Source organism: Embleya sp. NPDC127516, assembly GCF_044765325.1.
Classification (GTDB): Bacteria; Actinomycetota; Actinomycetes; order Streptomycetales; family Streptomycetaceae; genus Embleya.
The window spans coordinates 1-103,599 of the sequence record NZ_JBIWJT010000008.1; the positions used below are offsets into that span (position 1 = coordinate 1).

The 103,599-nt window shown below is 72.2% G+C and carries 81 protein-coding genes and 4 pseudogenes; 44 read left to right on the forward strand and 41 right to left on the reverse strand.

Going from position 1 to position 103,599, the window contains the following annotated elements:
* Nucleotides 1-1,744: M28 family peptidase (locus tag ACIRL2_RS16940; RefSeq protein WP_395864051.1), on the forward strand; the 1,744-nt coding region annotated here is incomplete at its 5' end.
* A gap of 197 nt (nucleotides 1,745-1,941) precedes the next feature.
* On the forward strand, nucleotides 1,942-2,502 hold the full coding sequence (locus ACIRL2_RS16945) for a MepB family protein (protein ID WP_395864049.1): 561 nt from the start codon (nucleotides 1,942-1,944) through the stop codon (nucleotides 2,500-2,502).
* Nucleotides 2,503-2,682: 180 nt separating this feature from the next.
* Here ACIRL2_RS16945 and ACIRL2_RS16950 read toward each other — a convergent pair whose 3' ends face one another.
* The gene (locus ACIRL2_RS16950) at nucleotides 2,683-3,156 is read right to left on the reverse strand and encodes an SRPBCC family protein (protein WP_402232819.1); all 474 of its coding nucleotides are present in this window, start codon (nucleotides 3,154-3,156) and stop codon (nucleotides 2,683-2,685) included.
* Nucleotides 3,157-3,299: 143 nt separating this feature from the next.
* Here ACIRL2_RS16950 and ACIRL2_RS16955 point away from each other — a divergent pair, with 143 nt between their 5' ends.
* Together ACIRL2_RS16955 and ACIRL2_RS16960 are read left to right on the forward strand one after the other, a co-directional pair.
* Entirely contained in the window at nucleotides 3,300-3,905 is a 606-nt protein-coding gene (locus tag ACIRL2_RS16955) for a TetR/AcrR family transcriptional regulator (RefSeq protein WP_402232822.1), read from the forward strand.
* Nucleotides 3,906-4,124: 219 nt separating this feature from the next.
* Nucleotides 4,125-4,949: a helix-turn-helix domain-containing protein gene (locus ACIRL2_RS16960; protein ID WP_395864044.1), complete on the forward strand. Its 825-nt coding sequence runs from the start codon at nucleotides 4,125-4,127 to the stop codon at nucleotides 4,947-4,949.
* Between the two features lie 189 nt (nucleotides 4,950-5,138).
* Here the strand turns inward: ACIRL2_RS16960 and ACIRL2_RS16965 are convergent, their stop codons facing one another.
* The gene (locus ACIRL2_RS16965; protein WP_402232825.1) at nucleotides 5,139-6,275 is read right to left on the reverse strand and encodes an FAD-dependent oxidoreductase; all 1,137 of its coding nucleotides are present in this window, start codon (nucleotides 6,273-6,275) and stop codon (nucleotides 5,139-5,141) included.
* A 28-nt stretch (nucleotides 6,276-6,303) separates the two neighbouring features.
* On the opposite strand from ACIRL2_RS16965, the gene ACIRL2_RS16970 reads away from it, so the two are divergent.
* Entirely contained in the window at nucleotides 6,304-7,029 is a 726-nt protein-coding gene (locus tag ACIRL2_RS16970) for a TetR/AcrR family transcriptional regulator (RefSeq protein WP_402232828.1), read from the forward strand.
* Between the two features lie 15 nt (nucleotides 7,030-7,044).
* On the opposite strand, the pseudogene ACIRL2_RS16975 reads toward ACIRL2_RS16970, so the two are convergent.
* Nucleotides 7,045-7,134 (reverse strand): annotated as a pseudogene (locus ACIRL2_RS16975) (RraA family protein); the annotation flags it as partial.
* 235 nt (nucleotides 7,135-7,369) lie between these two features.
* Between ACIRL2_RS16975 and ACIRL2_RS16980 the strand changes: the two are divergent.
* Nucleotides 7,370-8,062 carry an HNH endonuclease family protein gene (locus tag ACIRL2_RS16980; RefSeq protein WP_402232830.1) on the forward strand — a complete coding sequence of 231 codons (693 nt, stop codon included), beginning with the start codon at nucleotides 7,370-7,372 and terminating at the stop codon, nucleotides 8,060-8,062.
* A gap of 72 nt (nucleotides 8,063-8,134) precedes the next feature.
* Here ACIRL2_RS16980 and ACIRL2_RS16985 read toward each other — a convergent pair whose 3' ends face one another.
* Entirely contained in the window at nucleotides 8,135-8,527 is a 393-nt protein-coding gene (locus ACIRL2_RS16985; RefSeq protein ID WP_402233297.1) for a GbsR/MarR family transcriptional regulator, read from the reverse strand.
* A gap of 137 nt (nucleotides 8,528-8,664) precedes the next feature.
* Here ACIRL2_RS16985 and ACIRL2_RS16990 point away from each other — a divergent pair, with 137 nt between their 5' ends.
* Nucleotides 8,665-9,195, forward strand: coding sequence for a hypothetical protein (locus ACIRL2_RS16990; protein WP_402232833.1), 531 nt, complete (start codon nucleotides 8,665-8,667; stop codon nucleotides 9,193-9,195).
* Entirely contained in the window at nucleotides 9,162-9,458 is a 297-nt protein-coding gene (locus ACIRL2_RS16995; RefSeq protein ID WP_402232835.1) for a hypothetical protein, read from the forward strand. Before ACIRL2_RS16990 ends, ACIRL2_RS16995 begins: the two co-directional genes overlap by 34 nt.
* A gap of 80 nt (nucleotides 9,459-9,538) precedes the next feature.
* Here ACIRL2_RS16995 and ACIRL2_RS17000 read toward each other — a convergent pair whose 3' ends face one another.
* A complete protein-coding gene (locus tag ACIRL2_RS17000) occupies nucleotides 9,539-10,972 on the reverse strand; it encodes a sugar porter family MFS transporter (RefSeq protein WP_395864035.1) in 1,434 nt (477 codons plus the stop codon).
* Between the two features lie 338 nt (nucleotides 10,973-11,310).
* On the opposite strand from ACIRL2_RS17000, the gene ACIRL2_RS17005 reads away from it, so the two are divergent.
* From ACIRL2_RS17005 to ACIRL2_RS17035, 7 genes are all read left to right on the forward strand, one after another.
* A complete protein-coding gene (locus ACIRL2_RS17005) occupies nucleotides 11,311-12,522 on the forward strand; it encodes an ROK family protein (protein ID WP_395864033.1) in 1,212 nt (403 codons plus the stop codon).
* Between the two features lie 401 nt (nucleotides 12,523-12,923).
* Nucleotides 12,924-14,207, forward strand: coding sequence for an ABC transporter substrate-binding protein (locus tag ACIRL2_RS17010; protein WP_395864076.1), 1,284 nt, complete (start codon nucleotides 12,924-12,926; stop codon nucleotides 14,205-14,207).
* Nucleotides 14,208-14,211: 4 nt separating this feature from the next.
* Nucleotides 14,212-15,177, forward strand: a complete 966-nt coding sequence (locus ACIRL2_RS17015) for a carbohydrate ABC transporter permease (RefSeq protein WP_395864031.1) — start codon at nucleotides 14,212-14,214, stop codon at nucleotides 15,175-15,177.
* A 122-nt stretch (nucleotides 15,178-15,299) separates the two neighbouring features.
* Nucleotides 15,300-16,205 (forward strand): carbohydrate ABC transporter permease, encoded by a 906-nt coding sequence (locus tag ACIRL2_RS17020; protein WP_395864029.1) that lies wholly within the window; start codon nucleotides 15,300-15,302, stop codon nucleotides 16,203-16,205.
* Nucleotides 16,202-17,488, forward strand: a complete 1,287-nt coding sequence (locus tag ACIRL2_RS17025; RefSeq protein ID WP_402232840.1) for a 6-phospho-beta-glucosidase — start codon at nucleotides 16,202-16,204, stop codon at nucleotides 17,486-17,488. The genes ACIRL2_RS17020 and ACIRL2_RS17025 overlap by 4 nt, the downstream gene beginning before the upstream one ends.
* Nucleotides 17,476-18,516 carry an N-acetylglucosamine kinase gene (locus ACIRL2_RS17030; protein ID WP_395864025.1) on the forward strand — a complete coding sequence of 347 codons (1,041 nt, stop codon included), beginning with the start codon at nucleotides 17,476-17,478 and terminating at the stop codon, nucleotides 18,514-18,516. Before ACIRL2_RS17025 ends, ACIRL2_RS17030 begins: the two co-directional genes overlap by 13 nt.
* Before the next feature lie 213 nt (nucleotides 18,517-18,729).
* Complete coding sequence (locus tag ACIRL2_RS17035; RefSeq protein WP_402232843.1) at nucleotides 18,730-20,040, forward strand: MFS transporter; 1,311 nt, start codon at nucleotides 18,730-18,732, stop codon at nucleotides 20,038-20,040.
* Nucleotides 20,041-20,891: 851 nt separating this feature from the next.
* Here the strand turns inward: ACIRL2_RS17035 and ACIRL2_RS17040 are convergent.
* The gene (locus tag ACIRL2_RS17040; RefSeq protein WP_402232846.1) at nucleotides 20,892-21,797 is read right to left on the reverse strand and encodes a Gfo/Idh/MocA family protein; all 906 of its coding nucleotides are present in this window, start codon (nucleotides 21,795-21,797) and stop codon (nucleotides 20,892-20,894) included.
* A 468-nt stretch (nucleotides 21,798-22,265) separates the two neighbouring features.
* On the opposite strand from ACIRL2_RS17040, the gene ACIRL2_RS17045 reads away from it, so the two are divergent.
* On the forward strand, nucleotides 22,266-22,736 hold the full coding sequence (locus ACIRL2_RS17045; protein WP_402232849.1) for a hypothetical protein: 471 nt from the start codon (nucleotides 22,266-22,268) through the stop codon (nucleotides 22,734-22,736).
* 69 nt (nucleotides 22,737-22,805) lie between these two features.
* Here the strand turns inward: ACIRL2_RS17045 and ACIRL2_RS17050 are convergent, their stop codons facing one another.
* From ACIRL2_RS17050 to ACIRL2_RS17065, 4 genes are all read right to left on the reverse strand, one after another.
* On the reverse strand, nucleotides 22,806-23,162 hold the full coding sequence (locus ACIRL2_RS17050; protein WP_395864018.1) for a hypothetical protein: 357 nt from the start codon (nucleotides 23,160-23,162) through the stop codon (nucleotides 22,806-22,808).
* Between the two features lie 69 nt (nucleotides 23,163-23,231).
* Nucleotides 23,232-24,416, reverse strand: coding sequence for a N(5)-(carboxyethyl)ornithine synthase (locus ACIRL2_RS17055; RefSeq protein ID WP_395864016.1), 1,185 nt, complete (start codon nucleotides 24,414-24,416; stop codon nucleotides 23,232-23,234).
* A 137-nt stretch (nucleotides 24,417-24,553) separates the two neighbouring features.
* Complete coding sequence (locus ACIRL2_RS17060; RefSeq protein WP_395864014.1) at nucleotides 24,554-25,075, reverse strand: DUF4232 domain-containing protein; 522 nt, start codon at nucleotides 25,073-25,075, stop codon at nucleotides 24,554-24,556.
* 29 nt (nucleotides 25,076-25,104) lie between these two features.
* Nucleotides 25,105-26,880: an alpha-glucosidase gene (locus tag ACIRL2_RS17065; protein WP_402232854.1), complete on the reverse strand. Its 1,776-nt coding sequence runs from the start codon at nucleotides 26,878-26,880 to the stop codon at nucleotides 25,105-25,107.
* 600 nt (nucleotides 26,881-27,480) lie between these two features.
* Between ACIRL2_RS17065 and ACIRL2_RS17070 the strand changes: the two are divergent.
* A pseudogene (locus ACIRL2_RS17070) lies at nucleotides 27,481-27,921 on the forward strand (C-terminal helicase domain-containing protein); the annotation flags it as partial.
* 214 nt (nucleotides 27,922-28,135) lie between these two features.
* On the forward strand, nucleotides 28,136-29,845 hold the full coding sequence (locus ACIRL2_RS17075) for an ATP-binding protein (RefSeq protein WP_402232857.1): 1,710 nt from the start codon (nucleotides 28,136-28,138) through the stop codon (nucleotides 29,843-29,845).
* 33 nt (nucleotides 29,846-29,878) lie between these two features.
* Here the strand turns inward: ACIRL2_RS17075 and ACIRL2_RS17080 are convergent, their stop codons facing one another.
* From ACIRL2_RS17080 to ACIRL2_RS17125, 10 genes and pseudogenes are all read right to left on the reverse strand, one after another.
* On the reverse strand, nucleotides 29,879-32,068 hold the full coding sequence (locus ACIRL2_RS17080) for a xanthine dehydrogenase family protein molybdopterin-binding subunit (RefSeq protein ID WP_402232860.1): 2,190 nt from the start codon (nucleotides 32,066-32,068) through the stop codon (nucleotides 29,879-29,881).
* On the reverse strand, nucleotides 32,065-33,105 hold the full coding sequence (locus ACIRL2_RS17085; RefSeq protein ID WP_395864008.1) for an FAD binding domain-containing protein: 1,041 nt from the start codon (nucleotides 33,103-33,105) through the stop codon (nucleotides 32,065-32,067). Before ACIRL2_RS17085 ends, ACIRL2_RS17080 begins: the two co-directional genes overlap by 4 nt.
* 6 nt (nucleotides 33,106-33,111) lie before the next feature.
* Nucleotides 33,112-33,594, reverse strand: a complete 483-nt coding sequence (locus ACIRL2_RS17090; protein WP_402232863.1) for a (2Fe-2S)-binding protein — start codon at nucleotides 33,592-33,594, stop codon at nucleotides 33,112-33,114.
* Between the two features lie 216 nt (nucleotides 33,595-33,810).
* A complete protein-coding gene (locus tag ACIRL2_RS17095; RefSeq protein ID WP_402232865.1) occupies nucleotides 33,811-34,854 on the reverse strand; it encodes an ABC transporter ATP-binding protein in 1,044 nt (347 codons plus the stop codon).
* Complete coding sequence (locus ACIRL2_RS17100) at nucleotides 34,851-36,719, reverse strand: ATP-binding cassette domain-containing protein (protein ID WP_402232868.1); 1,869 nt, start codon at nucleotides 36,717-36,719, stop codon at nucleotides 34,851-34,853. The genes ACIRL2_RS17095 and ACIRL2_RS17100 overlap by 4 nt, the downstream gene beginning before the upstream one ends.
* Nucleotides 36,716-37,684 carry an ABC transporter permease gene (locus ACIRL2_RS17105; RefSeq protein ID WP_402232871.1) on the reverse strand — a complete coding sequence of 323 codons (969 nt, stop codon included), beginning with the start codon at nucleotides 37,682-37,684 and terminating at the stop codon, nucleotides 36,716-36,718. The genes ACIRL2_RS17100 and ACIRL2_RS17105 overlap by 4 nt, the downstream gene beginning before the upstream one ends.
* 79 nt (nucleotides 37,685-37,763) lie before the next feature.
* Nucleotides 37,764-39,317, reverse strand: coding sequence for an ABC transporter substrate-binding protein (locus ACIRL2_RS17110; RefSeq protein ID WP_402232873.1), 1,554 nt, complete (start codon nucleotides 39,315-39,317; stop codon nucleotides 37,764-37,766).
* A 155-nt stretch (nucleotides 39,318-39,472) separates the two neighbouring features.
* A complete protein-coding gene (locus ACIRL2_RS17115; protein WP_402232876.1) occupies nucleotides 39,473-40,315 on the reverse strand; it encodes an alpha/beta fold hydrolase in 843 nt (280 codons plus the stop codon).
* Nucleotides 40,312-41,748: an O-acetylhomoserine aminocarboxypropyltransferase/cysteine synthase family protein gene (locus ACIRL2_RS17120; RefSeq protein WP_402233300.1), complete on the reverse strand. Its 1,437-nt coding sequence runs from the start codon at nucleotides 41,746-41,748 to the stop codon at nucleotides 40,312-40,314. Before ACIRL2_RS17120 ends, ACIRL2_RS17115 begins: the two co-directional genes overlap by 4 nt.
* A gap of 237 nt (nucleotides 41,749-41,985) precedes the next feature.
* Nucleotides 41,986-42,810, reverse strand: a pseudogene (locus ACIRL2_RS17125) (isopenicillin N synthase family dioxygenase); the annotation flags it as partial.
* Between the two features lie 508 nt (nucleotides 42,811-43,318).
* Here ACIRL2_RS17125 and ACIRL2_RS17130 point away from each other — a divergent pair.
* The 5 genes from ACIRL2_RS17130 (at nucleotide 43,319) to ACIRL2_RS17150 (ending at nucleotide 48,094) form a co-directional block, all read left to right on the forward strand.
* Nucleotides 43,319-43,399, forward strand: coding sequence for a putative leader peptide (locus ACIRL2_RS17130; RefSeq protein ID WP_395864073.1), 81 nt, complete (start codon nucleotides 43,319-43,321; stop codon nucleotides 43,397-43,399).
* A 298-nt stretch (nucleotides 43,400-43,697) separates the two neighbouring features.
* Nucleotides 43,698-45,083 (forward strand): bifunctional o-acetylhomoserine/o-acetylserine sulfhydrylase, encoded by a 1,386-nt coding sequence (locus ACIRL2_RS17135; protein ID WP_395863992.1) that lies wholly within the window; start codon nucleotides 43,698-43,700, stop codon nucleotides 45,081-45,083.
* A gap of 26 nt (nucleotides 45,084-45,109) precedes the next feature.
* Nucleotides 45,110-46,309: a homoserine O-acetyltransferase gene (locus ACIRL2_RS17140; RefSeq protein WP_402232879.1), complete on the forward strand. Its 1,200-nt coding sequence runs from the start codon at nucleotides 45,110-45,112 to the stop codon at nucleotides 46,307-46,309.
* Nucleotides 46,310-46,426: 117 nt separating this feature from the next.
* Nucleotides 46,427-46,990 (forward strand): rhodanese-like domain-containing protein, encoded by a 564-nt coding sequence (locus ACIRL2_RS17145; RefSeq protein WP_395863988.1) that lies wholly within the window; start codon nucleotides 46,427-46,429, stop codon nucleotides 46,988-46,990.
* A gap of 291 nt (nucleotides 46,991-47,281) precedes the next feature.
* Complete coding sequence (locus ACIRL2_RS17150; protein ID WP_402232881.1) at nucleotides 47,282-48,094, forward strand: polysaccharide deacetylase family protein; 813 nt, start codon at nucleotides 47,282-47,284, stop codon at nucleotides 48,092-48,094.
* On the opposite strand, the gene ACIRL2_RS17155 is transcribed toward ACIRL2_RS17150, so the two are convergent.
* Nucleotides 48,070-48,624 (reverse strand): pyridoxamine 5'-phosphate oxidase family protein, encoded by a 555-nt coding sequence (locus tag ACIRL2_RS17155; RefSeq protein ID WP_402232883.1) that lies wholly within the window; start codon nucleotides 48,622-48,624, stop codon nucleotides 48,070-48,072. The genes ACIRL2_RS17150 and ACIRL2_RS17155 overlap by 25 nt on opposite strands.
* A gap of 129 nt (nucleotides 48,625-48,753) precedes the next feature.
* Between ACIRL2_RS17155 and ACIRL2_RS17160 the strand changes: the two genes are divergently transcribed.
* On the forward strand, nucleotides 48,754-49,338 hold the full coding sequence (locus ACIRL2_RS17160; protein ID WP_402232886.1) for a TetR/AcrR family transcriptional regulator: 585 nt from the start codon (nucleotides 48,754-48,756) through the stop codon (nucleotides 49,336-49,338).
* A 116-nt stretch (nucleotides 49,339-49,454) separates the two neighbouring features.
* Here ACIRL2_RS17160 and ACIRL2_RS17165 read toward each other — a convergent pair whose 3' ends face one another.
* Nucleotides 49,455-50,372 carry an acyl-CoA thioesterase domain-containing protein gene (locus tag ACIRL2_RS17165; protein ID WP_402232888.1) on the reverse strand — a complete coding sequence of 306 codons (918 nt, stop codon included), beginning with the start codon at nucleotides 50,370-50,372 and terminating at the stop codon, nucleotides 49,455-49,457.
* Nucleotides 50,373-50,681: 309 nt separating this feature from the next.
* Between ACIRL2_RS17165 and ACIRL2_RS17170 the strand changes: the two genes are divergently transcribed.
* Nucleotides 50,682-51,416, forward strand: a complete 735-nt coding sequence (locus tag ACIRL2_RS17170) for a hypothetical protein (protein ID WP_402232890.1) — start codon at nucleotides 50,682-50,684, stop codon at nucleotides 51,414-51,416.
* Nucleotides 51,417-51,461: 45 nt separating this feature from the next.
* On the opposite strand, the gene ACIRL2_RS17175 is transcribed toward ACIRL2_RS17170, so the two are convergent.
* Entirely contained in the window at nucleotides 51,462-52,331 is an 870-nt protein-coding gene (locus ACIRL2_RS17175; protein ID WP_402232892.1) for an alpha/beta fold hydrolase, read from the reverse strand.
* An 8-nt stretch (nucleotides 52,332-52,339) separates the two neighbouring features.
* A complete protein-coding gene (locus ACIRL2_RS17180; protein ID WP_402232895.1) occupies nucleotides 52,340-52,972 on the reverse strand; it encodes a TIGR03086 family metal-binding protein in 633 nt (210 codons plus the stop codon).
* Nucleotides 52,973-53,204: 232 nt separating this feature from the next.
* Between ACIRL2_RS17180 and ACIRL2_RS17185 the strand changes: the two genes are divergently transcribed.
* From ACIRL2_RS17185 to ACIRL2_RS17200, 4 genes are all read left to right on the forward strand, one after another.
* Nucleotides 53,205-53,855: a TetR/AcrR family transcriptional regulator gene (locus ACIRL2_RS17185; protein ID WP_402232897.1), complete on the forward strand. Its 651-nt coding sequence runs from the start codon at nucleotides 53,205-53,207 to the stop codon at nucleotides 53,853-53,855.
* A gap of 298 nt (nucleotides 53,856-54,153) precedes the next feature.
* The gene (locus tag ACIRL2_RS17190; protein WP_395863970.1) at nucleotides 54,154-54,735 is read left to right on the forward strand and encodes a TetR/AcrR family transcriptional regulator; all 582 of its coding nucleotides are present in this window, start codon (nucleotides 54,154-54,156) and stop codon (nucleotides 54,733-54,735) included.
* A gap of 196 nt (nucleotides 54,736-54,931) precedes the next feature.
* Nucleotides 54,932-56,143 (forward strand): Cmx/CmrA family chloramphenicol efflux MFS transporter, encoded by a 1,212-nt coding sequence (locus ACIRL2_RS17195; RefSeq protein WP_395863968.1) that lies wholly within the window; start codon nucleotides 54,932-54,934, stop codon nucleotides 56,141-56,143.
* A gap of 349 nt (nucleotides 56,144-56,492) precedes the next feature.
* Entirely contained in the window at nucleotides 56,493-58,121 is a 1,629-nt protein-coding gene (locus tag ACIRL2_RS17200) for an APC family permease (RefSeq protein ID WP_402232902.1), read from the forward strand.
* A 43-nt stretch (nucleotides 58,122-58,164) separates the two neighbouring features.
* On the opposite strand, the gene ACIRL2_RS17205 is transcribed toward ACIRL2_RS17200, so the two are convergent.
* A complete protein-coding gene (locus tag ACIRL2_RS17205; protein WP_402232905.1) occupies nucleotides 58,165-58,542 on the reverse strand; it encodes an RNA-binding S4 domain-containing protein in 378 nt (125 codons plus the stop codon).
* 271 nt (nucleotides 58,543-58,813) lie between these two features.
* Here ACIRL2_RS17205 and ACIRL2_RS17210 point away from each other — a divergent pair, with 271 nt between their 5' ends.
* On the forward strand, nucleotides 58,814-61,504 hold the full coding sequence (locus tag ACIRL2_RS17210) for a DUF6493 family protein (RefSeq protein WP_402232907.1): 2,691 nt from the start codon (nucleotides 58,814-58,816) through the stop codon (nucleotides 61,502-61,504).
* A 135-nt stretch (nucleotides 61,505-61,639) separates the two neighbouring features.
* On the opposite strand, the gene secA2 is transcribed toward ACIRL2_RS17210, so the two are convergent.
* Nucleotides 61,640-64,288 (reverse strand): accessory Sec system translocase SecA2, encoded by a 2,649-nt coding sequence (secA2, locus tag ACIRL2_RS17215; RefSeq protein ID WP_402232908.1) that lies wholly within the window; start codon nucleotides 64,286-64,288, stop codon nucleotides 61,640-61,642.
* On the opposite strand from secA2, the gene ACIRL2_RS17220 reads away from it, so the two are divergent.
* Nucleotides 64,287-64,703, forward strand: a complete 417-nt coding sequence (locus tag ACIRL2_RS17220; protein ID WP_402232911.1) for an SRPBCC family protein — start codon at nucleotides 64,287-64,289, stop codon at nucleotides 64,701-64,703. The two genes, secA2 and ACIRL2_RS17220, sit on opposite strands and share 2 nt — an antisense overlap.
* A gap of 101 nt (nucleotides 64,704-64,804) precedes the next feature.
* On the opposite strand, the gene ACIRL2_RS17225 is transcribed toward ACIRL2_RS17220, so the two are convergent.
* Both ACIRL2_RS17225 and fhuB read right to left on the reverse strand, forming a co-directional pair.
* Nucleotides 64,805-65,695 carry a SigB/SigF/SigG family RNA polymerase sigma factor gene (locus ACIRL2_RS17225; protein ID WP_395863957.1) on the reverse strand — a complete coding sequence of 297 codons (891 nt, stop codon included), beginning with the start codon at nucleotides 65,693-65,695 and terminating at the stop codon, nucleotides 64,805-64,807.
* A 203-nt stretch (nucleotides 65,696-65,898) separates the two neighbouring features.
* Nucleotides 65,899-68,154 carry a Fe(3+)-hydroxamate ABC transporter permease FhuB gene (gene fhuB / locus ACIRL2_RS17230; RefSeq protein ID WP_395863956.1) on the reverse strand — a complete coding sequence of 752 codons (2,256 nt, stop codon included), beginning with the start codon at nucleotides 68,152-68,154 and terminating at the stop codon, nucleotides 65,899-65,901.
* 284 nt (nucleotides 68,155-68,438) lie between these two features.
* On the opposite strand from fhuB, the gene ACIRL2_RS17235 reads away from it, so the two are divergent.
* The 5 genes from ACIRL2_RS17235 to ACIRL2_RS17255 all read left to right on the forward strand — a co-directional run bounded on the left by ACIRL2_RS17235 (nucleotide 68,439) and on the right by ACIRL2_RS17255 (nucleotide 73,114).
* Nucleotides 68,439-69,218, forward strand: coding sequence for a 2,3-dihydro-2,3-dihydroxybenzoate dehydrogenase (locus ACIRL2_RS17235; RefSeq protein WP_395863954.1), 780 nt, complete (start codon nucleotides 68,439-68,441; stop codon nucleotides 69,216-69,218).
* A gap of 150 nt (nucleotides 69,219-69,368) precedes the next feature.
* Complete coding sequence (dhbC, locus tag ACIRL2_RS17240) at nucleotides 69,369-70,556, forward strand: isochorismate synthase DhbC (protein ID WP_395863953.1); 1,188 nt, start codon at nucleotides 69,369-69,371, stop codon at nucleotides 70,554-70,556.
* On the forward strand, nucleotides 70,553-72,190 hold the full coding sequence (locus ACIRL2_RS17245; RefSeq protein ID WP_395863951.1) for a (2,3-dihydroxybenzoyl)adenylate synthase: 1,638 nt from the start codon (nucleotides 70,553-70,555) through the stop codon (nucleotides 72,188-72,190). Before dhbC ends, ACIRL2_RS17245 begins: the two co-directional genes overlap by 4 nt.
* 54 nt (nucleotides 72,191-72,244) lie before the next feature.
* Nucleotides 72,245-72,877 carry an isochorismatase family protein gene (locus ACIRL2_RS17250; protein WP_395863949.1) on the forward strand — a complete coding sequence of 211 codons (633 nt, stop codon included), beginning with the start codon at nucleotides 72,245-72,247 and terminating at the stop codon, nucleotides 72,875-72,877.
* 6 nt (nucleotides 72,878-72,883) lie between these two features.
* Nucleotides 72,884-73,114 (forward strand): phosphopantetheine-binding protein, encoded by a 231-nt coding sequence (locus ACIRL2_RS17255; RefSeq protein ID WP_395863947.1) that lies wholly within the window; start codon nucleotides 72,884-72,886, stop codon nucleotides 73,112-73,114.
* 1 nt (nucleotide 73,115) lies between these two features.
* Here ACIRL2_RS17255 and ACIRL2_RS17260 read toward each other — a convergent pair whose 3' ends face one another.
* The 3 genes from ACIRL2_RS17260 to ACIRL2_RS17270 form a co-directional block, all read right to left on the reverse strand.
* Entirely contained in the window at nucleotides 73,116-74,333 is a 1,218-nt protein-coding gene (locus ACIRL2_RS17260) for a serine hydrolase domain-containing protein (protein ID WP_402232916.1), read from the reverse strand.
* 71 nt (nucleotides 74,334-74,404) lie between these two features.
* Complete coding sequence (locus tag ACIRL2_RS17265) at nucleotides 74,405-75,634, reverse strand: serine hydrolase domain-containing protein (RefSeq protein ID WP_402232918.1); 1,230 nt, start codon at nucleotides 75,632-75,634, stop codon at nucleotides 74,405-74,407.
* Nucleotides 75,635-75,910: 276 nt separating this feature from the next.
* Nucleotides 75,911-77,092, reverse strand: a complete 1,182-nt coding sequence (locus ACIRL2_RS17270; protein ID WP_402232921.1) for an amidohydrolase — start codon at nucleotides 77,090-77,092, stop codon at nucleotides 75,911-75,913.
* A gap of 143 nt (nucleotides 77,093-77,235) precedes the next feature.
* Here ACIRL2_RS17270 and ACIRL2_RS17275 point away from each other — a divergent pair, with 143 nt between their 5' ends.
* The 3 genes and pseudogenes from ACIRL2_RS17275 to ACIRL2_RS17285 all read left to right on the forward strand — a co-directional run.
* A complete protein-coding gene (locus ACIRL2_RS17275) occupies nucleotides 77,236-84,567 on the forward strand; it encodes an amino acid adenylation domain-containing protein (RefSeq protein ID WP_402232923.1) in 7,332 nt (2,443 codons plus the stop codon).
* Nucleotides 84,554-84,769 (forward strand): MbtH family protein, encoded by a 216-nt coding sequence (locus ACIRL2_RS17280; RefSeq protein ID WP_395863937.1) that lies wholly within the window; start codon nucleotides 84,554-84,556, stop codon nucleotides 84,767-84,769. The genes ACIRL2_RS17275 and ACIRL2_RS17280 overlap by 14 nt, the downstream gene beginning before the upstream one ends.
* A 174-nt stretch (nucleotides 84,770-84,943) precedes the next feature.
* Nucleotides 84,944-86,355: pseudogene (locus tag ACIRL2_RS17285) on the forward strand (DHA2 family efflux MFS transporter permease subunit); the annotation flags it as partial.
* A gap of 90 nt (nucleotides 86,356-86,445) precedes the next feature.
* On the opposite strand, the gene fes reads toward ACIRL2_RS17285, so the two are convergent.
* Complete coding sequence (fes, locus tag ACIRL2_RS17290) at nucleotides 86,446-87,669, reverse strand: enterochelin esterase (RefSeq protein ID WP_395863935.1); 1,224 nt, start codon at nucleotides 87,667-87,669, stop codon at nucleotides 86,446-86,448.
* A gap of 200 nt (nucleotides 87,670-87,869) precedes the next feature.
* Complete coding sequence (locus tag ACIRL2_RS17295) at nucleotides 87,870-88,898, reverse strand: ABC transporter substrate-binding protein (RefSeq protein WP_395863933.1); 1,029 nt, start codon at nucleotides 88,896-88,898, stop codon at nucleotides 87,870-87,872.
* Nucleotides 88,899-89,144: 246 nt separating this feature from the next.
* On the opposite strand from ACIRL2_RS17295, the gene ACIRL2_RS17300 reads away from it, so the two are divergent.
* Entirely contained in the window at nucleotides 89,145-90,065 is a 921-nt protein-coding gene (locus ACIRL2_RS17300; protein WP_402232926.1) for a S1 family peptidase, read from the forward strand.
* 105 nt (nucleotides 90,066-90,170) lie between these two features.
* Here ACIRL2_RS17300 and ACIRL2_RS17305 read toward each other — a convergent pair whose 3' ends face one another.
* The 5 genes from ACIRL2_RS17305 to ACIRL2_RS17325 form a co-directional block, all read right to left on the reverse strand.
* The gene (locus ACIRL2_RS17305; protein WP_395863929.1) at nucleotides 90,171-90,653 is read right to left on the reverse strand and encodes a peroxiredoxin; all 483 of its coding nucleotides are present in this window, start codon (nucleotides 90,651-90,653) and stop codon (nucleotides 90,171-90,173) included.
* A gap of 79 nt (nucleotides 90,654-90,732) precedes the next feature.
* Nucleotides 90,733-91,173: a DUF5360 family protein gene (locus ACIRL2_RS17310; protein WP_402232930.1), complete on the reverse strand. Its 441-nt coding sequence runs from the start codon at nucleotides 91,171-91,173 to the stop codon at nucleotides 90,733-90,735.
* Nucleotides 91,166-91,498: a DMT family transporter gene (locus ACIRL2_RS17315; protein ID WP_402232932.1), complete on the reverse strand. Its 333-nt coding sequence runs from the start codon at nucleotides 91,496-91,498 to the stop codon at nucleotides 91,166-91,168. Before ACIRL2_RS17315 ends, ACIRL2_RS17310 begins: the two co-directional genes overlap by 8 nt.
* Nucleotides 91,495-92,034 carry a TetR/AcrR family transcriptional regulator gene (locus ACIRL2_RS17320; protein WP_395863924.1) on the reverse strand — a complete coding sequence of 180 codons (540 nt, stop codon included), beginning with the start codon at nucleotides 92,032-92,034 and terminating at the stop codon, nucleotides 91,495-91,497. Before ACIRL2_RS17320 ends, ACIRL2_RS17315 begins: the two co-directional genes overlap by 4 nt.
* Nucleotides 92,035-92,357: 323 nt before the next feature.
* On the reverse strand, nucleotides 92,358-93,857 hold the full coding sequence (locus ACIRL2_RS17325) for a serine/threonine-protein kinase (protein WP_402232936.1): 1,500 nt from the start codon (nucleotides 93,855-93,857) through the stop codon (nucleotides 92,358-92,360).
* Between the two features lie 186 nt (nucleotides 93,858-94,043).
* Here ACIRL2_RS17325 and ACIRL2_RS17330 point away from each other — a divergent pair, with 186 nt between their 5' ends.
* Together ACIRL2_RS17330 and ACIRL2_RS17335 are read left to right on the forward strand one after the other, a co-directional pair.
* Nucleotides 94,044-95,576: a glycosyltransferase family 39 protein gene (locus ACIRL2_RS17330; RefSeq protein WP_402232937.1), complete on the forward strand. Its 1,533-nt coding sequence runs from the start codon at nucleotides 94,044-94,046 to the stop codon at nucleotides 95,574-95,576.
* Nucleotides 95,577-95,783: 207 nt separating this feature from the next.
* Entirely contained in the window at nucleotides 95,784-96,515 is a 732-nt protein-coding gene (locus tag ACIRL2_RS17335; protein WP_395863918.1) for a GntR family transcriptional regulator, read from the forward strand.
* A 219-nt stretch (nucleotides 96,516-96,734) separates the two neighbouring features.
* Here ACIRL2_RS17335 and ACIRL2_RS17340 read toward each other — a convergent pair whose 3' ends face one another.
* Complete coding sequence (locus tag ACIRL2_RS17340; protein ID WP_402232940.1) at nucleotides 96,735-97,547, reverse strand: GntR family transcriptional regulator; 813 nt, start codon at nucleotides 97,545-97,547, stop codon at nucleotides 96,735-96,737.
* Nucleotides 97,548-98,018: 471 nt separating this feature from the next.
* On the opposite strand from ACIRL2_RS17340, the gene ACIRL2_RS17345 reads away from it, so the two are divergent.
* Both ACIRL2_RS17345 and ACIRL2_RS17350 read left to right on the forward strand, forming a co-directional pair.
* The gene (locus ACIRL2_RS17345; RefSeq protein WP_402232943.1) at nucleotides 98,019-100,052 is read left to right on the forward strand and encodes a hypothetical protein; all 2,034 of its coding nucleotides are present in this window, start codon (nucleotides 98,019-98,021) and stop codon (nucleotides 100,050-100,052) included.
* 145 nt (nucleotides 100,053-100,197) lie between these two features.
* Nucleotides 100,198-100,851 carry a TetR/AcrR family transcriptional regulator gene (locus ACIRL2_RS17350; RefSeq protein WP_395863912.1) on the forward strand — a complete coding sequence of 218 codons (654 nt, stop codon included), beginning with the start codon at nucleotides 100,198-100,200 and terminating at the stop codon, nucleotides 100,849-100,851.
* Between the two features lie 404 nt (nucleotides 100,852-101,255).
* On the opposite strand, the gene ACIRL2_RS17355 is transcribed toward ACIRL2_RS17350, so the two are convergent.
* Both ACIRL2_RS17355 and ACIRL2_RS17360 read right to left on the reverse strand, forming a co-directional pair.
* Nucleotides 101,256-102,017: a 3-hydroxyacyl-CoA dehydrogenase gene (locus ACIRL2_RS17355; protein ID WP_395863910.1), complete on the reverse strand. Its 762-nt coding sequence runs from the start codon at nucleotides 102,015-102,017 to the stop codon at nucleotides 101,256-101,258.
* A gap of 110 nt (nucleotides 102,018-102,127) precedes the next feature.
* The gene (locus ACIRL2_RS17360; RefSeq protein ID WP_402232946.1) at nucleotides 102,128-103,306 is read right to left on the reverse strand and encodes a thiolase family protein; all 1,179 of its coding nucleotides are present in this window, start codon (nucleotides 103,304-103,306) and stop codon (nucleotides 102,128-102,130) included.
* Nucleotides 103,307-103,599: the final 293 nt, after the last annotated feature.

A 103,599-nucleotide genomic window follows, 5' to 3' on the forward strand; every position in this document is an offset into this window, starting at 1 on the left:
CAAGACCCTCGACCCCACCTGCGCCCTGTTCAACAAGACCAAGGCCGCGTGGGACGCCGTCAGCCTGCCGGCGCAGCCGAACGACCCCACCTGCAACGTGAATCCGGGTCCCGACTTCACCATCGCGGTCAGTCCGACCAGCGGCAGCGTGGCGCCCGGTGGCACCGCGACCACGACGGTGACCACCAGCGTGACCCAGGGCGCGGCGCAGAACATCACCCTGTCGGCGGGTCCGCTGCCGTCCGGCGTGACCGCGTCGTTCAACCCGGCGACCGTGCAAGCCGGTGGCACCTCGGTGTTGACCCTGTCGGCGAGCGCCTCGGCACCGTCGAGCACCACCGCGATCACCGTGACAGGTACGGGCACCAGTGTCACGCACACCGCGCAGTACAACCTGACCGTCTCCAGCGGGCCCACCAACCCGATCGACCCGCCGGACATCAGCGTCGCCAACGTGCAGGCGCACCTGTCCCAGTTCGGCACGATCGCCTCGCAGAACGGCGGCAACCGCCGCTCGGGCACCGGCGGTTACACCGCGTCGCTGGCGTACGTGAAGGGCAAGCTCCAGGCGGCCGGCTACACCGTCACCGAGCAGACGTGCACCTCGTGCACCTACCGCGCCAACAACCTGATCGCCGACTGGCCGGGCGGCCCCGCCGACTCGATCGTCATGTTCGGCGCCCACCTGGACGGCGTCTCCGCCGGACCCGGCATCAACGACAACGGCTCCGGCTCCGCCACCCTCCTGGAGAACGCCCTCGCGCTCGCCCAGGCCAACCCCAGCCTGACCAAGCACGTGCGCTTCGGCTGGTGGGCAGGCGAGGAACAGGGCCTGCAGGGCTCGCAGTTCTACGTCGGTCAGCTCAGCGCCACACAGCGCAGCGCGATCAAGGGCTACTACAACTTCGACATGGTCGGCTCGCGCAACGCCGGCTACTTCATCAACAACATCAACTCCGCCACCGCCGCACCGCTGAAGGCGTACTGGGACACGCTGAACCTGCGTCCCGAGGAGAACGTCGAGGGCCAGGGCCGATCCGACGACTACTCCTTCCAGCAGGGCGGCATCCCCACCTCCGGCTACGCGGCCGGCGCCAGCGCCACCAAGACCTCGGCGCAGGCCACGAAGTGGGGCGGCCAGGCCGGAGCCTCGTACGACTCCTGCTACCACTCCGCGTGTGACACCACCGCCAACGTCGACGCCACGGTGCTCAACCGCAACGCCGACGGGATCGCCTACGCCATCTGGAAGACGGCGGTCGGCGGCACCACGCCCGGGCCCGACTTCTCCATCACGGCCGTCCCGGCCGCCGGCACCATCCAGGTCGGCAGTCAGGGCACCACGACGGTGAACACGGCCACCACGAGCGGCGCGGCGCAGACCGTGTCCCTCACCTCGAGCGGGGCCCCGAGCGGCGTGGGTGTGACCATCAACCCGACGTCCGTGCAGTCCGGTTCCTCCGCCACCGTGACCATCACGGTCGCGGCCGGCACCACCCCCGGCACCTACCCGATCACCATCACCGGCACCGGGTCGGTCGTGCACTCGACCACGTACACGCTGACCGTCGGTAACGGCCCCGGTGGCTGCACCGCACCCGCGTGGAACGCGAACACGGTCTACACCAACGGCAGCGTGGTCTCGTACAACGGCCACACCTACCGTGCCAAGTGGTGGACCCAGGGTGAGGTTCCCGGGACCACCGGGCAGTGGGGAGTGTGGGTCGACCTCGGCGCCTGCTGAGCGAGTCCGCACCCGATCTTCCCCGTTTGTGATGCCCGGTAGGCCGCGGTTCGGCCTACCGGGCATCACACCGTTCGGCCGGGACGCCGTTCGCCGGCGGCTGTTCGCCGGCACGCCGTCCGGGCATCACCCCCCACGGGCGGCACACCGATCGGCCCGCCGCGGCCGGCGTCGGCGGGCGGTGGCAGGATGGTGCGATGCGCCCGAATCCGGATGATTGCCCCTGGCCGGTGGACGGCTCGTTGCCCGCCGACCTCGTCGCGACGAAGGCCCTGGTCTACGACCCGAACGGGTTTGTGTGCTCGGCGCCGGTGCCCGAGCCGGAGAACGCGGAGTACGGCGCCCACGTGTTCACCGTCGACGGCGTCGAGGTCCGCTTCCGGGTCGCCAGGACCACACCGACCAAGGTCGGGCAGTTCGTCACGCTGTGGCGGCGCTCGGCGGCCGGCCCGATCGAGCCCCTGGCCGCCGAGGACCCGGTCGAGTTGGTCGTGGTCGGCACCCGCCAGGGCGACCACTTCGGCCAGTTCGTCTTCCCCAAGGCCGTTCTGCGGGACCGGGGCATCCTGTCCACGCACGGAACCGGCGGCAAACGTGCCTTCCGCGTCTACCCGCCGTGGGTGACGACGACCAACCGCCAGGCCGACCGGACCCGAACCTGGCAACTCGAGCACTTCCTGGCGATCCCGGCGGACGCCCCGCCGGACCCGGACCGCTGCCGGGCGCTCTATCACCCACGGAAACAGCCCGCGCGCTGACCGGGCCTTCCGCCGGTGGGCGGGTCGCGGGTTCGACCGGTTCGGCTGCTTCGACTGGTGCGGGTGAACCGATCCCCGGGTGGCATCCGGCGGCCACAGCCTCGTCGCCACCCGCGCCCCTGCGCCTGCCGAACCGCACGGGGGCCGGGGACGCCCCGCGCGGGGCCGCGGGGTGCGGGGTCAGGGGCCTCCTCCACACGCGGCGCGGAGCCGTACCAGGGTCGTGCGCATGCCCGCGCGGTTGCGGGCGGCGCGTTGTGCGGGCGGCGTACCGGTGAAGACCAATCCGAGCAACTCGGCGACCCGGCGGCGCCATCCGGTGCGGCGATGGTCGCTCCAGTACTCGGTGATCAGCGTCCCGCCCTCCACCGCCGCGAACCGATAGCCCCAGCGCGCGATCGGCAGCCCGAACGAGGTGACGTCGAACGCGAATTCCCGGCCGGGATCGGCGATCACGACCCGACACGTGGTGAACCAGACCCACGGCCCCCTGCGGTTGACGCCGACGAAGCGGCGCCCCCTCAACCAGACCCGGATCACCTCCGGGCTCCAGTCCTTCATCCGCCGGACGTCCGCGACGACGGCGTACGCGGCGTCCGGTGCGAGGGCGACGGCCAGGGCTTCCTCGACGTCCCAGGTGCGTTCCTCCGTCATCGGTTCACCCGCCCCGCGGCGGGTCCGTCGGGGTGGACGTCCGGGACGACAGCGGGCGGTGTGCGCTCGTGAGGCTTCATGTGGGCCACGCTAACACCAAGTGCAACGCACCGTCGCGTTGCATTCGCTGCTAGTCTCGTGCCATGAACGGCAACGAGCAGCGCACGACGGCGACCCGCGCCGCAGGTCCGCGCAGGTCCCCGGAGATCTTCGACGCCACACTGGACCTGCTCGCCACCAAGGGCTACGAGGGCTTGACCATCGAAGGCGTCGCCGACCGCTCCGGCGTCAACAAGACCACGATCTACCGCTGGTGGCCGTCCAAGGGCGCCCTCCTCGGCGCCGCACTCACCGGCGCGGGTCGGCTCGACTTCCCCCTACCCGACACCGGCAGTCTCCGAGGCGACCTGATCGGCCTGATGAACGGCATCGTCGCGCTGCTCACCACTCCACCGACGTCCGACATCGCCGTCGCAACCCTGGGCGCGGTGACCCAGAGCCCCGAACTGGCCGACCACACCCGCGAGTTCTTCGCCGACCGCCTGACCCGCGAACAACCCCTCTTCGAACGTGCCGTCGCCCGAGGCGAACTCGCCCCCGACACCGACCCGATGCTCCTCATGGACCTCATCGCCGGCGCCGCCTGGCTACACCTCGTCTTCCGCCGCCTCCCCCTCGACGACCACTTCGCAACCACCACGATCGACGTCATCCTCAACGGCACCACGCCCCACGCGACCCCTCGATAGCCCCGCCGCCGCAAGGCTCCCGCGCTCCCGCCCAGCCACGGGACGGCCTCCTCTACCCGCTCGTGGGCGCGGTCGGGGCCTGCCGGCGGACCGCGGGAATGTTCCGCCTCCGGCTCTGCGTAGCATGTGACGATGCGGTCCTCCTCGGGTGTGCGTGCGGCGCCGGCCGCGTGGGACGTGGCACGTCCACGGCGGCCCAGCCGGATGGCTGGTGTCGACATGGCCGGGTTCAGCGTCCCCGGCCCGCTCGCGGGTGGCCTGCGGGTGGTCCCGCACCCGGCCGTGATGCTGGTACTGGAGTTCGGAGCGGCACCGTCCGTCGTGGACGACGGCGCCGGGCGGCGGCATCTGGGAAGTGTCGTCGCCGGACCCGGGTTCGGTTGCGGAGGGATGGTCCGGGCCTGGGGCGCACACGTCGCGTGCGTGCAGGTCCGCCTGTCTCCGCTGATGGCCCGCACGGTTCTGGACGTCGGCCCCGCCGACCTGGACGGCACGCTGGTGACCTTGGCGGACCTGTGGGGCCGGGAAGCCTCACGGGTTCGCGAACAGTTGGCCGAAGTCCCCTCGTGGGAAGGCCGCTTCGCGTTGACGGAGGCGCTGATCGCCCGCCGATACGAGGCGCGGTCGCGGGTGGATCCGGAAGTGGCCCGGGCCTGGCACCGGATCGTGGCCTCCCGTGGCCGGGTGCGGATCGACGGACTGGCGGCTGAACTGGGCTGGAGCCGCAAGCGCCTGTGGACCCGATTCCGGTCGCAGGTCGGAATGCCGCCCAAGCGTGCCGCAACGCTGGTCCGCTTCGACCATGCCGTCCACCGCCTGGTGGCGGGCGACACCGCGGCCCGGGTCGCCGCCGACGGCGGCTACACCGATCAGTCCCACCTGCATCGCGATGTCGCGGCGTTCACCGGCCTGACCCCGACGACCGTGACCGCCGAGCCGTTTCTGACCGTCGACGACGTCGCCTGGCCGACCTCGCGCCCCGGGGCGCCATCCCCGGACACCGCATCGGGCGCCGACCGAAACGCCGACACCTCCACCGGGTGATGCGGGTCGAGACGACCACTGCCCGGTTCCCGCAACGCCGTTTCGCGTTCGAGCGGTTCGGGCCGTTGTCGATCCGCCCGCACCACGGCAGCGGATGGGCGGCACGGAACCATCCGACCGGCGGCCCGCCACATACCCGCGCACGCACGGGATCCGCTGCGTTCACGGCGGTTGGGGCTGCCCCGACGATCAGCCTCGGGGCGTGTGCGCGGGTGCCGGTTCGGCCGGCCGGGCCGTGAAGAAGCGGACGATGTCCTCCGCCGCGGTGGGGGACAACATCATCGCCTGGACTCGTGCGGACATTTCGGCGATCGGGTGAATCCGGGCGAACATCACCTCCTCGTACGCCCGGATCGCCGAGTCCGGGTCGGCGGGGTCGGCGGCGAGTCGGCCGGCGAGTTCGGCGCCGTCGAGCATGGCCTGATTGGCGCCCTCGCCGACCGGCGGCATGAGATGCGCGGCGTCGCCGATGAGGGTGACACCCTGCCGGCCGGCCCAGCGCGTACCGATGGGCATCGTTTCGATCAGGCGCGGCGTCGGCGCGCCGTCGCCGGCCTCGATGAGTGCGGTAAGGCGTGGGTCCCAATCACCGAAGATGTCCAGCAGAGCGCGCTTACTGCGGAATGTGTCGATGGGGAGATCGTCTGCGCGCAGCGAGATCCCGACCCGTATGCCGCCGTCACCGAGGCGTTGCGCTGCCAGGATCCGGTTCACGCCGACGCACCACAGGTTGCCGGGGCCGACCAGCTCGGCGAGATCGGGGTGGCGCCGGTCGACGTCTTCGATGCTCAGCTCGACGAGGGTGGCCACGGAGGACAGTTGCGTGTCGGTCAGCAACGACCGGACGACCGAGCGCGCGCCGTCCGCGCCGATGAGGATGTCGCAGTCGGTGCGGTGGCCGTCTTGGAATGTCAGTTCCCAGCCTCCCTCGGGTCGGGGGGCGGCCGCGACCAGCCGACGCCGCCAGACAACCGTCTCGCCGGGAAGGGAGTCGAGCAGAAGATCACGCAGTGCCCTCCGGTCGATCTCGGGACGTCCGGAGAACGAGCCGGGTTGCGGCACATGGTGGATCAGGATCCGTCCACTCGGATCGAGGATGCGATGTTCCTCGCCCTCCGGTCGCGCCTGCGACCGGAACCGGCCGGCGAGACCCGCCTCGGCCAGGGCCTGTTGCCCGGATTCCGGGTGCAGGTCGAGCGAGCCGCCCTGCGGCCGCGCGGATCGGCTCGCCGCGCGCTCGTACACCACCGCGTCGATGCCGTGCCGATGCAGGATCCGCGCCAGCGTCAGGCCGCCAAGGCCGCCACCGGTGACAGCGATTCGCATTCCCATCTCCTTACCGTACACTGTATTCATGGATACACCGTACAATAGTGAAGTGTTGTCCGTTTGGGAACGGCCCGAACCTCAGCCGCGAGCGGCGCCGGTGCCGTTGAGCCGCGAGAGGATCGCCACTACGGCGATCCGGCTTGCCGACGCGCAAGGGCTCGACGGCCTGTCGGTCCGCAAGATCGCCAAAGAGCTCGGTGTCGGTCCGATGCGGCTCTACGACTATGTGATCAACAGATCCGAACTACTCGATCTGATGGTCGACGTCGTCTATGCCCGGATCGCCGAGGTCGGCCCGCACTCCGCGTGGCGCGCCACGGTACTGGCCATCGCCCACGCGACCCGCGATGCCGCCCTTGACCATGAGTGGTTTTCCGACCTGCTCGGCGGAAGGCCACACTTGGGACCGCACGCGCTCGCCGTGGGCGAAGCGACCGCGGCGGCACTGAGCCAGGCCCCCGCCGTGCGCGACATCGACGATCTTCAGCGGGCTTTGGGCGCCCTCAATGGCTTCATCATCGGAGCGATCCGCAGAGAGGTCACCGAGCGACGCACCGCCCGTTCCACCGGCACCGACGAAGCCGCCTTTCAGGCCGGCCTCGGCCCCTACCTCACGCGCATGTTGAAAACGGGCCGGTACCCCACCGTCGCCCGACTCGTCATCGACGGCGCCCACCTCAGCCCCGAGGAAACCTTCAAACACAACCTGACCACCGTCTTGGACGGCATCACAGGCGGACCCCACCCGTGACCACTGCGGCCGGCGGCCGAGCCGCCGAGCGACGGCGCACACACTGCCACCGGCCAAGGCGTAGTCCACGTCCCCCGATTCGACCACGACGATCGAGCCGGGACTCCGACCGCCGGCCGCCCGCCCGCCCGCTCCGACGACGGCGAGGCCACCGAAGCCATTCCCCACCCATCACGATCAGCCACCGGCGAATGCCCCGCCCGGGACCACTCTTTCGAGTGGTGCAACCGCGCCGTTGCCGGCCGCGGGCCGCCCGATCGCTACAACAGGAATCGCTACAACACGAGCGGACCTGTCACGGCGACTCTGGGACGACGCGATGATGCACACGGGAATCACAATGGGACGACGGACGGCCGCACTCCTGGTGACGGCGACGAGCGTGGGCGCGCTGCTGTTCGCCCCCACGACGAGCGCGGCGGCATCGGTCGGGCCCGCGGAGAGCACCGGCACGAGCGAGGCCGCCGCGGGCATCCCGCTCCGGGACGCGATCGCGGACCTGCGGGTGGCCGACGAGGACCGTTCCGGCTACGACCGAGCCGCGTTCCGGCACTGGGTCGACGCGGACAAGGACGGATGTACGACACGCGCCGAAGTACTGCTCGAGGAAGCCGCCTCCCCGCCCGAGATCGGCGCCAAGTGTGCGCTCACGGGCGGCCGTTGGTACTCCTACTACGAGGACGCCTACGTCGACGGCGGGTCCGGCCTGGACATCGACCACATGGTGCCGCTCGCGGAGGCGTGGGACTCGGGCGCGTCCGCGTGGACGCCGCAGCTGCGCGAGCAATACGCGAACGACCTCGACCAGCCTCGGGCGTTGGTCGCGGTGACGGCCAAGTACAACCGTTCGAAGGCCGATCAGGACCCGGGTACGTGGCTGCCGCCGTACGAGGGCGCGCGGTGTACGTACCTGACCGACTGGGTGACCGTGAAGACCAAGTACGACCTGGCCGTCGACACCACCGAACTCGCGATGCTCCAGAAGCTGGGCGCGCAGTGTCCCAACGTGCCGATCACCCCCGGGACGCGGTGAGACGACCGGGCGGGCCGGCCCGCCGTCCGCTCGGCCTCGACCGCCGGCCGGGCCGGATTCGCTCCGCCCCACCTACCGCTCCCGGTTGCGCCACCGTTCCATGACCCCCACGAACTCCGCTTGCAGGAAGGCGAAGAAGTCCGCTGATTCCTGGGCTCGAACGCCCGCCGGCGTATCCGGGCCCAGGGACTGCGCGCCCTCGCGCAGGACGATCTCGAAGCGGGACAACATCTTGTCCCGCTCGCCGTAGGTCTCGTACCAGAGTTCGTCGTGCAGCCGGTAGCGGTCCCGCCGGGAACCGGGCTCGCGCTCGCGGTGCACCATCCGGACCTGGGACAGGTAGGCGATCGCCGACGACACGGCGGCCGGACTGATCCGCAGCGCTTCGGCCAGCTCGGCCGACGTCATGCTCGCCGAGTCGGCCGCGAGCAGCGCGGCGAACACGCGCGCGGCCATCCGCTGCATGCCGGCGTCGGCCAATTCGCTCGCGAAGCGTTCGATGTACCGCGTCACCTCGGCTGGCCCTCCCGCTCGCCCTCACGCTCGGCTGCGTCGCGCTCGCCTACACCCTCGCCGGCCGACGCGACCTGGGCGCGGGCTTCGTGCCGCCGCGACCGGGCCCGGCGCACACGCCCGCGTCGTTGTCCGGGGCGTACGGCCTGGCCTGGCGGCTGCAACGCGGCACCCTGCTCGCCTGGATGGTCGGCTTCGCCGTCGCCGGCGCGGTGTTCGGCGGCATCGCCGACGGCGCGCAGGACCTGGTCGGCGACAACGACGGGACCCGTGACCTGATCCAACGCATGGGCGGCCACGTCGCGCTGACCGACGCGTTCCTGTCCACGCTGGTCGACATGCTCGGCCTGGTCTGCGTGGTGTTCACCGCCGGCGCGGTGCTGCGCCTGCGCGACGAGGAGACGAGCGGTCGGGCCGAACCACTGCCGGCGAGCGCGGTCGGCCGGCGCGCTGGGCGGGCGGGCACCTGGCGATCGCGTACCTCGGCCCGGTTCTGGTACTGGCCGCGGGCGGTGTCGCGATGGGTCTGTCGTACGGGATCACCATCGGCGACGTATCCGGCCAGGTGCCCCGCCTCCTGCTCGCCGTGCTGGCTCAGGCGCCCGCCGTGTGGGCGCTGACCGGGCTCGCCGTACTGGTCGTCGGCGCACTGCCCAGGCTCGCCCCGGCGGTGTGGGGCGTGGTCGGCCTGGTGATCGCGCTCGGCTGGCTCGGCCCCGCGCTGAAACTGCCCCAGGCGGTGTTGGACGTGTCGCCTTTCGGCCACCTGCCCAAGCTGCCCGGCGCCGACGTCGCGGCCACGCCGTACCTGTGGCTGCTCGCCCTCGCGCTCGCGCTGCCGGCCGCGGGCCTGACCGCGCTGCGCCGCCGCGACCTGGGCTGAGACCCGCCCCGCCGGCCGGGACTCGACTCGCGGGTCCCGGCCGCCGGCGCGCTGTGCGGTCCCGGCCGCCGACGCCGGGCTCAGCCCATCTCCTCCAGCGTCTTGCCCTTCGTCTCCGGGACGAACTTGAGCACGAACGGGATGGACAGGACCGCGAAGCACGCGTACATCACGTAGGTCGCCGACAGGTTCCAGTCCGACAGCGTCGGGAACGACACGGTGATCACCCAGTTGGCGATCCACTGCGCGGAGGCGGCCACGCCCAGCGCCGCGGCGCGGATCCGGTTCGGGAACATCTCGCCCAGGAAGACCCACACCACCACGCCCCACGACAGCGCGAAGAACAGCACGAACGAGTGGGCCGCGATCAGCGCGACGGTGCCTTCGGTGTCCGGGAGCTTGATGTTCTTGCCTTCGCCGGTCCGCGCCGAGAACGCCCACGCGACCAGGCCGAGCGAGATCGCCATGCCGGTCGAGCCGACCAGCGCGAGCGGTTTGCGGCCCACCCGGTCGACCAGGGACATCGCGATCACAGTGCCGATGATGTTGATGATCGACGTGGTGAACGAGTACAGGAACGAGCTGTTCGGGTCGATCCCCACCGACTGCCACAACGACGCCGAGTAGTAGAAGATCACATTGATGCCGACCAGTTGCTGGAACACCGAGAGCCCGATGCCGACCCACACGATCGGCAGGAACAGGAACCCGCCGCCGCCCAGCAGGTCCTTGAAGGTGGACTTGTGCTCGCGGCGCATCGCCTCGGTGATCTCCGCGACGCGCGCGTCCAGGTCGACGTCGTCGCTCTCCACCTCGGCCAGTACCTTCCTGGCCTGATCCACGCGTCCCACCGAGAGCAGGAAGCGCGGCGACTCGGGGATGGCGAAGGTGAACACGCCGTACAGCACGGCGGGCAGCACCATCACGCCCAGCATCACCTGCCACGCCTCCAGACCGAAGATCAACTCGCCGCGCTGATCGCCGTCGGCGAGGTTGAGGATGCCCCAGTTGACCAGTTGCGAGACCGCGATCCCGGTGACGATCGCGGCCTGCTGGAACGAACCCAGCCGACCGCGATAGGCGGGTGGCGCGACCTCGGCGATGTACGCCGGACCGATCACCGACGCCATCCCGATCGCCATCCCGCCGAGCACGCGCCACATCGCCAGGTCCCACAGCGCGAACGGCAGCGCGGAGCCCACCGCGCTGACCGCGAACAGCACGGCGGCGATCTGCATCACCCTGATCCGGCCGATCCGGTCGGCGATCCGCCCGGCGACCGCGGCCCCGATCGCACAGCCCACCAGCGCGGCGGCGACCACCTGGGCGAGCAGGCTGGATCCGGGCTCGAACTTGCCGCGGATGCCCTCGACCGCGCCGTTGATCACCGAGCTGTCGTAGCCGAAGAGGAACCCGCCCATCGCGGCGGCGGCGGTGATGAAGATGACGTGGCCGAGGTGCTCCGAGTAGGAGTCCCCGCTCGACTGCCCGGTCGTCGCTGTACTGCCGGCCAACGCCGCCTCCCGCGGTCTGTGCACCTCGTCCCGAACCCGGCGCGGTGTGTGCGGTGCGCTGCTTCGGAGAAGTCGCCGGACTCTGAGAGTTGCCCGAGATCACCCGACTAACCATGCGGTGCGCCCGGATGGCGTGCGCACGCGCGCCGGTGACGCGCCAATGGCGTCCACCCGCGCGCCCGCGCCTCCCGCCGTCCGCCCGCACGGTCCGCCGAACGGGTGGACGCGGTCCGGTAACGACCTTGTCGGACACCCTTGACAGTGCCGAGAGGGCGGGCCTAATTTCCTCTACAACTCTTAGGAAGGTTTCCTAACAGTGACGAGAGGGAGAACCGCTCATGGCCGGAAGCACCGAGCGCGGCGCGGGAGCGTCCGGGCGGGAGCAGGCCGGGCGGCCGAGCCTCTTGCGGGCCATCAACGACCGGGCCGCGCTCGAACTCCTCTTGCGGCACGGGCGGCTCTCCCGAGGCCAGATCGGCTCGATGACCGGCTTGTCGAAGCCGACCGCCTCACAGCTGCTCTCCCGCCTGGAGGCGGCCGGCCTGGTCGTCGGGGTCGGCACCACCGAGGGTGGCCGCGGACCGGGCGCCCAGTTGTACGAGATCAACCCCGCGGCGGGACACGTCGCGGGCCTGGATGTCACGCCCGCCCGGATCCGGGTGGCCATCGCCGACCTGGCCGGACGTGTGGTCGGTGAGCACGAAATGCCCACGCCGCGCCGCGAGGCGGCGGACACTCCCGGCCGGATTCGGGACGCGGTGCGCGCCGCGGCCAGGCCCGCCGGCCTGGACCTCGCCGATCTCGCCCACGTGGTGATCGGAATCCCCGGCGCGTTCGACCCGACCACCGAACAGTTCCGCTACGGCCGGCACCTCGCGGGCTGGCACACCCCGGGCGTACTGGACGCCATCCGCGAGGAACTCGGCCTGACGGTGGACGTGGAGAACGACGTCAACCTGGCCGCGCTCGCCGAGCAGCGGGACGGATCCGCGCGCGACGGCGGCGACTTCGTCCTGCTGTGGGTCGACGAGGGCATCGGGTGCGCGATCGTGCTCGGCGGTCGACTGCACCGGGGTTCCACCGGTGGCGCGGGCGAAGTCGGCTACATGCCGATGCCCGGCGCCCCGCTGCCGCACGACGTCAGCCGCCGCAATACCGGCGGCTTCCAGCAACTCGCGGGCGCGCCTGCCGTGTTGTCCCTGGCCCGCGCCTACGGGGTGGGCAGTCGTACCGCGCCGCAGGCGGTCGCCCGAGCGGTGCGCGCCACCGACTCGCGCGGTGAAGCCTTCCTCGACGAGCTGGCCAACCGGCTCGCGGTCGGCCTCGCGGTGATCGTCTCGGTGCTCGATCCCGGCCTCGTCGTGTTGTCGGGGGCCATCCCGATGGCCGGCGGCGAGGCGTTGCGCTCACGCGTGGTGGGCGAGTTGCACCGCCTCGCGATCCCGCGTCCGCGCGTCGTGCTCGGCGACGTACCAGCCAACCCCGTCCTCACCGGCGCCGTACACGCGGCGCTCGACGTCGCGCGTGACGTCGTCTTCACCACGACCTGACACACGCGCAGCACGCACAGCACACACACGCACACACGCACACACCACCGGACCACCGCACGGCGCCACAAGACCGGACCCTCGCCGCCGCACCCGCGTGTGTACCGACCGATGCCCCGGCCCCGCCTCGGCTCTCGGTCCCCCACCCGTACCACCGGCACCGTCGGCACCTTCGACGTCGCCGACACCGCCGACACCACCGGCATCCCGGCTCGACCGCAACACCCCTGCACCACAAGGCACTTCGCCAGCAGACCAGGCTCCGCCGTACCACCGCAAGGCCCCCGGCGCCGCTCGTCCCGGCCGCGCCGCAGCCATCTCCGGAGGAGGACCCAGTGCACAGACTCCCACGGCTCCGTCGTTCCATCACGACCCTCGCGTGTGCCGCCACGCTCGCCCTGATGGCCTCCGCGTGCGCCGGCGACGACGGCGGCTCGGGAACCGGTGCGAACGAGGCGCCCGACAAGAAGGTCACCATCACCTTCTGGCACGGCTGGAGCGCCGAGAGCGAGACCAAGGCGGTCGAGGACCTGGTCGCCAAGTTCAACGTGAAGCACCCCAACATCAAGGTCAAGATCGTCTCCAACGTCACCGACGACAAGATCACCCAGGGCATCCGCTCCGGCAAGGGCCCGGACGTGGTCTCCTCGTTCACCACCGACAACGTCGGCCAGTTCTGTACGTCGGGCTCGTGGACCGATCTGGCGCCGTGGCTGGCCAAGTCCGGCATCGATGTGGCCTCGACCTTCCCCAAGCCGGTGCTGGACTACACCCAATTCCAGGGCAAGCGCTGCGCGTTGCCGCTACTCGCCGACGCCTACGGCCTGTACTACAACAAGGACATGTTCGCCGCCGCGGGCATCACCCAGCCGCCGAAGACGTTCACCGAGCTGACCGAAACCGCCAAGAAGCTCAACCAGTTCAACGGAGACGGAACGTTCAAGGTGGCCGGCTTCGTGCCGACCTTCCACGCCTACGAGTTCTCCGCCGCGCACACGCTGGCCCAGTTCGGCCCGACGTACCAGACGCCCGACGGCAAGTCGAACCTGTCCAAGGACCCGGTCGTCCCGCAGTTCTTCAACTGGCAGAAGCAATTCGTGGAAAGCCAGGGCGGATTCGACAAGCTGGAGAAGTTCCGCACCACGTTCGGCGAGGAGTTCTCCGCGGAGAACCCGTTCATGAGCGGCAAGCTCGCGATGACCATGGACGGCGAGTGGCGCACCGCGATGATCGCCCAGGACGCGCCGAAGCTGAACTACGGCACCGCGCCGTTCCCCGTCCCGGACGACCAGGCCGACAAGTACGGCCGCAGCTACCTCACCGGGACCACCGTCGGCATCGCCAAGTCCAGCCACCACCAGGCCGCCGCCTGGGAGTTCGTCAAGTTCGTGACCACCGACACCGACGCGCTGAACGCCTTCTCGCAGGCGATCCACAACGTGCCCAGCACCAACGCCGCGCTGGCCGCGTCGCCGCTGGCCAACGACGAGCACTTCAAGCCGTTCATCGACGCCTTCAAGCACCCCGCCAGCAACACCACGCCGGCCAGCCCCAACGGCGGCAAGTACCAGGTCACCCTGTCCGAGTACGCCTACAAGTGGGAGGCCGGCCAGGGTGGTGACCTGACCAAGAGCCTGGCCGATCTGGACAAGCAGATCGACACCGACGTGGCCCAGGTCAAGTGATCCGATGACCACGACCGCCCCCGCGGCGGCGAAGGTCCCGGCGGCGCTGCGCAGGCAGCGCCGCCGGCGGAACCTGCGCACGCTCGCGTTCCTGTCCCCGTGGCTGATCGGCTTCTCGGTCTTCTTCGCGTATCCGCTCGGCGCGACCGTGTACTACTCGTTCACCCGCTACGACCTGATCAACGCGCCGGTCTGGGTGGGCATGCGCAACTGGAACTACGTGCTCAACGACTACCCGCCGCTGTGGCAGGCGTTGCGCAACACGCTGTGGCTGGTTGCGGTGATGGTCACCCTGCGGGTGATCTTCGGCCTGGGCCTGGGCATGTTGGCGATCCGGCTCAAGCGCGGCGGCGGGCTCTTCCGCACGTTGTCCTACCTGCCCTATCTGGCCCCGCCGGTGGCCGCCACGATCGGCTTCGCGTTCCTGCTCAACCCGGGCACCGGACCGGTCAACCACCTGCTCGGCAACATCGGTATGCCGCAACCGGGTTGGTTCAACGACCCGGACTGGTCCAAGCCGGCGTTGACCCTGCTCGCCCTGTGGGGCATCGGCGACCTGCTGGTGATCTTCACCGCGTCGCTGCTGGACGTGCCGCGCGAGCAGTACGAGGCGGCCGAGTTGGACGGCGTCGGGCCGTGGCAGCGCTTCCGCTACGTGACCTGGCCGGCGATCACCCCGGTGGTGCTGTTCGCCGTGGTCACCGGCGTGATCCAGACGATGCAGTACTACACGCAGGCGATGGTGGCCGGGAAGGTCGCGAGCGGCATCATCGGCAACTCCGGCCAGTCCTTCGAACCGGGCTACCCGCAGGGCACCACCCTGACCCTGCCGCAACTGGTCTACGAGGAAGGGTTCTCCACCTTCAACACGGGCGCCGCGTGTGTGATCTCGCTGCTCCTGTTCGTGATCGCGATGGCGTTCACCTTCCTGCTGCTGCGCCGCCGCTCGGGCCTGCTCGACGACGACTGACGGGCTGTTCGACGACGACCGAGCGTGTGTGCGCACCGCGCCCACGCCCCTCGCCGGTCACGGAACCCCCGGGCCGGAAAACCGAGTTCGACGATCCACCGTGCCCAGAAGGGATCGGATCCATGGCCCAGACCGTCACGGCCGAGGCCGCCGGCATCAAGCCCGCGCTCGCGCCCGCCCGGACGCCGCCACGCCCACGACGGCGCAAGCGCGTACTGACCTGGATCGGCGTGCACACGCTCGCCGTCACCGCCGTACTGTTCTTCATCCTGCCGTTCGTGTTCCTGTTCCTGACCTCGGTGATGAGCAACAAGCAGGCGCTGACCAGCGACCTGTGGCCCACCTCGTGGGAGTGGGGCAACTACAAGAAGGTGATGGAGACCCCGGGCTTCGGCACGTGGTGGCGCAACACGCTGATGTACGCCGGACTCGGCACTCTGTTCACCGTGGTCTCCAGCCTGCCGGTGGCCTACGCGCTGGCCAAGTTCCGGTTCCGCTTCCGGGGCGTGGCGCTGATGCTGGTGATCTCCTCGATGATGTTGCCGCCGCAGGTGATCGTCATCCCGATGTACATCTTCTGGGCCAAGCAGATGCACCTGAGCGGGACGTTGTGGCCGCTGATCATCCCGATGGCCTTCGGCGACGCGTTCACCATCTTCCTGCTGCGCCAGTTCCTGCTCACCATCCCGTCCGAATACCTGGACGCGGCCCGGGTGGACGGGTGCGGCGAGCTGCGCATCCTGATCTCGATCGTGGTGCCGATGATCCGGCCGGCGATCGCGGCGGTCGCGTTGTTCCAGTTCTTCTACTGCTGGAACGACTACTTCGGTCCACAGGTGTACGCGTCCGAGAATCCGGGCGCGTGGACCCTGTCCTACGGCCTGGAGTCGTTCAAGGGCGCACATCAGGTCAATTGGAATCTCATGATGGCCGCCACACTCCTCGTGATGGCGCCGGTGATCCTCGTGTTCTTCTTCGCCCAGAAGGCGTTCATCGAGGGCGTGACTTTGACGGGAGTAAAGGGTTGAAGCTCGCGGTGGTGGGCGGTGGGTCCACTTACACGCCCGAACTGGCCGACGGATTGGGCCGGTTGCGCGAAACCTTGCCGGTCGACGAACTCGTGCTCGTGGACCCGGTGATCGAACGACTCGAGCCGGTCGGCGCGGTGGTGCGCCGCATTCTGGCCCGGTACGGCCACCCGGCCCGGGTGGTGCTGACCGACGACCTGGACGCGGGGGTCGAGGACTCCGACGCGGTGCTCTTCCAGCTCCGGGTGGGTGGTCAGGAGGCCCGCGGGCAGGACGAGGAGTGGCCGCTGGACTGCGGTTGCGTGGGACAGGAGACCACCGGCGCGGGCGGCCTGGCCAAGGCGCTGCGTACGGTCCCGGTGGTGCTGGATGCGGCCGAACGGGTGCGCCGCGCCGCGCCGAACGCGTGGATCGTGGACTTCACCAACCCGGTGGGCATCGTCACCCGTGCCCTGCTGGACGCGGGTCACCGCGCGGTGGGGTTGTGCAACGTCGCGATCGGCTTCCAGCGTCGCTTCGCCGCGATGCTCGACGTGACGCCGAACCGGGTGCGGCTGGACCACGTCGGGCTCAACCACCTGACCTGGGAACGCGGGCTGCACGTCCTGGACGAGTCGGGCGAGCCGGGCCCGGACCTGCTCCCGACGCTGCTCGCCGAGCACGGACCGGCGATCGCCGCGGACATCGAACTGCCGGTGGAGCTGCTGCGCGCGCAGAGCACCGTGCCGTCGTACTACCTGCGCTACTTCTACGCGCACGACGCGGTGGTCTCCCAGCAGCGGCACACCGAGTCGAGGGCGCGGCAAGTGGCGGCGATCGAGCGGAAGTTGCTGGAGCTGTACCAGGACCCAACGCTGGACACCAAGCCCGCGCTGCTGGAGAACCGGGGCGGGGCCTACTACTCGGAGGCGGCGGTGGCGCTGGTCGGCGCGCTGCTGGGCACGACCACCGACGAGGGCGACCGGATCCAGGTCGCCGACGTGCGCAACAACGGCACCTTGCCGTTCCTGCCGGATGACGCGGTGATCGAGGTACCGTCCCTGATCGACGCGAGCGGCGCGACGCCGCTCGCGGTGGCACCGCTGGGGCCGCTGCACTCCGGGCTGGTGGCACACGTGGCCGCGTACGAGGAGCTCGCGCTGGACGCGGCGCTGCGCGGTGGACGCGATCGGGTGGTCACCGCGCTGCTCGCCCACCCGCTGGTCGGGCAGTACGACATCGCCGAGGCGCTCACCGACCGGTTGTTGGCGGCGGGCAAGGAGCACCTGCCGTGGGCCCGGTGACGGAGGGCGGGGCCGATTCCTCCGAATCGGTGCCGGCCGTGCTCGCGATCGACGCGGGCAACTCCAAGACCGATGTCGCGGTCGTCGACGCGGACGGTCGGGTGTGGGGGCGCGGCCGGGGCGCGGGGTACGCGCCATACCAACTCGGCCAGGACGTGGCGGTCGAGCGCATCGCCGCGTTGGTCGAGGACGTGTTGGCGACGGCCGCGGGGGTCGGGCCGGTGGAGCACATCGCGGCGTATCTGGCCAACATCGACCTGCCGGTGGAGGAGCAGCGGCTGCGCAAGGAGTTCGAGGATCGCGGCTGGGCCCGTACGGTCACCGTCGGCAACGACACGTTCGCGGTGCTGCGTTCCGGTACCGACACCCCGCGCGGAGTCGCGGTGGTGTGCGGGGCCGGGATCAACTGCGTCGGTCTGTTGCCGGACGGCCGGACCGCGCGCTTCCCGTCGCTGGGGCGGATGACCGGCGACTGGGGTGGCGGGCTGGGCCTGATGGAGGAGGTGATGTGGTCGTCGGTGCGGGCCGAGGACGGGCGGGGTCCGGCGACCGCGTTGGCGGGCGCGACGGCCGACCACTTCGGTCTGGCGTCGGCGACCGCGGTGGCCGAGGCGGTGCACCTGGGTGAGCTGTCCGGCGAGCGGTTGCACGAACTGGTCCCGATGTTGTTCCGGATCGCCGAGGCCGGGGACGCGGTGGCGGGCGAGGTGGTGGAGCGCCAGGCCGGCGAGATCGCGATGATGGCGGTGATCGCGCTGCGGCGGCTGGATCTGCTCGCGGAGGAGACCGACGTCGTGCTGGGCGGCGGGGTCCTCGCGGCCCGGCCGCCGCTGCTGATGGCGGCGGTCGAGCGGCTGATCCTGGGTTCCGCGCCGCGGGCGGTGTTGCGGGTCGCGGTCGATCCGCCGGTGGTGGGGGCGGCGCTGTTGGGCCTGGATCGACTGCGCTCGGACGGCCGGGCGCCGGCCGATCCGGGGGGCGAGGCGGAGCGCCTGTTGCGCACGCGCTGGACGCGGACGTCGGCCTGAGCGGGGGCTGAGCCGGGGTCGGTTCCGGGTGGGCGGGGGCGGGTGCTCGTGCCCGGTCGCGCGGGCGGTCGCGGGCGGTCGACCCCCGCTCGACCGGGGGTAGCGGGCCGAATACCCCGCGTGTGCCCGTCGGTCGCATACGATCCCGGCGAGGCGGGATGATCCGCGACGGGGCCACATGAGGCGGACGAGGACGACAGTGGGCGATTTCGCGTGATCGACGGCTCGATATCGGGCTTCACCCGCGACCGCGCGACGTGGCTGCTGTACCTGCACATGGCCGCGTTCGGCTACTTCCTGTACTGCTTCGGCCCCTCGGTCACGCTGCTCGGCGACGACCTGGGCGTGAGCAACGCGGTGGCGGCGCTGCACAGTACGGCGTACGCGGCGGCGGGCGTGTTGATCGCACTGCTGGGCGATCGGCCGATGCGTCGGTTCGGGCGTGGGCGCACGTTGTGGGCGGGCTGTGTGCTGCTGAGCGCGGGTGTGCTGGCGTACTGCGCGGCGGGGACGCCGGCGGTGTCGCTGAGCGCGGCCCTGCTGTGCGGCTTCGGCGCGTTCCTGGTGGTCAACGTGGCCGGCACGGCACTCGCCGACCACCACGGTCCGATCGCCGGACCAAGCGCCCTGAGCGAGGCAAACGGCCTCGCGGCCGGCGTCGGAATGGCCGCGCCGCTCCTGATCGGCGTGCTGGACTCCTCCGGCGCCGGCTGGCGCTGGGCGATGATCCTGGTCCCGGCCCTCTTCGGCACCCTGGCCCTGGCCTTCGCCCGCACCCCGATCCCGGACCTGCCGCGAACGACGCCGGCCCCTCCGCCGGTCACCGGGGCGTCGGGGGGACCGTCCGGGTCGGGCGGGTCGCCTGGGCCGGGCTGGTCTCCTGGGTCGCCTGGGCCGGGCGAGTCGCTCGAATCCGGAGAGCCGCGCGGGTCCGGCGAGTCACCCGAGTCGGGCAAGTCGCGTGGGTCGCTGCCCACGGCCTACTGGTGGGCGTGGCTGTTGACGGTCTGCTCCGTGGCGGTCGAATTCTCCCTCTCCCTCTGGGCCTCCACGCTGCTGCGCGATCGCACCGGGATGTCCGAGAGCGCCGCCGCCACCGCGATGACCGCCGTGGTGGCCGGCCTGTTCCTGGGCCGCATGGCCGGCGGCCGGCTCGCGCTGCGGATCGCGCTGGATCGGCTGTACGGCGGCGCCGTCGCGGTGAACCTGGTCGGCTTCGCGCTGTTCTGGTCGGCCACGGTCCCCTGGCTCGCCTACGTCGGCCTGTTCGTCTCCGGCCTGGGCATGTCCGTGCAATTCCCGCTGGCCACCGCCGCCGCCATCCGCGCCGCCGCCGGCCGAACCGACCTCGCCGTCTCCCGCCTGGCCGTAGCCACCACCCTCGCCGCCGGCGGCGCCCCCTTCCTCCTCGGCCTCGCCACCGACCTCATGCCGGTCCGCACCGCCTTCCTCCTGCTCCCGATCCTCCTCATCGCCTCAATCCCCCTCCTCCACAAAACCACCCACCCCAAGCCCCAACCCTGACCACGCGATAAGCCCGCCCCCGACAACAGACACGGGCCGCGTCGTCCCGGACGGCAGCAGCCACGGTGCCACGGAAGGCACAACCAGCACGCGGGGAAGCCGGGCGGGTGACCCGCGCGAACGCGGGCGGGTACCGGGCCCGGACGCGGGCCGGCGCCGGCGACAGGCGAGGACCCCGGGCACGAACGCGGATCGACCCGGGTGACCCGCGCGGGCCGGGCCGGCGCAGGTGGCCGGCGCGAATGGGCCCGACCCCGGCGAACCGACACAAGCGGGACCGGCTGCGAGCCACGCGATAAGCCCGCCCCCGACAACAGACACGGGACGCGTCGTCCCGGGCGGCAGCAGCCACCGTGCCACGGAAGGCACAACCAGCACGCGGGGAAGCCGGGCGGGTGACCCGCGCGAACGCGGGCGGGTACCGGGCCCGGACGCGGGCCGGCGCCGGCGACAGGCGAGGACCCCGGGCACGAACGCGGATCGACCCGGGTGACCCGCGCGGGCCGGGCCGGCGTAGGTGGCCGGCGTGAATGGGCCCGGCCCCGGCGAACCGACACAAGCGGGACCGGCGCGAGCAAGCCGACATGGGCAGACTGTGCGTGAGCCGGTGCGAATGGGCCCGGCCCCGGCGAACCGGCCCCGGGCGAGGCCGGCGCGGGCGAACCGGCCCGGACGGGCCGCATCGGCGGGGCCGGCCCTGGCGAACGGCCTGCGCGACGCCGGCGCGGCGGGCTCCCGTGGGCGGGGGCGGCGTGGGCGAGGCCCGGTGGTGTCCTGCGGGTTTCGGGTTGGGCCCGCAGCGTGCCGACGGTGGGGCCGGCGGTCTCGGCCTCGTAGCCGGCGGGGGTGGGTCAGGGGCGGGCGAGGGTGGCGGCGGTTGTGGCGCAGGTGAGGACTGCTCGGGTGCGGTGCCAGGGGATGGGGGACGGGGCACCGGCGGCCATCGCGAGTACGGTGCGCATCGTGGCTCGGTAGCCGAGGGCTTCCTGCCAGTCGGTGCCGCCGAGGCGCGCGATTTCGACGCCGTCCTCGGTTTGTACGGCCACCTCGTACACCTCGTCGCCGCCCACACCGGCGACCTCGATCGTGCCCACGCGGCCGTCGGGCCAGCCGAGCAGGATCGCGCCGACGTCCTCCGAGCGGGTGGTCGGGTGTACCAGGACCGAGCGGGTCGCGGCGAGCACGCGCGCTCCCGGGCCGGCCGCGGCGTCCAGGAGTTCGGCGCCGTGCAGGCCGAGGGAGATGAGAGTGCCGCCGCCCTCGGCCGGGTCGTCCTGCCAGGCGCGCTCGGGCGTCAGGAAGCCCGCGATGTCGTGCCGGACCAGCGCGCGGGCGCTCAGGATCCGGCGGCCCGCCGTACGCTCGGCCAACTCGACCACAGCCGGCGCGAAGCGCAGCACGGATGTGGTCAGGAAGCGCTCCTCGTGGCCCGCCACGGCCCGATCCAACTCGACGAGCGCGGCGGCCGAGGACGCGGCCGGCTTGTTCACGAAGCACGGCACGCCGGCCCGCAGAATCCGGGCCACGGTGTCCGCGATCAACGCCGGCCGTACGGTCACCACGACGGCGTCCGGCCGGCGCGCGAGCAGTTCCGCGAGCGACCCGGCCGACTCGCACTCGTGCCGCTCCCGAAAGGCCGCGAACCGCTCCGGCTCGCCGGCGTCCCACCCGTCGATCAGCCGAACGCCCAACTCCCGGGCCACGCCCGCGTCCGTGAACGGATGGCTGTGCGCGAATCCGGCAAAGGCGAGGCGCATGACGCGGACATTCCCTTCAGGCAACAACCAGACCAACCGACCCTAGCCCCGCCCCCGAACACCCCCACCACCTCCCACCACCCACCCCTCCGCCCTCGCGCCTCACCCCGACGCCCTCACCCCAGCCCCCAGCCCACAACCCGCATCCCGCGCCCCGCGCCCCGCGCCCCGCGCCCCGCGCCCCGCGCCAACTGAGTGTCCGGGCTCGGGACCGTCAGGGCACCGACCGCTCGCGCAAACCCTGGGGGAATCCACGCACCCCCGGTCCACCGCGCCACCGCTCGGCCGCGCCCCCACGCCACCACGCACCGCACGGCCATGTCCCCATCTCGCCGCTCCCCACACCCCACACCCCGCGCCCCCGCGGCATCGCCCCCGTCCCCGTCCCCGTATTCGTGTGAGGTGGGGTCGAGCGGGTAGGCGTTTTCTGCGGGGGACGATCATCCGCCTCTGGACAAGGATGAAGCCATGTTCCTTCTGGGACTGCTGCTCGCCGCGTGCGCCGGAGCGTTCGCGGCTCTGCTGATCGCCTACAACACGTCGGGTGGGCCCGAGTACACGGTGAGTATCTTCGACACCGACATGGTCACGCTCAACTCGTTGGCGATCTTCTGCACCGGCTTGGCGCTCGGCCTGATCTTTTGCGTCGGCCTGCTCATGATGGGCGGCAAGGCGCGAATGAGCCGGGCTCGCCGCAACCGCGAGCGGCGCGCCCTCGATCGCGCCACCCTCGAACGCCAATCCGCCGCCGCCCGCGAGGAAGCCGCCCAGGCCCGTGAGCGCGCCGCGCAGGCCGAAGCCCATGCCGAGCACACCGGCCACGAACCCCGGGCAGCCGACCAAACCACAGCCACCTGGTCCGCCGATCCCGCCGACCACCCCCGTAGCCGCACCGGCCCCGGCGGCTCCCACGGCCCCAACTGGAACGACAACAAGTAGACGAGCAGCAGCACGGCCCGGCGAAGGCCCTCGTACCCGAGCGGGTACGAGGGCCTTCGCCGAGTGTGCTCACAACACGTACGGCCAAAGTTCGAGCCAGGGCGTCTCGAAGCGGATCACGTCGCCCACCGACAGGTCCTCGACCCCTCGGGCCACGTCGATCGTGATGATCCCGAGGCCCAGCCGCATCACGACCTCGCGCGGATCAGACCCACCGACCCGCTCCAGCGCGCCGGAGACCGCCATCCCGTCCCGCACGGGCGAGAACCCGGTGGGCACCCCCACCGGCACGCGCGTCCAGTCCACGACGTCCTCCGGCGCATCGACCTCGACGTCGTACCACTCCCCCTGTATCGGGAGTTGCTGCGGAAAGCACGGCCCGACGTTCCAATAACCGATCCCGTCGCCGATCTCGGACGTGAACACGACCCGTCTCGGCTCGGCATCCGCACATCGCAGCACTCGAACCCGCATCCGCGCCCCTTACCCTCCCGACTACCCGTTCGCCGCCGCAGTCGCGCCCGTCCCCGTCCCCGCGAGGTGCGGGTACGAGGCGGAACGGCCCTGGAAGCTGAGGATCTTCGGGTTCCGGATCACGCCGTCGCGGATCTCGATCGCCTTCGCGATCGTCGGGTCCGCGTCCCACGCGGCCGGGCCGTCCATCACCGTGCCGAGATAGGGGACGAGTGCCTCACTGATCTCCCACGTCGCGGAGTCCCACAGGTAGGACGGGCTGTGGTCGACCGCGTAGTAGTGGCAGTTGTCCCCGACCGTGAACATCGGTTCCTCGAAGGTGGTCGGGCGGGCCCATTCGAAGCCCATCCCGTCGTCACACGAGACATCGATGAAGAACGAACCCGGCCGATACGCCGGCAGATCCCGGTTCAGTACGAACGTCAAGGGCGCGTCGGTGTCCTGCCGGATGCAGTTGACCACGATGTCGTAGCCGGCGAGGTGGGCACCCAGCGGCACCGGCCCGTCCTCGGTGAGCGCGTCCAACCGCGACGGGTCGTCCTCACCCGACTGGAAGTGGCCCATCACGACCGAGGGCATCGGCGACGCGACCGCCACCGCGTCCCGCGCCGTCAACACCGTCACGTCCGAAACACCCATCGCCTCCAGGGCTATCACCGCGCCACGCGCGGTCGCGCCGAAGCTGAGCACCGCCGCACGCATCCGGCGACCATAGCTGCCGGTCGCGCCACCAAGCGCAAGCGCATGCAACACCGAGCAGTAGCCCGCCAGTTCGTTGTTCTTATGAAACACATGAACGCTGAACGCGCCTGCCGCGGTCCAGTGATTCATCTCCTCCCACGCGATCATCGTCAGCCGGCGATCGATCCCCAACTGGGTGATCGTCGGATCCTGCACACAGTGCGGCCAACCCCACAGCACCTGGCCGTCGCGCAACGCGGCGACATCCTCGTGGGTCGGCTTCGGCAACAACACCACGTCGCTCTCCGCGAGCAGCCGCTTACGCGGCAGCAGACCGGCCACGTGCCGAACCAGTTCGCCGTCCGCGACGCCGAAGCGCTCGCCGTACCCCTCCTCCAGGAACAGGTTCTCGCGCACGTCCGGCGCGATCCGCTCGACGTGCAGCGGGTGAACCGGGAGCCGGTGCTCGTTCTCCTTGAGCGAGGAGCCGAGAATGCCGATGGTCATGCGGGTCCTGCGAATCATGAGATTCCTTAGGTAGACCCCAAGTATCCGCCCTGAAGCCGGCCCCCGGGCCCCAGCCGGGCCGCGCGCCCCGCCCCGCGCGGCCCGCCCCGCACCCCACGCCCGGGGCCCGGGACCCCGCACCCCGCTCCCCGCGTTCAGTTGGGCAGCGCGTTCACCGCCTCGTCCGCGCTGTCCTGCCACAGCGTGGTGATCGGGTCGGAGACCGCGATCCCGGGTGCGGGAGCGCCGATCTCGCTCGCGGTGAAGGTGCTGCCGACGTACGCAGGATCGGCCGAGACGGTCAGGCTCGGCACGTAGCGCGCCGAGCCGCCGCGGTCGTCGGTGCGCAGGGCCGCGTACAACCGCCCGTCGGCGTCGAGCCGCCGCTCCCCGCTCGACACCGGCGGAACCGGCCGCGCCGAGCCGTCCAGGCCGGCGAAGGTCACCGTCGGGAAGCGGTCGATCGTGCAGGCCGAGCCGCCGACGTTGGTGACCGTGACGAGTACGACACTGCTCGCGATCGGCGGCAGGGCACGCGCGTCGTAGACGAGCGAGTCCTCGGCGCACGCGCGCGCACGAGCGGCGGCGCTCCCCCCGGCGCCTGCGGTCGAGGCCGCGCCGGCGACCAGGACGGACGACGCCAGGGCAAGTGTGGTAACCGATGCAATAGTCTTCATGCACTCTCTGTATCCACCGCTGCGGTTGGCTACACGCGCCGATGTACGCGCGCCTCCCACGGTCGAAGCACCGTCGCGTCGATCGGCCCCGCGTTCCCGAGCACGAGCGGCACGTCCGCCCATTCCGCCGCCAGGTCGGCCGGCACCGGAACCGCCTCGCCGGTGAAATTGGCGAGCACCAGGAGCGTGGTGTCGCGATACCGGCGGGTGAACGCGTACAGCCGCTCGTCGTCGGCAAGCAGCATCGTGAAGTCGCCGTGTACGACCGCCGGTTCGCTGTGCCTGAGGGCGATCAACCGGCGGTAGTGGTGGTACACCGACTCCGGATCGGCGACCGCCGCCGCCGCGTTGATCGTGGTGTGGTTGGGGTTGACCGGCAACCACGGTATGCCGGTGGTGAATCCGGCGTGCTCGGACGCGTCCCACTGCATCGGCGTACGCGCGTTGTCCCGGCCCCGCGCGCGCAGCCCGTCCAGAACCCGCGCCGGGTCCTCGCCCGCCCGGACGGCCTGCGCGTAGTGGCCCCGCGCCTCGATGTCGTGCACGTCCTCGATCGAGGCGAACGGCGCGTTGGTCATGCCCAGTTCCTCGCCCTGGTAGACGTAGGGCGTGCCCCGGTGCAGGTGCAGCACGGTGCCCAGCATGGTCGCCGAGCGCACCCGATGCTCGGGCCCGTCGTCGCCGAATCGCGAGACGATCCGCGGCTGGTCGTGGTTGTTCCAGTACAGGCTGTTCCAGCCGACCTCGGCGAGGCCGCTCTGCCAGCGGCCGAGCGAGGCCTTGAGGTCGGTCAGTCGCAGCGGCCGCACGTCGAACTTGCTGCGGCCGAAGTCCAGCCCCACGTGTTCGAACTGGAAGACCATGTCCACCTCGCCGCGCGCCGGATCCGTGAACAGGCGGGCGTGCTCCAGCGTGACGCCGGGCATCTCGCCCACGGTGAGCAGCCGTTCGGGCCGCCCGGCGAAGACCTCGCGGTGCATCTCCTGGAGGTACTCGTGTACCCGAGGACCGCAGATGTAGTACGGCGAGCCGTCGCCGTAGAGGCCGTCGCCGTGCAGCGCGCCGTCCGGGAGGTCGGGGTCCTTCGAGATCAGGTTGATCACGTCCATCCGGAAACCGTCGACGCTGCGGTCCAACCACCACCGCATCAGCGCGTACACGGCCTGCCGGACCTGCGGGTTCTCCCAGTTGAGGTCGGGCTGCTTGGGGGAGAACAGGTGCAGGTAGTACTCGCCGCTCGCGACGTCGTGTTGCCAGGCCGACCCGGAGAAGAACGACCCCCAGTTGTTCGGCGCCGCCGACTCCGAACCCGCCGACACCGAACCCGCCGACACCAAGCCCGCCGACTCCGAACCCGCCCCCTCCCCCGTCGCGTCCCCGCCTTTTCGCGCCGGCCGCCACCAATACCAGTCCCGCTTGGCGCTGTTCGGCCCCTCGCGCGACTCGCGGAACCACGGGTGCTCGTCGGAGGTGTGGTTGACCACGAGGTCCATCACCAACCGCATCCCGCGCTCGTGCACCGACGCGAGCAACCGGTCGAAGTCGGCCAGAGTGCCGAACAACGGTTCGATATCCCGGTAGTCGCTGATGTCGTAGCCGTTGTCGTCCTGCGGCGACGGGTAGACCGGCGACAACCACAACACGTCGACGCCCAGTTCCCTCAGATAGTCGAGCCGCGCGGTGATCCCGGCCAGGTCCCCGATGCCGTCGCCGTTGGAGTCGGCGAAGCTGCGCGGATAGATCTGGTACACCACCGCGGACTTCCACCAGGCGTCGTGCGCATCCCGCAAACCGTCGAGTGCCATCCCTCGAACCCGTCCCCTCCGCGTCGACCACACCCCGGCGGATCCCGCCGAAGCCACCGTGTCTGTCCTGCCCCACCGGGCCCCACTTCACCGGTCGGGCACGCGGCCACCGCCCGTCCCGCATACGCCCCGAACCCGTCCCTCACCCGACATTCCGCATGGGAGGATTCCCCGCATCGCACACAACGGCACGAGCGGGGGACGCGATGGCGGCGATCGGACCCGAGCCCGTCGATCCGGCCGTCGGCGGACGGGCGCTGCCCGTCCTCGCGGCGGCCGAGCAACTGCACACGGCCGCACGCGCGGTCGCCGCGGATCACGCCGGCGCGCTCAACGCGGTACGTGCCGCGCTGTGGCCGCTCCAGGCCGGACTGGTGGCCGAGGCCCTGCGCGAGATCCCGATCGCCCAGTTGCGCGAGGCGACCGGCGGGCGGTTGCGGCTCGGTGCGTTGGAGGAGGCCGGGTACACGTCGGTGGGCAGTGTGCACGACGCGCAGCCATACGCCCTGCGCCGGGTGCCGGGGGTGGGCGAGCAGACCGTGGCGCAGGCGGTGGCCGCCGCGCGGCAGATCGCCCGCGCGGTCGAGGAGACTGCGTCGGTTCGGCCCGATCGACGGCGCGGTGCCGGCCGCCCGGCGGCAGGAGATGGTCGACGCCTTCTCGGCGGTGTCCGGGCACGCGGTGTTGCTCGCGCAGATCCAGGCCGGCGGGACCGGGTTGAACATGCAGGCGGCCTCGGTCGTGGTGATCTGCGAACCGCAGATCAAGCCCACCATGGAGCATCAGGCCGAGGCGCGGGTGAACCGAATGGGCCAGGTGCGCACCGTGCAGGTGCATCGCCTGCTGTCTCCGGACAGCGTCGATCAGCGGATGCTGAACATCCCGGCCGACAAGTCGCGGTTGTTCGACACCTTCGCCCGGCGCAGCGACGTGGCAGAGTCCACCCCGGACGCGGTGGACGTGTCGATGGCCCGGCGGATCGTCGAGGACGAGCAGCGCCGCTGGGCCGCGTCGGCGGGGGCGGCCGGCTCCGCGGGCTGAGCGCGCGGTCGGGTCGGCCCGCCCCGGAAAACGATGGTGCCCGCCTCGGCCAGGACCTCCAGCCCCGCGGCGTGCGCAGCGTGAACGCGCGATCCACCGTTCCGATCGGGTGCAAAGATCATCGTTCCGGGCAGATACCGGTCCTCGTACCCGGTCCGGCCGCTCGCCGGCACCGGCGGCGGGTTCACGACGATCGAACAATGGGGACGGTGCGGTGGAGCGACACGACGAGGCCGGCCCACGATCGCGGCTGTCGACGACCCGCGCACGGCGGCACGACTGGGACACCCGGCGCTGGCTGCTCGTGGGCGTGTCCGCGACGCTGGTGGTGCTGACCCTGCTCGCGCTGCTCGGCGCCTGGGTGTTCGCACGTTCGACCTCGGTCAACGGGCATCTGGTCGACCACAGCTCACCGGCACTGATCGCGGCGGTGCGGCTGGAGACCGCCTACGCCGACCAGGACGCCTCGGTCCGGGACTACGTCCTGACCGGGAACGCGCCGCTCCTGGAGGTGTACTCGGCGAGCCACGAGGTCGAGCGCGAACAAGTGGCGGTACTACACGAGTTGTTGCGCGGCGACCCGGCCGCGACGAATCGCCTGCGACTGGTGCTGGAGCGCGCCCGGGCGTGGGAGGACCGGGTGATCCGCCCGGCCCTGAGCGTCGCCCCCGGGACCGCGCCGCCGGCGGAGGTACGCGCGGCCGTCGCCGACCCGGCGCCCTACCCGGCGCTGCGCGCGGCCACGCGCGAGCAGCGGGAGCGCCTCCAGCGGCAGCGCGACCTGGCCCGGGCCGACCTCCAGGACGTCCGCGACCTGCGTACGTGGGTGTTCAGCGCGATCGCGCTGGTGATCGCGGCGGGCGCGGTCATGGTGTTCGCGGGGCTGCGTCGCGGTGTCACGCTCCCGGTGGGCCGACTGGTGGCGGACGCGGACGCGGTGGCCCGGGGCGAGTTCGGGCACGAGATCACCCCCACCGGACCGGCCGATCTGCGTACCCTGGCCGACGCGATGGAGGCGATGCGCCGCCGGCTCGCCGACGAACTGGCCTTCTCCGACCACGCCCGCCGTCGCCTGGCCCAGCAGGCCACCGAGTTGCGCCGTTCGAACTCGGACCTGGAACAGTTCGCCTACGCCGCCTCGCACGACCTCCAGGAACCGCTGCGCAAGGTGGCGAGCTTCTGCCGACTCCTGGAAAAGCGGTACCAGGGTCGACTGGACGAGCGCGCCGACCGGTACATCGCCTTCGCGGTGGACGGCGCGGTCCGGATGCAGGCTCTGATCGACGACCTGCTCGCCTTCTCCCGGATCGGCCGGAGGCCCGCGAACGAGTCTTCGGTGGACCTGAACGCGGTGTTCGAGACGGTGGTCGGCGACCTCGACATCGCGATCCGCGAGGCGGACGCCGAGGTCGACCACGACCCGCTGCCCACCGTGCGTGGTGATCGCACCCAACTGTCCGTGGTGTTCCAGAACCTGATCGCCAACGCGGTGAAGTTCCGCGAACCGGACCGGCCGGTGCACGTCGCGGTACGCGCGGAGCCGATGGACGGAATGTGGCGGATCTCGGTGACCGACGACGGCATCGGCATCGATCCGGCCCAGGCCGACCGGATCTTCGTGATCTTCCAGCGCCTGAACACCCGTGAGGCGTATCCGGGCAACGGCATGGGCCTGGCCATGTGCAAGCGCATCGTCGAGTTCCACGGCGGCACGATCGCGCTGGACCCCGAACACACCACCGGAACCCGGATCACCTTCACCCTCCCCATGACGGAACCACCCGCAGCGACACCGCCCACGGGGTCGCCGACCGAGAAGACCCCGACTGCCAAGACCCCGACCGAGGAGACTCCGGCCAAGGAGACTCCGGCCGAGAAGAATCCGCATGGGCAGGGTCCGAACGGGAGAGCGCGGAACGCATAGGCGGCGCCCGGCACGTCGCCGCCGGCTTGCCCGCTACCACCCGGCGCCCGAGCCCGCCACCACCCGATCCGGCGTGATCGGCAGCGTACGCACCCGCACGCCGGTCGCGTGGAACACCGCGTTCGCGATCGCCGCCGCTGCGCCGATCACGCCGATCTCGCCCGCGCCCCGCGCGCCGAGGTCGCTGAGGTGCGGGTCCGCGTCGCCGACGAAGAGCACGTCCAGCGTGCCGACATCGGCGTTGACCGGCAGGTGGTAGCCGGCCAGGTGCGGTTCGACCACCTGCCCCCGGCGCGGGTCGATCGTGGTCGCCTCCATCAGGGCCTGCGCCAGCCCGAAGGTCATCCCGCCCAGCAGTTGACTGCGCGCGGTACGCGGATTGACCACCCGGCCGATGTCGAACGCGCCGACCATCCGCCGGACCCGGACCGTACCGGTCAGCGAGTCCACCGCGACCTCGGCGAAGTGCGCGCCGAACGACTGCACCGCGTACGGCGAGTTCGCGTCGGGATGGTGGTGGCCAACCGCCGACAACGAGGGCACCCCGATCCGTGCCAACTCGCTCGCGAACACATCGGCACCGAACTCGATCGCGCCGATCTCCTTTTGGTACAGCGGCGATTCCGAATCGGCGACGGCCGCCGCGAGCAGATCGTCGCGGACCGCCTCGCACGCCCGCCGGATCGCCGGGCCCACGTAGGCGACGGTCTGCGAGCCGATCGACGGCGGCGCCTGAGGCAGGTCGGTGTCGCCGAGGCGGACGATGATCCGGTCCGGCGCGAGGCCGAGCACGTCTGCGGCGATCTGCCCGAACACCGTGTACGTCCCGGTGCCGATGTCGTGCGACGCGACACCGATCACCGCCGAACCGTCGACCCGCAGTTCGGCATGGGCGGCGGCCGCTCCCGGGTCCATCTCGTGGGCCGCGGTCGCCATCCCGGTGCCGATCAGCACGTCGCCCTCGCGGCGGGTGCCGGGTGTACGGTCGTCCGGATCCCAGCCGAACCGCTCGGCGCCCACGCGGTAGCACTCCCGAAGGTGCTTGCTCGACCACGGCCGACCCGACGACGGGTCGGTGTCGGCATGATTGCGCAACCGCAACTCCAGCGGGTCCATGCCCAGTTCGTGGGCCAACTCGTCGAGCGCGGATTCCAGCGCGAAGGATCCGGGGGCCCGCCCGGGACCACGTTGGAAGGTGGGCGGCTGCATGTCCAGCCGTACGATCCGCTGCCGGATGGCGACGTTCGGGCACGCGTACAGGGTCGAGGTGATCCCGCCGGTCGACTCGACCACGTTCTCGCCGGGCGAGGTGGCGGTGGTGCCGTCGTGTGCGATCGCGGTCAGTCGGCCGTCCCGGTGCGCGCCCAGCACGATCCGCTGCCGGGTCGCCGGCCGGGTGCCGCACGAGGTGAACATCTGCGGGCGGGTCAGCACGAGCCGGACCGGCCGGCCCACCCGGCGCGCCGCCGCCGCGGCCAGCAGCACGTGCGGCCAGACCGTGCCCTTGCTGCCGAAGCCGCCGCCGACGAAGCCGGACAACACCCGGACCTTGTCCACCGGCAGCCCGAACGCGGCAGCCAGCGCGACCCGCACCCCGCCCACATACTGCGTCGAGTCGTACACGGTGAGCCGATCGCCCGACCAGCGCGCGGTGGTCGCGCACGGCTCCATCGGGTTCATGTGCTGCGGCGGTGTCTCGTAGTACGCCTCCACCGTCACATCGGCCACCGCGAGACCGGTTGCCAGGTCGCCCCGGACGATGTCCTCGCGGCCCGGCGGGGTCTGCGCGATGGCATCCTCGATCCGCACCAGCGGCGATTCGTGGCGGTACCGCGTGCGGATCGACTCCGCGCCGGCCACCGCCTGTTCGAGGGTCTCCGCCACCACCATCGCGATGTGCTGCCCGTGGTGGTGGATCAACGGGTCGGACAGCGGTGTGCGGCCGTCGCCCATCGGGCCGTTGTCGGCCGAGTAGAACGACGCGACCGGGCCGATGCCCAACGACCCGTCGGAGATGTACACCGCCAGTACGCCGGGCGCGGTCTCGGCGGCGGCGATGTCGGTTCCGGTGATCCTTCCCTTGGCGATCGTGCTCTGCACCAGCACCGCGTGCGCGAGGTCGGGCAGTGCCACGTCGCCGGTGTAGATCGCGGTGCCGGTGACCTTGACCGGGCCGTCCACGCGCGGTTCGGCGGCGCCGATCCAGGGCGTTTCCGGGCTCATGCGGGATCCCCTTCCGGGCTGCTCGGGTCTTCCGGGCTGCTCGGGGCGGCCAGGATGCTCGGGGCGGCCAGGGTGCTCAGGGCGCGGGCGACCACCCGGCGGATCAGTTCGACCTTGTACGCGTTGTCCCGGCGCGGCACGGCCCCCTCGGCGGCGGCATCACCCGCGTGGGCGAACGCGGCGCTGCTCGGCGGTGCGCCGATCAGCGCGGCCTCGGCCGAACGTGCCCGCCACGGTGTGGTCGCCACGCCGCCGAGCGCGATCCGGGCGTCCCGGACGATCCCCTCGCGTACCTCCAGTGCGACCGCGGCCGAACACATCGCGAACGCGAACGAGGCCCGCTCACGCACCTTGAGGTAGTGCGAATGGGCGCCGAGCGCGGTCGTCGGCACCTCGACCCCGGTGATCAACTCGCCGTGGGTCAGCGTGGTCTCCCGGTGCGGGGTGTCCCCCGGCGGCAGATGGAACGTCTCGATCGGCTCGACGCGCGGGCCGTTCGGCCCGTCGATCGACACCCGGGCCTCCAGCGCCAGCAGCGCGACCGCGAGGTCGGAGGGATGCGTGGCGATGCAGTGCTCGCTGGTGCCCAGGACCGCGTGGCCCCGGTGGTCGCCGTCCAATGCGGCGCATCCGGAGCCGGGTTCGCGCCTGTTGCACGACATCGCCGGGTCGCGGAAGTATCCGCAGCGGGTGCGCTGGAGCAGATTGCCGCCGAGCGTCGCCAGGTTGCGCAGTTGTGGGGACGCGCCGGCCAGCAGGGCCTCGGACAACACCGGCAACCGCTCGCGCACCACCGGGTGGGCGGCGAGGTCGCTGTTCGGGACCAGGGCGCCGATCCGAATCGTCTCGCCGGCCGGGTCCGGCGTCAGATCGGTGAGCGGCAGCCGGCCGATGTCGACGAGGCGGGTGGGTGTGGCGACACCGCACTTCATCAGGTCGACGAGGTTGGTGCCGCCGGCGATGTACATCGCGTCCGGGCCGAGCTCGGTCCAGGCCCGCGCGGGTTCGGCCGGACGGGTGTAGGTGAAGGGGCGCATCGCGGCCTACCGCCCGGCCGAGGCGGCGATCGCCGCGACGATGTTGGGGTACGCGGCGCAGCGACACAGGTTGCCGCTCATCCATTCGCGGACCTGGTCGTCGTCGCCGGCGTGGCCCTCGGCGAGGAGGGCTACCGCCGACATGATCTGGCCGGGTGTGCAGAAGCCGCACTGGAACGCGTCGTGGTCCACGAACGCCTGTTGCACCGGGTGCAACTCCCCTTCGGGGTCGCCGTCCAGGCCCTCGATCGTGGTCACCTCGCGGCCGTCGTGCATGAGGGCGAAGGTCAGGCACGAGGTGACGCGGCGGCCGTCGAGGAGCACGGTGCAGGCGCCGCATTGGCCCAGATCGCAGCCTTTCTTGGGGCCGGTCAGCCCCAGCCCGTCGCGTAGCGCGTCCAAGAGCGTGACGCGGGGGTCGACGCGGAGCCGTCGGGCTTCGCCGTTGACGTGGAGCTCGACTTCGTCGGCGGGGGGCTCGAGTGGCATGGTCCCTCCGGGGGGCTCTCGGGCCGTGTTCGCCCGGCCCGGGATCTGGGCTGGTACCCCCCTTGGTGCGTGATACACGGGTCGGTTGGGGTGGCCTCATACGCCGGCCGGGCTGAGGTTGGCCTCGAACGCCGGCCCGGCTGAGGTTGGCCTCGAACGCCGGCCCGGCTGGAGTTACCCGGCCTTCGGCCGAGGTGGCCTCAAGCGCCGGCCCGGCTACTTGGCCTCAAACGCCGGCCGGGCTGAGTGTGGTGCGGCGGGTTCACTCGGGACGCTGGGGTTGGTCAGGACGCCGGCATCGGTGGGGACGCCCTCGTCGGTGGGGACGCTCTTGTCCGATGGGACGTCCTTGTCGGTTGGCACGCAGGTGTCCGTGGGGACGACGGCGTTGGTGGGGGCGCCGGCGTTGGTGAGGACGCCTTCGTGGGTGGGGGCGTCCTCGTGGGTGGGGGTTGGGGGTGGGGGCGGGAGGGTGGGGATCGCGGCCAGGAGGGATTGGGTGTAGGGGTGGGTCGGGTGGCCGAGGACTTGGGGGGTGGGGCCTGATTCGACGGGGTGGCCTGATTTGAGGACCAGGACGTGGTCGCACAGGTGTTGGACTACGCCGAGGTCGTGGGAGACCAGGATCAGGGACAATCCGAGTCGAGAGGTGAGGTCGCGGAGCAGGTCCAGGATCTGGGCGCGGACGGAGACGTCGAGTGCGCTCACCGGCTCGTCGGCGACCAGGACGCGGGGGTGCGGTGCGAGCGCGCGGGCGATCGCGATGCGTTGGCGCTGGCCGCCGGAGAATTCGTGGGGATGGCGGGTACGCATGGCCGGATCCAACCCGACGGACGTCAGGACCTCGTCCACCCGAGCGTCGTGGTCGCCCTCGACGCCCAGGCATTCCAGTGGCTCGGCCACGATGTCGCGCACCCGCGAGCGCGGGTCGAGCGAGCTCATCGGGTCCTGGAGAACGATCTGTACCTCGCGCCGGAACCAGGTCAGCGAGCGCGCCGGTCCGGGCCGTACCTCGCGGTCGCGATAGTGGATCGTTCCCCCGTCCGGGCGGTCGAGCCCGAGCAGCAGTCGGATCAGGGTGGACTTGCCCGCGCCGGATTCGCCGACCACGCCCAGCGAGCCGCCCTCGGCCAGTTCCAGGTCGACGCCGCGCAGCGCGTACCGCTGCCCGGCCGGGCCCCACAACGATCGGCGCGGCAGGCGATACGTCCGGGTCAGTCCCTCGGCGCGCAGCAGTACGGCGGGCGCGGTCGCGGTCACAGTGGTGCCTCCACGGGCTCGGTCGCGGTACGGACGTCCGCCTCGGGGTCCGCCGGCTCGGGGTCCGCCGCCTCGAACGCGCCGGCGTCGAACGCGGTCGCCCGCGCGGCGGCCAGCAGCCTGCGGGTGTAGGGCGCGTCGGGGTCGTACAGGATGCGCTCCAGGGGTCCGTGTTCGATCACCCGACCGGTCCGCAGCACCGCGATCCGGTCGCTGACCCGGGACACCACCGCGAGGTCGTGCGTGATGAACAGCAGCGCGGTGCCCTGCTCGCGGGCCAACGCGTCGAGTAGCGCGAGGATCTCCCGCTGCACGGTGACGTCCAGCGCGGTGGTCGGCTCGTCCGCGATCAGCAGCGCGGGTCGGCACGCGAGCGCGATCGCGATGCCCACCCGTTGACGCTGGCCGCCGGAGAGTTGGTGCGGCCAGGCCCGGACCAGCTCGGCCGGATCCGGCAGACCCACCCGCTCGGCCAGTTCGATCGCCGCGAGGTCGGCCTGACGGCGCTTCATGCCCCGGTGCAGGCGCAGTGGTTCGGCGATCTGTCGGCCGATCCGCATGGTCGGGTCGAGCGCGGTGAGCGGCTCCTGGAACACCATCGCGACCCGATCCCCGCGGATGCGCGCGAGTTCGCGCTCGCGTCTGCCGAGCAGTTCCACGCCGTCGAGGCGGATGCTGCCGGTGACCTCGGCACCTTCGGGCAGCAGGCCCAGCACGGCCAGCGCGGTGAGCGACTTGCCGGAGCCGGACTCACCGATCAGACCCAGTCGTTCGCCGGGCGCCAGGGTCAGGTCGACGCCGTCCACCACGGTACGCCCGCCGATCCGGATGGTCAGGCCGGAGACCTCAAGCAGCGCGCCCTCGGTGGCCAACGGTGGGACCGGCACCTGGACTTCGGCCTCGGAGAGTGCGTCGGCCCCGACCTTCGGGGCACGGTGTCGCAGGCGTGGATCGCTCGCGTCGCGGATCGCGTCGCCGAGCAGGTTGAAGCCCAGGACGGACAGTGCGACGGCCAGCCCCGGCCAGATCACGAGCAGCGGTCGGGCGGAGATGTAGGGCTGCTGGTCGTGCAGGACCCGGCCCCAGGACACGGCGGGCGCGGGGCTGCCGTAGCCGAGGTAGGACAGCGCGGCCTCGGTCAGCGACGCCACGGCCATCACCAGGGAGAGCTGCACCAGCAGGGTGGGGGCGATGTTCGGCAGGATGTGTCGGCGGACGGTGCGCCATGTGCTCGATCCGCTCGCGGTCGCCGCGAGCACGTAGTCGGTGCCGTGTACCCGCTCGATCTCGGCACGCGCGATCCGGGCCAGGTGCACCCCGAACGCGACGCCGAGCGCACCGGACGCGGTCCACACCGAACCGCCGAACACCGCGGCCAGGATCATCGCGGTGAGCAACGCCGGGAACGCGATGGCGATGTCGATCAGTTGCACCACGCCGGCCGCGAACCTCCGTGGTCCGAGCGCCGCGGCCAACGCGAGCGGCACGCCGAGCGCGGCGGCGATGCCCGCCGACGCGAGGGCGATCAGCAAAGTCTCCCGGGAGCCGACCAGGATCAGGCTGAACTGGTCGCGGCCGAGCATGTCGGTGCCGAGCACGTGGCCGTCCCGAAACGGCAGCAGCCAGGGCGCGTTCGGGTCGACGGCAGTGGGGTCGTACGGGGTCCAGATCAGCGACAACAACACCGAGGCGACCAGTATCGCGACCAGCGTGCCGCCGATCACGCCGTTGCGGTCGCGCAGCAGCGCACGCAGGACGGTACGGCCCGCCGGGACGTTCGCGGCGGTGGCCGCGCCCTTCTCGGCAATCGCCGCGCCCTGGTCGGCCCCGACCGAAACGCTCTCGGGCGCGTTCGAGTTCCTCACGCGGGCACCTCCCGGGTGCGAACGTCCGCCAGGCGCGGGTCGATCAGTCGTTGCGCGACGTCCACCAGGAAGCCCACGAACAGCACGATCGCGACCAGCAGCATCACCTCGCCCTGCACCTTGACCAGATCACGGTTGCCCACGTCGGCGACCAGCATCGAACCGACGCCGGGCAGGGTGAAGACCTTCTCCACCACGATGGCACCCACCAGGAGCGCGGCGACCTGCACACCGAGCATGGACAACACCGGGCCGGCCGCGTTGCGCACGCCGTGTCGCAGCAGTGCGCCGGTCCGGGTGCGGCCCGCCGCGCGCGCGGTTCGCAGGTAGTCGCGGTGCAGCACATCGAGGGTGGCCGAGCGGACGAACCGCAGCAGTACCGCGCCCTCGGACAGGGCCAGGGTCAGGGTGGGCAACACCAGGCTGCGACTCGCCTCGCCCGGGTCCGCCCAGCCGTCGACCGGGAAGCCCTGCGCGGGCAACAGCGGGGTCTGCACGGCGAACAGCAGGATCAGCACCAGGCCCACCCACAACGTCGGCAGCGCGATCCCCAGTTGGCTCACCACGCTGATGGCGGTGCCGTCGCGGCGTTCACGACGCACCGCCGCGAGCATCCCCAGCGGCACCGCGAAGACCAGCGCGAGCACCAGCGCGCCGATGACCAGCGGACCGGTCACCCGGAGCTTCTCGCCCAGTTCGGCGGTCACCGACGAACCGTTGAGCTGCGAGCGACCCAGGTCGCCGGTCGGCACGTCGATCAACCACGTCCAGTATTGGACGAGCAACGGCCGGTCCAGGCCCAGGTCGTGCCGGATCGCCCGCAGTTGGGCGGAGTCCGCGGTGATGCCGCCGACCGAGGTGGCGGCATCACCGGGCAGCAGCCGAAGCAGCGCGAAGGTCAGTACGCTCGCACCGAGCAGGGACAACACGAGCAGTCCCAGCCGGCGCACGACGAACACCGTCATGCCGGGCTCCGCGGGGGCCTCCGGTGCGGCCGAACCCGACCGGCCCGCTCCGGCTGCCGCAACGGCCTTCGGCGCGAGCTCACTTGGTGATCCCGATGGTGGCGAGGTTGAGTCGGCTGCTGGTGTGGTGCTGGGGGGCGCCGCTGACGCCCTTGCGCACGACGGTCAGCGTCTGCGCCTGGAACAGCCAGTCGGCGGCGGCGTCCTCGGTGACCTGGCGGCCGATCCGGGTGAGCAGGTCGGTTCGGGTGCGCTCGTCCGGCGCGGCCACCGCCTGCGCGTACCACTCGCGCACCTGCGCGTTGTCGTAGCCGAAGTAGTAGCCGGGGGTGGCGAAGTTGGCGATGTCGTGCGGCTCGGCGTGGTTGACCAGGCTCAGGTCGTAATCCCTCGCGGTGTACACCTCGCTCAGCCAGGCGGTGAATTCCTGCTGCTTGACCGTGAGTTCGATGCCCGCTTCCTTGAGGTTGGCGACCAGCACGTCGCCGATCGCGGCGGGGTAGATGTTGGGGATCTTCAGGGTCAGCTTGAGGTTGTCCACGCCCGCCTCGGACAGCGCCTTGCGCGCCGCCGCGGCATCGTGCGGGTCGATCGTGCTCAGATCCTGGAAGCCCGGGTCGGAGGTGGGAATCGGTCCGCCGAGCCGAACGCCGGCCCCGCCGAGCGTCTTGATCAGCGCGTCCTTGTCGATCGCGCGCCGGATCGCGTGCCGCACGGCCGGGTTGTTCAGCGGCGCCTTGGCGTTGTTGATCGCCAGCGTGTACTTGTCCGTGGTGGTGCCGCGCAACACGGTGAATTTGTCGTTGCCGGTGAACGGCTGGAGCAGGGTGGCCTCGGCCGCCGTCTCGATGTCGGTCTGGCCGGTGGCCTGCGCGTTGTTGGCGGCGTTGCGGTCCGGGATGTAGCTGAGCACGACCTTGGCGACCTTGGCCTTGGCGCCCTTGTACGCGTCGTTGCGCACCAGGGTGATCGCCGAGCCGCGCTGCCAGCCGTCCAGCTTGAACGGGCCGGTGCCGTTCTCGGCGGCGTCCAACTTGCCGAAGTCGGTGCCCTTCTTGTAGACGACGCCGACCCGCTGGGTGAGTGCCCAGGTCAGGTTGCTGTCGCGCTGCTTGAGCGTGATCACCACGGTGGCCGGGTCGGGCGCGGCGACGTTCGCGATGGTGGCCAGGGTCTTGGCGTTCGGCTGCTTGGAGCCGGGAGCCAGCACCTGTTGCAGCGACCACGCGGCGTCCTCGGCGGTGACGGGCGAACCGTCGTGGAAGGTCGCGCCGGGGGTGAGGTGGAACGTGTAGGTGAGGCCGTCGGCGGAGGTCTCGAAGCCGGTCGCGAGCGCGGGCACGATCTTGTTGTCGGCGTTGGTGTCGACGCTGAGCAGCCCCTGGTAGACGTTGTCGAGCAGGACCTGCTCGACCGCGACGCCGGCAGTGGTGGTCAGGTTGAGGCTGGTCGGCTCCAGCACCAGGCGCACCTTGGCCGTCGCGTTCGGATCGAGCGCGCTGTCGGCCGGCGCCGGGGCCTGGGTGTTGGCGCCGGTCGCACCGGGGGTGGGGGTGCCGCCGGAGCCGCACGCGGCGAGGACCGGTCCGGCCAGGGCGAGGACGGCGGCTATGCGGAGCGCGGAGCGGCGCATCGTGGATCGATCTCCTTGCTGGAAAAGGGTGTCGCGGGGATGGCCGGGCGGGTCTTCACGCCCCGTCGGACCCGCACCGGTTCGACGCGGCGTGGAGGAGTCCGATGGGATTCGAGAACTCGCCGGGGCCGGTGGCGCCCGAATGGGGCGGGTGGTCAGTCGCGCGCGGCGGCCAGGACGAACTCGACGATCTCGTCGTGGACTTGGGCGCGGTCGTTCTCGGCGAGCACGTTGTGCAGATCACCCGGGAAGATCCGGGCCCGGGCGTTGGGCAGCGTCTTCGCGGCGGCCGACACCGCGCTCGCTGGCGCGAGGTCGTCGGCTTCGCCGTGGACGAAGAGCACCGGCAGGGTGATCGCGCCGGAGGCGATCAGTTCGGCGATCCGCTCGCCGCCCGCCTCCAGCGCGTCCAGGGTCTCCGGGCGCAGGCCGCCGGACCACACGAGCGGGTCGTTGCGCAGCCGTTCGGCGTATTCGGCGTTTCCGCACAACTCGCCCGGGTCCTTGCGCAGCGACATCGGGTCGATGCCGTGCTCGGCCAACAACGCGCGCAGGCCGCTCTCCCCCGACGACAGGCCGGTTCCCGCGCCCGCAAGCACGAGGGCGCGGGCGGGCGCGGCGGCGGTACGCGTGCCCGCGAGGAGCAGGGTGACCGCCGAGCCCAGCGAGTGGCCGGCCAGGATCAGCGGCACGTCGGGGCGGCCGGCCGCGATGCGTTCGAGGATCAGTTCGGCGTCGTCGGCGAGTGCGTCCAGGCTCTCCACCAGGACGCGGGTGCCGTCACTGAGGCCGTGGCCGATCTGGTCCGGGGCCCACACCTCGATCCCGTCGGCGTTGAGGCGGTGTGCCAACGGCTCGTGCAGTGCGGCGTGTTCGCCCAGGCCGTGCAGGAACAGCACGACCGCGACGGGTTCGTCGGCGACGGGCCACACGCGCAGGTGGAACTCGCCGCGCGCGCCGCGGATCCGGCTTTCGTGTACCGCCTGACTCGTCGTCATCGGCCGACCTCGCCGTCCGCGAGTTCACCGGCGCCGGTCGCACCGGCCAGGCCCCGGCGCAGGTCGGCGAGCAGGTCGTCGACACCTTCCAGGCCGATGGACAGCCGGACCAGCCCGGGGGTCACTCCGGCGTGGGCCTGCTGCTCCGGATCGAGTTGGGCGTGCGTGGTGGACGCGGGGTGGATGGCCAGGCTGCGCGCGTCGCCGATGTTGGCGAGGTGGCTGAACAACCGGAGTTCCTCGACGAATCGCCGACCCGCGGCCAGTCCGCCGGCCAGGTCCACCGAGAGTACGGCGCCCGCGCCGCGCGGCAGGTAGCGCTTCGCCGCGGTGTGCCACGGGCTGGTGGGCACGCTCGGGTGGTCCACGCGCAGCACCTCGGGCCGCGCGTCGAGCCAGGCCGCGACGCGTTCGGCGTTGGCGGTGTGCCGTTCGACGCGTAGGGACAACGTCTCGATGCCTTGGAGCAGCAGGAAGCTGTTCAGCGGCGACACCGCCGGGCCCAGGTCGCGCAGCAGCCGCACCCGCAGGCGCAGCGCGTAGGCGATCCGGTCGGCGCCGAACCGCTCCCAGAAGGACAGGCCGTGATAGGTCGGGTCGGGGGCGACCAGGCCGGGGTAGCGGTCCGGGTGGGCGCCGAAGTCGAAGGTGCCGCCGTCGACCACGATCCCGCCGATCGCGGTGCCGTGCCCGCCGAGGAACTTGGTGGTGGAGTGCACCACGATGTCCGCGCCGTGCTCGAACGGGCGGAGCAGGTACGGTGTGGGCACCGTGTTGTCCACCACGAACGGCACGCCGCCCTCGTGCGCGATCTCGGCGACGGCGGCCAGGTCGAGCACGTTGCCGCGCGGATTGCCGACGCTCTCGCCGAACAGCGCCTTGGTCCCCGGCCGGATCGCCGCGCGCCACGCGTCGAGGTCGTCCGGGTCGTCCACGAAGGTGACCTCGATGCCGAGATCGGCGAAGGTGTGTTCGAGCAGGGTGCGGGTGCCGCCGTACAGCGAGGCCGCCGCGACCAGGTGGTCGCCGGCCCGGGCCAGGTTCAGCAGCGCGAGCGTGGTGGCGGCCTGGCCGCTGCCCACGGCCACCGCCGCGGTACCGCCTTCCAGCTGGGCGATCCGCTCCTCCACCACGGCGGTGGTGGGGTTGGACAACCGGGTGTAGGCGTGCGTCTCCAGGTCGGTGAGCGCGAACGTGTCGGCCGCGTGCGCCGCGTCCCGGAACACGTAGCTGCTGGTCTGGTAGATCGGCACGGCCCGGGCGCCGGTGCTCGGATCGGGTCGGGCGCCGGCGTGTACCTGAAGGGTCTCGAAGGCCGGTTCGGTGGGCGGTACTTCGCTCTCCCGCTCGGCATCGGCCGACTCGTCGGGCGCGTCGGGCGCGCCGGGCGCGCCGGGCGACTCGGGCGACTCGGGCGACTCGGCGGCGGATATCGCACCCGAAGACCCGGCACCGCGGTCGCCGTCGCCTGCCGGTTCGGCCGGGACCAGGTCCGACCACCACCGCTCGACCACGCGCGGGTGCGAGCGCAGCCAGCCGATCAGCGCGTTCTCGCCGTAGGCGGGCTTGAGCGGATTGCTCGGGTCCTCGGTGACGCCGTCGGCCACCTCGGCCAACTCGGCGGGCAGGGTGAGCGGTTCGACCACCGCGTCCAGGCGCGGGCCGAGGAAGAACGGCAGCGAGTAGCGGTCGACGCCGGGCTGCGGGGCGATCACCCGGTGTTTCGTGGCACGCAGGTAGCCGCGGGTGGCGATCTCCAGCATCTCGCCGATGTTGAACACGAACGCGTCCGGCAGGGGCGTCGCGTCGATCCAGGAGCCGTCCCGGGCCTGCACCTGGAGGCCGCCGATGTCGTCCTGTTGCAGCAGCGCGAGGTAGCCGTAGTCCTTGTGCGCGCCCACTCCCTGGTCGACGTCGGCACTCGGCCGGCCCGGGTAGTGCACGACCTTGACGTGGACCGCGGCCTCCTCGTCGAACCACTCGTCGAAGTAGCCGGTGTCCTGACCCAGTGCGGCGGCCAGCGCGCGCAGCACCTCGCGGCTGACCCGCAGCGCCTCCTCCTGCCACGCGAGCACCGTCTCGCGCAGTTCGGGCAGCGCGGCCGGCCACTGGTTGGGGCCGATCAGGCGCAGATAGGCGGGGTCGTCCGGGCCGAGCGTGAGCGCGGCGCGCTCCGGGCCGATGTCGAGTTGCTCGCGCCAGTCGGGTCCGCCCTGGGTGTACTCGGTGCCGGTGCGCGTATAGCCCCGGAACTGCGGCGAGTTGACGTTCTCGACCGCGAGCCGGTCCGCCTCGGGCAGCGCGAAGAAGCGCTTGGAGACGTCCAGGGCGCGGGCGCGCAGGTCCGGGTCGACGCCGTGGCCGACCACGTAGAAGAAGCCGATCTCGCGTGCCGCATAACGCAGTTCGGCCAGGAAGCCGGCCACGTCCGCGGCGGGGTCGCGGAATCGGGAGATGTCGATCACGGGGAGGGTGGGCGGTGCGGTGGTTGCCATGACTGGGTCCTCGGTACAGCCTCGGTCCACCCGCGCCGGGCGGCGGCCCGAAAAGGGCCGAGCGGGGCGGGGCGAACGTGCGGCGAATGGGGCTGGATCGTGTACGCGGACGTCGCGGGACGAACGGCGGCGACGCGGGAGAGCCGGGCCCGGGCGCGGCGGACCGACGGGGGTCACGCGGGGCGGGGCACGCTCTGCTCATTCGGCGGCGAAAGGCCGCACGAACGCAGGGTTCAGCGACAGGTCTGGTCGAAGTGGTCGGCTCGTCGACCCACCCAGAAGGGGTCGAGCAGCGTGGAAGCGACCTGACGCGAAGTCATGGCGGTGATGAAAGCACGAGGAAGGCGGGTTGGTCCAGCCGGCTTTCCCGGGGCCGGGTGTGCGGGATACCCGGGGGCGAGCCGAGTCCGCCCGCCGGGCCCATCTCCTGCACCGCCGGCCGCTGTCGCGCGGATCCTCCGGGTTACCCCGTGGCGCGAAGGCGATCGGGCCGCCTAGACTCACCGCCATGTCCAGCCCCATGCTCGTCAGTCGCCGCCACGTGGATCTCGTGCGCGTGACCAGCATGGCCTGTCGAATGTCCCACTGAACCCCGGTGACCGTTTCGGTCCCGGTGGTTCGCGCGGTGTGTGAGTCCGGGCGCTGACCCGCCGACTCCCCGCGTCCCGCTCCGCCCTTCCCGCTCTCCTCCCGCTCGGGCCCGTGTCGGCTCGGTCCTCGGTCGCGAACACCACGCGTCGGGGCCGGTTCGCCGCGCCCGCGGTCGGCTCCGCGTACCCGACCGCGGGATCCGCGCATGCCCTTCGCCGGCTTGCCCCGGCCTGTCCCGGCTCTTCCCGACGGCCCGACCTCACCGCCGACTCCCCTACCCCGCAAGGAGTTTCCCGATGACCATCGAAGCAACCGACGCGCCGAGCACGACCGACGTGCCGTCCACGATCGACGCACCGCCCACGGTCGAGGCCGTGCCCGCCGACGACATCGCGTCGTGGTCCTTCGAGACCCGGCAGGTGCACGCCGGCGCCTCGCCCGATCCGACCACCGGGGCTCGCGCGGTGCCGATCTACCAGACCACGTCGTTCGTCTTCCAGGACACCGAGCACGCCGCCGGGCTGTTCGACCTGTCCCAGGAGGGCCACATCTACACCCGGATCCACAACCCCACGACCGACGCGCTGGAGCAGCGCGTGGCCGCCCTCGAAGGCGGTGTCGCGGCGGTGGCGACCGCGTCCGGGCAGGCGGCGACCACGCTGGCGGTGCTCAACCTCGCGGAGGCCGGCGACCACATCGTGTCGAGCTCTTCGCTGTACGGCGGCACCTACAACCTCTTCCACTGGACGCTGCCCAAGCTCGGCATCGAGGTCACCTTCGTGGACGACCCGGACGACCTGGACGCGTGGCGCGCGGCGATCCGGCCGCAGACCAAGCTGCTGTTCGCCGAGACGCTGGGCAACCCGCGTGGCAACGTGCTCGACGTGTCCGCGGTCGCCGACCTCGCGCACACCGCCGGCGTACCGCTGGTGGTGGACAACACGGTGCCCACGCCCTATCTGCTCCGGCCGCTCGAACACGGCGCGGACATCGTGGTGCACTCGGCGACCAAGTTCCTCGGTGGTCACGGCACCGCGATCGGCGGCGTCGTGGTCGACGGCGGCACCTTCGACTTCGGCGCGCACCCGGACCGTTTCCCCGGCTTCAGCGAGCCGGACGCTAGTTACAACGGACTGCGCTACTGGCCGGACCTGGGCCCGGGCGCGTACGCGGCAAAGCTGCGCGTGCAGTTGCTGCGCGACGTCGGCGCCTCGATCGCGCCGCTGACCAGTTTCCTGCTGCTCCAGGGATTGGAGACGTTGTCGCTGCGGATCGAGCGGCACGTGGCGAACGCGAGCGCGCTGGCCGCGTGGTTGCAGGCCCGGGAGGAGGTGGAGACCGTGCACTACGCGGGTCTGCCGAGCAGCCGGTGGTACGACGCGGGCAAGCGCTATCTGCCGCGCGGCGCCGGCGCGATCGTCGCGTTCGAGCTCAAGGGCGGGATCGAGGCGGGCCGGCGGTTCGTGGACGGGCTGTCCCTGTTCAGCCACCTGGCCAACATCGGCGACGTGCGCAGCCTGGTCATCCACCCGGCGAGCACCACACATGCCCAGCTCACCGAAGCGGAGCGGCTGGCCACCGGGGTCACCCCGGGGCTGGTCCGGCTCTCGGTCGGCATCGAGGGCCTGGCCGACCTGCGCGCCGACCTGGTGGCCGGTTTCCGCGCCGCGCAGGCGGACTAGCCGGGAATTCGGACGGACCACGCACCATGACGCACGACACGCCCACCGTTCCCGTCCCGGCGGGGCCTCGTTCGCTGATCCTGCCCCGGCCGCTGTGGACCGAGTCCGGGGAACTGCTGCCCGAGGTCCGCGTCGGCTACGAGACGTGGGGTCGACTCGCTCCGGACCGCTCCAACGCGGTCCTGGTCCTGCACGCGCTGACCGGCGACAGCCATGTCGCCGGTCCGGCCGGGCCGGGCTTTCCCACCCCGGGCTGGTGGGACGGCCTGATCGGGCCGGGCCGCACCCTGGACACCGACCGGTACTTCGTGGTCGCCCCGAACGCGCTCGGCGGTTGCCGGGGCACCACCGGTCCCGCCTCGCCCGGTCCCGGCGGTCGGGTGTGGGGAAGTCGCTTCCCCCGGTTGACCGTTCGCGATCAGGTGGCGGCCGAGGTGGCCGCCGCCGACCTGCTCGGGATCCGGCGCTGGGCGGCGGTGGTGGGCGGGTCGATGGGCGGCATGCGGGCCGTCGAGTGGGCGGTGACACATCCGGACCGGGTCGGCGCGCTGTTCCTGATCGCCACCACGGCGGCGGCGAGCGCGGAGCAGATCGCGTGGTGCTCGACCCAGCTCCACGCGATCCGGGCCGATCCGGACTGGGCCGGCGGCGACTATCACGACCGGCCGGCCGAGTCCGGGCCCTGGCGCGGGCTCGGCCTGGCCCGGCGGATCGCACACGTCACCTATCGCAGCGAGGCCGAATTGGCGGTCCGCTTCGGCCGCACCCGGCAGCCGGACGAGGGCCCGCACGGGCGGTTCGCGGTCGAGTCCTATCTCGACCACCACGCCGCCAAGCTGACCGCGCGCTTCGACGCGGGCAGCTACGTGGTCCTGACCGAGGCGATGAACAGTCACGACGTGGGCCGGGGTCGGGGCGGCGTGGCCGCGGCCCTGGCACGGGTCACCGCGCCGACCGTGGTCGCGGCCGTGGACAGCGACCGGCTCTATCCGCCGAGCCAGCAGCGGACCCTGGCCGAGGGCATACCGGGCGCGGGTCCGCTGCGGGTGGTCGAGTCGCCGCACGGCCACGACGGCTTCCTGATCGAACTCGACCAGGTGGCACCCCTGCTCGCCGAATTGTTGGAGCGGACCGGCGACGCGAATCCCGCCGAGGACGTGGATCGCGTCACAAACCCGGCCCCGCCTCGGAACACGGTGCTCGGTCCCACCGTTAGGCGAAGGTAGTGACAACCGGTAGGTAGCCCTCCACATCGCCCGCCCGGTGCCCGGCCCTGGGGATCCACCGCACCTGGTGCGCCCCTCGCGGACCGGCGCCGGGCCCCGTCGAAAGGCCCATTCACCATGACCGCCCTGGCTCCCGCGCAGGTCCGCGCCCGGCTGACCGAGTTCACCGTGCTGGACGTGCGCACCCCCGGCGAGTACGCGACCGGCCACATCCCCGGCGCGCACAACGTCCCGCTCGACCGGCTGCGCGAGGCGGTGCCGGTGCTCCAGCGGGCCGGGCACCCCGAGCTGCTGATCGTCTGCGCGTCCGGGGCTCGCTCCGAGCGGGCCCGCGCCGAGCTGACCGCCGCCGGGATCGAGGCCGCGCACCTGACCGGCGGCACCTCGGCCTGGGTCTCCGAGGGCCACGCCCTGGACGGCCCGAGCGGCGCGCGCAACGTGTGGCCGATGGAACGCCAGGTCCGCCTGGCCGCCGGCGCGCTGGTCGTGCTGGGCCTGGCGGCCGGTCGCCGTACGCCCAAGGCCCGCCTGCTGGCCGGCGCGATCGGCTCCGGCCTGGTTTTCTCCGCCGTCACCAACACGTGCGGCATGGCCGCGGTCCTGGGCAAGCTCCCGCACAACCGCCCCGCGCCCGAGACCCCGGACCTGGCCACGACGCTGACGGCCCTCGACCGGGTCTGAGCGAAGCGAGGATCGAGCAAAGCCGCGCCTGCGCGCAGGCGGGCTTCGCCGATGCCGGCCTACTGAGGTGCCGGCCAAGGCGAGCGCCCGCGCGGTCGCTCGGTGCGGGCGGTCGGCTCGGCGCGCTCGCGTGATTCGCGTTGCGTCGGCGGGTTCACAGGGTTCGTGTCTGCGATGGGTCGACAACGATCAAAGTCGGCGCAAAGTGGGCTCCGGGGCGGAACCCGTCCGTTGGGTGTGGGCGTGTTCGCAAGTGTGTTCCCGCTTCCGAACAGCCCTTGGAGTCAACCGGTGTCGAGCCCTTCCGCCCGTCGTGCCCTGCGCAGCCTGACCGTTCTCGCCGTGGCCGGCGCACTCGCGGTGGGTACCGCCGCGTGTTCGTCGGACTCGGGGGACGAAACGGCGAAACCCGGTGGCCGCGAGGGTGCCGCGGAGGCCGGGCAGACCCCGTCCGACGCGCCGACGGCGGCCGATCCGAACACGTCGGTGCCGCCGCCACTGGTGCCGGACGCGCTGGTGCGCAAGTCGGCGAACGGTGGGCGTACCGTCGCGTTGACCTTCGACGACGGGCCGAGTCCACAATGGACGCCGCAGGTGCTCGCGTTGTTGAAGGAGTATCGGGCCAAGGCGACGTTCTGCATGCTCGGCCCGAACGCGAAGGCCAATCCCAAGCTGGTCAAGCAGGTCGTCGCGGACGGCAACCGGCTGTGCGACCACTCGGTCACCCACGACGAGGGCATCGCCAAGCGCCCGCTGTCCCGGATCAAGTACGAGATCACCACCGCGCACGACCAGATAGTCGCGGCGGGCGGTCCGGGCACCAGGGTGGACTGGTTCCGCGCGCCCGGCGGCGACTGGTCCCCGCAGGTGCGCGCGATGGCCGCCGGTTATGGCATGCGCTCGCTGGACTGGTCCGACGACACCCGCGACTGGCAGCGGCCGGGCGCGGACAAGATCCTGGCCACCGCCGAGAGGGAACTGGGACCCGGTGGGATCATCCTGATGCACGACGCCGGCGGCGACCGCGCGCAAACCCTGGCCGCGCTCGAGCAGTTGCTGCCCTGGCTGGTGCAACAGGGCTACACGTTCGACTTCCCGGCCTGACCCTCGGCCCGCGGCACGGGCGAGAGCACCGAGATCGCCGGGACCAGGCCGTACGGATCCGGATGCACACCGGCGGAGAAGTCGAGCAGTTCCACCCGGTGCGGTACCAGGCGGACGAGCGCGAAATCGTCCCCGGTGGGCCCGGCCGGAAAGAACGGCCGCAGGGTCTCATCCCACAGTTTGACCAACTCCGGCCCGTCGCAAAGGAGTTCCGCGCGGGCGTAGAGCGTCGCATAGGCCACTGTCGCGCGATCTTCGACCGAGTAGGACACCTCCGGTCGGGCGATCAGGTCGAGCGCCTTGCGGGAGCGCGGGCTCGTACTGATCCAGATCGTCGCGTCGTCCTCGACCGCGAGATGTTGCACCAGGCGCACGCGCGGCGCACCGGCGTCGTCGGTGGTGGCCAGGAAGCCCAGCGGGTACGAGCGCAGGATGCGCAGCGCCGCGTCGCGCAGGTTCGGATCGGGCTGGGTCGAATCGGGCTGGGTCGGGTCGGGCTGGGTCGGGGTGTCGACCGGGGAGGTCGGCATGATCCACCGCCAATCATTCGCCGTATCGGTGGCCGTCTCGGTCGCGTTCCGATGGCCGTATTGGTTGAACCATACTAGAATACGGATTCCAGAAAACTTCAAGGTACGAACAGGTCAGGACGGGTGCTCGTGGGCCGCAAACCGAGATTCGGCGACGACGACTTCCTCGATGCCGTGCTGCGGGTCACCGCGCGTACCGGCGCCGGCGCCGTGACCGTCGCGGCGGTGGCCGCCGAGGCGGGCGCGCCGGTCGGATCGGTCTATCACCGCTTCGCGTCGCGCGACCTGCTGCTCGCCCGGCTGTGGTTGCGTACGGTGCAACGCTTCCAGCAACCGTTCCTGGCCGCACTGGCCGACCCCGATCCGGCCCGGGGCGCCACCCGCGCGATCCGGGCGGTGTTCGCGTGGGTGCGCGAAAGCCCGGACGAGGCGGCGGTGCTCCTGCTGCATCGCCGCGAAGACCTGATCGCGCGGTGGCCCGAGGAACTGGGTCCGGAAGCGACCATGCTCAACGACGCCGTGGCGAACGCCCTGCGGGCCTACACCCGGGCACGTTTCGGCCGGGTCTCCCCGGCCGCCCTGGAGCGGGTCACCTTCGCGCTGGTGGACATCCCGTACGCGGCGGTGCGTCGGCACCTGGCGGCAGGCCGCACGCCGCCGGCGTCGATCGAGGCCGCCACCCTGCTCGCAGCGCGCGCGGCGATGGGTGAGTGATCGCGCCGCGCCCGAACGGTCACTCGAGGGGCACCCGGGTCGGCCGCGACACGGCTCGCGTCCGCGGTGACCGGCGCCCGTGCCGGATGCCCGCGACCTGCGCCCGCGCTCGGCGTTCAGCCCTTGGGCGGATAGACCCGACACTGGCTGGTCGCCGTCGCGCGTACCGTGCCGCCTGGGTCGGCCAGTGTCGCGGACGTGTTCGCCACCAGCCCGTCCAACTCCGCCCGCGCCCGGAACAGCGTCGGCCCGCCCGCGCCCGCCTCCGCGTGCCACGTCACGTCCAGGTCCAGCGAGGTCATCACCGTCCCCCGCGCGGCCCCGCGATACGCCGCGTCCATCAGGTGCGCGTCGAACAACATCACATCGACCAGACGCTCCGCGATCGCGGCCGAGACCGTGTCCTCGCCCTTGCCCTCGCCCTCGTCCCGGTCACCACCACCGCCGTCGCGCGGCGCGGGCCATTGCGGGACCGCCCACAGCGCGATCGAGTCGCCGTCGTCGCCGCGGAAGTCCCCGTCGAACTCCTCCGCCGACAACGGGTAGTCCACCGCCCGCTCGTCGAACCCGCCCAGGAACGGCACGATCTTCGCCAGCCACGGCAGCCGAGGGCAGTCCTCCGGCCCGGGCACCCCCGCCACCGCGCGCCGACCGGCGCCCTCGGCAGGAAGCAGCCCGGGAGCGGCGAACCAGGTCAACGCCGCGACCACCGGTTCCCCGCCTTGACGCACCATCACCTGCACCGAGGTCGCGGTCCGTCCACGTACCAACGGCAGGACCTCCAGCTCCAGTTCGCCCGCGACCGCAGTTTTCGTGAACACCGCCCGCAGGCTGCGCAGTTGCTTGCCCGGGGCGTACCGCGTCGCGCCCAGCGCGGCGATCGCGGCCGTGTACCCGCCGAACCCGCGACCGTCGATACAGAAGAATTCCGGCAGCTCGGCCACCGGCCCGACGCCGCCGCGCCCGCCGTCCCGGACTCGCAACTCCCCCAGTGGCGTGTCCACCGCGCAATCCCCGACCTCGCCAATGTCCATCGTCGGATGTTGACACGCGACCCCGCGCCATGCCAGAGCCGCCCCCACCCGGCAGCCACCCGCCGCAGTGCCCGTTCACCGAAGCGGTGCATCGATGAAAGCATCAGCGCGCGGTCGTCGTCCCCGCGCGGCCCAGCATCGCCGCCCACACCGACGTACCGGCACCGGAACCGGCACCCGTCTCGGCCGGGCCCGAACGATCCGGGCGGCCCGACCGGGCCGGGCGAGTTCGCCGGTCACCTTGCGGCCGACACGCCTGATGGCCCGCCGGTCCGCAAGGAGCGCATGATGATGGATGAATCTGGTGAAATGCGTCGATTCATGTTATTCGCCGGAATTCTTCACCTGCGCCTCCTGATCGGGCTCTCCGTGCTCTGCTCCGTCGTGCTCGGCGGATCGGCGGCGGCGCCTCGGGCCGAAGCCGCGGTGCCGACGGTCTCCGAGGGCGTCTCGGGAGCCGTGTCCGAGGTCGCGTCCGAGCCGGGTGGGGACATCACCCGCTCCGAGGTACTGGAGCGCGCCGAGGACTGGTACGACCGCGATGTCCAGTACGACCAAGCCGCCGAGGCCCCGGACCCGGAAGGTGCCCACGACTACCGCACGGACTGTTCCGGGATGGTCGCGATGGCGTGGCACCTCCCGAACACCGACGTCAACACCGATTCGCTCGACCGGCGTTCGGTCACCGTCCGGGTCGATCCGAACGACCTGCTCCCCGGTGACGCCCTCGACGACACCCACGACGGCCACGTGGTGATCTTCACCGGATGGGTGAGCCGCAGCGCGCGTACGTTCACCTACATCCAGTTGGCCAACGCGCACACCGACATGGCCAAGGGCACCGGCAGCTTCGACGGTCCGCTGCTCGCGGGCCTGCCGACGGCGAACTACTTCGGGCTCCGGTACAACCGGATCGTCGACGACCCGACGTCGGGTGTCGTACCGCCGGTGCGCGTCCTGGATCGGTATCCGTGGAAGGCGCCGTGGAATTCGACTCGGCGCGTCGACCCGACCTCGGGCCGGCGAGCGGGATCCGGCGGGTGACGCGGCGGTCGGCGCCCGCCCACCCGCCGGCGCCGACCGCCTTCGCTACGCCGCGCACTCCTCGGCGGGCTCCCGCCGGGGCGCCGCGTCGAGGAAGCGCAGTACCTCGGCGACCACGGTCGGATCGCCGAGCACTCGGCTGTGGCCCAGGCCCCGGGTGACGAACAACCGAGCCTGGTCGGGGTAGGCCGCCGCCAGCCGATGCCCCTGGTCGGCCAGGGCCATGTGGTCGTCCTCGTCGTGCACGACCAGGATCGGGACCCGTACCGACTCGGGACCGTACGACGCGGAGAAGCGCTGCCAGATGTCCGATTCCGGAGCCAACAGCCGGGCGTCCGCCCGCGCCCGCAGTTCGGCCTTGACCCGTGCGGCGAGGCCCAGTTCGGAGCTGAACCGGTCCAGCAGGTACTCCATGTCGCACACCGCGCCGACGGCCACCACGCGCTCGGCTCGCACCCCCGAGCGCAGGGCCTGGAACGCGCCCAGCACGCCGAGGGAATGGGCGAGCACGGCACGGAAGTCGCCGTACCGATCCTGGAGTCGCCGAGCGATCTCGGCGTATTCGAGGACATTGGTGCAGGTTCCGCCCGAATCCCCGTGCCCGGGCGCGTCGAAGGTGATCGGGGTCAATTCGCGGGCCCGCAACTCCTCGACGAACGCCGCGAATCGCGAACCGCGCGACTGCCAGCCGTGCAGCATCAATACCGGCTCGGCGCCGTCTCCCCACCGGTAGGTGACCACCCGCTTGCCGCCGACGTCCAGCGTCTCGGTGGTCGCGAACATGTGCGCCGAGCGCTCGGCGGGTCGCACCCGACCACGCATGACCGGGCGATGGAAGAAGCGGTACGCGAGCGCGCCGGCCGCCTGCGGGGACACCGCGCCCGTGGCCCGGAGCGCGACTCGCACGGATGTCATGACGGCGCTCATCCGGCCCGCCGATCCGGCGTCCGACCGAGCAGCGCTACGAGACGCTCACCCGGCGTCGCGTCCGCCGGGGCCTCGACCGCGCCGCCGAACGCGCCGCCGGGCTTGCCCAGCTTCCAGCGCTCGGCGAAGTCCAGTGCGATCAGGGCGAGTTCGGGATCGATGGTGTCGGGCGCGCCGATCGTGCGGGCGACGTCCCAGGCGTGCACGAGATTGTCGACGAAGTGCATGGCGATCGCGACCGAGCCAGGGAACGACCCGAACTCCCGGATCAGCAAACTGCGTTCCGACACCTCGTCACCGGCCAGCGCCGCCACGACGTCGACCGCCGTGGTGGCGAAGTCGACCCATGGGTCCCCCCCGAGCGCGTCGTCACGCCAGGCGTCCGGTTCGGTACTGCCGCCGGCCGCGGCGATGAAGCCTCGATTCTCCGCGACCATGTGGCCGATCAGATCGCGGAGATCCCACCCGGCACACGGCGTGGGCAGGTCCATCTGCCCGCTCCGGACCGGTCGGAGCGTGTCCAGCGCGAACACGATCGCGCGGCGATGCAACGCCCGCACGTCGAGAGCGTCGATCTCGGACCCGACAACGGCGAGCGTGCCGCCGCCGGGTGCCTTGGTATCCGTCATGAATGTGCCCCTTGAGTCGCTCGATGGGTCGATGGGTCGATGGCACGTGTGGCCGGTCGCGGGAACGGCCGGGAACGGCCGGCGAGCCGGTCGCTCCGCAGCAGTCTGGCAAAACTGCACGACCGGTCGTACTATTTATCGAACACCAAGAGACTGTCAAGACGGACCGGGAGATAATCGACGCCGATCGGCCGACCGGCCGACGTGCCGGCCGGCGGAGCTAGGAGTGGTCGTGAGCGCGTCTCCGACGGATGGGCGGGTCCGCAAGGGCGACCGGACCCGACAGGCGATCGTCCGGCGTGCCGCCGACATCGCGTCCGTGGAGGGACTCGAAGGTCTCTCCATCGGTCGGCTCGCGGGCGACCTGGAGATCAGCAAGAGCGGGGTGTTCGCGCACTTCGGATCGAAGGAGGAACTCCAGCTCGCGGCGATCGGCGCGGCCACCGACATCTACATCGAGCACGTCGTGACACCCGCACGGACCGAGCCGGCCGGCCTGCTCCGGCTCTGGCGGCTGACCGAGGGCTGGATCGCCTACTCCCGCGACCGGGTCTTCCCCGGCGGCTGCTTCTTCTTCAACACCTCGGCCGAGTTCGACGCACGACCGGGCCGGGTCCGCGATGCGCTCGCGCGATCGTGGCGAGGATGGCGCGAACTCCTGATCACCGAGGCCGAAGCCGCGAAGACCACCGGCGAGGCCCCAGCCGACCTCGACACGGCCCAACTCGTCTTCGAACTGATCGCGTTCCTGGAAACCGCAAACGGCATCAGCATGCTCCACGACGACAAAAGCGCCTACGCCCGCGCCACAACCGCCATCCGCACCCGCCTCCTCGCCACCGCCACCACCCCAACCACCCTCGCCCCCCACCTCCACCCATAGGCCGCCACCACCACACGCCGGGGTACACGCGAAACGCGGGACGCGACGACGGATTGGGGCGCGGCGCACGATGGGCACGACGCGCGGGGCCGGGGGAAGGCGCCACACGCGCGGTGCGGCGGGGCGGAAGCGGGGCGGTTGGCGAGGCACGGTCCGGCGCGACGCGGTGCGGTGCGACGCGGTGCGGTGCGACGCGGTGCGGTGCGACGCGGTGCGGTGCGGTGCGACGCATGAGCACGAGGCGCGCACGGGACGGGAGTATTGGACTGGTGGTTACAGAATCTGTTAGCGTTCTTGCATGGCTCGACCACGGCAGTTCGATGAGGAACAGGCGGTGCAGGCGGCGCTCGAGGCGTTTTGGGCGACCGGCTACGAGGCGACGTCGACGCAGGATCTCTGTGACGCGACCGGGTTGGGCCGCAGCAGCATCTACAACACGTTCAGCAGCAAGCACGATCTGTTCCTGCGGGCGCTGCGTCGCTACATCGAGCACATGACGACCATTCAGGTCGCGAACCTGGAGAGCGATCGGCCCGTCCACGACAAGATCCGCGAACTGTTGGCCGCGATCGTGATCGACGAGGACGAGGAGACCGGCGACCGCCGGGGCTGCCTGGTCGTGAACACCGCGATCGAACTCGCGGGCCGCGACCCGGAGGTGGCCTCGCTGCTCAAGCGCGACTACGAGCGCCGGCATGCCGCGATCAAGGCGGCCATCGACGTCGGCCGGCTCGACGGCGACGTGGATCCGGCCAAGGACACCGACGCCCTCGCGCACACCGTGATCGGTACGGTCTCGGCCATCCGCCTGGCCTCACGCAGCGGCGTGAACCGCGCCGGCCTGGATGCGATCGCGAACACGACACTCGGCCTGCTGTAGGACATCGCCACCACACAAAGGACACGACCGGCCCGACGACTCGACGGCCGACGCCGCGCACCCTCGCTCCCGCACGCCCGCGCCATCGCCATCGCTGCGGATCAAGCGGGATCACGCATGCCCAGATTTTGAACCGTTCATTACAAAACGAGATCCGCCACCCTCCCCCCGCACACCCACCGACTCGGGAGTCCCCATGCCCCTAGCCGTCTACATCCTCGGCCTAGGCATATTCGCGCAAGGCACCTCGGAGTTCATGCTCTCCGGGCTGCTCGAAACGATGGCCGACGACCTCGGCGTGTCCATCCCCGACGCCGGCCTGCTGATCTCGGCCTTCGCCGTCGGCATGGTCGTCGGCGCGCCGTTGCTCGCGGTCGCCACGCTGCAATGGCCGCGCCGTACCGCGCTGATCGCGTTCCAGGTCGTCTTCATCCTCGGCCACGTGGTCGGCGCGCTCGCGCCCGGCTACTGGCTCGTGCTGGCCACCCGCTTCGTGAGCGCCGTCGCGTACGCCGGCTTCTGGGCCGTCGCCGCCGTCACCGCACTCGGCCTGGTCGCGTCGAACGCGAAGGCCAAGGCGATGGCCGTGGTCGCGGGCGGCCTGTCGCTGGCCACCGTCGTCGGCCTTCCGCTCGGCACCATGATCGGCAACTGGGCCGGCTGGCGCGCGGCGTTCTGGGCGGTCGCCGCCCTCACCGCGCTGAGCACCGTGGCGGTGTATGTGGTCCTGCCGCCCGGGCGCCCCACCCACGAGGCGCCGCGCTCGGTACGTACCGAACTGCGCTCGATGCGCCGGCCACAGCTATGGGTCGCCTACGCGACCACCGCGTTCAGCTTCGGCGCCGTCGTCGCCGTCTTCAGCTACCTGGGCACGATGCTGACCAACACCACCGGCATCGGCGAGGCGTGGGTGCCGCTCGTGCTGTCCTGGTACGGCGTGGGCGCGGTGGTCGGCATCACCATGGGCGGCCGAGTGGCCGACGAGCACCCGTTCGGCACGCTGTACGCGAGCATCGGCACCATCGTGGCCGTGTCGATCCTGCTCGCGCTCACCGCCGAGAACGTCCCGATCACCCTCGCCCTGGTCTTCCTCCTCGGACTCGCCGGCTTCGCGGCCAACCCGGCTGTCAACGCCCGGGTGTTCGCCATCGCGGCCGACGCACCCACGCTGGCCGGCGCGGCCAACACGGCGTCGTTCAACGTCGGGATCACCATCGGCCCGCTCCTGGGCGGTCGGGTGATCGCGGCGGGCTTCGACTACGCCGCCGTCGCCTGGGTCGGCGCGGGTCTGGGCCTGGCCGGACTGGCCGCCGCCCGGATCGACTCGCGCATGCGTACCCGAGCCGGCGCGACCGAGCCCGAGACGCCGACCGTCACGACACCGGAGCCGGCCGGGCTCACGGCGTAGCGGCACGCGGACTCGGACGCGGTGGGCGAACGCGACGTACACCACCCAAGGCGCGAGCGCGACATGGGAACAAGCACGACACCCAACCGCGACACCCAACGCACACCACGACGAACACCCGACAACCCGCTACCCGCCCGCCTCGAATCCGCGCCACGACGTGACCGTCCCGTCGCATCCCGCGACGGGCCGGTCCGATGCGCCTGACGTGGCATCAGATCCCTTGATTTCCCTGGGCTTCGGGGCTGCCGGTCGGGTTGTCGGCGGGTCTAATCTGATGGCCTGCTTCCGATGGTCCGTTTTCGGTCAAACGGGTGGATAGCACCCGTCTAGGACAGGACGGTTCGCCATGGTCACCAGCGACCCCGCAAGACCAGCCTCGTCCGAACCGCCGCTGCGTCGCGCAGCCGGCGAGAAGGGCCTCAAGACCGGCGCGCTGAGCCTCGCCTCCAGTGTCGTGATCGGACTCGCCTCCACCGCACCGGCCTACAGCATCGCCGCGACGCTCGGCATCATCGTGGCAGGCGTCGGTCTCCAGTCGCCGATCGTCATGGTCCTGGCCTTCATCCCGATGTTCCTGATCGCCTACGGCTACAAGGAACTCAACGAGGACACCCCCGACTGCGGCACCACGTTCACGTGGGGATCGCGTACGTTCGGCCCGATGACCGGCTGGATGGGCGGCTGGGCGATCATCGTCGCGGACGTCATCGTGATGGCCAACCTCGCGCAGATCGCGGGCGAGTACGGCTTCCGACTGATCGGCGCCCACGGCCTGGCCGAGGACACTTTCTGGACGACGTTCGCCGGTGTCGTGTGGATCGTCCTGATGACCTGGATCTGCTACGTCGGCATCGAGTTGTCCGCGAACCTCCAGAAGGTGTTGCTGACCATCGAGGTCGTGGTCCTGATCGCGCTCGGCCTGACCGCGCTGTGGAAGGTCTACCTCGGCAACGCGCCGGACGGCTCGGTGCACATCGGTTGGTCGTGGTTCAACCCGTTCGAGATCGACTCGATCGACGCGCTGACCAAGGGCGTGTTGGCCGCGGTGTTCATCTATTGGGGTTGGGACACGGCCGTCGCGATCAACGAGGAGACCGCCGACACCAAGCACACGCCCGGTCGGGCCGCGGTCATCTCGACCGTGCTGCTGCTCCTGATCTACGTACTGATCAGCACTTCGGCGCTGTCCTTCGCGGGCGCCGGCGACACCGGCGGCGGCCTGGCCAATCCGGACAACTCCGGGGACGTGCTGTCCGGGCTCGGATCGAGCGTGTTCGGCACCGAGGGGTTCGGCTGGTTCATGGCCAAGCTGCTCGTGTTCATGGTGCTGACCTCCTCGGCCGCGTCCACCCAGACCACGATCCTGCCGACCGCGCGCACCGCGCTGTCGATGGCCGCGCACCGGGCCATCCCGGAGAAGTTCGCCCGCGTGCACAGCAGGAACCTGGTGCCGACCTGGTCCACGGTCGGGATGGGTATCGCGTCGGTGGCCTTCTACGTGGCGATCACCCGGGTCAGTACCAACGTGCTGACCGACTCGATCGGCTCGATCGGGCTGGCCATCGCGTTCTACTACGGCATCACGGGGTTCGCGTGCGTGTGGTTCTACCGACGTGTACTCACCCGTAGCCGGCGCGATCTGATCACCAAGGGCATCATGCCGGGCCTGGGCGGCGCGTTGTTGGCGTACTTCTTCGTCGACGCGTGCCTCGTGTACGCCGACAAGGACTACGGCACGACCTACTGGACCCTGCCGTTCCCGCCGCACTGGCAACTGGGCGGGGTGTTCCTGACCGGGATCGGCGCGTTGCTCCTGGGTGCCGTGTTGATGCTCGGGTACCGGTTCGCGCATCCGCCGTTCTTCCGCGGCGAGACACTGCCGCGCGCGGTGGCCGAGCCGGGGCCGCCGCCCGCGCCGGTCGCGCCCGCGGGGTCGAGCGGATCCACCGGACCGAGCGGTCCGGCGGAGCGCTGACCCGGGTCGGTGGGCCCGCTCGGGGAGTCGGGCCCACCACCCGTCAATGCTCGCGGAACTGTTCCAACACCCGCCGGTCCCGCTTCGTCGGGCGGCCCGCGCCACGATCGCGTCGGGCGACCACGACCACCTCTTCGCGGGGCGGCGGCGGGGGGCTGTTGTCGATCAGACACTCGGCGGCCACGGGCGGCCCGACTCGCTTGCGGACGATGCGCTTGACCACCACGATCCGCTCGTGGCCGTCCTGCCGCACCCGCACCTCGTCGCCGATCCTGATCGACTGGGCGGGCTTCACCTTGTCGCCGTTGACCCGCACGTGCCCGGCCTTGCAGGCCGCGGCGGCGAGCGAGCGGGTCTTGGTCAGGCGCACGGACCAGATCCAACTGTCGACCCGTACGGTCCCCTCGTCTGTTGTTGCCATGACCCGACTCTAGAACGAGAACCTCCGTCGTGGCCCGCAGCGCCCTCGTTCCGGGCCGCCGCCCGCTTGGACCCGCCCGCCGCACCGCCCGTCCTCGTTCCGTCCCACCCGCGTTTCGAGCCGCCCGCCGCACCGCCCGTCCGCCCCCGGTCGCGCGATGTCGGCCGGCGCCGGCACCGTATGCGGCGACGTCGCGCGACGACGCGTCGTCGGGAGCGGTCGGATCCGTCGAGAAGATCGGCATGGGAGGCGCGAGAGCGGTGGGGATCGAATGACCGAGTGGGCGACGCTGCACAAGCTGATCGAGGCCGAGGACCCGCGCGCGGTCGGCGCGGCCCTGCACGGCCTCGATGCCGCCGGGCGCAAGGCGCTGGTCGCGCCGCTCGTCGCCTATGAACGTGCCGAACGGCGCGGCGGCGCCCGGGCCTGGCGCCGCCGACCCGCGTTGGCCGTGGCGGGCGCGGCGGTACTGCCCGGAGCCGTCCCCCTGGCCGCGTGGCTGGGCCGGAACCCGCTGCGCATGTGGTCGGACGACGTCACCGACGAGGTCGGCGTGGAGCTGGTGATGGCCGCGCTGTCGGATCGGGCGCCGAATTGGCTGACGGTACTGATGACCCACCTGGCCGAGCGGCTGCCCGTGCGACAGGAAGAGCGGCAGCGCTACCTCCTGGTCGAGGCGCTGGCGGCGGCGACCGGGACGCCTCCGCCGCTGAGCGACGGCTACCTGCTGGCCTGGCTCCGCGAGCCGTGGAACAGCACCCTCCTGTCGCCTCCCGGCCCGTCGCTCCCCGCCTCGTCGACCCTTGCCTCGCTGGGGAGTTCCCGGCTGCCCGTCGACCGCGACCGGAGCGCGGCGCTGCTGCTGCGGTTGTTCGAGGTCGACGGGGTGGGCGCGCTCTTCGACCGGTGGCCGACCTGGCCTGCCTCGTTCCCGGACCTGATAGCGCAGGGCCGGGTCGGCCGGGCGGACGTGATCGCCGCGTGTGTCGCCCGACTCGGTCGGCCCGGCCGGCCCACCGAACTTGCGGGCCATCTCCGGGTGTTCGACGCACTGGCCGCCACCCCCGAGGAGATCACCGCACACGCCCGGGAGTTGGTGGGCCTGCTGACGATGGCGCCCGGCTCGGTGGCGAACGTCGCGCTGGCCGCGCTGATCCGGGCCGATGGCGCCGGGGTGCTGCCGGCCGACCTTGCCCTGGACGCCGTGGGCGCCGCGTGCACCCGGACCGAGAAGAAGATCGTCCGCACCGCGTTGGGGTGGCTGGACACGGTGACCGGGTGCGACCCGGCGGCGCGCGCCGGCGCCGCGCTGTCGGTGCTCGCCGTCACGTTCGCACAGCAGCCGGCGGATCTCCAGCACCGGGCCGTCTCCTCGGCGCTGCGCTGGATCGATCACGCGAACCGTCGGGATCGGGACGAACTGCTCGCCGCTGCCGCCGGATTGCCTCCGGACCAGCGGGACAGGCTGGGCGCCGGGCGCGGTCGGGCCGCGCCGGAGCCGCTGCCACTGCCCGAGTTCGTTCCCGAGGAGATGCCCCCGCCGATCGTGGACCCGATGGAATTGGCGGTCGAGATCGCGGCGCTGTGGCGGCAGTCCCGCGGCGGACCCGACCCGGTCGCGATCGAGCGGGTACTCGCCGCCCTGGTCGCCTTCTCCGCCGCCGATCGAGCGGGATTGCGAACCGCGCTGGAACCGGTCCGCGCGCAATTCCCGTACCTGTCGGGCGAGCTTCCCGAGGTATCCGCCGACGACCCCTACCAACCGCCGCCGTACGCCGACCCGTTGACGCACATGGTCGTCGCGGCCATGGCACCCGCCCGGGGCGGGCCCGCCGACCCCTATCCCGGCGTCGACCCGACACCCGGCGAGCAGCACTGGCGCGCCTTGCTGCACCGACCGAAGTCGACCCCGCTGCACGAGGTGTACGCCCGCCGGCTGCGCGCGATCGCGGTCGGCGTGGCCTATGCGCCCCGGCCGATCCTGCTCTCCGCGCCCACCGCGGTGAACGGCCTGATCGACCCGGGCGCGCTCGTCGATCGGCTGAGCCGCGCGGCGGCCGAGGGATGGCGACCCTGGCCATTCGACCTGGAGCACGCGCTGCGCCGGCTGCCGATCGATCCGGAGCCCGAACTCGCCTCGCGGGCAGCGGCGTTGGGCACACCCGAGGGCGACCGGGCGGCGCTGCGGCTGGCCGCCGGACACGTGCCCTCGGCCGGGCCGGCGGAGGCCGTGCGGCGCTCCACCGACCGTGGTCGGTACGGGTACCGGAACGCCGAGCCGGTGACCGCGACCCTCGCCACGGTGCCGACCGGGACCCGACTCGGGCTCGGCACACCCGAGCAGTGGCTCCTGGACGGCTACGACTATGAGTCCGTCGCGCGTTGGTCGTCCTGCCTGCCGTCCTTCCTGCCCGTCGATCGGGACCTGATCGCCGCGCACCTGGTACCGCAGTTCGCCCACCGCACCCGGTCCGGACGCGGCGACGGGCACCTGCTCCCGATGCTCGCCGGCGCGGACGGCCCGGTCGGCGTCGGGCTCGCCCTGGCCCTGGCCCACGGCCTCAACGCCCGCGACCGCACCGACCGTACGCACGCCACGGACGCACTGACCATCCTCGCCGCGCGCGGCCTCCCGGACGGCGCCCACCTCGGCGAGCTGCTGGGCCGGATGACCGCCGACGGCGAACTCACCCTGACCCGCGTCGTCCCGGCCCTGCGCGACCTCGCCGACGCGGGCGCCGCCGAAACCGTATGGGACCTCCTCCGCGCCGCCCTCCCGCACACCCTGGCCGCCACACCACCACCCACCCGCCACGCCGACCTCCTCGAACTGGCCGTCCACGTGGCCGCCACCACCGGCGCCCGAGACCCCATCCCCGGCCTCCCCGAAGCCGCCGCCCCCGGCCCCTCCCGAACCCGAACCGAAGCCCGCCGCCTCCTCACCACCCTGACCGGCCCCTGAGCCCGACGGCCCCGCGCCGGTCCCCTCGCCGGCTCCGGTCGGCGGGCCGGCCCGCCGGAAGGCCGCGGCCGGGCACCACGAGCCTCGGTCGCGCGGCCACGGCCGATCCTCGATCTCGGCCGGGCCCTCGCCCGCTCAGTCCTCCCCGGCGCCGGCGCGCACGCGTTTGGCGATGGTGGTTAGGAAGGGGTCCTCCATCGACGCGAAGGGTTGGTCGTGGATCATGTAGGTCCAGGTGGAGCTGGGGCGTTGGATGTCGGAGCGTTCGGTGTCCAGGCCGGATTCGGTGATGTGGGCGGTGGCCAGGCGGTCGGCCGCGGCGGTTCGGGCGCGGGAGATCAGCGGGACGAAGGCGCGTTGCGTTTCGGCGTGGAACGCGTCGATCGGGTTCTGTCGGCCGAGCGCGCGCAGGTGGATGCCCTCGCGGAGATCGGCGGTGCGGGCCAGGTGCTCGCTCCAGGCCTCGTCCAGTTCGTACAGGAAGAGTTGTCGGGCGGCCTCGGCCAGGACCGATTCGCCCACCGCGTCCAGGAGTTCGGCCCAGCGCTCGGGGCGCAGGTCGGCCAGGACGCGCGCCGCCTCGTCGCCGTGCAGGACGCGGTGGCGCAGTTCGAGCACCTCCTCGCGCTGGAGCCGGAGTTGCCGGTTGTAGCGCCACGTGGTGCGGTGGCCTTCGAGGAGCGCGCCCTCGGCCACCCGCTGGGCCTGCTCGACCCAGCGGCGCACCGAGGCGTCCCGGATGCGGCCGTCGGCCTCCACCCGGGTGGGCCGGGGCGGCGGGTCGAAGGCGTGTCGGGTGATGGATTCGTCGTCCAGGCTGGTCAGGAAGACCGACGTGCCCGGGTCGCCCTGTCGGCCGGCCCGGCCGCGCAACTGGTCGTCCAGTCGGCGGGTGGGGTACCGGCCGACGCCGACGACGAGCAACCCGCCCAGTTCGGCGACCCGTTCATGGTCCGCGCCGTCGATCCCGCCGAGCCGGATGTCCGTGCCTCGCCCGGCCATCTGGGTGGACACGGTGATCGCCCCGATCCCTCCCGCGTCCGCGATGATCGCCGCCTCGCGGCTGTCGTCCCGGGCGTTGAGCACCGCGCAGCGCAGCCCCGACTCCCGCAGCGCGGCGCCGATCTGCTCGGACTTGGCCACGTCCCGGGTGCCGACCAGGATCGGCCGACCGGTGGCGTGGGTGCGCTCGATCAGGTCGATCAGCGCGGCGTCGCGCGACTGTTCGCCGTCGTACAGCCGGTCCGGCTCGTCGATCCGCACGCACGGCAGGTTCGTGGGCAGGTCGCCGGTCTCCAGGCGGTAGAACTCGCGGAGTTGCTCGGCCACGATCACCGCGGTGCCGGTCATCCCGGCCACCGTGGGATAGCCGCCGATCAGGTCCTGCACGATCATCTGGTCCAGCACCTCGCCGCGCGGACCGGCCACCAGGCCCTCCTTGGCCTCCACCGCCGCGTGCAGGCCGTCGGGCCAGCGTTGCCGCTGCGCCACCCGCCCGCGGTTGGCGTCCACCAGGCTGATCCGGCCCTCGCGGACCAGGTAGTCGACGTCGCGACGCAGCAGCACGCTCGCGTACAGCGCGACGTTGACCTGGGACAGGCGCGTGTCCATGCCGAGCGCGAACAGGTTGTCCACCCCGAGCGCGCGTTCCACCGCGCTCACGCCCGCGTCGGTGAGGTGCACGGTCATGCCGTCCGTCTCGGCCTCGTAGTGCCGTCCCTCGACCAGGTCCGCGACCACCCGGGCGGCCTCGGCCTCGTCCGGGCCCGAGGCGACGCCGCCGGCCAGGACGAGCGGGATCCGGGCCTCGTCGATCAGCACCGCGTCGGCCTCGTCGACGATCGCCACGTCGGGTTCGGGCAGCACCAACTCCGTGGCGTCGGTGCGCAATCGGTCGCGCAACGTGTCGAAGCCGACCTCACCGACCGCGACGTGCACGACGTCTTGGGCGTAGGCCGTCCGCCGCTGCGCGTGGGTGGCGTCCTGGGTCACATGGGCGACGCGTACGCCCAGGAGTTCGTAGATTGGCCGCATCCATTCCGCGTCGCGGCGGGCCAGGTAGTCGTTGACGGAGAGCACGTGCACCCGCCGGCCCTGCATCGCGAACCCGGCCGCGGCCAACGCGCCCACCAGGGTCTTGCCCTCGCCGGTGGCCATCTCCACCACCGTGCCGCGAAGCAGGCTCAACACACCCAGGAGCTGTACGTCGAAGGCTCGTTCCCCCAACGTGCGATACCCGGCCTCGCGGCCCAGCGCGCACAGCTCGACCAGCGCGTCGTCGTCCCATGCGCCCGCCGCGGCCCGCGTCCGCAGCGCGTCCGCCGCCGCCCGCAACCGCGCGTCGGAGAGTTCGCGCAGCGCCGACTCGCGCTCTGCCGCGCGCCGCACCAGCGGGCGCAGGCTCGTCGGGGCCACCGTTCCGGGTCTGCCCAGGAGGCGACGTACGGACCGGGTGAGAGCACCGGACGATCCCACTGGGCCTCCACTTCCGTGGGCGCGTGCGCACCCGTGTCGTCTTGGGTACGCCGGCCGCCGTGCGATGGGCGTCCACGCCCCGCACCGCGCCCCGCACCGCGTCCCACGTACCGCGTCCCGCACGCCGACACCATCGCGTCGGCCCACGCCCGGCCCGACGGCTCGGCCCGGTGCAGCCGACCGAACAACGAAGCGAGCCATGCGCCTGTTCCCCCTCGGCGGATCAGGGGCCGACTGGGCTTCGATCGCTGCAAAGATAATCTTTGCGTAGATTAAATGGGCGTACGGGAGACGGAGCGAGTACGTCATGTGGATTCAGGAACACACGGTCGACACCGGGATCGGCGCCGACGCGATCTGGAGGGTCCTGGCCGACGTCGACAGCTGGGCGCGCTGGGACACCTCGATGGAAGCGGTCTCCTTGGAGGGCCCGTTCGAGGTCGGCGGTCATGTGTCGATGACCCCGACCGGACAACAGCCCATCCGCCCGCTGATCGTGGCGATCGAGGAGAACGCGCGCTACGCGGACGAGACCGAGACCGACGGCCTGCGGCTCCGGTTCGGCCATACCCTGACCCGGCTGCCGACCGGCGGCACCCGAGTCGTGCATCGACGGGAGATCACCGATCCGGACGCCGACCGGGTGGGCCCGGAACCGGGCGCGGCCATCACCGCGGACTTCCCGAAGGCGATGGCCGCGCTGCTGAACCACGCGCGGGCCTGAACTCCCGGGCGCGCGCGCCGGTCCGACCCCGCGCCGGCGAGGTCGCCGCGCGGGTACCCGCCGCTGCGGATACCGGACCCGGGCGCCCGCGCGCCCGTCGCTCAGTCGGCCAGGATGTCCGCCCGCAGTCGGGTCAGGATGCGATTGAGCAATCGGGACACGTGCATCTGCGAGATCCCGAGGCGTTCGCCGATCTGGGCCTGGGTCAGCTCCTCACCGAACCGCATCGACACGATGGCCCGGTCGCGTTCCGGCAGCGCGGCCAGCAACGGCTTGAGCACGTGCAGGTTCTCCGCGATCTCGAAGCCGGGGTCGACGAACGAGGACCGGGTGGCGTAACTCTCCGTCGGACCGTCGTCGCCGGCCGGCGCGTCCAGCGACGCGGCCGAGTAGCCGGCGGCGGCGGTCAGCCCCTCGGTGACCTCCTCGACGCTGAGGCCGAGTCGCTCGGCCAACTCGCCGGGCGTCGGCTCCCGGTCGAACTCGCACGTGAACGCGTCCCGGGCGCGGGCCAGTTCAAGCCGCAGCTCCTGAAGTCGGCGCGGCACGTGCACGGCCCAGCTGGTGTCCCGGAAGAAGCGCTTGATCTCACCCGAGATGGTGGGGATCGCGAAGGTCGGGAACTCGGTCCCGAACGACGCGTCGAAGCGGTCGATCGCCTTGATCAGCCCGATCGTGCCGACCTGGACCATCTCTTCGGTCGTCTCGTGCCGTGAGCGATAGCGGGCGGCCACGAACCGGACCAGGGGGATGTTGAGCTCGATCAGGGTGTTACGCACGTACTGGTACTCGTGCGTGCCCTCCTCCAACACCCGCAGTCGATCGAAGAGCACCTTGGACATCGCGCGCGCGTCGCTCGCGGTGACCTCCGCCATGTCTTCGACGGCCGGCAGCTCGACAGTCGGCACCTCGACTGTCTCCTCCGCACCGGGAAACGGGAAGCGAGTGGCCTCCACGGCGGCTATGGACGCGGTGTCGGTGCCCGGGTTCATGGTCGACCTCCCCCTCTGTGTCGTGCTTGTCTGTGGCGTACTTGTCTGTGACATACCGGTTTGTGACGTACTGATCCGTAGCCTACTCGTCCGTGTACTGCCCGTCCGCGCCCCACATGGTGCGTGATGAGCGGTGCCCGGCCATAATTGCCCCGCCACTTTGGACGTACACGTGTTCGGCCCGGAAATATCTCAGAACACGTCTACGCGCGGGTCGCGCCGGATCGGCCCAGCAGGACCCAGAGCAGGAACGGTCCCCCGAGCACCGTACTGACCACGCCGACCGGAATCTCCGCGCCGTCCAATAGGACTCGGCCGAGCATGTCGGCCAGCACGATCAGGATGGCGCCGACCAGCATCGATCCGAGGATCGGCACCCGCAGCGGCCCGGCCAGTCGGCCGGCGATCACCGGCGCGGCCAGCGCGATGAAGCCCACCGGTCCGCAGATCCCGACCGCCAGTCCGGCCAGGCACACCGCCGCGATCAGGCAGATCATCCGGATCCGGGCCGGGTCCACACCCAGCGAGGCGGCGGTGGAGTCGTCGAAACGCAGCACGTCCAGCTTGCGGCCGAGCACGAGCGCGAGCGGGACCAGCACGGCCAGGCCGATCAGTACCGGCCCGGCCACGTCGTAGCCGCGCCCGTTCAGGCTGCCCGAACTCCACACGTACAGCGCACTGGCCGAGTTGAGCGAGCGTCGGGACAGCACCACCTGGGTGATCGCCGAGGCCAGCGCGGACAACGCGAGGCCCACCACCAGGACCCGATACCCGCGTTGGCCCAGGCCGCCGGCGACCGCGGTGACCACCACGACGGCGACCATCGCGCCGATCGGTCCGGCCCACCACGCGCCGAAGGTGCCGCTCGCACTGAACGTGACGGAGATCAGCACGGCCGCGGTCGCGCCGTCGTTGACACCGAGCAACTCCGGGGTGGCCAGCCGGTTTCGGGCCAGGGTCTGGGTCAGACAGCCCGCGACGCCCAGCGCCGCGCCCGCCGCGACCCCGGCGATGATCCGGCCGAGCCGGAACTCCCGGACGAGCAGCACGTCGAAGTGGTCGCCGCGGCCGAAGACCGCGTTGAAGGTGCGAACCAGGCCCAGTTCGCGCTGTCCGGAGTAGACGGACAGTACGACCGCGCCGACCAGGGCGACGGCGAGCACGGTCGTGGTCAGCACGGCCCGGCCGGGCAGCAGCAGCGACAGGCCGCCCCGGCGCAGCACCAGGTGTTCGGGCACCGCGCGCAGCCTGCGCGGCAGTCGGGCGAGCAGCGGCCGGAGCGGCGAGCGACGGGTGTTGCGGGTCACCGGCTCGGCGGTGGCCGGGTCGGTCAGGCCCAGCGCGCCCAGCCGCCGCGAGCGGACCACGCCGATCAGCAGGGGTGCGCCGATCAGCGCGACGATCATCGAGACCGGGGCCTCGAACGGCCGGGACACCACGCGGGCCACCACGTCGGCGGCGGTCAGGACGCTCGCGCCGATCAGCGCCGCGAAGCACAGTTGCGCCGGGATCCGGGGGCCGACCATGGTGCGGGCGAGGAAGCCCGCGAGCAGGCCGAGGAAGGAGATCGGGCCGACCAGGGCCACCGAGGAAGCCGTGAGCAGGGTCACCGCCAACGCGACCAGGACCCGGGTCCACGCGGGGTGGTGCCCCAGGCTGCGGGCCAGGTCGTCGCCCAGGACCAGGGCGGACAACGATCGGGAGGTCAGCAGCGCGATGGCGAACCCGACCGCGAGCACCGGGGACAGAGTGCCGAGCGACTCGAAGCCCTGGATGCCGGCCAGCGAGCCGAGCACCCAGAAGCGGAACGTGTCGTACGTCTCGGCCGAGTTGACGATCAGCACGTTGGTGATGCCGCCGAAGGTCGCGCTCAGCGCCGCGCCGGCGAGCACCAGGCGCATCGGCGAACCGCCGCCGCGCTGACCGGAGATCAGCAGCACGAGCAGTCCGGCCACGGCCGAGCCGGCGAACGCCCAGAGCAGGTAGCCGTATCCGGTCTGCACGCCGACCAGGGTGATGCCGAGTACGACGCCGAGCGAGGCGCCGGCGTTGACGCCGAGCAGGCCGGTCTCGGCGAGCGGGTTGCGGGTGACCGTCTGGAGCAGGCAGCCGGCCGTACCCAGCGCGGCGCCCGCGAGCAGCGCGGTCAGCGTGCGCGGAAGCCGCAGATCGCGGATGACCAGGGTCAGATGGCTGTCCGAGCGCGCACCGCCCCGGTCGAAGAGGTAGTCGAACGCGCCGCGCGCGCCGACCTCGCCGGCCCCCACCGAGAGCGAGAGCCCGGCCAACACCAGCACGCCGGCCACCAGCACGATCGCCGAGAGCAGCACCGTGCGCCGGCCGTGCGGGTTCCTCGACGGGGCGTCGGGGCGATCGTCCGAGGCGGGCTCGGGCGTCGCGTCGGCGGGGTCGCTCGGGAAACCCGCCGACTTTCCCGGAATCGGCTGATGCACAGTCATAAGGTGAGGCTAACCTAAGAACACAAGGCCCTTCGAGGGGCTCCCGAGCACCCCCGGGCACCCTCCCGGACCCCATCGAGTACCCGTGAACGCGACGCCGAGGCGCCGTCGTCGCAGGCCCCCGAGGGGCGTTTCGAAGGGGTGGGCGCCGGGGGTGGGGCGCCGGTCGGCCACGCGGGGTCGGGTGGCTCGAGGGCGCCCCACCACCATCGACCGTACGTGCGAAGTTAGGTTAGGCTCACCTAAGCCTCGACTCGGGGGCTGTGTTTGCCGAGGGGAATTTCGTGCACCCATCAGACCTCGCCGGCCGCGTCGCGGTGGTCACCGGCGCCGCGCAGGGCATCGGGGCCGCCGTCGTCCGGGCCCTCGTCGACCACGGTGCCACCGTCGCCGCCACCGACCGCGATCCGGTCGGTGTCAAGGCCCTGATGGCCGACGACGACACCGGCGCGGTGGTCGCCTATCCGCTCGACGTCACCGATGGCCCGGCGGTCTCCGCCACCGTGGCCGCGATCGAGCGGCACCTGGGCCCGATCGCCATCCTGGTCAACGTCGCCGGCGTGCTGCACACCTCGCCGGTGACCGAACTCACCGACCGGGCCTGGTCGGACACGTTCGCGGTCAACAGCACCGGGGTCTTCCACACCAGCCGCGCGGTGGCCGGTCCGATGGCCGAGCGCGGAACGGGCAGCATCGTCACGGTCGGCTCCAACGCGGCCGGCATCCCCCGCGCCGGGATGGCCGCGTACGCCGCGTCCAAGGCCGCCGCGACCATGTTCACGATGTGTCTGGGCCTGGAACTCGCGCGCAGCGGCGTGCGCTGCAACGTGGTCTCACCCGGCTCCACCGACACCCCCATGCAACGCGCCCTGTGGACCGACGCGGACGCGCCGCGACGGGTGATCGAGGGCGACCTCGCCGGCTTCCGCACCGGGATCCCGCTGGGCCGGATCGCCGACCCCGCCGACATCGCCGAGGCGGTCGTCTTCCTCGCCTCGGACCGGGCCAAACAGATCACCATGCACAACATGTACGTCGACGGCGGCGCGACGCTGCACGTGTGACGGACCCTCAGCACCCGCGCCGGGCCACGACCCACACCCGTCCCGCCCGGCTCGGCGGGCACCACCCGCACCCCGCACCGCTTCGGCTCGGCGTCCGATCGAGCCGCTCGGACTCCGCGGCATCCCGCCGGAGAATCAAAGGAGCCTCAGGTGACCACCCCAGAAGCCACCGGTCTCGCCACAGTCGGCGCGGCGACCGCGCTGCTCGACGCGTATCGCCCCGGCAGCGCGCGCTTCTTCGCCTCCCCCACCCGCACCCTGCTCACCCACGGCACGCAGACCGAAGTCGAGGACGACGAGCGGCCGTTGGCCACTCGGGTGGCACAGACGCTGGCGGCCGCGAGCCCGGTCGGCGGGCGGAGTGCGATCGTGCTCGGCGCCGTGCCGTTCGACCAGGGCGAGCGCGCCGCGCTGGTGGTCCCGGAGGCGGCGACCTGGGGACCGCCGCTGTCCGCCGACCCGCTGATCGCGCTCGCCGCGCCCGAACCGACCGGCACCGCCTGGGACATCCGCCCGGTGCCCGCACCCGAGGTGTACGAGGCGGGCGTGGCCGAGGCCGTGCGGCGCATGCGCGCGGGCGCGCTCGACAAGGTGGTGCTGGCCCGCACGCTGGAACTGCGCTCGTCCGAACCCCTGGACATACCCGTGCTGTTGCAACGGCTGGCCCGTCGCGACCCGCAGGGCTACACGTTCGCGGTGCCGGGCGTACGGCCCGGCAGCACGCTGATCGGCGCCAGCCCGGAGTTGCTCGTCTCGCGCACCGGCCGGAACGTGCTGGCCAACCCCCTGGCGGGCTCCGCCAAACGCAGCGCCGATCTGGCCGAGGATGTGCGCCGCGCGACCGGCCTGCTCGAATCCGAGAAGGACCTGCACGAACACGCCGTGGTCGTGGCCGCGGTGCGCGCCGCGCTCGCGCCGTACTGCGAGACGCTGGAGGTGCCCGAGCGGCCGACCCTGGTCTGCACTGCCGCGATGTGGCACCTGTCCACCACCGTCACCGGCACCCTTCCGGCGCAGGACCCGGCCTCCGCGCTGGAGTTGGCCTGCGCGCTGCACCCGACCCCGGCCGTGTGCGGCACCCCGACCACGACCGCGCGCCGCGCCATCGCCGACCTGGAGCCGTTCGACCGGGGCCTGTACACCGGCATGGTCGGCTGGGGCGACGCGGACGGCGACGGCGAATGGGTGGTCACCATCCGCTGTGCCGAGGCGGACGCGGACACGCTGCGCCTGTACGCCGGGGCGGGCATCGTCTCGGCGTCCTCGCCGGCGGCGGAGACCGCCGAGACCGAGGCCAAGTTCGGCACCTTCCTGCACGCCGTGGCGGGTCGGCGATGAGCGCCCCGAACTTCGTGCCCGCGCCCACCTGGCCCGCCGAGTTCGCCGAGCGCTACCGGGCCGCCGGGTGGTGGCGCGGCGAAACGTTCGGCGGCATGCTGCGCGAGCGCGCCGCCGCACACCCGGACCGGATCGCGATCGTGGACGGCGACCGCCGCTGGACCTACGCGGACCTGGACGAGCGGGCCGACCGGATCGCCGCCGGGCTGCTCGCCCGCGGGATCGGCCGGGGCGACCGGGTGGTCCTGCAACTCCCCAATGTGGCCGAGTTTTTCGGCGTGGTCTTCGCGCTGTTCCGGATCGGTGCGCTGCCGGTGTTCGCGCTGCCCGCGCACCGCGAGACCGAAATCGCCTATTTCTGCGCGTTCACCGAGGCGGTCGCCTATGTGATCCCGGACGTCTGCGAGGGCTACGACCACCGGGCGCTGGCGAGCAGGGTGCGCGCCGACCTGCCCTCGCTCAAGCACGTCCTGGTGGTCGGCGACCCCGGCGAGCACACCGCGCTGGCCGACGTGGACGGCGACCCGGTGGAGATCACCGACCCGCCCGGCCCGGGCGAACTCGCCTTCCTGCAATTGTCCGGTGGCAGCACCGGCGTGCCCAAGCTGATCCCGCGCACGCACGACGACTACATCTACTCGCTGCGCGGCTCCAACGAGATCTGCGCCGTGGACGCGGACAGCGTGTACCTGTGCGCGCTGCCCGCCGCGCACAACTTCCCGCTCAGCTCGCCCGGCACGCTCGGCGCGCTGTACGCCGGAGCGCGCGTCGTGTTGTGCCCCAGGCCCACTCCCGACGTGGCGTTCGCGCTGATCGAGCGCGAACGGGTGACCATCACGGGCGTGGTGCCGCCGCTGGCGCTGGCCTGGACCGAGGCGGCCCAGCGCGGCGGTTTCGACCTGAGCAGCCTGCGTGTTCTGCTGGTCGGCGGCGCGAAGTTCAGTGCGGAGGCGGCCCGCCGGGTCGCCCCCGCCATCGGTTGCACGCTCCAGCAGGTGTTCGGGATGGCCGAGGGCCTGGTCAACTACACCCGACTCGACGACCCGGAAGAGGTGATCGTCACCTCGCAGGGGCGGCCGATCTCGCCGGACGACGAGATCCGGATCGTCGACGACGCCGACGTGGATCTGCCCGAAGGCGAGACCGGACACCTGCTCACCCGGGGTCCGTACACCATTCGCGGCTACTGGAACGCGCCCGAGCACAACGCGAGATCGTTCACCGAGGACGGCTTCTACCGCACCGGGGACGTGGTCCGCCGGCTCCCCTCCGGCCATCTCGTGGTCGAGGGCCGGGCCAAGGACCAGATCAACCGGGGCGGTGAGAAGGTCGCGGCCGAGGAGGTGGAGAACCACATCCTCGCCCACCCGTCCGTGCACGACGTGGCCGTGGTCGCGGTGCCGGACGCCTACCTGGGTGAGCGCACCTGCGCGTACGTGATCCTGCGCGCCGGCGCCGAACCGCTCAAGCCGGTCGCGATCCGCCGCTTCGTCCGCGAGCGCGGCCTGGCCGGGTACAAGGTGCCCGACCACGTCGAGTTCGTCGAGACGTTCCCCTACACCGGCGTCGGCAAGGTCAGCAAGAAGGACCTGCGTACGGCGATCGCCGCCGGACTGGCCGAACACCGCGACTGAACAACGAACTCCCCCGCCCCCCGTCGATTCCCGCCCCGAAAGGCCGCACCCGCCATGGCATTGCCGAAGATCGCCCCCTATCCAATGCCGGACGCGGCCGATCTGCCGACGAATCGGGTGGACTGGACCGTGGACCCGGCCCGTGCCGTGCTGCTCGTGCACGATCTGCAGAACTACTTCCTGTCCGCGTTCGAACCCGACGCCTCCCCGGTCACCGAGTTGCTCGCCAATGTCGCCCGCCTCAAGGACGACTGCGCGCGGCTCGGAGTGCCGGTGGTCTACTCCGCGCAGCCCGGCGGCCAGAGTGCCGAACAGCGGGGTCTCCAACAGGACTTCTGGGGTCCGGGGTTGCCGGACGACCCGCACGCGGCGGCGATCGTGCCCGCCGTGGCACCCGGGCCCGCCGACACCGTGCTGACCAAGTGGAAGTACAGCGCCTTCGTACGCACCGAGTTGCGCGCGTGGATGCGCGACCTCGGCCGCGATCAGTTGGTGATCGTCGGTGTGTACGCGCACATCGGGGTGATGACCACCGCGTGCGACGCGTGGATGCAGGACATCCGGGCGTTCGTGGTGGCGGACGCGGTGGCCGACTTCACCTCGGACAACCACCGGATGGCCCTGCACTGGGCCGCGGCGAACTGTGCGGTGGTCACCGACACCGCGTCGCTGTTCGCGGGGAAGTAGACGGACATGGCGCTTACTCTCGAACTGATCCGCACCGACGTCGCCGACATCCTCGGCGAGGACCCGACGGACATCCCCGACGACGAGAACCTGGTCGACTACGGCCTCGACTCGGTGCGGGTGATGGCCCTGGTGGAACGCTGGACCCGCGAATACGGAGTCGTGGTGGACTTCGCCGACCTCGCGGAGCGGCCCACCCTGGAGGGGTGGGCCGAATTGCTCTCATCCAAGCCATAGTTCACGGACGAGACGGGTCGGGCGCGCACAGCGCGTGGTCGATCAGCGCCCTGGTCGCCGCGTCCTGGCGCGCGCCGCCCGCCTCGTCGTTCTCGTCGACACCGTTGCGTACCACCAGCACGGCCCGTCGACCGTCGGCGGTGACGCCGTTCTCACTGGAGAAGCCGAGATCGTTGCCGCCGTGGTGCCAGTACTCCCCGCCGCAACTGAGCTCGGTGCTCTCCAGACCCAGGCCGTAGCCGCGCCCGGGCTCGTCCGGGATCGGCTCCGTGCGGCGCATCTCGGCGAGTTCGCCGGGCCCGAGCAGCCGACCGGAGAGCAGCGCGGCGAAGAAGCGGTCGATGTCGCTCGGCGTGCCGTACATCGCCCCGGCCGCGTCGGCGACGGTGTGGTTGAGCACGGTGGTGTCGGTGGGGCGGCTGTCGCCCGCGAAGGTGTGCCCGCCCTGCGCGTGCGGCTGCGGCAGATACGGGTCGTCGCCCGGGACCCGGGTGTCGTGCAGGCCGAGGGGGCGCAGGATCCGGTCGCGTACCTCCTCGCCCCACGAGCGGCCGGTGACCCGGTCGATGATCATGCCCACGAGCAGGTAGTTGGTGTTCGAGTAGGCCCACGCGGTACCCGGTTCGAACCGGCCGGGCAGGGTGAGCGCGGCGGCGACCAAGTCTTGGGGCCGGTAGTGCCGAAAGCGGTTCTCCCGGTAGCCGCGTGCCGAGTACAGCGCCGGGACGGCGGAGGGCAGCGCGGTGTAGCCGGGGATCCCGCTGGTGTGTTGGAGCAGGTGCCGCAGGGTGATCCGGCGGCCGTCGTTGCCGTTGCCGCGCACCACACCCGGGAGCCAGGTCTCGATCGGCTCGTCCAGCCGCAACCGGCCCTCCGCCACCAGTTGCAGGGTGACGGTGGCCACGAAGGTCTTGGTCGTGCTGCCGATCCGGTAGTGGCCGTCCCGGGGCACCGGTCGGCCGGTGTGCGCTTCGGCCTCGCCGCTTCGAGTGGTGCGTACCGTGCCGGGCGCGGTGTAGCGCACGGTGACGCCGATCGCGCCGGCGTCGTGGATCGCGTCGGTGTCGCGCTGGAGGCGGGAGGCGGCCGGGTCGTGTGCGGCGGCCGGCTCGCTCGCCGTCGCCGTGGCGGTGCTCGTGGTGGCGAGCACGAGGCCGACGGCGAGCAGGCAGGCGGCCCGGTACGGCCTCGAACGTACCCGTGTGGTAATCGAGTTCATCGCGTGTTCCTCCGTGGAGGTGTCCGGGAGCGGCGACCGATGTGGGCGCCGCTTCGGGGGCCGACGTGCGCTCATGCCTCGGGGGCGAGCAGTCGGTCGGTCAGTCGTTGTACGGCCACCTCGGCGCGCAGCCCGATTTCGTCGCCGTCGTCGGTGCCGTTGACCACGATCACGACGCTGCGTCGGCCGTCCTCGGTGACGCCCATCCGGATCTTGCTGCCCTCGATGTCGCCGCCGTGCCCCCAGCGGTATCCGCCGCCCGGCAGCGGTTGGCGCATCAGCCCCAGGCCGTAGCGCACCCCCGGCATGACCTGCTCGAAGTCGGCCGGCATCGGTACGGTCGTGCGCATCAGCGCGAGTTGCGCGGGCGGCAGCAGTCGGCCGCCGAGCAGCGCGGTGAAGAAGCGGTCCAGATCGGCGTGGGTGCTGATCATCTCGCCGGCCGCGTCGCCCCAGGACATGTTGCGGATGGTGGTGTCCACCCAGGCGTCCCGGTCCGGGAAGCGGTGGTAGGAGTGGGCGTACGGCGCGGGCAGGGTCGGATCGCCGCCGGGTGCGTAGCTGTCGTCGAGGCGAAGCGGGCGCAGCACCCGGGTGCGCACCTGGTCAGCCCAGGAACGGCCGGTGATCCGTTCGATGATCATCCCGGCCAGGACGTAACCGGTGTTCGAGTACTCCCAGTTCGGCGTCGGGTCCTCGGGGGCGGCGGGCGGGAAGCTCGGGGCGAAGCGCATCGCCGCGTCCACCAACTCCCGGGCGTTCGTGTCACGGAACCGCACCTGTTCGAAACCCGCGGCGGTATCCGGGAGTTCGATCGAGTAGTTGTGCAGGCCGCCGGTGTGCTGGAGCAGGTGGCGCACGGTCACCCGGCGTCCGTCGTTGCCGTTGCCGGTGACCACCCCGGGCAACCACCGCTCCACCGAGTCGGCGAGCGAGAGCCTTCCCTCGGCCACCAGTTGCAGTACGACGGTGGCCACGAACGCCTTGGTCGCGCTGCCGATCCGCAGCCGCGCGTCGTGCGGTACGGGCCGCCCGGTGCGCAGGTCGGCCGGCCCCGCGTACGCCTGACTGCGCTCGCGCCCGTCGCGCACCACGATCGCGGCGTTCACGTAGCCGCCGTCCCGCAGCAGTTGCTCCGCCTCGTGGCGCAATCGGTCCCGGATGGGCGGCCGGCGCTCGGCGGCGGTGGCCGGTGGGGCCAACGCGATCGTCGACCCGGTCAGGGCCACCGCCAGCGCACAGCAACGACGGCGGCTCAGGAGGGCGGGGCTGCCGGGGACACGGACCATGGGTGCGGACACGACGACTCCTCAGGGGTTCACCGATACCGCTCCACCATCGCGCGCCCTTGTGCCCGCCCACGACCGTGCGGCCACCCGGACGCGAGGTGGTGGAACCCGGTGCGGCCTGGGTGGGGCAGACCGAACCGGTGGGCGCGAACGCGGCGGTCGTCCCTGCGTGGGCGGGCGTTGGCGCGACCGTCGGACCGCGGCCGAAGGTTGGCGCAACCACCACACCATGTGCGGGCGTTCGCAGCGCCGGCGGGCGTTCGCGGCGCTCCCCAGGCGTTCGCGCCGCTATCCCGCCGTGCCGGGTGCTCCCCCTCCGCGGCGCAGCAGGGCGTAGTCCATCGCGGTCCAGGCCATCGCCGTGGCGCCGTCGAGGATGGCTCGGTCGGCCGCCGGGGAGATCGCCGCGTCCGCGAAGGCCGCCTCGTGCGGGCCGCAGGTGCCACCCGTGATGTCCAGGACCGGATGAATGGTCGGGATCACGTGCGAGACGTTGCCCATGTCGGTGCACGCGAAGGGGGGTCGCTCGATCGGGTCCGGGCGGCCCAGTTCCCGGGCGTTGGCCCGCCATAGCGCGATCAGGGTCGGGTCGGTGCGGAAGTCCAGGTAGTCCGGTTCGGGGCGGGTCAGCCGGACCTCGCAGCCGATCGCCAGCGCGCCGGCCCGGAAGCATGCCTCGACCCGGTCGCGCAGTTCGGCCAGGTCGGCCGCGTCCGTTGTGCGCAGTTCGTACTCGGCGGTGGCCCGCTCCGGGACCGCGTTGGGCGAGGTGCCCGCCGCCGTGGTGATGCCGTGCACCCGCCAGTCCATAGGCAACTGCCGTCCCAGCAGACCCAGGGCGACCTGAGCCACCGTCAGCGCGTCGGCGGCGCTGCGTCCTTCGTGCGGGTTCAGACTCGGATGCGCGGCAGTGCCGAGGTATTCCACGGACAGCGTGCCGAGTGCGAAGGAGCGGAACTCGGCCACCTCGAACGGGCACGGGTGCACCATCATCGCCGCGTCCACGCCGTCGAAGGCACCCGCGTCCAGGAGCAGCGCCTTGCCCGCGCCGCGCTCCTCGGCCGGGGTGCCGACCACGCGCACGGTCAGGCCCAGCCGATCGGCGACCGGGCCGAGTGCGAGGGCGGCGCCGACACCCGCCGCCGCGATCAGGTTGTGTCCGCACGCGTGGCCGAGACCCGGCAGCGCGTCGTACTCGCACGCGATCGCGACCGTGATCGGGCCGGACCCGATGCTCGCCACGAAGGCGGTGTCCAGGCCGAACACGGGCGCGGTGACCGCGTAGCCGTGGGCGCGCAGCACGTCCGCGCACCAGGCCGAGGCCCGGTGTTCGGCGAAGGCCGGTTCCGGGTGGGCGTGGATGCGTCGGCTGAGCGCGAGCAATTCGTCCCGATCCGCCAGCACCCGATCGCGGATCGCGGCCCGGTCGGCATCCGAGGCCGGTCGGTCCGCCACGTCGGCCACGCTCATGTTCCGCTCCGCTTCATCGAGATTTCTTCGTCCCGGGGGCACCCTGACGGACCCTCGGAAGATAGCTTAGGCTTACCTAACTTCGCGTGCCGGGGATCGGTACGCGCCGCCTGCCGTCGTCGCGCCCCGGGAGTCTCCACACCATGCCTCACCACCAGGCCGAGACCACCGTTTCGGATCCTTCCGTCCCGGACCTCGCCGAGGCCGACGTGCCCGCGCCGGCGGCCGGCCCCGACGCCGCCCGGCTGCCGCTGCTCGCCGCCCAGGCCGGCATCGTCTACGCCCAGGCGCTGGCCCCGGGGGATCCGGTCTACAACACCGGTGACCGGGTCGAGATCCGCGGCCCGCTGGACGCCGACCTGTTCACCCGCGCACTGCACCGGGTCGCTGTCGAGGCCGAGACGCTGCGCCTGCTGGTGGTGGCGGACGCCGACGGCACCTCGACCCAACGCGTCATCGACCACGAGCACCCGGTGCGCCGCGTCGACCTGAGCACCGCCGAGGACCCGAAGGCCGTGGCCCGGGCCTGGATGCGCGCCGATCTGGACCGGGCCGTCGACCCGAGCGCCGGACCCCTGGTCACCCACGCGCTGTTCCGCTTCGCCGACGACCACCACTGGTGGTACCGGCGGGTCCACCACGTCGCCGTGGACGCGTACGCGCTCACCCTGATCGGCCGCCGGGTCGCCGAGTTGTACACCGCCTTCGCCCGCCGAGACCAGCCCACCCCCAACCCCTTCGGCAGCCTGCGCGCCCTGGTCGCGGAGGAGGTCGACTACCGAGCGAGCGAAGCGTACGACACCGATCGCGCGTTCTGGCTCGATCACCTCGCCGACCGTCCGCGACCGGTCACCCTGTCCTCGGAGCCCGCGGCTCCCCTGCCCGCGGCCCCGATCCTGCGCCGCGCCGTCGAACTTCCGCCCGAACGTGCCGCCCGGCTCACCGAGGCCGCCTCGATCGCCCGGGCCACCTGGGCCGAACTGCTGATCGCCGCCACCGCGGGCTACCTGCACCGCATCACCGGTGCCCGGGAGATCATCCTCGGCCTCCCGCTGCTCAACCGGCGCAGCCCCACGGCGCTGCGCACCCCGGCGATGGCGGTCAACATTCTGCCGCTGCGGGTCGCGGTCCATCCCCGGGACACCGCGCCCGAGTTGCTGCGCAGGGTGGTGCTCGAACTGCGCGCCGTCCGCCGACACCAGCGCTTCCGCCAGGAGGACCTGCTCCGCGAACTCGGCGCCGTCGCAAGCGAACAACCGCTGTACGGGCCGATGATCAACATCAAGGCCTTCGAGGGCGACCTGGATCTGGACGGCTCGGTCGCCCGGGTGCACAACCTGGCCGCCGGCCCGGTGGACGACCTGGCCGTCGGCGTCGTGCCGACCGCCGGCGGCGGCCTGCGGATCGAACTGGACGCCCATCCCGCCCGCTACCGCGCGTCCGCTCTGGCCGATCACGAACTCGGCCTGCTGCGCTACCTGGACGCGCTCGTCGAGTTGCTGCACAACGAACCCCGGCAGGCGATCGGCCGGATCGACCTGCTCACCCCCGACGAGGTCGTGCGGGCCACCGCCGGTCGCGCCGAACCACCGGTCACCACGACCCTGCCCGAGCTGTACTCGCACCAGGTCGCCCGCACGCCCGACGCGATCGCGGTCCGCGCCGGCACGGACGCGCGCACCTTCGCCGAGGTCGATTCGGCCGCCAATCGACTCGCCCACGAGCTGATCGCGGCCGGCGTCACCGCCGAGGTCCCGGTCGCCGTCGCGCTGCACCGCGGCGCGGACACCGTGGTCGCCCTGCTCGCCGTGCTCAAGGCGGGCGGCGTCTGCCAGTTCCTCGACCTCGGCCACCCGGCCCGGCGGATCGCCGACGTGTTGGCCGACACCCGACCCGGCTGCCTGATCGGCACCGCCGAGGCGGTCGCGGGCCTGCCCGCGCACGACATCCACACCGTGCTCCTGGACGACCCGAACACCCGTGCCCGACTGGCCGCGCACCCGGACCGCACCCCGCGACCGCCGCGCCCCGAGCACAGCGCGTACGTGATCCACACCTCCGGCTCCACCGGTAGGCCCAAGGGTGTCGCGGTCTCGCACGCCTCGCTGGCCAATCTGTACGCGAGCCACGGAACCGACCACATCGCGCCCGCCGTCGAGCGCACCGGGCGCACCCGGCTGCGGATCGGACACAGCGCCTCGTTCGCGTTCGACGCCTCGTGGGACCCGATCCTGTGGATGGCGCACGGCCACGAACTGCACCTGCTCGACGACGCCGGCTACCGCGACCCCACCACGCTGCTCGACTACCTGCACGAGCACCGGGTCGACTATCTGGACGTGACGCCCACCTACGCCGAGGCGCTGCTCGCCGAGGGCCTCGACGCCCCCGGCCGGCACCACCCCGCCGTCGTGGTGGTCGGCGGCGAGAGCGTGCCCGAGCCGCTGTGGCAACGACTCTCCGCGATCCCGGGCAGCCGGCCGATCAACCTGTACGGACCCACCGAGACCACCGTCGATGCCTACTTCTGGGGCCCGGACGGCGCCGGCGCCCCGGTCCGCGCCTCGCGCGCCTACGTCCTGGACAACTCGCTGCGGCCGACCCCGGTCGGCGTCACCGGCGAACTGCACATCGCCGGCGCGTGCCTGGCCCGGGGCTACCTGAACCGGCCCGACCTGACCGCAGAGCGCTTCGTCGCCGACCCGTTCGGCGCCGCGCACGGCGATCCGGGCGGGCGGATGTACCGCACCGGCGACCTCGCCCGGCGTCGCGCGGACGGCACCCTCGAACTCCTGGGCCGGGCCGACGAACAGGTCAAGATTCGCGGCTTCCGGATCGAACCGGGCGAGATCCAGACGGTGTTGGCCACCCACCCGGACGTCGCGCAGGCCGCGGTGATCGCCCGGGACGCGGCGCACGGAAAACGACTGCTCGGCTACGTGGTCCCGGTCGCCGGTCAAACCCCGGACCCCGAGGCGCTGCGCGCGTACCTCGCCGACCTGCTGCCCGAACACCTGGTCCCGGCCGCGGTGCTCGTCCTGCCCGCGCTGCCGCGCACCGCCAACGACAAGATCGACCACCGCGCGCTGCCGGACCCGGCGCCCGTGGCGCCCGGTCTGCGGGAGGGTCCGCGCGGTCTGCACGAGGAGATCATCTGCGATCTGTTCGCCGCCGTCCTGGAATTGCCCGAACAACCCTCCCGGGACGCCGACTTCTTCGACCTCGGCGGCCACTCGCTGCTCGCCGCCCGGTTCGCCGCACGGGCCCGGGAGAGCTTCGAGGCACCGATCGGTCTGGCCGACGTCTTCCGCCGGCCGACCCCCGCCGGCCTGGCCGAACTGGTCCGGGCGAGCACGGATCCCGAGTCGCGCCCGGTACTGGAACCGGTGCCGCGCACCGGCGACCGACTGCCGCTGTCGCCCGCGCAGCAGCGACTGTGGTTCATGTACCGGCTCGAAGGGCCCAGCCCCACCTACAACATCCCGCTCGTGCTGACCCTGACCGGCTCGCCGGACCACTCCGCGCTCGAGCGCGCGCTGGCCGACCTGGTGGCCCGGCACGAAACGCTGCGCACGGTCTACCCGGTGCTCGGCGAGGACGGGGACGAGCCCTACCAGCGGATCCTGACGCCCGATCAGGCCCGCCCCGAGCTGCGCCTCGCGGCGTCCGGGGAGACGATCGCCGACGCCGTGCGCCACCGCTTCGACCTCGCCGCGGAACCACCTTTGCGCTGCACGCTGTTCCGCACCGACGGACACACCCACACGCTGGTCCTGCTCCTGCACCACATCGCCGGCGACGGCGCCTCCACCACACCGCTCGCCCGCGATCTGGCCACCGCCTACGCGGCCCGGGTCACCGATCGCGAACCGCTGTTCCCGCCGCTCGCGGTGCGCTACCCGGACCATGTCGCCTGGCAGGCCCGCCTGCTCGGCACCGCCACCGCACCCACCGCGTCCGCCACCCGGCAGCTGGACTTCTGGAAGCGCACCCTCGCCGGCCTGCCGGACGAACTCGCGCTGCCCACCGACCGACCGCGCCCCCAGGTCGCCTCGTACGCGGGCGACACGGTCCCGTTCCACCTCGACGCCACCGCGCACGCGGGCCTGGCGGAGTTGGCCCGCGCGACCGGCACCAGCGTGTTCATGACCGTTCAGGCCGCGCTGGCCGCGTTGCTCACCCGGCACGGCTGCGGCACCGACATCCCGCTGGGCACGCCGGTCGCCGGGCGCGACGACGACGCCACCGCCGACCTGGTCGGATTCTTCGTGAACACCCTGGTGCTGCGCGCCGACACGTCCGGATCGCCGAGCTTCCGCACCCTGCTCGATCGGGTGCGCGGCGCCACACTGGCCGCGTACGACCACGCCGACCTGCCGTTCGACCGGGTCGTGGACGAGCTCAACCCGCCGCGCTCGCTCGGCCGACACCCGCTGTTCCAGGTGTTGATCGCGTGGCAGTCGTTGCCCGACACCGAGTTCGCGCTCGGCCCGTTGACCGCGCGGATGACCGCCGTGCCGTCCGGAACGGCCAAGTTCGATCTCACCCTGAACGTCGGCGAGCAACCCGGACGGGGCGTCGGCGGGTTCGTCGAGTACCGCACCGACCTGTTCGACCGGGCCACCGTGCTCGGGCTCTCCCGCCGGCTCGCCGCACTGCTCACCGCCGCCGTCGCCGACCCGGACGCGCCGATCGACACCCTGCCTCTGCTCGACGAGCCCGAGCGGCACCGCGCGCTCGTCGAGTGGAACGCCGGGCCCACCGCGACCGCGACCGCCTCGGCCACCCTGGTCGCCCGCTACGAGCAGGCCGCCCGCGCGCACCCCGCGCGGATCGCGGTGAGTTGCGCGGGCCTGTCGCTGAGCTACGCCGAACTGTCCGCCCGGGCCAACCGTCTGGCCCGGCTGCTGGTCGCCCGCGACATCGGACCCGGCGACATCGTCGCGCTCGCGCTGCCGCGCTCCCCCGAGTTGGTGGTCGCGCTGCTCGCGGTCGCCAAGGCGGGCGCCGCCTACCTGCCGCTCGACCCGGACTACCCGGCCGACCGGCTCGCCTACATGCTGGACGACGCCGCGCCCGCCGTGCTGCTCACCGACTCGGCGACCGCACGTCGACTGCCCGCGCACGACCTGCCCCGAATCCCGGTGGACGGCAAGGACGCCGACACCTACCCGAGTTCCGACCTGCGTCAGGAGCAGCGCAAGCGCCCGCTGCGCGCGAGCGATCCGGCCTATGTGATCTACACCTCCGGCTCCACCGGCCGGCCCAAGGGCGTGCCGGTCACCCACCACAACGTGGCCCGCCTGTTCACCGCGACGGACCACTGGTTCGGCTTCGGCCCGGACGACGTGTGGACCCTGTTCCACTCCTACGCGTTCGACTTCTCGGTCTGGGAGTTGTGGGGCGCGCTGCTGTTCGGCGGTCGCCTGGTCGTGGTGCCGCACCTGGTCAGCCGCGACCCGGCCGAGTTCCTCGACCTGCTCGCCCACGAACGGGTCACCGTGCTCAACCAGACGCCGTCCGCGTTCCACCAGTTGGTGGCCGCCGACCGGGAACGGCCCGGACGCGACCTCGCGCTGCGCTACGTGGTGTTCGGCGGCGAGGCGCTGGAGCCCGCCCGACTCGCCGACTGGTACGAGCGGCACCCCGACGACGCACCGCGACTGGTGAACATGTACGGGATCACCGAGACCACGGTGCACGTCTCCTACCATCCGCTCTCTCGCGCGTCGGCAGCCGCCGGGATCGCGAGCACGATCGGGGTGAACATCCCCGACCTGCGCGTCTACGTCCTGGACCACCGGCTCCAACCGGTCCCGCCCGGGGTGACCGGCGAGATGTACGTCGCCGGCGAGGGCCTCGCGCGCGGCTACCTGGGTCGGCACGCGTTGACCGCGACCCGCTTCGTGGCCGACCCGCACGCGGCCCGGTTCGGCGAGCGGGGGGCCCGGATGTATCGCTCCGGCGACCTGGCGCGCCGCCGCGCGGACGGCGGCCTGGACTATCTCGGGCGGGCCGACCAGCAGGTCAAGATTCGCGGCTTCCGGGTCGAACTCGGCGAGATCGAGTCGGTGTTGGCCGGGCATCCGGCGGTCGCCGACGCCGCCGTGGTGCTGCGCGAGGACACCCCCGGGGACAAGCGGCTGGTCGGCTACGTGGTCGCCGGTCCCGATGTCGCCGGGCCCTGTGTCGCCGGGCCCGATGCCGAAAAGGTCGATGTCGAAGCGGTCGATGTCCGGAGGGCCGGCGTCCAAGGGCCCGCGCTGCGCGAATACGCCGCCGCGACCCTGCCGGTCCACATGGTCCCCTCCGCCGTGGTCGTGGTCGACCGGCTGCCGCTGACCGCGAACGGCAAGCTGGACCGCAAGGCGCTGCCGCGCCCGGACCACACCGCATCGGCCGGCGCCGGACGGGCTCCGCGTGGACCGCGCGAGGAGCGGCTGTGCGCGCTGATCGCCGACGTGCTCGGTGTGCCCGCGGTCGGCGTGCACGACAACTTCTTCGACCTCGGCGGCCACTCGCTGCTCGCGGTCCGCCTGGCCGGCCGGATCAAGTCCGCGCTGGGCGCGGACGTCGGCATCGGCACCATCTTCCAGGCGCCCACGGCCGCCGGCCTGGACGCCGCGCTGGAGGCGGCCGAGCACACCGACGCGCTGGACGTACTGCTGCCGCTGCGCCCGGCCGGCTCGACCGATCGGGCTCCGCTGTTCTGCGTGCATCCGGCCGGTGGCCTGTCCTGGTGCTACGCGGGCCTGATCCGGCACCTGCCGGCGGATCTGCCCATCCACGGCCTCCAGGCCCAGGGTGTCGGCCCGGCGACCGCCGGTGAACCACTGCCCCGGACGCTGGAGGAGTTGGCCGCGCACTACGTCGACCGGCTGCGCGAGGTCCGGGCGGACGGCCCGTATCGGCTGCTCGGCTGGTCGACCGGCGGGATCATCGCGCACGCGATGGCGACCCGGCTGCAGGACCTGGGCCACGAGGTCGAGTTGCTCGCGATCCTGGACGCGTATCCGGCCGAGGGCTTTCGCGAGTTGCCGGTGCCCGATCGTGCGGAGGCGCTGGAGGCGCTGCTCACCATGGGCGGCTACGGACCGGAGAGTCTGGGTGGCGCGCCGCTCGAACTCGGCGAGGTGATCGCGGTGTTGCGCCGCGAGGGCAGTCCGCTGGCCGGGCTGGACGAGGCCACGATCGAGGCGCTCAACGACATCTACCTCAACACCAACCACCTCGTGCGGGCCTTCGACCACCGGGTCTTCCGCGGCGACGTGCTGTTCTTCCGGGCCACCGTCGACACCATCGACGACACGCTCACCCCCGACACCTGGGCCCCGTACGTGAGCGGTCGGATCGACAACACGAACGTGGCCTGCTCGCACAAGGACATGACCCTGCCCGGCCCGATCGCGCAGATCGCGCGTGTGGTCCTGGACCGCCTCACCGAGTTGGAGAACGACTCCCATGACCTCTCGTGACCACGACACCCCGACGAACCCGTTCGACGACGAGGACGGCGAGTTCCGGGTCCTGGTGAACGACCTCGGGCAACACTCCCTGTGGCCCGAATTCGCCGCAGTGCCGGACGGCTGGACACTTGCGCACGGGCCGTGCGCGCGCTCGGTCGCGCTGGACTGGATCGGCACGCACTGGACCGACCTCGGCCCGGCCGCGCGGTGACCGGGGAGCACATCGAACCGGCCCCCGAGGCGAGCGGGGAGCACAGCGAGCCGGCTTTCGCGGTGACCGGTGAGCGCGGTGGACCGGCTTCCGCCGCGACCGAAGAGCGCGACGAACCCGGTCCCGCGGCGGCCGGCGAGCGCGCCCGACCCGCTCCGCCGGCGACCGCGAAGGGTGCGTCCGCGTGGATCGTGGTGGCCGTCTACACCGCCGCGATGTGCATGAACGGCCTGGATTCGACCATCGTCAATCCGGCCCTGCTGACCATCGCGAAGGACTTCGACCGGCCCGCGGTGGCCGCGAACACGGTCGAGATCGCCTTTCTGGTCGCCCTGGTGGCCGCGCTCCCGGTCGCCGGCCGGCTCGGCGACCGCTTGGGCACGAAACGCGTCTTCCTGGGATCGCTGGCCGTGTTCACCGCGGCCTCGGCCGCGTGCGGCCTGTCCCAGAACCTGGTCTCCCTGGTCCTGGCACGCGTCGTACAGGGCCTGGCCGGCGGCCTGTTGACTCCGGTCGGGATGACCATTCTGTTCACCGCGTTCGCGCCGCACGAGCGCATGCGGCTGGCCAAGTGGCTGATCGTGCCGACCGCGCTGATGCCCGCGCTGGGTCCGCCGCTCGGCGGATTCCTCACCGAACACCTCTCCTGGCACTGGCTGTTCCTGGTGAACGTGCCGATCGGCACGGCCGCCGTACTGCTCGGCCTGTTCGGGCTGCGTGAGCACCGCGCCGGTGTGGTCGGGCCGTTCGACCGCACCGGGTTCTGGCTCACCGCGCCGACCCTGGGGCTGCTCACCTACGCGCTCGGCTTCGGGCCCTCGCAGGGGTGGACCACGCCCGCCATCGCGATCGCCGGCATCCTCGGCCTGGTCCTGTCGGTGGTCGCGATCTCGCACCAACTGCGGGCCGAGGAGCCGTTGTTGCGGCTCCGGCTGCTCGCCGATCGGGCCTTCGGCTCGGCGACCGCGCTGGCCCTGGTCACCTCGGCCGGGCTGATGGGCGTGCTGTTCGTCTTCCCACTGCTGTACCAGGCGGCGTTGGGCGCTTCGGCGCTGGACGCGGGGCTCGGGGTGTTTCCCGAGGCGGTCGGCCTGATGTTCGCGTCACAGGTGGTGGACCGGCTGTTGCCCCGACTCGGCCCGCGCCGGCTCACCACACCGGCCCTGGTCCTGGCCGCGCTGGTGTTCGGCGCGCTCGCGCTGCCGGGCGTCGCGGACAACGCGTGGGCGGTACGGGTGTTGATGTTCTGCGTCGGACTGGTTCTGGGTACGGCGGTGTTGACCGTACAGATCGCCGGGTTCGGCGAGATCGAGCCCGCCGACATGGGTCACGCGATGGCGCTGTTCACCATCGTCCGCACGCTCGGCGGCTCGCTCGGGATCGCGGCCGGCGCCGCGGTGATCGAGGCGGGCGGCGGTTCGGGCCACGACGCCGGTGCGCCGGGGCCGTATCGCGCGGCGATCTGGGTCACCGCCGGACTGGTCGCGCTCGGCGCGCTGTTCGCGCTGCGCCTGCCACACCAGGCACCGGCACCGCCACCGTTCGAGGACGACGACGAGCCGGGTCCCGGGACGGGACCCGGCGCCGCACCCGGGACGGGTCACGAAGCCGAAGCGGGAGCGGATCCGGGGACTGCTCCCGAGCCCGAGTCAGCCCGCACCGATTCGGCCGGAGCCTCAGCGCCCGTCCGGGGCTGACAGCAGGTCGACGAGTCCGACGGCGAGCCCGCCCCGCCAACAGGCGTAGTCGTGGCCGCCGTCGAACTCGGTGTAGGTAAGTGGATATCCGCGTTCCAGCAGGACATCGCGCAACCGGCGGTTCTCCGCGAGGAGCATCCACTCCAGCAGTCCCACCTCCAGGTGGAACCGGATCGGCAGGCGCTCGCTCGTGGCGAACCGTCGGGTCAGCCACTCCGGTCCGTCGTTGCTCTCGTCCGGGTCGGGCCACCAGAAAGACCCCGACTGGGACAGCGCGTTGCCGAATCGGTCCGGTCGACGAAACGCCCCGAACGCCGCGGTCAGCCCACCCGCGCTCTGCCCCACGAGCACGGTGTGCGCGGGATCCCCGCTCACCCCGTGACGCCGGCCGGCCCACGGCAGCAGCACGTCCGCGAGCCAGTCCACGAACGATTCGCTACAGGTGAGATCGGCCATCCGCCGTTCCCGACCCATCGTGTCCACCAGCAGCGCCACGGTGGGCGGGATCCGGCCGTCGGCGTGCAGGTTGTCCAACGTGTCACCGATCTCCAGCACCGAGCCCCAGACCTCGCCGTCCAGCAACACCGCCACCCGGTAGGGCTCGTGCCGAACGCCCGCGGGCACCAGCACGCTCACCCGGCGTCCGTCCACCGTGGTGTCCAGCCGCGTCCCGCGCGGTACGCCCGGCCGGCGCCGTGCCCACGGCTGCCCGGGCGCGTCCGGCAGCGCCAGCACCGAGGACGGATTGCGCCCGTCCCGCGCGGCCAGCGTGGGCGCGTGGTTGTACGGGTCGGGCACCGCCGCGTCCAACACGCCCAGCCAGGCGGCGCGATCGGTGCGCAACGTCCGACCGCGCGCACCGGTGCCGACGAAGAACTGGTACGACGCGCGCAGGTCGGCGGGCAGCCGATGGGTGATCGCCCACACGTCGGTGCCGGCGACCCGACGCATCAGATGCGGCGTCAGATCGCCCGCGTGCCGGTCCCGGTCGGTGAACGTGTGCAGCAGCGCGAGTACGTCGTTCGCGGGCGCCGCCGGGTCGTCCCGCCACACGAAGGTGACCAGCCGCTGCCCGGGATCGCCCGGATCCGGCTCGATCAGCGGGGCGCCGACCTGCTCGACCCGGGCCCAGAACTCGGGCCCGGCGTCGACTCGTCCGGCGGCGACCGCCTCGGTCAGCGCGTGCAGGATGGGTGTGTCCATGATGCTGGTCGCTTTCTGCGCGAAGACGAAACGGGCGGTCGGGACCCCGCGGGCGGCACCGTGGCCCGGTCCCACGGGCCGCCGTCCGGCGCGGGCCGGGCCATGGCACGGGGCTCGGTCCGCCCCGGGCCCGGCCCCGATACGGGCTCGGCCCCGGGCGCGTGACGCTCCCGGGGCCGAGCACTGCCGATGACGGCACGTCAGGAGGTGGCGGACAGCGCCTTGCTCAGGTCGTCGAGCACCACGCCGGCGGCCAACGGGCCGCCTCGGGTGGACCACACCGAACCGTCCACGGCGACCACGTGGTTCTTCTTGACCGCGTTCAACTCCTTGTACGCCGGCTTGTCCTGAACCTCCTTGAGGGCACTCGCGCCGTCCGAGGTGAGCGTGCCCAGGAACAGCCAGTCGCCGTCGATCTCGGAGATCTTCTCCAGGCTCAACGCGGGGGTGTGCGCGTTGCCGTCCTTGTCCTGCGCCTTGGGCCGGGTCAGCCCCATGTCGAGCGCGACGCCACTGGCGAACTGGCGCTTCTCCATCCAGCTCGGGCCGTTCGGGTTCCAGCGCACGATGCTCACCGCGGCGCCCTTGTTCGCGGTCAGGTCCTCGCCGGTCTTCTTGGCCTTGGCCTCGTAGTCGGTGATCACCTTGTTCGCCTGGTCCAGCTTGTTGACCGCGTTGCCGATGCCCCGGAAGGACAACTTCCAGTCGTCGGTGGGCGCCATCGTGACCAGCGTCGCCGGGGTGATCTTGCGAAGCTGCTTGAGCACCTGCTCGTCCTGCATGTCGCCGGCCAGGATCAGGTCCGGCTTGGCCGCGATCACCTTGTCCATCACCGGCTGCAGCAGGTTCCCGACCACCTCTATGCCCTTGACCTTGTCGGCCAGGTAGGCCGGCGGCTTGTCCAGGCCCTGGCCGTTGGTGATGCCGACCGGCTTGACGCCGAGGGCGAGTACCGCGTCCAGATCCTCCTGGGTGAGCACCACGATCCGCTGGGGAGCGGCCGGTACCTGGACGGCGGTGCCGGTCGCGTCCTTGACCGTGCGCGTGCCGCCGGCCGAGTCGCCGCCCGCCGGCGCGCCGCTGCCCTGGCTCGCGGCGGGCTTGTCGTCGGACTTCGAGTCGGAGTCGGAACCGCACCCGGTGAGCAGCAGGCCGGCCGCCCCCGCCACGGCGAACAGCCGAACCACGCGCCGCCGGGCGGTCGCGAGCGAGCGATGAGAAGAGGACATCTGGGACTCCGGGCGCGAGGAAGGGCGGGAGGCCGGGGCACGGCACGACCCGCGAGGTCGCACTTAGGTTAGCCTTACCTTCCATACGTTCCGCAAGGTGGTACGGGTTCCCATCGATCCGGGTGGCCCATGTCACGCCCGAGCGGCACACGTTCGATGCCCCTGCGGGGGATCTCGGCCGCCCGTACGGGTGACCGTGGCGTGATCGGTGCCTGTGGCCGGGCGCCGGTCCGTACGGTTTCCCGCATGAAGCGGACCACCGTGACGCGTTCGATGGTGTCGATGGCCGCAGCGGCCGTGCTCGTGCTCGCCGGTCTGGCCGCCCCGGCCACGGCCGACCCGCCCAGCGGCGGTTGCCTCGCCGACCGGTTGACGCGACTGAGCACACTCCGGCACCGCCTGGACGAGCTCGCCCTGAACGGTCTGGCCGGCAACAACCAGTACTGGTACGTCGATCACCGGCGCTGCACGCTCGCGATCGCGACGCTGCGCGGCGCCGCCGACCCGGTCACGTCGGCCTTCCTGCACACCGCCCGGATGTTGCCCGCGCTGGTCGAGATCACCGAACTCGGCGCGCCGGTCACCACCCGCGTGGCCAGGCGGCCCGCCACAGGCCCCGACCCCCGGGCCGCCACCACCGGCTTCCACGGCGGCAGCCCGCTCTACAGCGGGCTCACCGGCACGGTCTTCATCTGCACCGCCGGCTTCAACGGATACCGCGCGAACACGACCGGCACGGCGGGCCATTGCGCCCGCGACGCACCCACCTGGTACGACGGCACCGGCACCCTGATCGGCACCGTCGACGAGTCCCGCTTCCCCGGGGCCGACTGGGCCGTCATCCCCGCGGCCGAGGGCCTGGCCCTGGCCTCCGACATCCTCGACGGCGACTCCACCACCACGATCACCGGCTTCGCCCGGCCCCGACTCGACGACCGGGTCTGCGGCACCGGCGCCACCAGCGGCACCCGCTGCGGCACCATCGACGCCACCGACGTCACGGTCAACTACCCCGAGGGCCCGGTCACCGGCCTGGCCCGCAGCACCCAATCCGGCGCCGCCGGCGACTCCGGCGGCCCGGTCCACACCGGTCCCACCGGAGTCGCCCTGATCAGCGGCGGCCCACCCGAAGGCGCCCCCACCTTCATCCAACCCCTGAACTTCTGAGCCCCGTCCCCCGTGCGCGGAGTCGCTCGGCGACCCACCCGAAGCCGCCCCACCTGCCTCCCGCCCCCGAACTTCCCGGCTCGCCCTCCGGGAGCACCGACACGCTCAGCGGCGCAGGAGTGCGAGTTGGGCGGTGAGCGTGTCGATGCCGCGGTAGGTGAGGCCGACGAGGGCCACGTGTTTCCAGCGCAGGATGCCCTCGGCGTCGATGATGAAGACGGCTCGGCGCAGGGCGTTGCTGCCCAGGCCGATGCCGTAGGCCTCGACCACCTTGTGCTCGGTGTCGGCGAGCAGCGGCATCCGCAGGTCGTATTTGCGGGCGAAACGCTCGTGGCTGTCCAGGCCCTGCGGGCTGATCCCCCAGACGGTGGCGTCGAGATCGGTGAATTGTTCGAAGCCGGAGGAGTATGAGCACAGTTGCTTCGTACAGACCGCCGTGTCGTCGCCGGGGTAGAAGGCCAACACGACCGGGCGGCCGCGCTGGGCGGACAGGGTCAGCGGAGCACGCTCGGCCTCGCCGCCGGTCAGGTGCACCGCGTCGAGGGTGAAGTCCGGCGCCGGGGCGCCGATCTCGGGGGTTTTGGACACGTCGTGGTCTCTCCTCGGGCGGGATGGGCGGCGGCGTGCGGCCGGCGCGCTTGGGCACCGAGACGCTACCCGGCGTCGCTCACGGCCGCACGAGCGCCATCCGCCGGACCAGTAGCACGATCGCGGGAAGCGGGAAGAGCAGCAGGAACAGGTTGGGCAGCCACCATTCGGGCGCGAAGTCGCCGCGCAGTACCCAGAACGCGATGGCCTGGAGGCCGGCGGTGCTGGTCAGCACGAGCGAGATCAGCATCAGCGGGTGGGCGTTCCCCGTCGCGGTACGCCGGCCCAGGCGTAGCGCCGCCAGACCGGTCACCGCGGCCGCGAGGTCGAGCGGCACGAACGAGTGGTTCCAGTCGCCCATCACCGGATCGGCGTAGTCCTTGTACGCGTACTCGGCCGGGATCAGCGCGAACAACGTGACGGTCCAGTACACCAGGAAGCCCACGTCGGCGATGGTCATCGAGACCCGGGTGAAGCACATCAGGTCGGCGCCGCGCGAGCGCACGGCCGCGCTACTCATGGGTCGTCCCGCCGTACAGGTAGAGCACCGCCACGCCGACGACCACCAGCGTCATGCCGAGCACCGTGCCCGGCCGGAGCGGCTCGTTGTAGAGCAGTACGCCGCCGGCCAGTGCGCCGACGGTGCCCAGGCCGGACCAGATCGCGTACACCGGACCCACGTTCAACGTCTTCAGCGCCTGCGCGAGCAGCACGAACGCGAGCAGGTAGCCGACCGCGACGACCGCGCTCGGGACGAGCCTGGTCAGTCCGTGCGAGGCGCGCAGCGACAGGGTCGCGGTGACCTCGGCCAGGATCGCCCCGCCGACCAGCAGTCCCGCGATCACGCCGCGCCGCCTCGGGTGCGGACCAGATCGGTCAGCAGCGCGCGCAGGTCGGTGTGCGCGGCGTCGTGCGGAACGCCCAGGTCCAACAACCGGGCCGCCCACCAGCCGTCCACCGCCATCCGGATCAGGTCGGCGACCGCCGGGTCCAGGCCGTCCGAGGCCAGTCGGCGCTGCCAGTGCGCGTAGCGCTCGCGCAGGCAGGCCAGCACCTCGGGGCCGCCGGCCGCGGCGAGCAGCGCGAGTGGGACCTGGTCGACGCCGCTGCGGTCGCCGGTCGGGGACTCGGCGGGGATGCTCGCGTCCAGCCACGCCAGCGCGAACGCCCCGGGCGGGCAACCCGGTTCGGGCAGCGCGGCCTCGAATCGGTCGGCCAGCCGCTCGACCACGCCCTCTACCAGCGCCTGCTTGCTCGGGAAGTGGTGCAGCAGTCCGCCCTTGCTGACGCCGGCCTCGCGGGCCACCGCGTCCAGCCGGACCGCCTCCACACCGTCCCGGACCAGTATTCGTTCCACCGCGTCCAGCAGTCGATCGCGCATCGGCGCACTCCTGTCCCGCTCCGCATCCCTCCGGACCGTCCGGACGGTCGGGAGCAACGGTAGCAGCGAATCACCTCGGCGCACGTGTCCTTGTTCGGGTGATCCACCTTGCAGCGCACAGGAGTTGCCGCATGACGAGAGGTCGGCAGGGGGTCGGGAGGGGTCCGGTGGGACGCGGCGGGTCGCCGCTCGGCGGCCTGGGATGCCGGGGCGGAGGTGGGCAGGGGCGCGCCCGGGTCACTCGGTGGGCTCGTCGACGCGGCGGTGGCCGACGGACTCCCGAGCCCGGGCGGCGGCTGCGCCGGCGTCGACCGGGGCGGCGTTCAGCCGGCCGGCGCCGCGCCCGAGGCCGACCCGGCGCCGGCCGGGTTCTCGTCGGTGGACCCGCCGGACGGGACGGCCTGCTCGGCTTCGGACGAGGAGTCCGTCGAAGCCCCGTCGCTCGACCCGGAAGCGTCGGTCGCCGCCTCGGGCGCCGCCTCGGAGGAGGCATCCGTCGGCGTCTCGGAAGCCGACTCCGAACTCTGCACCCCCGGGCTGTCCCCGTCGTTGTCGTCGTTCCCGTCCCCGGAACCGTTCACCAGCAGGCTCACCACCACGATCAGCGCGACCACCGCGACGATCGCGACGACCGCACCGATGATGTACGCGAGTCGCCGGCGCCGAGGCGGCGCAGCCGCCGGATCCTCGGGCAGCGGCACGGTGGGCGACTGAGCCCGAAGCGGCGGCGAAGCGGGTCGGGTCGGCTGCTGCTGCGGCGGCTCCACGACAGGCGGAGTGGCGGCGGGTGAGGCCGCAGGTGTCGGGGCGGCGGGTATACCGGCCGGATGTACGGGTACCGGCACGGTCGTTCCCTCCGCGCCCGCCGGCCCCAGCGCTCCCGCGGACCCCTCCGCGTCCGCGGAACCTTCCGGCCCCGCCGACCCCGGCTCCCCGGCCGCCGCGGGCCGCGCGAGCTCCGTCGGCGCGGCCAGTTGCCGCGCGATGTTCCGCGCACCGCTGTCGGTCACGTTCGCCGCGAGCAGCAGCCGGACCCGGTCCGCGTCCGGCCGCCCCGCCGGATCCTTGTCCAACAGGCCAAGGATCACCTCGGTCAACGGCCCCGCCCGGCGCGGCCTCGGCGGCGGCTCACCCAGCACCGCGGCCATGCTCGCGTACGCCTGCTCGCGCCGGAACGGCGAAGTGCCCTCCACCGCCTGGAAGAGCGTGCAGCCCAGCGAGAACAGATCAGCGGCCGGCGTCGCGGCGTCCCCGCGCAGCCGTTCGGGCGCGATGTACTCCAACGTCCCGATCACCCCGGACGCGGTCAGCCCCGCGTCGTCCTCGTGCACCGCGATGCCGAAGTCGACCAGCGCGATCCGCCCGGTCGGCGCGAACAGCACGTTCGCGGGCTTGACGTCGCGGTGCACGATGCCCAGCGCGTGCGCCGCGGCCAGCGCGTCCACCAGCGCGGTCCCGACCACCCGGACCTGCTCCACCGTCAGCGGGCCGTCCTCGGCAACCACCTCGGCCAGCGTGCGGGACGGCACGTACTCCATCACGATCCACGGCACGCCGTCCTCGACCACCACGTCGTGCACGCTGACGATGTGCGGATGCTCGCGCAGCCGCGCCGCGTTCCGCGCCTCGCGCATCGCCCGGGCGACGCGCTGCTCGCGTTCCGCGTCCGGGAGCCAATCGCCGATGCTCACCTGTTTGATCGCGACCTCGACGTGCAACAGCTCGTCGGTCGCGCGCCACACCACACCCATGCCCCCGAAACCCAACTGCTCGAGCAGCCGGTATCGGGCGGCGACAAGACGACCCGAACCTCGCGTGTCCATGGCAGGCCCACCCCCGAATGACAGTGTGGGCCGGATTCGGTCACCGCGCCGGCAAACGGACATCCCGGATCGCGCCGATTTCGCGCCGATCCGGAGGAAGAGGTGCCGGAATTCGTTCCCGACTCGTTGTCCGGACCCGCGTGCCAGTCTCTGCCGCGGGGATGCCCGATCCGGCACCATGACGTAATGAGCCGTGTGGAGAAACGCACGTCGACCGAACCGCTGTTGCCCGCTCCGGCGCCGCGAGCCCTGCCGCCCCTGGCCACCTTGCCCGTCTCGCTGATCATGTTCGCGGTCTTCGCGGTGCAGACGGCGGTGTCCTCGCGCTACGGCTTCCATCGCGACGAGCTGTACTTCGTCGTGGCCGGCCGGCACCTCGCCTGGGGTTACGTCGATCAGCCTCCGCTCACCCCGCTACTCGCCCGCGTGTCGGGTGAGTTGTTCGGGGACGACCCGCAGGATCTGCGGATATTCGCCGCGCTCGCGTGCGCGGCCACCGTACTGGTCGTCGCGCTGATAGCACGCGAGTTCGGATCCGGCCGGCCCGGCCAACTACTCGCGGCGGCTTGCACGGCCACGTCCGGCATCGTGCTCGGCGTCGGTCACCTGTGGTCCACCGCGACGCTCGACATCCTCGCGTGGCTCCTGGTGGCGTGGTTCACGCTGCGCCTGTTGCGCACCGGCGACGGACGCTGGTGGCTCGCGGTCGGGGCCGCCGTCGGCGGTGCGATGCTCAACAAGTACCTGGTCGGCTATCTCGTGGTCGCGCTGCTCGTCGGCCTGTTCGCGGTCGGGCCCCGGGACGTGTTGCGCAGCCGTTGGCTGGGCGGGGGCATCGCGATCGCGGTAGTGCTCGCTACGCCCGGTCTGATCTGGCAGGCCGGCCACGACTGGCCGCAGTTCACCGTCGCGGCCGGCATCGGCTCGGACGACGGAACGACCAACCGGATCATGTTCGTTCCGCTGCAAATCGCTTACCTGTCACCGCTGTTCGTGCCGATCTGGGTGGCCGGCGGGATCTGCCTGTGGCGCTCGGAACAACTGCGCTGGGCCCGCTCGATACTGCTCGGCTATCTGGTCCTGTGCGTCCTGGTGATCGGCTCGGGCGGCAAGTCGTACTACGCGCTGCCGCTGCTGCTGGTCCTGGTCGCGGCGGGCTGCGAGCCGACCGTGCGGTGGGTCGCAGCCCGGCCCGCCAGGCGGGTACCGGTCGGCTCGATGCTGGTGATCGCCACCGTCACCAGCGCGGTGATCTCGCTGCCACTGCTGCCGGCCGCCAAGGTGAACGCGGTGAACGGGATCAACCCGGAGCAGGGCGAACAGATCGGCTGGCCGGAACTGGCCGACGCCGCGGCGGTGGCCTGGACCCGGATTCCGCCCGAACAACGCGACCGGGCGGTGCTGTTCGCGGGCAACTACGGCGAGGCGGGCGCGCTCGACCGGTACGGTCCCGCCCGCGGACTGCCCAAGCCGTATTCGGGCCACATGTCCTTCGCCGACTGGGGACCGCCGCCGGATCGCGCCGACGGCCCGGTGGTGATCGTGCGCGAGGGCGAGGCCACGCAACGCTTCCGGGACTTCGTCGACTGTCGCCTCGTCACCCGGGTGGACAACGGCAAGGGCGTCGACAACGAGGAGCAGCACGCGGTGGTCGAACTGTGCGCGGGCACGGCGCGGCCCTGGTCGAGTCTGTGGCCCGACCTGCGGCACTTCTACTGATCGACGGGCGCCGACGGGCGCCGACCGGAGCCGGTCCGAGCCGAACGCGACCGACCCGGACCGACCGGACCGGTCCGCGCCCACCCGGGTCGGACCCGCCCTCGCACCGGCCCGGATCGGCGGTCGGCGACCGGCCCGACCGCCCGGGCACACCCCGGATCGGCCCGTGCCGCGCCCGTAGGATGCGGCCACGCAGGGAGGAGCGTCATGGCGAATGCGAGTCCGCCCGGCTATCGCACCGGCGGCGAGGGGCGGCCCGGATCGTTGACCGGCTCGGCCTACCGGGAGATCCGGCGCCGGGTGCTGCACCTGGAACTCGCGCCCGGCGCGCGGTTCACCGAGAAGGCGGTGGCCGGCGAGTTGGGCATGAGCAAGACACCCGTGCACGAGGCGCTCGCGCTGCTCGCCGAGGACGGCTTCGTCGAGGTCATCCCCCGCAGCGGCTACCGGGTCTCCCGGGTCACCGTACGCTCCGCGCGCGAGCTGTTCGACCTGCATCGTGCGCTGGAACAGGACGCGGCGGCGTCGGTGGCGTGCCGGCCGACCGAGGTCACCGCGCTGGTGGCCCGCGAGGACGCCTGGGTACGGACCCGGCGACCGGTCGAGGGTCCGGACGCGTGGCTGGACCGCTACACCCGGCTGCATCTGCTGCTCGCCGAGCCGGTCGGGAATCGGCATCTGCGCCGCGCGCTGGGCGGCACCCTGCACGCGCACCACCGGCTGCTCCGGCTGTGCGTCGCCGCCGACGGTCCGCATCCCCGCACCATCGCGGGCGACGACGCGCCGCTGCTGGAGGCACTCGCGGCGGGCGACCCGGGCGCGGCACGGCGCGCGGTGCACACCCGGCTGACCGGATGTCGGGAGCGGGTGCTGGACACGTTGCTCTCCAGCGACGCGCTGCTGGACGTGAACATCGCCGGGCCCGCGTCCCGACCGTGATCACCGAGCCCGTGTCCCGACCGTGTCCCGGGCCCGCGTTGCGACCGCAATCCGGGCCCGCGCGCGGACCGTGATCACCCGGAACCTCGACCCGACCGTGATCCCCTGGCCCCGCATCCCAACCGCGATCGCCCGGGCTCGCGCGCCGAACGCCGCCGCCCGGCCCGCGTCCCGACCCTGCTGGTGGCCGATGCGGCGTACGGGCCCGACCGCCCGGCCTCACCCGTCGCGCAACAGCGTGCCCAGGTCCAGGTCGAGCAGTTCCGCCGGCGGCTCGGTGCCGAATCCGTCGTCGTCCGCACGGCCCAGCCGCGCGGCGACCGGCGGCACCAGCGCGGCGACCAGCGCCGCGCCCAGGGCCCGGACGCCGGCCTCGACGGCGCTCGCCGCGGCCTCCGGATCACCCGCCGAGAGCGCGGCCCGCAATGCCCCGTGATCGGGCGCCGGCCAGCGCGGATCGCCGAGCGCGGCGGCCAGACACACATGCCGGAGGTGGTGGCGCAGCACGTAGTGCTCGACCTCGGCGGCCCGCCCGTTCCCGGCCCGCTCGGCAAGCGCGGCGCCCAGTCCGAGCCACCCCAGCGGCTCCGGCCCGACACCCGCCCCGGCGCGAGAGCCGGACCGGTGACGCGTGCCCGGTACGCCCGTCGCGACCACGGCCGCCGCCGCCCGCCGCCACGCGTCCGCCGTGTCCTCCAGCCCGCGCGGCCCCGCCGCCTCCTGCCGTCTCGCGGCCAGCCGGGCCAGCAACGTCTCGATCGTCAGGCGCAGTTCGAGCAGTTCGCGGATGTCGCGCAGGGTGACCGGCATGACCAGGTAGCCCGAATGCGGCGCCACCGCGACCAGGCTCTCGTGGGTGAGCAGATTGAGCGCCTCGCGCACCGGCGTCTTGCCCATCCCCAGGACCGCCGCCAGTTCCCCCTCACTGAACACCGTGCCGGGCACCATCTCCAAGCGCAGGATCCGACCGCGGATCGCCTCCCGGGCGAGGGCGGTCCGGCTTTTCCTGCGCGCTGTCGGGCTCGGCGTCATATCCGGATTCTCCTCGGCTCCCGGCCGCGTTTCGGGTCGGCGGCGGGGATCGGCGAGGATCGGCAAACCGGCGGGTCGACCGGATCGAGGAACGCGCCCGGCCCGCACACCACCCTCGACGCGGCCGACTTCACGCTTGCCCGAGGGGACTAATATCTCAGGGAGCCGAGTCGGCGATAAGGACACGGGGGTGCTCCGGCCCCGGATGGTGCCCACGACGTGGGGCCTTTGCCATTGCCGCCGCCGACTCCTGCGATGATCCTCGCGACGAGGAAGGTGGTTTCGGATGACCCGCGCGGCCCGCACGCCGACCGGCGCTGTTCCGGGGCGCGCCCGTTCGGTTGCCGGTCCTCCGCCGACGACGCGCGACCGGGCCTACCATCGGAATCGTGTCGAAGGCTCCACCGACCGCATCCGCGAGCCGCACCCGCACGCCATCCCCTCGGGACGAACGACCTTGGACATCGACATATGACCGCGTCGCAGCACACCCGATCCGCATCCCCCGTCACGCTCCTGCGGGAATGGCACGAGCGCGCCGACGGCGCCGCCCTGCACGAGGCCCTGTTCATCGGCCTGGGCGTCGACCTGCCGTACCTGGAGCGCGTGGCCGTACCGCTCGCCCGCGACCTCTCCGCGCGCGTCGCGATCCTGGGGGACGCCGCGCAGGAGACACACGACCCGGTCGAGGTGCGCGGCGCCGGCCGTGACTACCTCTACGCGCCCACCGTCTGTCCCGGTGGCCTGCGCGCCAAGCTGGTGGTGCTGCTCGGCGAGCACGCGTGCCGGATCGCGATCGGCGGCGGCACCCCCGCGCTGCCCGGCTGGGCCGACGACCGGTTGTGGACGGTGGTCGAGACCGAGCAGGACGCGTCCAACGCGCTGCTCGCCGACGTGGCCGACTGGCTGGACAAGCTGCCCGACCTGGACGGCGTCACGATGGCCCCGTGGGCCGGCGAGTACCTGCGCGAGATCGCCGGGTTGCTGACCGAGCGACACATCATGGCGGACGAGACGCCCGGTCCCGAGGCCCGGCTGCTGGACAACCTGGACCGTTCACTGCTGGCCCAGGTGCCGGCCGGTCCGGTCGAGGAGCTGCACGTGTACGCGCCGGCCGTCGACACGACGGGCGACACGCTGCGCGAGCTGATCGCGCGGCTGTCCCCGGCGCGGGTGCGGGTGGGCGTGCACGAGAACTGGTCCGGCTACACCGGCACGCTGCTGCGCTCCGCGCTCGCCGGCCGCCCGGCCGATGTGCTCGTACTGCCCGAACAGCGGCCGGCGCACGGCCGGTTCGCGCAGTGGCGGATCGGCGAGCACTGGTTCGCGCTGACCGGCAACGCCGACCTGACCCGGACCGCGTTCGCGGACACCGCGGCCGGCGGCGGCGGTCTCGACCTCGCGGTACGCACGGTCGGCACCGACCTGCTGCCGCTCGGCGGGGGGCGCACCACCTCGCCCGCCGGCCTGGACGCGCTGCGCGGCGTCGCGGCCGGTGCCGAACTCGTCCTGCTCGGGGCCCAAGCGGACGGCGCGGGACTGCGGGTGGTGCTGTCCGAGGCCGCCCGCGAGCCGGTCACGGTGAGCACCTCCGCCGACGGATCGCCGGGCTCCTGGCGGGAGTTGGGCACCATCGCGAGCGGTGCGACGAGCGCCGGCTTCCCGCCCGCGGCCGGTCTGGGTCCGGCGGTACGGGGCAGTGTCACGCGCGCCGACGGCAGCGTGCTGCACTCCGCGGTGGTGTTCGCGTACAGCCCGGCCGCCGCCGCGCGACCGAGCGAGACACGGCTCACCCCGCGCCCGGAGCCCACGCCGATCACGCCGTCGACGCCGCGGCCCGCCGCGTCGACCGCCGTGGTCGCGCCGCGCCCGGTCGAGGCCACGGCCGCACCACAGGCCACGCCCACACCGACTCCGGCTCCGGCTGCGGCTGCGGCTGCGGCTGCGGCTCCGTCGCCCGGGCCGGCTCCCTCACCCGTCGCCCCCGCCGCGTCCGCTGTGACGTCCGCCCCGCACGTCCCCACACGCACCGACCTCGAACCGATCCCGGCCCTCCCGGTCGAGGACAGTCCGTACGCCGACGCGATCGAGGAGTTCGCCGCCCACGGCTGGGTCGCCGGCATCGAGGATGGGATCTGGCGGATCACCGGCTCGTTCGGCAATCCGGTCCCGATCGCGGCGGTGGCCGCGACGCGCCTGGCGCAGTACGGCGAGGCGGTGCTGATCCAGGCCGGGAACGAACGCCGCTGGGCCTTCATGGCCTGGGACGCGCCCGACCTGACGCTGCTCAACTGGCCCGCGCGGAACTGGCGCAGCTATCAGATACGTCCCCCGGCCGACCCCGAGTCGCGCTTCCGGGGCGGCGACCTGGCGAGCGTCCCGGGCCGGGTCGGCCCGCTCAACCGCCAGATCGGCGACCCGCCGCCGGCCCTCCTGCGCGTCCTCGACGAGGTCGGCATCGGCTTCGCCGAACTGGTCAAAACGCTCCAGCAGATCGGCGGCTGACCACTCCCGACCCACGCGACCGCCGGGCCCGCGTTCGCGCGGCCGGCCCGTGGATACCTAGCGAGCGATCGTTAGAATGTCCACAACCAAGACGATGCGCCCCGGAATGGCCGGAGCCCGTGCGCGGAATCAGGAGCCGGACCCCATGGCGGAGCCACTCGCGGCCGATCTGCGCGCCGACGGCCACACCGACTGGCGCGCGTACGATCCGCTGCTGCTGCCGCCGATCCTGGCCGCTTCGCTGGCCGCGTTCGACGAGCACGGGTATCACGGCACGACGGTGCGCGACATCGCGCGCCGCGTCGGTGTGACGGTGCCGGCGCTGTATTACCACTACCAGAACAAACAGGCGTTGCTGGTCGAGCTGCTGATCGGCTCGATGAACGCCGCGCTCGGCCGCTGCCGGGGCGCACTCGCCGAGGCGGACGACGCGCCCACCGCGCGGTTCGCCGCACTGGTCGAGTGCATCGTGCTGTACATGGCCAACCGCGCGCCGCTGGCCTTCCTGGACACCGAGATGCGCAGCCTCGAACCCGACAACCGCGCCCGCTACGTCGCGATGCGCGACGAACTCGAGGCCCTGATGCACGACGCGGTCCGCGACGGCGTCGCACTGGGCGAGTTCAGTACGCCATACCCCGTCGACGCCGGCCGCGCCGTCCTCACCTGCTGCCAGGCCGTCGCCGACTGGTACCGCTCCACGGGCCCCTTGACCCCATCCCAGATCGCCGACCGCTACGTGCAAATCTCCTTGGCCACAGTCGGCCACACCCCAAAACCCAGCCCACCCGGCACTTGAGGCCACCCCAACCAACACCAACGCCCAGCACCGCCCGAGCCAATCTCACCCCGTCCGGCGCTTGAGGCCACCCAACCCACACCCGACACCAAGCGCCACCCGAACCAAACCCCAGCCCGTCCGGCGCTTGAGGCCACCCCAACCCACACCCACGCCCAGCACCGACCGAACCGAAAACCCAGCCCGGCCGGCGCTTGAGGCCACCCCAACCCACACCAACGCCCAGCACCGCCCGAACCGAAAACCCAGCCCGGCCGGCGCTTGAGGCCACCCCGACCCACACCCCACACCAAACGCCGACCGAACCAAAACCCAGCCCGGCCGGCGCTTGAGGCCACCTCGGCCGGAGGCCGGGTAACCCAGCCCGGCCGGCGCTTGAGGCCAAAAGGCCCAGCGCCCAGCGCCTACTTCGGCGCCATCCTGATCGCCCCGTCCAACCGAATCACCTCGCCGTTGAGCATCTGGTTCTCCACGATGTGCGCGACCAGCGACGCGTACTCCGCCGGCCGCCCCAACCGGCTCGGATGCGGCACCTGCGCCCCGAGGGACGCCCGCGCGGCCTCCGGCAACGACCCGAGCAGCGGCGTCTCGAACAGGCCGGGCGCGATCGTCATCACCCGCACCGCCAACCCCGCCAGGTCCCGCGCGATCGGCAGCGTCATCGCCGCGATCCCGCCCTTGGACGCGCTGTACGCGGCCTGCCCGATCTGCCCGTCGAACGCCGCGACCGACGCGGTGTTCACGATCACGCCGCGCTCGCCGTCCACCGGATCGTGCCCGACCATCCGCTCCGCGGCCAACCGCAGCACGTTGAAGGTGCCGATCAGGTTGACGTTGACCACCCGCGCGAACACGTCCAGCGGGAAGGCGCCCTTGCGGCCCACCGTCCGCGCCGCGTCGGCCACGCCCGCGCAGTTGACCGTGATGGCCAACCTGCCGTCCGCGTCGGCCACCTCCACCGCGGCCCGTACGTCGTCCTCTCGAGTCACGTCGCCGGGCACGAACACGGCTCGCTCGCCCAGCAGTTCGGCAACTCCCTTGCCCTGCGAGGAGGGCAGGTCGAAGAGTACGACCGAGGCGCCCTTCGCGACGAGCAGTTCGGCGGTGGCCAGGCCCAGGCCCGAGGCGCCGCCGGTAACCAGGGCGGTGGTGCCTTCGATGCGCATGTATGTGTCTCCGTAACAGTCAAGTGCGGGGTCGAGCAACAACGGGAAGACGGACGGGAAATCGGGTGCGAACCGCGACCACGCGGCCCGGGTGCGGTGGATCCGCGAGCTCACAGGCGTTCGATGATCATCGCGTTGGCCATCCCGCCGCCCTCGCACATCGTCTGGAGGCCGTACCGGCCACCCGTGGACTCCAGCACGCCCAGCAGCGTGCTCAGCAACCGCCCGCCGGACGCGCCGAGCGGGTGGCCGATCGCGATCGCGCCGCCGCGCACGTTCACCTTCTCCAGGTCGGCGCCCACGTCCGCCGCCCACGCCAACGGCACCGGCGCGAACGCCTCGTTGACCTCGAACGCGTCGATGTCGTCGATGCCCAGCCCGGCCCGTTCGAGCACCTTGCGGGTGGCCGGGATGACCCCGGTGAGCATCAACAGCGGGTCGTCGCCGGTCACCGCGAACGCGTGGAAGCGGGCCCGCGGGGTCAGGCCGAGCGCGGTCGCCCGTTCCTCGCTCATGATCAGCGCGGCGGAGGCGCCGTCGGTGAGCGGCGACGAGTTGCCCGGGGTGATCCGCCAGTCGATCTCCGGGAAGCGCGCGCCCATGCCCTCGTCCACGAACGCGGGCTTGAGTCCGGCCAGCCCCTCCTCGGTGGTCGCGGGACGCACCGTCTCGTCCACCCGGTGCTCACCGCCGTCGAGGGTGATCGGCACGATCTCCCGGTCGAACGCGCCCTCCGCGCCGGCCCGTGCGGCGAGCCGGTGCGAGCGTGCGGAGAACCGGTCCAGCGTCTCGCGGTCCAGGTGCCATCGGGCCGCGATGAGTTCGGCCGAATAGCCCTGCGGGATCAACCCCTGCGGGTAGCGCTTGCCGAGCAGTTCGCCGAACGGGTCGCCCCCGCGCGCGGCGAAGCCCATCGGCACCCGGCTCATCGATTCGACGCCGCCCGCGATCACGATGTCGTACGCGCCGGCGATCACGCCCTGCGCGGCGAAGTGCGCGGCCTGTTGGCTGGATCCGCACTGCCGGTCCACGGTCGTCGCGGGCACGCTCTCCGGGAATCCGGCGGCGAGCACCGCGTTGCGGGCGATGTTCAGCGACTGGTCGCCGGCCTGGGACACACAGCCCGCGATCACGTCCTCGACCGACGCGGGGTCGAGCCCGTTGCGCTCGACCAGCGCGCGCAGCGTGTGTGCGAGCAGGTCGACCGGGTGGGTGCCGGACAGCGCGCCGCCGGGCTTGCCCTTGCCGGACGCGGTGCGTACGGCGTCGACGATGACGGCTGTGGTCATGGGGTTTCGTCTCCTTCAGGACTGGCGGAACCGACGGACCGGCGGGCCCGGCCGGGCCACACCCGGCGGCCGACCGGCGCCGCCCCACGCGGTTCCGCCGCCCGCCGCCGGTGAGGTGTACCGGACCCCAAGGTTACTGAACGTTCGCTAAAGACATTCGACCCGCCGGCGCAACCCCTGTCAAGCATCGACCCGGGCACCGCCATCGTTCCCGGCCGCGGCGCCGGGGCGTCGCACCCCCCCCGCGCCGCGGCCGGGCTACGGTGCCGGGCGCGGGCCGAGGCGGACGACCG

What these genes read in the sequence shown, in the direction of transcription:
- ACIRL2_RS17135 (WP_395863992.1), top strand. Translation starts at nt 43,698, where the DNA reads ATGACCATCGAAGCAACCGACGCGCCGAGCACGACCGACGTGCCGTCC.
- ACIRL2_RS17335 (WP_395863918.1), top strand. Translation starts at nt 95,784, where the DNA reads ATGGCGAATGCGAGTCCGCCCGGCTATCGCACCGGCGGCGAGGGGCGG.
- ACIRL2_RS17065 (WP_402232854.1), bottom strand. Translation starts at nt 26,880, where the DNA reads ATGGCACTCGACGGTTTGCGGGATGCGCACGACGCCTGGTGGAAGTCC.
- ACIRL2_RS17165 (WP_402232888.1), bottom strand. Translation starts at nt 50,372, where the DNA reads ATGGACATTGGCGAGGTCGGGGATTGCGCGGTGGACACGCCACTGGGG.
- ACIRL2_RS17085 (WP_395864008.1), bottom strand. Translation starts at nt 33,105, where the DNA reads ATGCGCCCCTTCACCTACACCCGTCCGGCCGAACCCGCGCGGGCCTGG.
- ACIRL2_RS17040 (WP_402232846.1), bottom strand. Translation starts at nt 21,797, where the DNA reads ATGCGCCTCGCCTTTGCCGGATTCGCGCACAGCCATCCGTTCACGGAC.
- ACIRL2_RS17225 (WP_395863957.1), bottom strand. Translation starts at nt 65,695, where the DNA reads ATGAACCCGGGCACCGACACCGCGTCCATAGCCGCCGTGGAGGCCACT.
- ACIRL2_RS17015 (WP_395864031.1), top strand. Translation starts at nt 14,212, where the DNA reads ATGACCACGACCGCCCCCGCGGCGGCGAAGGTCCCGGCGGCGCTGCGC.
- ACIRL2_RS17190 (WP_395863970.1), top strand. Translation starts at nt 54,154, where the DNA reads ATGGCTCGACCACGGCAGTTCGATGAGGAACAGGCGGTGCAGGCGGCG.
- ACIRL2_RS16965 (WP_402232825.1), bottom strand. Translation starts at nt 6,275, where the DNA reads ATGCGAATCGCTGTCACCGGTGGCGGCCTTGGCGGCCTGACGCTGGCG.
- ACIRL2_RS17280 (WP_395863937.1), top strand. Translation starts at nt 84,554, where the DNA reads ATGACCTCTCGTGACCACGACACCCCGACGAACCCGTTCGACGACGAG.
- ACIRL2_RS16950 (WP_402232819.1), bottom strand. Translation starts at nt 3,156, where the DNA reads ATGACGGAGGAACGCACCTGGGACGTCGAGGAAGCCCTGGCCGTCGCC.
- ACIRL2_RS17180 (WP_402232895.1), bottom strand. Translation starts at nt 52,972, where the DNA reads ATGACGGATACCAAGGCACCCGGCGGCGGCACGCTCGCCGTTGTCGGG.
- ACIRL2_RS17320 (WP_395863924.1), bottom strand. Translation starts at nt 92,034, where the DNA reads ATGCGCGATCGACTGCTGGACGCGGTGGAACGAATACTGGTCCGGGAC.
- ACIRL2_RS17345 (WP_402232943.1), top strand. Translation starts at nt 98,019, where the DNA reads ATGACCGCGTCGCAGCACACCCGATCCGCATCCCCCGTCACGCTCCTG.
- ACIRL2_RS17200 (WP_402232902.1), top strand. Translation starts at nt 56,493, where the DNA reads ATGGTCACCAGCGACCCCGCAAGACCAGCCTCGTCCGAACCGCCGCTG.
- ACIRL2_RS17260 (WP_402232916.1), bottom strand. Translation starts at nt 74,333, where the DNA reads ATGAACTCGATTACCACACGGGTACGTTCGAGGCCGTACCGGGCCGCC.
- ACIRL2_RS17270 (WP_402232921.1), bottom strand. Translation starts at nt 77,092, where the DNA reads ATGAGCGTGGCCGACGTGGCGGACCGACCGGCCTCGGATGCCGACCGG.
- ACIRL2_RS17275 (WP_402232923.1), top strand. Translation starts at nt 77,236, where the DNA reads ATGCCTCACCACCAGGCCGAGACCACCGTTTCGGATCCTTCCGTCCCG.
- ACIRL2_RS17115 (WP_402232876.1), bottom strand. Translation starts at nt 40,315, where the DNA reads ATGACGACGAGTCAGGCGGTACACGAAAGCCGGATCCGCGGCGCGCGC.
- ACIRL2_RS17360 (WP_402232946.1), bottom strand. Translation starts at nt 103,306, where the DNA reads ATGACCACAGCCGTCATCGTCGACGCCGTACGCACCGCGTCCGGCAAG.
- ACIRL2_RS17045 (WP_402232849.1), top strand. Translation starts at nt 22,266, where the DNA reads ATGTTCCTTCTGGGACTGCTGCTCGCCGCGTGCGCCGGAGCGTTCGCG.
- ACIRL2_RS16955 (WP_402232822.1), top strand. Translation starts at nt 3,300, where the DNA reads ATGAACGGCAACGAGCAGCGCACGACGGCGACCCGCGCCGCAGGTCCG.
- ACIRL2_RS17330 (WP_402232937.1), top strand. Translation starts at nt 94,044, where the DNA reads ATGAGCCGTGTGGAGAAACGCACGTCGACCGAACCGCTGTTGCCCGCT.
- ACIRL2_RS17255 (WP_395863947.1), top strand. Translation starts at nt 72,884, where the DNA reads ATGGCGCTTACTCTCGAACTGATCCGCACCGACGTCGCCGACATCCTC.
- ACIRL2_RS17210 (WP_402232907.1), top strand. Translation starts at nt 58,814, where the DNA reads ATGACCGAGTGGGCGACGCTGCACAAGCTGATCGAGGCCGAGGACCCG.
- ACIRL2_RS16980 (WP_402232830.1), top strand. Translation starts at nt 7,370, where the DNA reads ATGGGACGACGGACGGCCGCACTCCTGGTGACGGCGACGAGCGTGGGC.
- ACIRL2_RS17245 (WP_395863951.1), top strand. Translation starts at nt 70,553, where the DNA reads ATGAGCGCCCCGAACTTCGTGCCCGCGCCCACCTGGCCCGCCGAGTTC.
- ACIRL2_RS16970 (WP_402232828.1), top strand. Translation starts at nt 6,304, where the DNA reads ATGGATACACCGTACAATAGTGAAGTGTTGTCCGTTTGGGAACGGCCC.
- ACIRL2_RS17055 (WP_395864016.1), bottom strand. Translation starts at nt 24,416, where the DNA reads ATGATTCGCAGGACCCGCATGACCATCGGCATTCTCGGCTCCTCGCTC.
- ACIRL2_RS17060 (WP_395864014.1), bottom strand. Translation starts at nt 25,075, where the DNA reads ATGAAGACTATTGCATCGGTTACCACACTTGCCCTGGCGTCGTCCGTC.
- ACIRL2_RS17130 (WP_395864073.1), top strand. Translation starts at nt 43,319, where the DNA reads ATGTCCAGCCCCATGCTCGTCAGTCGCCGCCACGTGGATCTCGTGCGC.
- ACIRL2_RS17325 (WP_402232936.1), bottom strand. Translation starts at nt 93,857, where the DNA reads ATGGACACGCGAGGTTCGGGTCGTCTTGTCGCCGCCCGATACCGGCTG.
- ACIRL2_RS17355 (WP_395863910.1), bottom strand. Translation starts at nt 102,017, where the DNA reads ATGCGCATCGAAGGCACCACCGCCCTGGTTACCGGCGGCGCCTCGGGC.
- ACIRL2_RS17205 (WP_402232905.1), bottom strand. Translation starts at nt 58,542, where the DNA reads ATGGCAACAACAGACGAGGGGACCGTACGGGTCGACAGTTGGATCTGG.
- ACIRL2_RS17195 (WP_395863968.1), top strand. Translation starts at nt 54,932, where the DNA reads ATGCCCCTAGCCGTCTACATCCTCGGCCTAGGCATATTCGCGCAAGGC.
- ACIRL2_RS17090 (WP_402232863.1), bottom strand. Translation starts at nt 33,594, where the DNA reads ATGCCACTCGAGCCCCCCGCCGACGAAGTCGAGCTCCACGTCAACGGC.
- ACIRL2_RS17010 (WP_395864076.1), top strand. Translation starts at nt 12,924, where the DNA reads ATGGCCTCCGCGTGCGCCGGCGACGACGGCGGCTCGGGAACCGGTGCG.
- ACIRL2_RS17140 (WP_402232879.1), top strand. Translation starts at nt 45,110, where the DNA reads ATGACGCACGACACGCCCACCGTTCCCGTCCCGGCGGGGCCTCGTTCG.
- ACIRL2_RS17020 (WP_395864029.1), top strand. Translation starts at nt 15,300, where the DNA reads ATGGCCCAGACCGTCACGGCCGAGGCCGCCGGCATCAAGCCCGCGCTC.
- ACIRL2_RS17350 (WP_395863912.1), top strand. Translation starts at nt 100,198, where the DNA reads ATGGCGGAGCCACTCGCGGCCGATCTGCGCGCCGACGGCCACACCGAC.
- ACIRL2_RS17105 (WP_402232871.1), bottom strand. Translation starts at nt 37,684, where the DNA reads ATGACGGTGTTCGTCGTGCGCCGGCTGGGACTGCTCGTGTTGTCCCTG.
- ACIRL2_RS17110 (WP_402232873.1), bottom strand. Translation starts at nt 39,317, where the DNA reads ATGCGCCGCTCCGCGCTCCGCATAGCCGCCGTCCTCGCCCTGGCCGGA.
- ACIRL2_RS17155 (WP_402232883.1), bottom strand. Translation starts at nt 48,624, where the DNA reads ATGCCGACCTCCCCGGTCGACACCCCGACCCAGCCCGACCCGACCCAG.
- ACIRL2_RS17250 (WP_395863949.1), top strand. Translation starts at nt 72,245, where the DNA reads ATGGCATTGCCGAAGATCGCCCCCTATCCAATGCCGGACGCGGCCGAT.
- ACIRL2_RS17175 (WP_402232892.1), bottom strand. Translation starts at nt 52,331, where the DNA reads ATGACATCCGTGCGAGTCGCGCTCCGGGCCACGGGCGCGGTGTCCCCG.
- ACIRL2_RS17080 (WP_402232860.1), bottom strand. Translation starts at nt 32,068, where the DNA reads ATGAGCCCGGAAACGCCCTGGATCGGCGCCGCCGAACCGCGCGTGGAC.
- fhuB (WP_395863956.1), bottom strand. Translation starts at nt 68,154, where the DNA reads ATGACTGTGCATCAGCCGATTCCGGGAAAGTCGGCGGGTTTCCCGAGC.
- ACIRL2_RS17170 (WP_402232890.1), top strand. Translation starts at nt 50,682, where the DNA reads ATGCGTCGATTCATGTTATTCGCCGGAATTCTTCACCTGCGCCTCCTG.
- ACIRL2_RS17340 (WP_402232940.1), bottom strand. Translation starts at nt 97,547, where the DNA reads ATGACGCCGAGCCCGACAGCGCGCAGGAAAAGCCGGACCGCCCTCGCC.
- ACIRL2_RS16960 (WP_395864044.1), top strand. Translation starts at nt 4,125, where the DNA reads ATGGCCGGGTTCAGCGTCCCCGGCCCGCTCGCGGGTGGCCTGCGGGTG.
- ACIRL2_RS17295 (WP_395863933.1), bottom strand. Translation starts at nt 88,898, where the DNA reads ATGTCCTCTTCTCATCGCTCGCTCGCGACCGCCCGGCGGCGCGTGGTT.
- ACIRL2_RS16945 (WP_395864049.1), top strand. Translation starts at nt 1,942, where the DNA reads ATGCGCCCGAATCCGGATGATTGCCCCTGGCCGGTGGACGGCTCGTTG.
- ACIRL2_RS16985 (WP_402233297.1), bottom strand. Translation starts at nt 8,527, where the DNA reads ATGCAGCGGATGGCCGCGCGCGTGTTCGCCGCGCTGCTCGCGGCCGAC.
- fes (WP_395863935.1), bottom strand. Translation starts at nt 87,669, where the DNA reads ATGGACACACCCATCCTGCACGCGCTGACCGAGGCGGTCGCCGCCGGA.
- ACIRL2_RS17300 (WP_402232926.1), top strand. Translation starts at nt 89,145, where the DNA reads ATGAAGCGGACCACCGTGACGCGTTCGATGGTGTCGATGGCCGCAGCG.
- ACIRL2_RS17145 (WP_395863988.1), top strand. Translation starts at nt 46,427, where the DNA reads ATGACCGCCCTGGCTCCCGCGCAGGTCCGCGCCCGGCTGACCGAGTTC.
- ACIRL2_RS17310 (WP_402232930.1), bottom strand. Translation starts at nt 91,173, where the DNA reads ATGAGTAGCGCGGCCGTGCGCTCGCGCGGCGCCGACCTGATGTGCTTC.
- ACIRL2_RS17220 (WP_402232911.1), top strand. Translation starts at nt 64,287, where the DNA reads ATGTGGATTCAGGAACACACGGTCGACACCGGGATCGGCGCCGACGCG.
- secA2 (WP_402232908.1), bottom strand. Translation starts at nt 64,288, where the DNA reads ATGACGTACTCGCTCCGTCTCCCGTACGCCCATTTAATCTACGCAAAG.
- ACIRL2_RS17005 (WP_395864033.1), top strand. Translation starts at nt 11,311, where the DNA reads ATGGCCGGAAGCACCGAGCGCGGCGCGGGAGCGTCCGGGCGGGAGCAG.